General features: G+C 72.4%; 98 protein-coding genes and 3 tRNA genes (2 of these 101 only partly in view). 50 read left to right on the forward strand and 51 right to left on the reverse strand.

Annotation, left to right across the window (positions count from 1 at the left end; all coding sequences use genetic code 11):
- On the forward strand, positions 1 to 189 hold the end of the coding sequence (locus FHG10_RS01450) for an FAD-binding oxidoreductase (protein WP_152351555.1). The gene continues 1,536 nt to the left of window position 1, outside the view; the window shows 189 of its 1,725 coding nt (coding positions 1,537-1,725); its start codon lies beyond the left edge, outside the window; it ends in the stop codon at positions 187 to 189.
- Between the two features lie 130 nt (positions 190 to 319).
- The gene (locus tag FHG10_RS01455) at positions 320 to 784 is read left to right on the forward strand and encodes a hypothetical protein (protein WP_152351556.1); all 465 of its coding nucleotides are present in this window, start codon (positions 320 to 322) and stop codon (positions 782 to 784) included.
- Positions 785 to 971: 187 nt separating this feature from the next.
- Here FHG10_RS01455 and FHG10_RS01460 read toward each other — a convergent pair whose 3' ends face one another.
- Complete coding sequence (locus tag FHG10_RS01460; RefSeq protein ID WP_152351557.1) at positions 972 to 2,126, reverse strand: alpha/beta hydrolase; 1,155 nt, start codon at positions 2,124 to 2,126, stop codon at positions 972 to 974.
- A gap of 315 nt (positions 2,127 to 2,441) precedes the next feature.
- Here FHG10_RS01460 and FHG10_RS01465 point away from each other — a divergent pair, with 315 nt between their 5' ends.
- Both FHG10_RS01465 and FHG10_RS01470 read left to right on the forward strand, forming a co-directional pair.
- Positions 2,442 to 3,230 (forward strand): ThuA domain-containing protein, encoded by a 789-nt coding sequence (locus tag FHG10_RS01465; RefSeq protein ID WP_152351558.1) that lies wholly within the window; start codon positions 2,442 to 2,444, stop codon positions 3,228 to 3,230.
- The gene (locus FHG10_RS01470; RefSeq protein WP_227487967.1) at positions 3,220 to 4,452 is read left to right on the forward strand and encodes a Gfo/Idh/MocA family protein; all 1,233 of its coding nucleotides are present in this window, start codon (positions 3,220 to 3,222) and stop codon (positions 4,450 to 4,452) included. The genes FHG10_RS01465 and FHG10_RS01470 overlap by 11 nt, the downstream gene beginning before the upstream one ends.
- 66 nt (positions 4,453 to 4,518) lie before the next feature.
- On the opposite strand, the gene FHG10_RS01475 is transcribed toward FHG10_RS01470, so the two are convergent.
- The 12 genes from FHG10_RS01475 to FHG10_RS01530 form a co-directional block, all read right to left on the reverse strand.
- Positions 4,519 to 4,594: transfer RNA gene (locus FHG10_RS01475), tRNA-Arg, on the reverse strand.
- Positions 4,595 to 4,712: 118 nt separating this feature from the next.
- Positions 4,713 to 5,789, reverse strand: a complete 1,077-nt coding sequence (locus FHG10_RS01480) for an LppM family (lipo)protein (protein ID WP_152351559.1) — start codon at positions 5,787 to 5,789, stop codon at positions 4,713 to 4,715.
- 220 nt (positions 5,790 to 6,009) lie between these two features.
- The gene (locus tag FHG10_RS01485) at positions 6,010 to 6,915 is read right to left on the reverse strand and encodes an SGNH/GDSL hydrolase family protein (RefSeq protein ID WP_152351560.1); all 906 of its coding nucleotides are present in this window, start codon (positions 6,913 to 6,915) and stop codon (positions 6,010 to 6,012) included.
- Positions 6,912 to 7,292 carry a cell division protein CrgA gene (locus tag FHG10_RS01490; protein WP_152351561.1) on the reverse strand — a complete coding sequence of 127 codons (381 nt, stop codon included), beginning with the start codon at positions 7,290 to 7,292 and terminating at the stop codon, positions 6,912 to 6,914. The genes FHG10_RS01485 and FHG10_RS01490 overlap by 4 nt, the downstream gene beginning before the upstream one ends.
- A 126-nt stretch (positions 7,293 to 7,418) precedes the next feature.
- Positions 7,419 to 8,072 carry an anthranilate synthase component II gene (locus FHG10_RS01495; RefSeq protein WP_152351562.1) on the reverse strand — a complete coding sequence of 218 codons (654 nt, stop codon included), beginning with the start codon at positions 8,070 to 8,072 and terminating at the stop codon, positions 7,419 to 7,421.
- The gene (gene pknB / locus FHG10_RS01500; RefSeq protein WP_152351563.1) at positions 8,065 to 10,260 is read right to left on the reverse strand and encodes a Stk1 family PASTA domain-containing Ser/Thr kinase; all 2,196 of its coding nucleotides are present in this window, start codon (positions 10,258 to 10,260) and stop codon (positions 8,065 to 8,067) included. Before pknB ends, FHG10_RS01495 begins: the two co-directional genes overlap by 8 nt.
- On the reverse strand, positions 10,257 to 11,819 hold the full coding sequence (locus FHG10_RS01505; RefSeq protein ID WP_152351564.1) for a serine/threonine-protein kinase: 1,563 nt from the start codon (positions 11,817 to 11,819) through the stop codon (positions 10,257 to 10,259). The genes pknB and FHG10_RS01505 overlap by 4 nt, the downstream gene beginning before the upstream one ends.
- Positions 11,816 to 13,261, reverse strand: a complete 1,446-nt coding sequence (locus tag FHG10_RS01510) for a peptidoglycan D,D-transpeptidase FtsI family protein (RefSeq protein WP_152351565.1) — start codon at positions 13,259 to 13,261, stop codon at positions 11,816 to 11,818. Before FHG10_RS01510 ends, FHG10_RS01505 begins: the two co-directional genes overlap by 4 nt.
- A complete protein-coding gene (locus tag FHG10_RS01515; RefSeq protein ID WP_152351566.1) occupies positions 13,258 to 14,679 on the reverse strand; it encodes an FtsW/RodA/SpoVE family cell cycle protein in 1,422 nt (473 codons plus the stop codon). Before FHG10_RS01515 ends, FHG10_RS01510 begins: the two co-directional genes overlap by 4 nt.
- On the reverse strand, positions 14,679 to 15,986 hold the full coding sequence (locus FHG10_RS01520; protein WP_152351567.1) for a Stp1/IreP family PP2C-type Ser/Thr phosphatase: 1,308 nt from the start codon (positions 15,984 to 15,986) through the stop codon (positions 14,679 to 14,681). The genes FHG10_RS01515 and FHG10_RS01520 overlap by 1 nt, the downstream gene beginning before the upstream one ends.
- A complete protein-coding gene (locus FHG10_RS01525) occupies positions 15,983 to 16,486 on the reverse strand; it encodes an FHA domain-containing protein FhaB/FipA (RefSeq protein ID WP_152351568.1) in 504 nt (167 codons plus the stop codon). Before FHG10_RS01525 ends, FHG10_RS01520 begins: the two co-directional genes overlap by 4 nt.
- Positions 16,487 to 16,493: 7 nt before the next feature.
- Positions 16,494 to 17,210 carry an FhaA domain-containing protein gene (locus FHG10_RS01530; RefSeq protein ID WP_152351569.1) on the reverse strand — a complete coding sequence of 239 codons (717 nt, stop codon included), beginning with the start codon at positions 17,208 to 17,210 and terminating at the stop codon, positions 16,494 to 16,496.
- A 357-nt stretch (positions 17,211 to 17,567) separates the two neighbouring features.
- Here FHG10_RS01530 and FHG10_RS01535 point away from each other — a divergent pair, with 357 nt between their 5' ends.
- The 6 genes from FHG10_RS01535 to FHG10_RS01560 all read left to right on the forward strand — a co-directional run bounded on the left by FHG10_RS01535 (position 17,568) and on the right by FHG10_RS01560 (position 25,326).
- Complete coding sequence (locus FHG10_RS01535; protein WP_227487968.1) at positions 17,568 to 18,434, forward strand: serine hydrolase domain-containing protein; 867 nt, start codon at positions 17,568 to 17,570, stop codon at positions 18,432 to 18,434.
- A complete protein-coding gene (locus FHG10_RS01540; protein ID WP_152351571.1) occupies positions 18,431 to 19,312 on the forward strand; it encodes a serine hydrolase domain-containing protein in 882 nt (293 codons plus the stop codon). Before FHG10_RS01535 ends, FHG10_RS01540 begins: the two co-directional genes overlap by 4 nt.
- A gap of 81 nt (positions 19,313 to 19,393) precedes the next feature.
- Positions 19,394 to 22,600: an alpha-mannosidase gene (locus FHG10_RS01545; protein ID WP_152351572.1), complete on the forward strand. Its 3,207-nt coding sequence runs from the start codon at positions 19,394 to 19,396 to the stop codon at positions 22,598 to 22,600.
- Positions 22,597 to 23,022: a DUF3817 domain-containing protein gene (locus tag FHG10_RS01550; protein WP_152351573.1), complete on the forward strand. Its 426-nt coding sequence runs from the start codon at positions 22,597 to 22,599 to the stop codon at positions 23,020 to 23,022. Before FHG10_RS01545 ends, FHG10_RS01550 begins: the two co-directional genes overlap by 4 nt.
- A gap of 17 nt (positions 23,023 to 23,039) precedes the next feature.
- Complete coding sequence (locus FHG10_RS01555) at positions 23,040 to 24,188, forward strand: NAD-dependent epimerase/dehydratase family protein (protein WP_152351574.1); 1,149 nt, start codon at positions 23,040 to 23,042, stop codon at positions 24,186 to 24,188.
- A gap of 10 nt (positions 24,189 to 24,198) precedes the next feature.
- A complete protein-coding gene (locus tag FHG10_RS01560) occupies positions 24,199 to 25,326 on the forward strand; it encodes a glycosyltransferase family 4 protein (protein ID WP_152351575.1) in 1,128 nt (375 codons plus the stop codon).
- An 86-nt stretch (positions 25,327 to 25,412) separates the two neighbouring features.
- Here the strand turns inward: FHG10_RS01560 and FHG10_RS01565 are convergent, their stop codons facing one another.
- Positions 25,413 to 26,030 (reverse strand): C40 family peptidase, encoded by a 618-nt coding sequence (locus tag FHG10_RS01565; protein WP_152351576.1) that lies wholly within the window; start codon positions 26,028 to 26,030, stop codon positions 25,413 to 25,415.
- Between the two features lie 412 nt (positions 26,031 to 26,442).
- Here FHG10_RS01565 and FHG10_RS01570 point away from each other — a divergent pair, with 412 nt between their 5' ends.
- The 11 genes from FHG10_RS01570 (at position 26,443) to FHG10_RS01620 (ending at position 39,776) form a co-directional block, all read left to right on the forward strand.
- Complete coding sequence (locus FHG10_RS01570; protein ID WP_152351577.1) at positions 26,443 to 27,360, forward strand: ABC transporter ATP-binding protein; 918 nt, start codon at positions 26,443 to 26,445, stop codon at positions 27,358 to 27,360.
- Positions 27,357 to 28,400, forward strand: coding sequence for an aliphatic sulfonate ABC transporter substrate-binding protein (locus tag FHG10_RS01575; RefSeq protein ID WP_152351578.1), 1,044 nt, complete (start codon positions 27,357 to 27,359; stop codon positions 28,398 to 28,400). Before FHG10_RS01570 ends, FHG10_RS01575 begins: the two co-directional genes overlap by 4 nt.
- A complete protein-coding gene (locus tag FHG10_RS01580) occupies positions 28,397 to 29,218 on the forward strand; it encodes an ABC transporter permease (protein ID WP_152351579.1) in 822 nt (273 codons plus the stop codon). The genes FHG10_RS01575 and FHG10_RS01580 overlap by 4 nt, the downstream gene beginning before the upstream one ends.
- Positions 29,215 to 31,275, forward strand: coding sequence for an acetate--CoA ligase (acs, locus tag FHG10_RS01585; protein ID WP_152351580.1), 2,061 nt, complete (start codon positions 29,215 to 29,217; stop codon positions 31,273 to 31,275). Before FHG10_RS01580 ends, acs begins: the two co-directional genes overlap by 4 nt.
- A 62-nt stretch (positions 31,276 to 31,337) precedes the next feature.
- The gene (gene sfnG, locus FHG10_RS01590) at positions 31,338 to 32,594 is read left to right on the forward strand and encodes a dimethylsulfone monooxygenase SfnG (RefSeq protein ID WP_152351581.1); all 1,257 of its coding nucleotides are present in this window, start codon (positions 31,338 to 31,340) and stop codon (positions 32,592 to 32,594) included.
- Positions 32,591 to 33,928, forward strand: coding sequence for an O-acetylhomoserine aminocarboxypropyltransferase/cysteine synthase family protein (locus tag FHG10_RS01595; RefSeq protein WP_152351582.1), 1,338 nt, complete (start codon positions 32,591 to 32,593; stop codon positions 33,926 to 33,928). The genes sfnG and FHG10_RS01595 overlap by 4 nt, the downstream gene beginning before the upstream one ends.
- Positions 33,925 to 34,449, forward strand: a complete 525-nt coding sequence (locus FHG10_RS01600) for a CoA-binding protein (protein ID WP_152351583.1) — start codon at positions 33,925 to 33,927, stop codon at positions 34,447 to 34,449. Before FHG10_RS01595 ends, FHG10_RS01600 begins: the two co-directional genes overlap by 4 nt.
- Before the next feature lie 667 nt (positions 34,450 to 35,116).
- Positions 35,117 to 36,550 (forward strand): HNH endonuclease signature motif containing protein, encoded by a 1,434-nt coding sequence (locus tag FHG10_RS01605; RefSeq protein WP_152351584.1) that lies wholly within the window; start codon positions 35,117 to 35,119, stop codon positions 36,548 to 36,550.
- A gap of 44 nt (positions 36,551 to 36,594) precedes the next feature.
- Positions 36,595 to 38,685 (forward strand): serine/threonine-protein kinase, encoded by a 2,091-nt coding sequence (locus FHG10_RS01610; RefSeq protein ID WP_227487969.1) that lies wholly within the window; start codon positions 36,595 to 36,597, stop codon positions 38,683 to 38,685.
- Positions 38,686 to 38,846: 161 nt separating this feature from the next.
- The gene (locus FHG10_RS01615) at positions 38,847 to 39,620 is read left to right on the forward strand and encodes a DsbA family protein (protein ID WP_152351586.1); all 774 of its coding nucleotides are present in this window, start codon (positions 38,847 to 38,849) and stop codon (positions 39,618 to 39,620) included.
- 84 nt (positions 39,621 to 39,704) lie between these two features.
- A tRNA-Thr gene (locus tag FHG10_RS01620) sits at positions 39,705 to 39,776 on the forward strand.
- A gap of 21 nt (positions 39,777 to 39,797) precedes the next feature.
- Here FHG10_RS01620 and FHG10_RS01625 read toward each other — a convergent pair.
- On the reverse strand, positions 39,798 to 41,243 hold the full coding sequence (locus tag FHG10_RS01625; protein WP_152351587.1) for an XRE family transcriptional regulator: 1,446 nt from the start codon (positions 41,241 to 41,243) through the stop codon (positions 39,798 to 39,800).
- Positions 41,244 to 41,393: 150 nt separating this feature from the next.
- On the opposite strand from FHG10_RS01625, the gene ppsA reads away from it, so the two are divergent.
- Entirely contained in the window at positions 41,394 to 43,856 is a 2,463-nt protein-coding gene (ppsA, locus tag FHG10_RS01630; RefSeq protein ID WP_152351588.1) for a phosphoenolpyruvate synthase, read from the forward strand.
- Here the strand turns inward: ppsA and FHG10_RS01635 are convergent.
- Complete coding sequence (locus tag FHG10_RS01635) at positions 43,841 to 45,310, reverse strand: variant leucine-rich repeat-containing protein (RefSeq protein WP_152351589.1); 1,470 nt, start codon at positions 45,308 to 45,310, stop codon at positions 43,841 to 43,843. The two genes, ppsA and FHG10_RS01635, sit on opposite strands and share 16 nt — an antisense overlap.
- A 164-nt stretch (positions 45,311 to 45,474) precedes the next feature.
- On the opposite strand from FHG10_RS01635, the gene FHG10_RS01640 reads away from it, so the two are divergent.
- The gene (locus tag FHG10_RS01640; RefSeq protein WP_152351590.1) at positions 45,475 to 46,461 is read left to right on the forward strand and encodes a siderophore-interacting protein; all 987 of its coding nucleotides are present in this window, start codon (positions 45,475 to 45,477) and stop codon (positions 46,459 to 46,461) included.
- Positions 46,462 to 46,492: 31 nt separating this feature from the next.
- Here FHG10_RS01640 and FHG10_RS01645 read toward each other — a convergent pair whose 3' ends face one another.
- Positions 46,493 to 48,454, reverse strand: a complete 1,962-nt coding sequence (locus tag FHG10_RS01645; protein ID WP_227487970.1) for an MFS transporter — start codon at positions 48,452 to 48,454, stop codon at positions 46,493 to 46,495.
- Between the two features lie 188 nt (positions 48,455 to 48,642).
- Positions 48,643 to 50,421, reverse strand: a complete 1,779-nt coding sequence (gene treS, locus FHG10_RS01650) for a maltose alpha-D-glucosyltransferase (protein ID WP_152351591.1) — start codon at positions 50,419 to 50,421, stop codon at positions 48,643 to 48,645.
- Positions 50,422 to 50,496: 75 nt separating this feature from the next.
- Here treS and FHG10_RS01655 point away from each other — a divergent pair, with 75 nt between their 5' ends.
- A complete protein-coding gene (locus tag FHG10_RS01655) occupies positions 50,497 to 51,633 on the forward strand; it encodes a hypothetical protein (protein ID WP_193636157.1) in 1,137 nt (378 codons plus the stop codon).
- Between the two features lie 3 nt (positions 51,634 to 51,636).
- Here FHG10_RS01655 and FHG10_RS01660 read toward each other — a convergent pair whose 3' ends face one another.
- Positions 51,637 to 52,317 carry a uracil-DNA glycosylase gene (locus FHG10_RS01660; RefSeq protein ID WP_152351593.1) on the reverse strand — a complete coding sequence of 227 codons (681 nt, stop codon included), beginning with the start codon at positions 52,315 to 52,317 and terminating at the stop codon, positions 51,637 to 51,639.
- Positions 52,318 to 52,416: 99 nt separating this feature from the next.
- On the opposite strand from FHG10_RS01660, the gene FHG10_RS01665 reads away from it, so the two are divergent.
- The 3 genes from FHG10_RS01665 to groL all read left to right on the forward strand — a co-directional run bounded on the left by FHG10_RS01665 (position 52,417) and on the right by groL (position 55,351).
- A complete protein-coding gene (locus FHG10_RS01665; protein ID WP_152351594.1) occupies positions 52,417 to 52,713 on the forward strand; it encodes a DUF3263 domain-containing protein in 297 nt (98 codons plus the stop codon).
- A gap of 69 nt (positions 52,714 to 52,782) precedes the next feature.
- The gene (locus FHG10_RS01670; protein WP_152351595.1) at positions 52,783 to 53,349 is read left to right on the forward strand and encodes a LytR C-terminal domain-containing protein; all 567 of its coding nucleotides are present in this window, start codon (positions 52,783 to 52,785) and stop codon (positions 53,347 to 53,349) included.
- A gap of 364 nt (positions 53,350 to 53,713) precedes the next feature.
- On the forward strand, positions 53,714 to 55,351 hold the full coding sequence (gene groL, locus FHG10_RS01675; protein ID WP_152351596.1) for a chaperonin GroEL: 1,638 nt from the start codon (positions 53,714 to 53,716) through the stop codon (positions 55,349 to 55,351).
- Positions 55,352 to 55,616: 265 nt separating this feature from the next.
- Here groL and FHG10_RS01680 read toward each other — a convergent pair whose 3' ends face one another.
- From FHG10_RS01680 to FHG10_RS01700, 6 genes are all read right to left on the reverse strand, one after another.
- Positions 55,617 to 56,135, reverse strand: a complete 519-nt coding sequence (locus tag FHG10_RS01680) for a GNAT family N-acetyltransferase (protein ID WP_193636158.1) — start codon at positions 56,133 to 56,135, stop codon at positions 55,617 to 55,619.
- A gap of 281 nt (positions 56,136 to 56,416) precedes the next feature.
- Positions 56,417 to 57,250: an energy-coupling factor transporter transmembrane component T family protein gene (locus tag FHG10_RS01685; protein WP_152351598.1), complete on the reverse strand. Its 834-nt coding sequence runs from the start codon at positions 57,248 to 57,250 to the stop codon at positions 56,417 to 56,419.
- Entirely contained in the window at positions 57,247 to 58,998 is a 1,752-nt protein-coding gene (locus tag FHG10_RS01690) for an ABC transporter ATP-binding protein (protein ID WP_406565145.1), read from the reverse strand. The genes FHG10_RS01685 and FHG10_RS01690 overlap by 4 nt, the downstream gene beginning before the upstream one ends.
- Before the next feature lie 188 nt (positions 58,999 to 59,186).
- Positions 59,187 to 59,741 (reverse strand): ECF-type riboflavin transporter substrate-binding protein, encoded by a 555-nt coding sequence (locus FHG10_RS01695; RefSeq protein WP_152351599.1) that lies wholly within the window; start codon positions 59,739 to 59,741, stop codon positions 59,187 to 59,189.
- Positions 59,738 to 59,926 carry a hypothetical protein gene (locus tag FHG10_RS18365; RefSeq protein WP_264674016.1) on the reverse strand — a complete coding sequence of 63 codons (189 nt, stop codon included), beginning with the start codon at positions 59,924 to 59,926 and terminating at the stop codon, positions 59,738 to 59,740. The genes FHG10_RS01695 and FHG10_RS18365 overlap by 4 nt, the downstream gene beginning before the upstream one ends.
- Entirely contained in the window at positions 59,923 to 60,654 is a 732-nt protein-coding gene (locus FHG10_RS01700) for an SAM hydrolase/SAM-dependent halogenase family protein (RefSeq protein WP_264674017.1), read from the reverse strand. The genes FHG10_RS18365 and FHG10_RS01700 overlap by 4 nt, the downstream gene beginning before the upstream one ends.
- A gap of 213 nt (positions 60,655 to 60,867) precedes the next feature.
- Here FHG10_RS01700 and FHG10_RS01705 point away from each other — a divergent pair, with 213 nt between their 5' ends.
- Positions 60,868 to 61,824 (forward strand): MsnO8 family LLM class oxidoreductase, encoded by a 957-nt coding sequence (locus tag FHG10_RS01705; protein WP_319803196.1) that lies wholly within the window; start codon positions 60,868 to 60,870, stop codon positions 61,822 to 61,824.
- A gap of 89 nt (positions 61,825 to 61,913) precedes the next feature.
- Here the strand turns inward: FHG10_RS01705 and FHG10_RS01710 are convergent, their stop codons facing one another.
- Genes FHG10_RS01710 through FHG10_RS01740 form a run of 7 tightly spaced genes read right to left on the reverse strand, consistent with a single transcriptional unit; the run spans position 61,914 to position 70,610 of the window.
- Positions 61,914 to 62,492: a GNAT family N-acetyltransferase gene (locus tag FHG10_RS01710; protein ID WP_152351600.1), complete on the reverse strand. Its 579-nt coding sequence runs from the start codon at positions 62,490 to 62,492 to the stop codon at positions 61,914 to 61,916.
- Positions 62,489 to 64,330, reverse strand: a complete 1,842-nt coding sequence (locus FHG10_RS01715; protein ID WP_152351601.1) for a dipeptide ABC transporter ATP-binding protein — start codon at positions 64,328 to 64,330, stop codon at positions 62,489 to 62,491. Before FHG10_RS01715 ends, FHG10_RS01710 begins: the two co-directional genes overlap by 4 nt.
- Positions 64,327 to 65,223: an ABC transporter permease gene (locus FHG10_RS01720; RefSeq protein WP_152351602.1), complete on the reverse strand. Its 897-nt coding sequence runs from the start codon at positions 65,221 to 65,223 to the stop codon at positions 64,327 to 64,329. The genes FHG10_RS01715 and FHG10_RS01720 overlap by 4 nt, the downstream gene beginning before the upstream one ends.
- A complete protein-coding gene (locus tag FHG10_RS01725) occupies positions 65,220 to 66,155 on the reverse strand; it encodes an ABC transporter permease (protein WP_152351603.1) in 936 nt (311 codons plus the stop codon). Before FHG10_RS01725 ends, FHG10_RS01720 begins: the two co-directional genes overlap by 4 nt.
- Positions 66,152 to 67,849: an ABC transporter substrate-binding protein gene (locus FHG10_RS01730; RefSeq protein ID WP_152351604.1), complete on the reverse strand. Its 1,698-nt coding sequence runs from the start codon at positions 67,847 to 67,849 to the stop codon at positions 66,152 to 66,154. The genes FHG10_RS01725 and FHG10_RS01730 overlap by 4 nt, the downstream gene beginning before the upstream one ends.
- A complete protein-coding gene (locus tag FHG10_RS01735; RefSeq protein WP_152351605.1) occupies positions 67,846 to 69,168 on the reverse strand; it encodes an aminotransferase-like domain-containing protein in 1,323 nt (440 codons plus the stop codon). The genes FHG10_RS01730 and FHG10_RS01735 overlap by 4 nt, the downstream gene beginning before the upstream one ends.
- A gap of 5 nt (positions 69,169 to 69,173) precedes the next feature.
- On the reverse strand, positions 69,174 to 70,610 hold the full coding sequence (locus tag FHG10_RS01740) for an FAD-binding oxidoreductase (protein WP_227487971.1): 1,437 nt from the start codon (positions 70,608 to 70,610) through the stop codon (positions 69,174 to 69,176).
- A 202-nt stretch (positions 70,611 to 70,812) separates the two neighbouring features.
- On the opposite strand from FHG10_RS01740, the gene FHG10_RS01745 reads away from it, so the two are divergent.
- Genes FHG10_RS01745 through FHG10_RS01755 form a run of 3 tightly spaced genes read left to right on the forward strand, consistent with a single transcriptional unit; the run spans position 70,813 to position 73,764 of the window.
- Positions 70,813 to 71,898 carry a TRAP transporter substrate-binding protein gene (locus tag FHG10_RS01745; RefSeq protein WP_152351607.1) on the forward strand — a complete coding sequence of 362 codons (1,086 nt, stop codon included), beginning with the start codon at positions 70,813 to 70,815 and terminating at the stop codon, positions 71,896 to 71,898.
- On the forward strand, positions 71,895 to 72,443 hold the full coding sequence (locus FHG10_RS01750) for a TRAP transporter small permease (protein WP_152351608.1): 549 nt from the start codon (positions 71,895 to 71,897) through the stop codon (positions 72,441 to 72,443). The genes FHG10_RS01745 and FHG10_RS01750 overlap by 4 nt, the downstream gene beginning before the upstream one ends.
- Before the next feature lies 1 nt (position 72,444).
- Entirely contained in the window at positions 72,445 to 73,764 is a 1,320-nt protein-coding gene (locus FHG10_RS01755) for a TRAP transporter large permease (protein ID WP_152351609.1), read from the forward strand.
- 61 nt (positions 73,765 to 73,825) lie between these two features.
- On the opposite strand, the gene FHG10_RS01760 is transcribed toward FHG10_RS01755, so the two are convergent.
- The 4 genes from FHG10_RS01760 to FHG10_RS01775 form a co-directional block, all read right to left on the reverse strand.
- The gene (locus tag FHG10_RS01760) at positions 73,826 to 74,890 is read right to left on the reverse strand and encodes an LLM class flavin-dependent oxidoreductase (protein ID WP_227487972.1); all 1,065 of its coding nucleotides are present in this window, start codon (positions 74,888 to 74,890) and stop codon (positions 73,826 to 73,828) included.
- Positions 74,891 to 74,979: 89 nt separating this feature from the next.
- Positions 74,980 to 75,582, reverse strand: a complete 603-nt coding sequence (locus tag FHG10_RS18150; protein WP_227487973.1) for a cell division FtsX domain-containing protein — start codon at positions 75,580 to 75,582, stop codon at positions 74,980 to 74,982.
- 102 nt (positions 75,583 to 75,684) lie between these two features.
- A complete protein-coding gene (locus tag FHG10_RS01770; RefSeq protein WP_152351610.1) occupies positions 75,685 to 76,086 on the reverse strand; it encodes a rhodanese-like domain-containing protein in 402 nt (133 codons plus the stop codon).
- Between the two features lie 49 nt (positions 76,087 to 76,135).
- A complete protein-coding gene (locus FHG10_RS01775) occupies positions 76,136 to 77,719 on the reverse strand; it encodes a DEAD/DEAH box helicase (RefSeq protein WP_152351611.1) in 1,584 nt (527 codons plus the stop codon).
- A 356-nt stretch (positions 77,720 to 78,075) separates the two neighbouring features.
- On the opposite strand from FHG10_RS01775, the gene FHG10_RS01780 reads away from it, so the two are divergent.
- The 6 genes from FHG10_RS01780 (at position 78,076) to FHG10_RS01805 (ending at position 84,689) form a co-directional block, all read left to right on the forward strand.
- Complete coding sequence (locus FHG10_RS01780; RefSeq protein ID WP_193636160.1) at positions 78,076 to 79,116, forward strand: LacI family DNA-binding transcriptional regulator; 1,041 nt, start codon at positions 78,076 to 78,078, stop codon at positions 79,114 to 79,116.
- Positions 79,117 to 79,215: 99 nt separating this feature from the next.
- Positions 79,216 to 81,204 carry a glycoside hydrolase family 2 protein gene (locus FHG10_RS01785; protein ID WP_406565146.1) on the forward strand — a complete coding sequence of 663 codons (1,989 nt, stop codon included), beginning with the start codon at positions 79,216 to 79,218 and terminating at the stop codon, positions 81,202 to 81,204.
- An 88-nt stretch (positions 81,205 to 81,292) separates the two neighbouring features.
- The gene (locus FHG10_RS01790) at positions 81,293 to 82,342 is read left to right on the forward strand and encodes an alcohol dehydrogenase catalytic domain-containing protein (protein WP_152351613.1); all 1,050 of its coding nucleotides are present in this window, start codon (positions 81,293 to 81,295) and stop codon (positions 82,340 to 82,342) included.
- Between the two features lie 96 nt (positions 82,343 to 82,438).
- Positions 82,439 to 82,816: a GntR family transcriptional regulator gene (locus FHG10_RS01795; protein WP_152351614.1), complete on the forward strand. Its 378-nt coding sequence runs from the start codon at positions 82,439 to 82,441 to the stop codon at positions 82,814 to 82,816.
- Between the two features lie 155 nt (positions 82,817 to 82,971).
- Positions 82,972 to 83,862 (forward strand): AAA family ATPase, encoded by an 891-nt coding sequence (locus FHG10_RS01800; protein WP_193636161.1) that lies wholly within the window; start codon positions 82,972 to 82,974, stop codon positions 83,860 to 83,862.
- Positions 83,859 to 84,689, forward strand: a complete 831-nt coding sequence (locus FHG10_RS01805) for a hypothetical protein (protein ID WP_152351616.1) — start codon at positions 83,859 to 83,861, stop codon at positions 84,687 to 84,689. The genes FHG10_RS01800 and FHG10_RS01805 overlap by 4 nt, the downstream gene beginning before the upstream one ends.
- A 44-nt stretch (positions 84,690 to 84,733) precedes the next feature.
- Here FHG10_RS01805 and FHG10_RS01810 read toward each other — a convergent pair whose 3' ends face one another.
- Positions 84,734 to 86,719 carry an OPT family oligopeptide transporter gene (locus FHG10_RS01810; RefSeq protein ID WP_152351617.1) on the reverse strand — a complete coding sequence of 662 codons (1,986 nt, stop codon included), beginning with the start codon at positions 86,717 to 86,719 and terminating at the stop codon, positions 84,734 to 84,736.
- A gap of 155 nt (positions 86,720 to 86,874) precedes the next feature.
- Here FHG10_RS01810 and FHG10_RS01815 point away from each other — a divergent pair, with 155 nt between their 5' ends.
- Entirely contained in the window at positions 86,875 to 88,029 is a 1,155-nt protein-coding gene (locus tag FHG10_RS01815; RefSeq protein ID WP_152351618.1) for a ribonuclease HI family protein, read from the forward strand.
- Positions 88,030 to 88,047: 18 nt separating this feature from the next.
- Here FHG10_RS01815 and FHG10_RS01820 read toward each other — a convergent pair whose 3' ends face one another.
- Positions 88,048 to 88,395: a winged helix-turn-helix transcriptional regulator gene (locus tag FHG10_RS01820; protein ID WP_152351619.1), complete on the reverse strand. Its 348-nt coding sequence runs from the start codon at positions 88,393 to 88,395 to the stop codon at positions 88,048 to 88,050.
- Positions 88,396 to 88,465: 70 nt separating this feature from the next.
- Between FHG10_RS01820 and FHG10_RS01825 the strand changes: the two genes are divergently transcribed.
- A complete protein-coding gene (locus FHG10_RS01825; protein WP_193636162.1) occupies positions 88,466 to 88,921 on the forward strand; it encodes a DUF1772 domain-containing protein in 456 nt (151 codons plus the stop codon).
- A 46-nt stretch (positions 88,922 to 88,967) separates the two neighbouring features.
- Positions 88,968 to 89,543 (forward strand): DUF4031 domain-containing protein, encoded by a 576-nt coding sequence (locus FHG10_RS01830; protein WP_152351621.1) that lies wholly within the window; start codon positions 88,968 to 88,970, stop codon positions 89,541 to 89,543.
- A gap of 247 nt (positions 89,544 to 89,790) precedes the next feature.
- On the opposite strand, the gene FHG10_RS01835 is transcribed toward FHG10_RS01830, so the two are convergent.
- The 6 genes from FHG10_RS01835 to FHG10_RS01860 all read right to left on the reverse strand — a co-directional run bounded on the left by FHG10_RS01835 (position 89,791) and on the right by FHG10_RS01860 (position 96,390).
- Positions 89,791 to 91,392 (reverse strand): sensor histidine kinase, encoded by a 1,602-nt coding sequence (locus FHG10_RS01835; RefSeq protein ID WP_152351622.1) that lies wholly within the window; start codon positions 91,390 to 91,392, stop codon positions 89,791 to 89,793.
- Positions 91,393 to 91,402: 10 nt separating this feature from the next.
- The gene (locus FHG10_RS01840; protein ID WP_152351623.1) at positions 91,403 to 92,122 is read right to left on the reverse strand and encodes a response regulator transcription factor; all 720 of its coding nucleotides are present in this window, start codon (positions 92,120 to 92,122) and stop codon (positions 91,403 to 91,405) included.
- Between the two features lie 160 nt (positions 92,123 to 92,282).
- Positions 92,283 to 92,795 carry a LapA family protein gene (locus FHG10_RS01845; protein ID WP_152351624.1) on the reverse strand — a complete coding sequence of 171 codons (513 nt, stop codon included), beginning with the start codon at positions 92,793 to 92,795 and terminating at the stop codon, positions 92,283 to 92,285.
- Positions 92,796 to 92,915: 120 nt separating this feature from the next.
- A complete protein-coding gene (locus tag FHG10_RS01850) occupies positions 92,916 to 94,559 on the reverse strand; it encodes a DNA repair helicase XPB (RefSeq protein WP_152351625.1) in 1,644 nt (547 codons plus the stop codon).
- A 116-nt stretch (positions 94,560 to 94,675) separates the two neighbouring features.
- Positions 94,676 to 95,431: a hypothetical protein gene (locus tag FHG10_RS01855; RefSeq protein WP_152351626.1), complete on the reverse strand. Its 756-nt coding sequence runs from the start codon at positions 95,429 to 95,431 to the stop codon at positions 94,676 to 94,678.
- A complete protein-coding gene (locus tag FHG10_RS01860; protein ID WP_152351627.1) occupies positions 95,428 to 96,390 on the reverse strand; it encodes a hypothetical protein in 963 nt (320 codons plus the stop codon). The genes FHG10_RS01855 and FHG10_RS01860 overlap by 4 nt, the downstream gene beginning before the upstream one ends.
- A 350-nt stretch (positions 96,391 to 96,740) precedes the next feature.
- Between FHG10_RS01860 and gndA the strand changes: the two genes are divergently transcribed.
- Entirely contained in the window at positions 96,741 to 98,204 is a 1,464-nt protein-coding gene (gene gndA, locus FHG10_RS01865) for an NADP-dependent phosphogluconate dehydrogenase (protein ID WP_152351628.1), read from the forward strand.
- A gap of 127 nt (positions 98,205 to 98,331) precedes the next feature.
- On the opposite strand, the gene FHG10_RS01870 is transcribed toward gndA, so the two are convergent.
- On the reverse strand, positions 98,332 to 98,661 hold the full coding sequence (locus FHG10_RS01870; RefSeq protein WP_152351629.1) for a hypothetical protein: 330 nt from the start codon (positions 98,659 to 98,661) through the stop codon (positions 98,332 to 98,334).
- 217 nt (positions 98,662 to 98,878) lie between these two features.
- On the reverse strand, positions 98,879 to 101,077 hold the full coding sequence (locus FHG10_RS01875) for a helicase-associated domain-containing protein (RefSeq protein ID WP_152351630.1): 2,199 nt from the start codon (positions 101,075 to 101,077) through the stop codon (positions 98,879 to 98,881).
- A 31-nt stretch (positions 101,078 to 101,108) separates the two neighbouring features.
- Here FHG10_RS01875 and FHG10_RS01880 point away from each other — a divergent pair.
- A tRNA-Leu gene (locus FHG10_RS01880) sits at positions 101,109 to 101,182 on the forward strand.
- Positions 101,183 to 101,206: 24 nt separating this feature from the next.
- On the opposite strand, the gene FHG10_RS01885 is transcribed toward FHG10_RS01880, so the two are convergent.
- A complete protein-coding gene (locus tag FHG10_RS01885; RefSeq protein ID WP_152351631.1) occupies positions 101,207 to 102,751 on the reverse strand; it encodes an MFS transporter in 1,545 nt (514 codons plus the stop codon).
- Between the two features lie 36 nt (positions 102,752 to 102,787).
- Between FHG10_RS01885 and FHG10_RS01890 the strand changes: the two genes are divergently transcribed.
- The 3 genes from FHG10_RS01890 (at position 102,788) to FHG10_RS01900 (ending at position 104,586) form a co-directional block, all read left to right on the forward strand.
- Complete coding sequence (locus FHG10_RS01890) at positions 102,788 to 103,078, forward strand: helix-turn-helix domain-containing protein (protein WP_152351632.1); 291 nt, start codon at positions 102,788 to 102,790, stop codon at positions 103,076 to 103,078.
- Positions 103,079 to 103,246: 168 nt separating this feature from the next.
- Positions 103,247 to 103,837, forward strand: coding sequence for an MmyB family transcriptional regulator (locus tag FHG10_RS01895; RefSeq protein WP_152351633.1), 591 nt, complete (start codon positions 103,247 to 103,249; stop codon positions 103,835 to 103,837).
- On the forward strand, positions 103,834 to 104,586 hold the full coding sequence (locus FHG10_RS01900; RefSeq protein WP_152351634.1) for a YggS family pyridoxal phosphate-dependent enzyme: 753 nt from the start codon (positions 103,834 to 103,836) through the stop codon (positions 104,584 to 104,586). The genes FHG10_RS01895 and FHG10_RS01900 overlap by 4 nt, the downstream gene beginning before the upstream one ends.
- Before the next feature lie 95 nt (positions 104,587 to 104,681).
- On the opposite strand, the gene FHG10_RS01905 is transcribed toward FHG10_RS01900, so the two are convergent.
- The gene (locus FHG10_RS01905) at positions 104,682 to 105,773 is read right to left on the reverse strand and encodes an ROK family transcriptional regulator (RefSeq protein WP_227487974.1); all 1,092 of its coding nucleotides are present in this window, start codon (positions 105,771 to 105,773) and stop codon (positions 104,682 to 104,684) included.
- 175 nt (positions 105,774 to 105,948) lie between these two features.
- On the opposite strand from FHG10_RS01905, the gene FHG10_RS01910 reads away from it, so the two are divergent.
- From FHG10_RS01910 to FHG10_RS01930, 5 genes are all read left to right on the forward strand, one after another.
- On the forward strand, positions 105,949 to 107,319 hold the full coding sequence (locus tag FHG10_RS01910) for an MFS transporter (RefSeq protein WP_152351636.1): 1,371 nt from the start codon (positions 105,949 to 105,951) through the stop codon (positions 107,317 to 107,319).
- A 348-nt stretch (positions 107,320 to 107,667) separates the two neighbouring features.
- Positions 107,668 to 108,801: a trans-sulfuration enzyme family protein gene (locus tag FHG10_RS01915; RefSeq protein ID WP_152352001.1), complete on the forward strand. Its 1,134-nt coding sequence runs from the start codon at positions 107,668 to 107,670 to the stop codon at positions 108,799 to 108,801.
- A 70-nt stretch (positions 108,802 to 108,871) separates the two neighbouring features.
- Entirely contained in the window at positions 108,872 to 109,756 is an 885-nt protein-coding gene (locus FHG10_RS01920; RefSeq protein WP_152351637.1) for a transporter substrate-binding domain-containing protein, read from the forward strand.
- A gap of 9 nt (positions 109,757 to 109,765) precedes the next feature.
- Positions 109,766 to 110,431: an amino acid ABC transporter permease gene (locus FHG10_RS01925; RefSeq protein ID WP_152351638.1), complete on the forward strand. Its 666-nt coding sequence runs from the start codon at positions 109,766 to 109,768 to the stop codon at positions 110,429 to 110,431.
- Positions 110,415 to 111,212: an amino acid ABC transporter ATP-binding protein gene (locus FHG10_RS01930; protein ID WP_152351639.1), complete on the forward strand. Its 798-nt coding sequence runs from the start codon at positions 110,415 to 110,417 to the stop codon at positions 111,210 to 111,212. Before FHG10_RS01925 ends, FHG10_RS01930 begins: the two co-directional genes overlap by 17 nt.
- Before the next feature lie 139 nt (positions 111,213 to 111,351).
- Here the strand turns inward: FHG10_RS01930 and FHG10_RS01935 are convergent, their stop codons facing one another.
- The 3 genes from FHG10_RS01935 to FHG10_RS01945 all read right to left on the reverse strand — a co-directional run.
- Positions 111,352 to 111,825, reverse strand: coding sequence for a GNAT family N-acetyltransferase (locus FHG10_RS01935; protein WP_152351640.1), 474 nt, complete (start codon positions 111,823 to 111,825; stop codon positions 111,352 to 111,354).
- Positions 111,826 to 112,128: 303 nt separating this feature from the next.
- Entirely contained in the window at positions 112,129 to 113,058 is a 930-nt protein-coding gene (locus FHG10_RS01940; RefSeq protein ID WP_152351641.1) for a hypothetical protein, read from the reverse strand.
- Positions 113,059 to 113,393: 335 nt separating this feature from the next.
- On the reverse strand, positions 113,394 to 113,502 hold the 3' end of the coding sequence (locus FHG10_RS01945) for a hypothetical protein (RefSeq protein WP_152351642.1). Its footprint extends 386 nt past the window's final position; 109 of the gene's 495 nt are visible here — the last part of the coding sequence; its start codon lies beyond the right edge, outside the window; it ends in the stop codon at positions 113,394 to 113,396.

Below are 113,502 nucleotides of genomic sequence, written 5' to 3' on the forward strand. Positions count from 1 at the left end.
AAGCGCGCCGTGCAGCAGGCATTCGTGGACCTGGGATCGACCGTCTCCCACCACCACGCAGTGGGCACCGAGCACCAGCCCTGGCTCACCGAGGACATCGGCGAGCTCGGCGAGCACATCATCGAGGGCCTCTTCGCGCAGAACGACCCCGGCCGGAACCTCAACCCCGGCAAGATCGTCACCCCCTGAGGCGACGAGGCGGGGGCGCGGGCGGGTCAGATCGCGCGGGCGGATGACGAACGGCCGACGGAGCGGGATGCGCCGTCGGCCGCTCGCGTGTCCGGGCGTTCGGCTCCGCATCGATGACGAGGAGGTCCGGATGGGATCGATCGCATGGCAGGTCCGCTGCGCCCCTGAGCGCGCGCTCGCGCTGATCGCCGAGCACCTTCACGCATCAGGGTGGCGCGGGATCGAGCAGCGGGCCGACGACCGCGGTGACGGCCTGCGGACCGACGGCCGCGGCGAAGGACGTCGCAGGTCCGCCGACCTCTCCCGCTGGTTCGAGCGCGGCCGTCTGGGGCGCAGCGTCCTGCTCGGAGGACTCGCCGGCGGCGGTCAGCACCTGCAGATGAGGGTCGAGGCCCGCTCGTCGGCCTCGGCGCCGAGTCATTCGGGAACCTCCGGGGCGATCGGCGAGGTGGTCTGCTCGTGGTCCGACGCGAGCCCGCGCGCGCTCGGCGGGATCGTGGGGGAGCGCCGCGCCCGGCGCACCATGGACGCGACGACCCGCGGCCTGCGCACCGCACTGGATGCCGCGGGCGTGCTGAGTGCCCGCACGGACTGATCCGGCATGAGTGCGGGTCTGCGGACCATTCCGTGCGCTGAAAGGTCCGCAGACCCGCACAGACACGCGGTGCGGCGCAGCGCGGCGCGGTGCGGCCGGCGCGGCGCGGCCGGCGCGGCCGGCGCCACCCGGGGGCTCGGTCGTGCGTCGCGAGGGCTGACGGGGTGGCCGCCCCGTCAGCCCTCGCTCACTCCTCGAGCGCCTTCATGATCCCGGGGAGGTCCTCGGCGAAGTTCTCGTTCCAGAGGTTCCAGTCGTGGGTGTGCCCCTTGTCCATGCGGTAGTCGTTCTCGATGCCGGCATCGCTCAGCGCGCCGGCGAAGCGCGCCAGGTTGGGATGCACGGGGCCCTCGAGCACATCCCCGCCGATCGTGTCCGCCTTGCGACGGAGCTGGTCGAGCAGGTCGCCATGGCCCTGCAGGGCAGCGATGAAGTCGATCCAGTTGCCGTCCCCGCTGCGCAGGAACACGCGCTTGCCCCGGTAGCGCTCGATGTTCTCGATCGGGTCGTAGGTCGAGGCGATCGGCGGCGCGAGGGACGGCCCCCATGTTGCCCCGAAGCCGTTCGCGGTGGTGGGGTGCTTGAAGGCGTCGAAGATGGGGCACGCGAATATCGTGAGGGCGACGAGCTTGCCGTCGTCGTTGTCCAGGCGGCAGTCGCCGGGGCCCGAGTAGGAGCTGATCGAGGTGAAGAGGCTCCTGTACTTCTGCCCGAGCGCGAGCGCGCCCCAGCCGCCCATCGAGAGCCCGGCGATCGCCATGCGCTGCGGGTCGGTGCGGAAGTTCTCGTGCACGAAGCCCAGGACCTGCTCGATGATGAACGTCTCCCACGCAGCCTCGCGTCCCGGCAGCGGCGCATTGGCGTTGGAGTAGAACGACCCGGCCCCGCCGTCGGGCATGACGACGATGACGTCCGTGTCCTCGGTGCGGGATATCGCCTGGCCGCCTCCGCCGCCGTCACCGCCGGACTCGCCGGTGTCGTCGGCCGACCACTGCGTGAAGTCTCCGCCGCGTCCGTGCAGCAGGAGGAGCACAGGGTAGCGGCGGTCCGGATCGTCGGCGTATCCGGCGGGGAGCGTCACGCGGAACGACGGCGGGAACGTGCGGATCTTCGGGGCGTGCACCCGGAAGTCGACCGAACGCCACTCGGGGATGGCCACGGGGAAGCCGTCGACGAACGTGAATCCATGGGAGGGCTCGTAGGTCGAGACGTCGTAGGGGTCGCTCGCAGCAGCACGAGCGACCGAGGGGACGGCGAGGGGAGCCGTCATCAGTCCTGTTGCGGCGGCGGTGCCGGCCAGCAGGGCACGGCGCGAGGGGCGAGAAGCGGACGAGCGGTTCATCGGATCTCCTGTGATCGGTGCACGAGAAGCCGTGGCCGAACCGAAGATCGTCGCGCAGTCGCACCGTCGTCGTGCGCCCGTCCGCTGCGACCCGAAGAGCTCGCCGGGGGCGGCAACAGCCTGCACGGGGTCTGAGCAGTGTTGCAAGGATCACTGGTCGCAGCGGCGTGTCCACCGACCTTCCCGGGTGTCCCAGATCGACCGTCCCGGGCGTTCCAGCATGCGCGCCGGGTCTCGGATCCTCGGCCGTCGACCCTACGATGGTGCGCACGTGGGAATTCCCGTCCCGCCACCCCCAGACGAAGGAGTCGCGCCATGACCCTGCGCATCACCGTGTTCGGCGAGAACCGGCACGAGAAGGTCGACGAGAGAGTCCAGGAGCTCTACCCCGAGGGCATGCACACCACGATCGCGGGTGCGCTCACCAGCACGCTCGGAGCGCTCGGCGAGGACGTCGACGTGCGCGTCGCCCTGCTGGACGACATCGAGCAGTCCCTGAGCGAGGAGGTCCTCGCGAGCACCGACGTCCTCACCTGGTGGGGCCACATGGCCCACGACGACGTGCCCGACGAGGTCGCCGAGCGCGTGGTCCGCCACGTGCGCGAGGGCATGGGCTTCCTGCCTCTCCACTCCGCGCACTACTCCAAGCCGTTCCGCCTGCTCATGGGCACCACCTGCAATCTGCTGTGGCGCAACGACAACGACGAGGAGCGGGTGTGGACCGTGAGCGGCTCCCACCCGATCGCCCGCGGTGTGCCCCACCCGATCGTGATCCCCGGGCAGGAGATGTACGGGGAGATGTTCGACATCCCCGCGCCCGACGAGCAGGTCTTCATCTCCTCCTTCAGCGGGGGAGAGGTGTTCCGCTCGGGCTGCTGCTTCCACCGCGGCAAGGGGCGCATCTTCTACTTCAGCCCCGGCGACCAGGAGTACCCCGTCTACCACCAGGCGGAGATCCAGCGCGTGCTCGCCAATGCGGCGCTCTGGGCCCGCCCCCAGGTGGATCGCGAGCGCGCTGCGATCAAGATCGCCAACGCCCCGCGGGACTGGTTCCGCGAGGGCGCCCGCACCGCCGAGGGCGAGGAGATCACCCGTGTCATCTGACCTGCGCGAGAGCACAGCGGCCGACGGGACGCGCGCGGAGGCGAGCACCTCGGGAGCCGTCGCCGATCCCAACGCCGCGATCGCGGACTCCGCGGGGCAGCGGCCCCTGCGGGCCGTCGTCGTCGGCGCGGGCGGGATGGGGAAGTGGTGGGCGCGCGTGATCGCCTCGAGCCCGGTGACGGAGCTCGTGGGCGTCGCCGACCTCGTCGAGGGCATGCCCGCGCAGTCCATCGCCCAGTCGGGCGTCGAGGACCCGTCGGCCGTCGCCGTCGGCACCGATGGCGTGGACCTCGCCCTCGAGGTGGGGGCCGACATCCTCATCGACCCGACGGTCCCCGTCGCCCATCATCCGGTGACCCGCAAGGCGCTGCACGCGGGCATCCCGGTGCTCGGCGAGAAGCCGGTGACCGAGACGCTGCCGGAGGCGCTGAGCCTCATGGCCCACTCGGAGCTCACGGGGGTGCCGTTCATGGTCTCCCAGTCGCGGCGGTTCTTCCCGCAGGTGCGGGAGCTGCGGCGCTTCGTCGCCGAGCACGGGCCGACGATCCTCACCAGCGCCTTCTTCAGCCTGTTCACCGAGCACGAGGGCTTCCGCGCCACCCAGCAGCACCCGCTGCTGCGGGACATGGGCATCCACGCCTTCGACACGGCCCGCTACATCACCGGCACGGACCCGCTCGCGGTGACAGCGCATGGCACCAACCCGCAGTGGAGCGTGTACGCGGGCGATGCCACCGTCAGCTGCACCTTCGAGATGAGCGGCGGCTCCCTGTTCGTCTACAACGGCACCTGGAATGCGCGAGGCCTGCCGACCTACTGGAACAGCGAGTGGCGCATCGGGGCCGAGCAGGGCACTGCCACCTGGGACGGGAAGGGCGTGCCGCAGCTGGGCACCGAGGACGGGGAGCGGACCCGCTCCCTGCAGTCGGCGCTCGAGCAGGCGCTTGCCGAGCCCGAGCCCGACCAGATCGACGCCTCGATCATCGAGTTCGTGACCGCGCTGCGCGAGGGCCGCACACCCATGTGCGAGGTGCACGAGAACATCCTCAGCTTCGCGATGGTCGAGGCCGCCGTCGCCTCCGTCGACCGCGGCACGCGCGTGGTGATCGACGAGCTCCTCGAGGAGGCGCGCAGCGAGGCGATCGCCGCGGAGGACGATCCCGAGGCCCGCGACATCCTCCAGTCCTGGCCCAGCGTGCGCGAGGCGATCGCGCGGGGCTGAGGCCGGAGGGCACCGTGCCCGGACATGCGAAAGGCCCCGTCACCGCAGGTGACGGGGCCTTTCCGCTGGTGCGCCTGGAGGGATTCGAACCCCCAACCTTCTGATCCGTAGTCAGATGCTCTATCCGTTAAGCTACAGGCGCTCGTCGGCGTGACCGACCTCAGTAATACTAGTCGGCCCCGGTTCACCGCGCCAATCGAGAGGCCGTGAGCCGCCTCACGGCCTCTCGAGATGCGCTGTGGGTGGCCGCGCGAGGGGCCTCAGCCCCGCGGCGGACGGCTCCACGGCTGTTCGCCGTCGGACCCCTCTCCCGGCTGCTGGCCCCAGGGCTGCTGACCCTGCGGATTCTGCGGATCCTGCGGGGCCGGAGGCTGATTCCACGGCTGCTGGCCCTGCGGAGACTGGGGCGCCTGCTGACCGGGGGCCTGGCCCCACTGCTGGCCCTGCTGACCGGGGGCCTGGCCCCACTGCTGGCCCTGCTGACCGGGAGCCTGGCTCCACTGCTGGCCCTGGCCCCCCTGCTGCGGGTCCTGGCCCTGGCTCGGCCCCTGGCTGCTGCCCGGGTAGCCGGAGCCGCCGGGGTAGCCGGCGTTCCCGCCGAAGTCACCGCCGTTGCCGAAGCCGCCGTTTCCGCCCGCCGGACCGCCGAAGCCGCCGGGGCCCGCGCTGTTCTGGGCGCTGTTCCTGCGGCGCGAGCGCACCACGAAGAACACGATCAGCGCGATGATGATCAGGACGATCAGCAGCACGACGATCACCGCGACGATGAGGATGATCAGGCCCGCGCCGATGCCGCCCGCCTTCGCGGTGATGTCCACGCCCTTGCTCATGTCACCGGCGTCGGTGATCGTGACGGTCTTGCCGTCGACGGTGCCCACGTTGGACTCGATCACCTTGCCGGGGAAGGAGAAGGTGACCGTGAGGTCGAGGTCGCTCGCGCTGAAGCCGCTGCTCGAGGGATCGAAGGAGGAGTCGGGCGAGGTCCTCAGGTGCAGCTCGCCGTCGCTCTCGTCGATCGTGAAGCCCGACCCGAAGTCCTTCTTCTCGACGGTGCCGGAGATCTTGCAGCCCCACATGTCGTCCTCGGTGTAGGGCTCCCACGTCGCCTGGCCGAACTCGCCGGAGTCCTCGTCCTCGAGGCCCTTGCACAGCTCGTCGGCGGAGCCGAACTCGCTCTGGACGTAGGACTTCTCGACGGCGATGTCGAAGTCGAGGTCGTAGCTGTCGGCGCTGGTGATGTCGAAATCGGCGGTCACCCGAGCGCAGCCGGCCGCGAGCAGGAGGAGGGGAAGGAGGAGGAGCGCGGCGAGCCGTCGCCGCAGGGAGAGGGAGTGCATGGTGGCCCCGTTGTCGAAGGAGATGGGCGGCGCGGAGACCCCGCGCCTGCAGGCCTCCGACCAGTGCGCCCGGTGCGGCCCGTTGCCCATACCCTAGATGCCCTCGTGGCGGAGCGCAGTGGGGAGAAGTACCCATCCATCGGCCGACGGAGCGGCGCGGCCGTGCCGCGATCTGGTGCCGCACGCATGTGCCGTCCGCCGGTCGACCCGCCTCTCGGACCTACCGGTCGGAGGCGGAGGTGCCGGGAGGCATGGGCCGACCGAAGACCGGTGCGGCCGACGGCCTCTTCGGCCGGACCGCGTCGCCCGAGGACTGCCGGCGCAGACGCCGCACCACCCACGGCCCGAAGTGCACGCGCGCCCAGTGCAGATCCTGCTGGCGGGCCTCGCGCCACGGCAGCGCGGTCGGGTCGCCCAGGTCATGGGGCTGCAGTGCGTGCTCGACGCCCAGGGTGTCCAGCACGTGCGCGGCGATCGTCAGATGCCCCTCGGGGGAGAAGTGCAGGCGGTCCTCGGCCCACATCCCCTCGTGCGTGAGCGAGCGCAGCGACCACAGGTCCACGACCGCGGCGCCGTGGCGCTGGGCGATCGCGCGCATGTTCTCGTTGTAGACCGCGGTGCGCCCGCGGATCAGGTGGAACACGGGCGTGGAGCCGACGTCGGGCCCGGTCCACAGGACGATGGTCGCGCCGGTCTCGGCGAGGCGGCCGACGGCCGTGTCCATCGCGGCGGCGATCTCGTCGGGGTCGCGTCCGCGGATCACGTCGTTGCCGCCGGCGAAGATGCTCACCAGGTCCGGCGCGAGCGCGACCGCGGGCTCGATCTGCTCGTCGATGATCTCCTGGTAGAGGCGCCCGCGGATCGCGAGGTTCGCGTACTCGAAGCCCGGGACCGAACGGCCCAGCTCCTCGGCGACGCGGTCGGCCCAGCCGCGGTGGCCGCCGGGTGCATCGGGATCGGGGTCGCCGATGCCCTCCGTGAAGGAGTCGCCGAGGGCGACGAAGCGGTGCCAGGGCTGAGCGGGTCCGGTGCCGGCGGATCGTGCGGAGCCTGTCGATGCGGCACCGGTCGATGCGGCTTCTGTCGGTGCGGCGCCGTGGTCCGGGAGCGGCGGTGGAGTGCTCACTTCCAGAACATGAGCGTCACGCCGCCCATGGCGAGCACGCCGAAGCCCACGAGCAGGTTCCAGTCACCGATCGGGAGCGGCAGCGTCGCGCTCGAGAGGTAGTAGGTGACCAGGTAGATCAGGCCCACGATGAGCAGGACCACCGCGACCGGGGCGATCCAGTTCGGGGTCACCGCGGGCGCGGCGACGCGGCGGCCGTGGCCCGTGCTCTCGGCAGCGGGCCGACGGCGCTCGGAGATCGCGTCCTTCGCCTTCTCATGGGTCTCGTCGGTCGAGGGCTTCTCCGCCGTGCCTCGCTTCGCGGGCTCGGCGCCCTTGGCGCGCTTCGCGGGGTCCGCGTTCTTCCGGTCGCGCCTGCTGCGCTGGGTTGCGGCCATGCGATGCTGCTCCGTTTCCGACGGGGGGCGAGGTCAGGGGAGGTGACGAGGGGAGGGATGTCGGCCCCAGCGTATAAGGCCCGCCTGGACGGCGCGACCGGGTCGGCGCGACCGCGCCCGTCCGGCTCAGGACGGCGCGAGCAGCGGGGCGAGCCCGCGGGAGCGCTCGCGGGCGTCGACGCCGTCGCACAGCTCGAGGAACCGCGCGAGGATCAGGTGGCCGTGCTCGGTGAGCACCGACTCGGGGTGGAACTGCACGCCGTGCAGCGGAAGGTCACGATGGGCGAGGCCCTGCACGACCCCGTCGGCCGTGCGGGCAGTGACCTCGAGAACCTCCGGAACCGTCTCCGGGACCACTGTGAGCGAGTGGTAGCGGGTGGCCGTGAAGGGACTGGGCACGCCCGCGAAGACGCTGCGCCCCTCGTGCTCGACCACGCTCGTGCGCCCGTGCATGAGCTGCGGGGCGTGGGTCACCGTGCCGCCGAAGTACTGGCCGAGCGCCTGATGGCCCAGGCACACGCCGAGCATCGGCACCGTGCCGTCCGCGCAGGCGCCGATCACGTCGAGGATGCGCCCCGCGGTCGACGGCGTCCCCGGGCCGGGGGAGACCAGCACGCCGTCGAATCCGCCCAGGTCGATCGCGCCGTCGGCGCCCTGCGGCACCTCGTCGTTGCGCACCACGGTCGTCGCCGCCCCCATCTGCTGGAGGTAGCCGACGATCGTGAACACGAAGCTGTCGTAGTTGTCGACCACCAGGATCCGCGCGCTGGGCTCAGCCATTGTCGTCGCCCTGATCATCGCCCTGGTCGCCGTCATCGCCGTCCGACGGGGTCGGGCTGTCGCTGTCCGTGGGGGTCTCGGAGTCGCTCGGGGTGTCGGAGTCGCTCGGGGAGTCCGTGGGGGTGTCCGAAGGCGTCTCGGAAGTGGGGGTCTCCGAGGGCTCCTCGGTCTTCTCCGGCCCGGTGGAGACGTACACGGTCACGGTCGTCCCCGGCTCCACGGACGCGTTCGGCTCGGGATCGGTCTTGATGACCGTGTCCTTCGCGACGGAGTCGTCGGACTGGTAGGTGACCTTCACGCCGAGGTTCTTGGCGCCGAGGGTCTTGCGTGCCTCGGACTCCGTCTGGCCCACGACGTTGGGCATCGAGATGTTCCCGGGGGCCTTCGCGACCACGATCTGCACCGTGGAGCCGACCTCCGCTGTCTTCCCGTCGCCGCCCGTGGGCGTCTGGCCGGTGACCGTGCCCGGGTCCTCGTCGTCGGACTCCTTGGTCGTCGCGTCCACCTCGAAGCCCTGGTCCTCGAGGGTCTTGGTCGCGGTGTCCTCGTCGAGGCCGGTGACGTCCGGCAGCTCCGCATCGCCCGAGGCGAGGTTCACGGTGACCGTGTCCCCGGCCTCCGCGTTCGAGCCGGAGGCCGGGTCCTGGCCGACGACCGTGCCGGCCTTCTTGCCCGCGACGTCCTTGGGATCGCCGATCTCGATGCCGAGCCCCAGGTCGTCGAGCTTCTTCGTCGCCTCGTCGCGGTCCATGCCGGCGAGGTCGGGGACCTCGACCTGCTCGGGTCCGCTGGAGACGGCGACCTTCACGGCCGTGTGCTCGTCGACCTGCGTGTCGCCCTCGGGATCGGTCGAGATGACGTCGCCCTCGTCGACGTCGGAGCTCGCCTTCTTCTCGAAGGTGCCCGTGAGGCCCGCGCTCTCCAGCTCGGACTTCGCCTGGGCCTCGGTCATGCCGACGACCTGCGGGACCGCGACCTGCTTGGGGCCCGTGTTCCACGGCTGCCAGAGAGCCAGGGCCGCCGCGATCACGGCGAGCACAGCCACGATGATCAGCACGATCAGCCAGACGGGGCGCTTGGGCTTCTGCTCGACCTCCTCGCCCTGCTCGTCGGCCGAGCCGGCGCCGGAGCCCTGCATGCCCTCGCCCGCGGCACCTGCCGCACCGGCCCCGAGGGCTCCGGCCCCGGCGGCGGCCGCGACCGGCGCGCGATGGGTCTGCGTCGCTCCCGCGGCCGCGGGCAGCGCCTCGGTGCGGTCGTCGACGGGGCTGAGCACCGTCGTCGCCTCCGCGTCGGAGGTGGGCTGCGGGTCCCCGGCCACGAGCTGCGGACGCCGGCCGGCGATCACCGAGGCGATGTCGCGCGCGAAGGCGGTGGCCGAGGGGTAGCGGGTCTCGCGGTCCTTGGCCAGGCCGGTGAGGATCACCCGGTCCACGTCGGGCGTGATCGCGGGGTTGTACCGCGAGGGCGGGACCGGGGTCTCGCGCACGTGCTGGTAGGCGATGGAGACGGGGCTGTCGCCCGTGAACGGCGGGCGCCCCGTGACGAGCTCGTAGAAGACGCACGCGGCGGAGTAGATGTCGCTGCGCGCGTCCACGAGCTGCCCGCGGGCCTGCTCGGGGGAGAGGTACTGGGCGGTGCCCATGACCGCCTGGGTCTGGGTCATCCCGGTCGCGTCGGCCACCGCGCGGGCGATGCCGAAGTCCATGACCTTCACGTCGCCGTCGTCGGTGATCATGATGTTGCCGGGCTTGATGTCGCGGTGGACGATGCCCTGCTGGTGGGAGTACTCGAGCGCGGAGAGCAGCGCCTGCATGATCGTGGCCGCCTGGCCCACGTCCATCGGGTGCTCGGGGTCGACGTACTCGCGCAGGGTCTTTCCGCGCACGTACTCCATCACGATGTAGGGGATCGTGATCTCGTGCCCGGTGAAGTCCTTGGCGTGCTCCTCGCCGGTGTCGTACACGGCGACGATCGAGGGATGGTTCAGGCCGGCGGCGCTCTGCGCCTCGCGGCGGAAGCGCTCCTGGAAGTTCGTGTCGCGCGCGAGGTCGGTGCGCAGGATCTTCACCGCGACGGTGCGGTGCAGACGGCGGTCCTCCGCCAGGTGCACGTCGGCCATGCCGCCGTGCCCGAGAGCCTTGCCCAGGGCGTAGCGCCCGGACAGAATCAGGTTCTCTTCGCTCACTGTCCTACCGTCCTCGTCAAGTCGCCGATCTGGGGCGACGCGAACATCGTACGTGCATGTGCCGCGTGCGCGGCCTCGCCGCTCAGGAAGCCGCTGGGGATGATGCCCACACCCATCCCGATCGCGACGGCCGCCACCACGACCACGATCAGCAGCAGCACGAAGCCGGGCACCGTGAACGGGCCGATCCGGGAGCCGGTGCTCGTGGACCGCGCGGTGCGGCCCGAGGGCGCCGTCGAGAGCCCACCGCCCGCGCCGTCGGCCGACGTCGATCCCGCGGCCGCCGCATGCCCGGACTCGGCGCCGGTGCCGGGGGCGGGCGAGGATCCCGGCGCGCCGGCGGGGGAGCCGACGGACGCCGGGCCGGCGGGGGAGCCGGGGCCCGAGAGCCGGGAGGCGCTCGACGTGCGCGAGGAGCCCGCGGCGGGCATCGCCGCGCGGGCGCCCGCCCCGCGAGCGCCCGATCCGCCGGACTCCGAGGCCGACGGCGCCGAGGCGCCCGAGAGGGCCGACGGGCCCGAGGTCCCCGAGCGATGGCGGATCCCGCGCCGGCGGTGCGTGCGCGGCAGCGGCATCGCCGCGGTGCGCGTGCCCACGGGAGAGGCCGACGGCTTCCCGGAGCCCGCGCGGTTCTCCCCGGTCGACCCGGAGGACGCGGAGCCGCCCGAGGCCGCCGAGGCGCCGGTGGCCGCGGCGCCCGCAGGGATCGCGCCGGTCGTGAAGCGCGGCTCCTCGCCGCGCTGGATGGACTCGAGGATGCGGGCGACCGCCGCCGCGGAGCGGGGACGGTTCGCCGGGGCCTTCGCGAGCAGCATCATCACCAGGCGCCGCAGGTCGGGATTCACCGACTCGGGAAGGGCCGGCGGCTGCTTCTTGACCTGCGCCATCGCGATCTCGACCTGGCTGGCGCCGGTGAAGGGGCGATGCCCCACGAGCATCTCGTAGGCGACGATCCCGAGCGCGTAGAGGTCCGAGAGCGAGGTGGCCTGCTTGCCCATCGCCTGCTCGGGGGAGAGGTACTGGGCGGTGCCCATCACGAGCCCGGTCTTGGTCAGCCGCGCCTGGTCCTGGCTGCGGGCGATCCCGAAGTCAGTGATCTTCATGTGCCAGTCGTCGGCGTCGTCCACCAGGATGTTCTCGGGCTTCACGTCGCGGTGGACCACGCCCTTGGCGTGGGCGGCGTCGAGCGCGCGGGCGAGGTCGATGAGCACCGAGACCACGCGGTCCTCGGGGAGGCCGTCGGGATGCTCCTCGATGATCTCCGAGAGCGGCCGCCCCTTGCACAGCTCCATGACGATGTAGGCGCGGCCGTCGATCTCGCCGTAGTCGTACAGCGCGGCGATCGTGTCGTGGCTGAGCGACGCGGTGTGGCGCGCCTCGGCGCGGAAGCGCTTGAGGAACCCCTCGTCGAAGGCGTACTCCTCGCGCAGCACCTTGACCGCCGTCTCGCGGTCCAGGTCCTGGTCCCAGCCCTTCCACACCTCTCCCATGCCGCCCGTGGCGATCAGGGAGTCGAGGCGGTAGCGCCCCTCCAGCACCAGTCCCTTGCCGGTCCTCACTGCGAGACCACCGCCTTCATCACATCGCGCGCGATCGGTGCCGCGACATCGGATCCGTAGCCGCCCTCCTCGACGACCACGGCCACGGCGACCTTCTTGTCGCCGCTGTCGGCGTAGCCGACGAACCACGAGTGCGGGGTGCGGCCGTCGCCCCACTCGGCCGTGCCGGTCTTGCCGCCGACCTCGACGCCGTCGATCTTCGCGGCGGTGCCGGTGCCGTCCTCGACGGTGGAGACCATCATCTCGCGCATCTGCGCGGCGTTCGAGGCGCTCAGCGGCTGCGAGTACTGCTCGGCGGAGAACGACGAGATCACCGACTGGTCGCGGGTGCGGACCTCGTCGACGAGCTGCGGGGTCATCACCTTGCCGTCGTTGTCCATCGCCGAGGCCACCATGGCCATCTGCAGCGGCGTCACGCGGTCCTCGTACTGCCCGATCGAGCTCGTGGCCAGCTGCGCGTCGTTGAGGTCGTCGCCCATCGACGAAGGCGTGACCGACAGCGGGATCTCCAAGCGGTCGCCGAAGCCGAACTCCTGGGCCTTCTTGCGCACCGCGTCCTGGCCCAGTTCGATGCCGAGCTTCGCGAACGACGTGTTGCAGGACTGCTGCACGGCCTCGGACAGGGTCGAGGAGTCGTCCGCCCCGCAGGCCGTGTTCCCCTGGTTGGGGTGGTTGTACAGGGTGCTCTGGGTGTCCGGCAGCGTGAACGAGCCGGGGCCGGGGATCTTCGTGTCCTTGGTGTAGTCGCCGCTGTCCAGAGCGGCGGACGCGACGATGAGCTTGAAGGTGGAGCCGGGCGGGTAGAGGTCGCCGGCGATCGCGCGGTTGGACAGGGGCCGGTCCGGATCGTCGTTCAGATCGCTCCAGGCGGCCTCGGCCTTCTTCGCGGAATGGGCCGCCAGGGCGTTGGGGTCGTAGCTCGGGGCCGAGACCATCGCGAGCACCTTGCCGGTCTCGGGGTCGAGCGCGACGGCGGCGCCGCGGCGTCCCTGGAGCGCGTTCGCGGCCGCCTCCTGGGCATCCGGGTCGATCGTCAGCGCGACGGTCGCGCCCTGCGGATCGCGCCCGGAGATCGTGTCCGTCAGGCGCTGGTAGAAGAGCGCGTCGGACTCCCCGGAGAGCGTGTCGTTGAGCGACTTCTCGAGACCGCTGAAGCCGTACTGGACGGAGTAGTAGCCCGTGAGCGGGGCGTACAGCGAGCCGGGATCGTAGGTGCGCTGATAGCCGTAGGCGTCGTCGGTCGCATGGGACTCGGCGATCGGCTCGCCGCCCACCACGATCGGTCCGCGGTGGCGGTCGTACTGGGCGTAGACCGTGCGGTAGTTGTGGCTGTTGGCGTTGAGCGACTTCGCATCGATCACCTGGAAATAGGTGGTCGAGCCGAAGAGCAGCACGAACAGCACGCCGACCACCAGCCAGACATGGCGCAGGGGCTTGTTCACGACATCGCCTCCTGTGCTCGCTGCGGCTCGCCGCTGTCCTTCGGACCCTTCTGCCGGCGCGCCGGCGCGCCCTCGCCGTCCAGGCGACGTGCCGCGGGCCGACGGGCGGCGTCGGACATCCGCACCAGCAGCGCCACGATGATCCAGTTGCACACGAGCGAGCTGCCGCCCGAGGCGAGGAAGGGGAGGGTGAGACCGGTCAGGGGGATCACGCGGGTGATGCCGCCGACGACCACGAACACCTGGAGGGCGAGCACGAAGCCGAGCCCCGCCGCGAGCAGCGTCCCGAAGCCGTCGGAGATGCCGACGGCCGCGCGCATCGCCCGCTGGACCAGCAGGATGTAGAGCAGGAGCACCGCGAAGGCGCCCACCATGCCGAGCTCCTCGGCGAGCGTGGAGTAGATGAAGTCGCTGTGCCCGAAGGGCACCATGTCGGGCCGGCCCCCGCCGGGGCCCTTGCCCACGAGCCCGCCCGAGGCCATGCCGAACAGGCCGCGCGCGATCTGCTCGCAGGCGCCGTAGTTCTCACTGCTCAGCGGGTCCAGCCAGCACGTGAAGCGGGTGCGCACGTGCCCCAGCAGGGTCGCCGCGAAGATCGCGGGGGGCACGAACATCACGGCCCCGATCACGAGCCAGCTCAGGCGGTCTGTCGCGACATAGAGCATGGCCACGAACAGGCCGAAGAACATCAGCGCCGTGCCCAGATCGGTCTCGAACACGAGGATCGCGATGCAGAAGGCCCAGGCCGCGAGGATCGGCCCGAAGTCCGACCAGCGGGGCAGGTGGATGCCCAGCACCTTGGGGCCGGCGAGGGCGAGGGTGTCGCGGCGGGAGACCAGGTAGCCGGCGAAGAAGATCGCGATGCAGATCTTCGCGAGCTCCGCCGGCTGGAAGGAGTAGCCGGCGACCCTGATCCAGATCTTCGAGCCGTACTGCTCGTCGGTGAGGAACGGGACCAGGGGCAGCAGCAGGAGCACCGCCCCGCTGACCGCGAAGATCCACATGTAGCGGCGCAGGATCCGGTGGTCGCGGATCACCACGAGCACGACCACGGCCAGGATCGCGCCGATCACCGTCCACAGCTGCTGGCGGGAGGCGTAGGACGCGGTGGTGCCGATGTACTTCGTGACCGCGGTGTCGTAGCTGAAGATCATGGCGACGCCGATGCCGTTCAGGAGCACCGCGATCGGCAGGATCACCGGATCCGCGTACGGCGCGCGCCACATCACCGCGATCTGGAGGACCAGGACGATCACGCCGGCGCCGATCGCGACGACGGGCAGGGCATCGGGGATCTCCCCGTGCCGGCCCAGGCCCACGAGCGCGTAGGTGAGGACGCCGAGTCCCGCGGCGATCAGCAGCAGCAGCGCCTGCAGGAAGCGGCGCGGACGGGCGGTGTAGGAGACGACGGTGACCATCAGTCCCCCTCGTCGGCCGTGGAGGACGGGGACGTGCTGCTCGCGTCGTCCGCCGGCGGGGTCGGGCCCTCGGTCGGCGTCGTGGGCAGGGTGGTCGCGGTCTGCGACTCCAGGCGGTCCACGATCTCCTGGGCGTCGGCGAGGTCGTCGGCCGGGATCGTCGAGGTGACCTGCTGCTGGGTGATCGAGGGCAGGGAGTCCACGGGCACGTCGGTGACCTCGACCGGGTCCGAGAGCGAGACCGGTCCCAGGTTCTGCGAGATGCCGCGGTAGATGACGACGCTGTCGCCGTCGCTCCCCACGTAGTACTGCTTCTGCGACCACGTGTACCCGGCCCACAGGGCGCCCGCGAGCACGGCGACCACGAGCACGAGCGTCACCAGCGCCGGCCAGGGGCCGCGCCGCGGCGGCTCCTCCTCGAAGTCCTCGTCGGAGTAGGGCGGCTCGGGGCTCTCGACGCGGGTCAGCGCGGCGGCGCGGGCGGCCGGTCCCGAGGCGCTCGTGGGCTGGTTGCGGGTGCGCGCGGCCGACCCCACGATGAGCGGGCTGGTGGAGGGCGCCTCGGCGCTGCGGGGGAGGTCGTCGAGATCCACGACGTCGGCGATGATGCAGGTGATGTTGTCCGGCCCGCCGCCCTTGAGGGCGAGCTGGATGAGGGCCTCGGCGCATTCGTCGGGATCCTCGACGCCGTCCATCGTCGCGTGGATCGTCTCGAGGGACACCAGGCCCGAGAGGCCGTCGGAGCACAGCATCCAGCGATCGCCCACACGCGCCGAGCGCATCGAGAGGTCGAGCTCCGGGTCGGCGTCCACGTCGCCGAGCACGCGCATGAGCACCGAGCGCTGCGGGTGGCGCTCGGCTTCCTCGCTGGTCAGCCTGCCCTCGTCCATGAGGCGCTGGACGAACGTATGGTCCTTGGTGACCTGCACGGTCTCGTCGTCGCGCAGCAGGTAGGCGCGCGAGTCGCCGATGTGGGCGAGCGCGAAGCGCCCCTCCGCGCGCAGCAGCGCGGTGACCGTCGTGCCCATGCCCGCGAGCTGCGGCTCCTCGCGCGCGCGGCGCAGGATGAGCTGGTTGGCCTCGAGGATCGTCTCCTCGAGGCTCGCCACGAGGTCCGAGGCGGGGGTGTCGGTGTCGAGCTGGGCGAGACGGCCCACGGCGATCGACGAGGCGACGTCGCCGCCCGCATGGCCGCCCATGCCGTCGGCCACCATCAGCAGGTGGCTGCCGGCGTACCCGGAGTCCTGGTTGTTCGAGCGCACCAGGCCGACGTCGGAGCGGGCCGCGTAGCGCAGGGCGATGGTCATCGGGGGCCTCGCCTCAACTCGATCTCGGTGCGGCCGATGCGCACCTGCGCGCCGGGGCGGAAGGGCACGGCGCCCTCGATCTTCTTCCCCGACAGCAGGGTGCCGTTGGTCGAGCCGAGATCCTCGACCATCCACTCGTCGTCCTGCGGGAAGACGCGCACATGGCGGTTGGAGGCGTAGTCGTCGTCGAGCACGAGCGTGCACTCGGGGGCGCGCCCGATGAGCACGGGCGTGCGGCCGAGAGTGAGGGTGGTCCCGCGCAGCGGCCCGGCCGTGACCACGAGAGCGGTCGAGATCACCGAGGGGTCGGTGCGCAGCGAGGCGGCCTGGGCGGGATCGGCCGACGGGCGCTGCTCGCGCCGCGGGTCCGGCTTCGTGCCGCGGTTCACGACCGTGGTGCCGAAGAGGTCGTTGCGCAGGATCAGCAGCACCGCGACGACGAAGAGCCAGAGCCCCAGCACCAGCGCGACGCGCAGGACGAGGATCGTCAGTTCGCTCATGCGGCGCTCACCAGGTCGCCGACGTCGGCGCGGGCGCGGGCAGGATCACGGTGAGGCGGGTGCGGCCGATCCGGATCGACGAGCGGTCCTGCAGGGTCACGGGCGTGCGGATGCGCTCGCCGTCGACGAAGGTGCCGTTGGTCGAGCCCAGGTCGGTGGCCATGAGGGAGGCACCGTCGGCCCGCAGCTCGAGGTGGTGGCGGGAGACGCCGGTGTCGTCGAGGATGATGTCCGCGTCGCCGCCGCGGCCGATCACGGTGACGGGGCCGGTCAGCAGGTACTGCTGGTCGTCGATCTCGACGATGGGGTGCCCGGGGCCGGCGGCCTGCTCGGCGCCGGTGGCGGGCGCGACCGTGCCGCGCTCGGTGCGCGACTCGGTCTCGAAGCGGCCGGGGCGCACCTCATCGTCCTCCTCGAGGGTGACGCTCACGCCGCCCACGAACACGTAGCGGTTCTTCTCCGCATGCTCGAGGATCACGCGCTCCATCTCCTCGAGCAGCGTCTCCTCCCACGAGGAGAAGCGCTCATGATCCGCCGGGTTCAGGTAGATCGTGAAGACGTTCGGGGCGATGGTGCGCGTGCGGTCGAGGACCTGGATCTGGTCGTCGCACTCGCGCTTGAGCCCCTGGGCGAGGTCGAGCGGCTTGAGCTGCCCGCGGCCGGACGTGAAGACGCTCGTGACGCCGCGGTCCAGTCCGCGCTCGATCCGATCCAAGATCCCCACGGTCGATCCTCCGCTGTCGAGACGGTGTGGTGCTGGTCGATCGTATCGTGCCATCACCGTGCGACTGCGATCAGAGGGAGGGGAGGTCGGGGACGAGGTGTGCAGGTCGTGTGGAGGCGCACCTCGTCCCCCGCTGGACGAGGGGCCGTGGGGAGGACGTCTCAGCGCACGAGCACCCGGCGCCCAGGAGCCGCGTGCGGCGAGATCCTTCTGCATGGACTTCACGGCGCTCCCGCGATCGCCCGGATGCAGCACCGGGTCCTTCTGACCGATGTGGGCGGGGACCTGCGCAGACGGCGTGGAGGACGGGGGAAGCAGTGCGTGGGGGAGCGTGAGCGCATGTGGGACCCTGGGGACGTGGACGACCTCCTCGCACCCTTCTCCTTCCCCTGCGCCCTCGGCGTCGCGGACGCCGAGCACACCCTGCTGACCGCGGGCGACGCCGCGCGCGTGCACCCCCTGGCGAGCGTCTCCAAGCCGATCACCGCGCTCGGAGCACTGATCGCCGTCGACCGCGCGCTGCTCGACCTCGAGGCGCCCGTCGGCCCCGGGGAGACGCGAGGAGCGCTGGCCGGCGGAGCGGACGCCGAGGTGCCCGAGGGCGCCGCGATCCGCCACCTGCTCGCCCACACCGCCGGCTTCGCCTTCGACACCGGGGGCCTGCTCGCCGCGCCCGGCTCCCGCCGCATCTACTCCAACACCGGCTTCGAGGTGCTCGGCCGCGCGCTCGAGGAGGCGACCGGCACGGACCTCGAGACCTGGCTCGAGGACGAGGTGTGCGGGCCGCTCGGCCTGCGCGACCTCGAGGCGTCCGGCTCGCCGGCCGCGGGCTTCCGCGGAAGCGTCCAGGACCTCCTGCTCATCGGCCGCGAGATGCTCGCACCCACCCTCGTCGGCCCCGAGCTCTGGCGGGAGGCCACGAACGTGCAGTTCCCCGGCCTGCCCGGCGTGCTGCCAGGGTACGGACGCCAGAAGCACAACGACTGGGGGCTCGGCCTCGAGATCCGCGACCGCAAGAGCCCGCACTGGACGGGGGAGCGCAGCGGGCCCGCGAGCTTCGGCCACTTCGGCCAGTCCGGCTCCTTCCTGCTGCTGGACCCCGACCGCGGGCTCGCCCTCGCCTTCCTCGGCGACGAGCCCTTCGGCCCCGCCCACGTCGCGCACTGGCCCGTCCTGATCGACGCCGTGCTCGCGCGGCACGACGCGGGGGAGCTGGGCGCGTGAGCGGAGGGACCGCGGCCGGGCGGCCCCCGGCGGCCGACGATCTCGACGGTCTCGGCGTGCTCGACGCGTTCGGCTTCGAGGCCGCCGCGATCGTGCTCGGGCCCGAGGGCGTGCGCGCGAGTGCGGGCGACCTCGAGAAGGTGCGCCCGCTGCGCTCGGTGAGCAAGACGCTGACCGGGTTCGCGTGCGCGATCGCCCTCGAGCGCGGCGCGGTCGCGCTGACGGACCCCGTCGGCCCCGAGGGCTCGACCCTGCGGCACCTGCTCTGCCACGCCTCGGGCCTCTTCTACGAGTCCGATCGCGTGCTGCAGGAGCCGGGCACGCGGCGCCACTACTCCAACCGCGGGATCGACGTGGCCGCGCTGCACGTCGCGCGCGCCGTCGGCCGGGACTTCGAGGACTGGGTCTCGGGCGAGATCGCCGAGCCGCTCGGCATGGAACGCCTGAGCTGGGACGGTCCGCCGTCCGTGGGCGCCTTCGCCCCGCTCGCGGACCTGGCCCTCCTCGCCCTCGAGCTGCTGCGGCCGACGCTGCTGGGCCCCGAGGCGTTCGCGCAGATGACCACCCCGCAGCTGCCCGAGCTGGTCGGCATCATGCCCGGCTTCGGCAAGCAGGACCCCAATCCCTTCGGGCTGGGGTTCGAGGTGCGCGGCACCAAGAGCCCCCACTGGACCGGGACCACCGGCAGCCCCGAGACCTTCGGGCACTTCGGCATGCTCGGCACCGCCCTGTGGGTCGACCCGGTCGCCGACCTCGCTGCCGTCATCGGCACCGACCACGAGTTCTGCGACACCCACCGCGAGCTGCTCCCGCGCCTCGGCGACGACATCCTCGCCCGCTGGGCCCCGCCCTCGCGCCGGTCACCGGCCGCCCGCTGACCCCGCCGTCCGGATAGTCTCGGAGGGACCCTGGTCCTCCGACCGCCGCGACGCCTGCGCGCCGCGAAGGAGCGCTCGCACATGCACGACGACACCCGTCTCACCGAGGAGCGGATCCGCCGCTTCGTCCGCGACCATCTCGACGACGGAGGGCGGCGCGAGCAGGTCCCGGTCAGCATCCGCGCCCACGCGCTGCCGGGGGAGCCGGTCCCGCCGGCCGAGGCGATCGCGGCGCTGCCCGAGTACGTCCCGATCGAGGTGGGCCAGAGCTGGGGGCGCGCCTGGTCGACCCTCTGGCTGCACGTCGCCGGCTCCGTGCCCGCGCAGTGGGACCGGCCCGAGGACGTGTGCGAGCTCGTCGTCGACCTCGACTTCACCGGCGGCCCCGGCTTCCAGTCCGAGGCGCTCGTCTTCACCCCGCAGGCCGAGCCCGTCAAGGCCATCAATCCGCTGAACGCGTTCATGACCCTCGCGCCCGGCCAGCGCCTCGACCACTTCCTCGAGTGCGCGGCGAATCCCGACGTCGCGGGCGGCTGGACCTTCGCGCCCACCGACCTCGGCGACCCCGAGACCCTGCCCGAGCGCGAGCTCTACTCGATCCGGGCCCTCCATGTGCAGCGCAGCGACCGTCGCATCCGTGCGCTCGCCGAGGACGTGCGCGTGCTCCACGGCCTCATGCACGAGCTGCCGGGGGCCAGCCCCCGTCGGGCCGAGATCCTGCGCGCCCTCGAGTCGGCGCTCGACGCCGCAGACCCCGACGACCTGCCGGGCACGGCCGAGGCCGCGCGCGAGGCCCTGCGCCCCGCCCTCGAGCGCCCCGCGCACTCCTCGGCGCTCACGGTGATGGCCACCGGCCACGCCCACATCGACTCGGCCTGGCTGTGGCCCGTGCGCGAGACCATCCGCAAATGCGCCCGCACCTTCTCCAACGCGATCGCGCTCATGGACGCGGAGCCCGACTTCACCTTCTCCGTCTCCTCCGCACAGCAGTACCTGTGGATGAAGGAGCACTACCCGAGCCTGTTCGAGCGGATCCGCGAGAAGGTCGCCGAGGGCCGCTTCGTGCCCGTGGGCGGCATGTGGGTCGAGTCCGACACGAACATGCCCGGGAGCGAGGCGATGGCCCGTCAGTTCGTGGCCGGCAAGCGGTTCTTCGAGAGCGAGTTCGGCGTCGAGACCACGCAGACCTGGCTGCCGGACTCCTTCGGGTACTCGGCGGCGCTCCCGCAGATCGCCGCGCTCGCCGGGCAGCGGGACTTCCTCACCCAGAAGGTCTCCTGGAACCAGGTGAACACCTTCCCGCACCACACCTTCACCTGGGAGGGCCTGGACGGGACGAGCGTCTTCACCCACTTCCCGCCGGCCGACACCTACAACGGCACGCTCGAGCCCTCCGAGCTCGCGTTCCTCGAGCGCAACTTCAAGGAGAAGGGCCGCTCCGACGTCGCGATCGACCTCTTCGGCTTCGGCGACGGGGGCGGCGGGCCCTCCCGCGAGATGATCGAGGCCGGGCGCCGCGCGGCCGACCTCGAGGGCTCCCCGAAGGTCGAGTTCGCGAGCCCCGAGGAGTTCTTCTCCCGCGCCCGCGAGAGCTACCCGAGCCCGCCCGTCTGGGCCGGCGAGCTCTATCTCGAGCTGCACCGCGGGACGTACAGCGCGGAGCTCGCGACCAAGCAGGGCAACCGGCGCACCGAGGCGGCCCTGCACCAGGCCGAGCACCTCGCGACCCTCGCCGCCGTGCGCGCCGGCGCGGCGTATCCCCACGACGAGCTCGAGGGCATGTGGCACGACGCCCTGCTGCTGCAGTTCCACGACATACTCCCCGGGTCCGCGATCGCCTGGGTGCACCGCGACGCCGAGCGCAACCACGCCTCGATCCAGGCGCGCGCGGAGCAGGTGTCCCTCGACGCGCTCGCGGCGCTCGCAGGGGCCGGCGGGGCGGTCGGCACGGAGGGGACCGGCGGCGCCGACGGGTCGGGCGAGGAGCGCGCCGGGGACGAGATCCTGCTGAACACGGCGCCCGTCACCTCCCGCCGCGGCATCGCGCCCTACTCCGCGGGCCGCCCCGTGCAGGAGACCGAGGGCGTGGCCCTCGTGCGCCGCGGCGAGCGGATCGCCCTGGACAACGGCCTGGTCCGGGCGATCCTCGACGAGCACGGGGAGATCGTCTCCCTGATCGACAGCGCGAGCGGCCGCGAGGCCATCGCCCCGGGCGACGCCGGTGCCCGCCTGCAGCTGCATCGCGACACCCCCAATGCGTGGGACGCCTGGGACATCGACGCCTTCTACCGCCGCGTCGTGCGCGACCTCGACCGGCCGCTGGCCGTCGAGGTCGACGAGATCGCCGGGGGCGCCCGCGTCACCTACCGGTACACGACCACCGCGCCCGAGGGAGCGTCGGGCGGCGTCATCGGCGAGGGCAGCGAGATCGTGAAGATCTTCGAGCTGCGCCCCGGCGACCGCGCCCTGCACCTCACGATCGACCTGGACTGGCGCGAGCACCGCAAGGCGCTCAAGCTCGGCTTCGGCCTGGACCTGCGCGCCCCGGTGATGAGCAGCGAGATCCAGTTCGGGCACGTGGACCGCCCCATCCCCGTGAACACCTCGTGGGACGCCGCGCGCTTCGAGACCTGCGCCCACCGCTTCGTGCACGTCTCCGAGGGCGGGCGCGGCGTCGCGCTGGCCAACGACTCGACCTACGGGCACGACGTGCTGCGCACCGTCCGCGAGGCCGACGGCGGCACCACCACGACGGTGCGGGCCACCCTGGTGCGCTCCCCGCAGTTCCCCGATCCGGGCGCCGACCACGGCGCCTACTCCCTGCGCTTCGCACTGCGCCCCGGCGCCGACATGGTCGACGCGATCACGGAGGGATATCGCGCGAACCTCCCCGAGCGCTGGGTCCCCGCGGCGGTCGCCCGGGCCGCCGCGCCGCTCGCCCGGATCGAGGGCGCGCCCGGCGTGCTCCTCGAGACGGTGAAGCTCGCCGAGGACCGCTCCGGCGACCTCGTGCTGCGCGTCTACGAGTCCCTCGGCGAGCGGGCACGGGCCTCGCTCGTGCTCGACGTCCCCGGGGCGGACGGGGGAGCAGTGGCGAGCCCAGGAGGAACGGGGAGACCCGACGTCACCGCCGTGGATCTCCTCGAGCGGCCCTTCGGTCCCGAGGCGCCCGCGCACCTCGCCCCGCTCGTCCGGGGCGCGGCGGACGAGGAGCCCGAGGCCGGCGCGGGCATCCCCCTCGACCTGCGCCCCTTCGAGATCCGCACCCTCCGGGTGGCCCGCGCATGACCGGCGCGTCCGCTTCTGCCCGGCCCGCCCGGCCCGCCGTCGCGCCCGTCGGTCGGATCTTCGCGATCGTCGCGCTCGCCGAGGCCGTCACCTGGGCGGGACTGCTGCTGGGCATGGCCCTGAAGTACGGGCCCGTGGGCACCGAGGCCGGGGTCTGGCTCTTCGGCCGGCTGCACGGCGGCGTCTTCGTCGCCTACGTGGTGATGGTGGTGCTCGCCGCCGTGGTGCTGCGCTGGAGGTGGTGGGTGGCCCTGCTGGCCCTGGCGTGCTCGATCCCGCCGCTGGTGACCGTGCCGCTGGAGATCTGGCTCCGCCGCACCGGCCGACTCGCCCGTCGGGGCATGTTCACCCCCGCGTCATCGGGCGTGCCCCTCTCCCAGGATGACACCGATACGCTGGTGGATGTCGATCCCGCACCCTGACCAGGAGGTTCCCTGCCATGAAGATCGTCGTCGCCGGCGGAGACGGATTCTGCGGCTGGCCCACGGCCCTGTACCTCTCGCAGAAGGGGCACGAGGTCACGATCGTGGACTCCCTGGTGCGCCGCGAGATCGACACCGAGCTGGGGTCGAACTCGATGACGCCGATCCTCCCGCTCGACGAGCGCGTGGCCGCCTGGAAGGAGGTCTCCGGGAAGGTCATCGACGTGGTCATCGGCGACCTCACCGACTACGACGACGTCACCCGGGTGGTCACCGAGAAGCAGCCCGAGGCCTTCGTGCACTTCGCCGAGCACCGCAGCGCGCCGTACTCGATGATCGATCGTGAGCACGCGATCGAGAACCACCGCAACAACGTCACCGGCACCCTCAACGTGCTGTGGGCGATCAAGGACCTCGCGCCCGACTGCCATCTCGTCAAGCTCGGCACCATGGGCGAGTACGGCCAGCCCAACATCGACATCGAGGAGGGCTGGATCGAGATCGAGCACAAGGGCCGCAAGGACCGCCTGCCGTTCCCCAAGGCCCCGGGCTCCTTCTACCACCTCACCAAGGTGCACGACAGCGACAACATCATGTTCGCCTGCCGCATCTGGGGCGTGCGCGCGACCGACCTCAACCAGGGCGTCGTCTACGGCCTCGACACCGACGAGACCCGCCTGGACCCGCGCCTGGCCAACCGCTTCGACTACGACGCGGTGTTCGGCACGGCCCTGAACCGCTTCCTCATCCAGGCCGCGATCGGTCACGACCTCACGGTCTACGGCGGCGGCTCGCAGACCCGCGGCTACCTCAACATCGCCGACACCGTGCGCTGCATCGAGATCGCCTGCGAGAACCCCGCCGAGCGCGGCGAGTTCCGCGTGTTCAACCAGTTCACCGAGTCCTTCAGCGTCCAGGACCTCGCCGAGAAGGTGCAGCGCGTCGCCCGCGAGCAGGGCATCGAGGTGGGCATCGACCACCTGGAGAACCCGCGCGTGGAGAAGTACGACCACTACTACAACGCGGTCAACACGAACCTGCTCTCGCTGGGCCTGGAGCCGCACCTGCTCACCGACGAGGTCCTCGCCGAGATCCTCGCCGTCGCCCGGGCGAACACCGACCGGGTCAAGGACGAGCTGGTCCTGCCCACCGTCACCTGGAAGTGACCACGACGGCGTGAGGATCGCGATCGTCACCGAGACGTTCCTGCCCTCGGTCGACGGCGTGGTGACCCGACTGCGCCACGCCGTCGAGCGCTTCGTCGACCTCGGCCACGAGGTGCTCGTCATCGCCCCAGACCTGGGCGTGACCGAGCACCACGGGGCCCGCGTCGTCGGCATGAGGCCGGTGACGCTGCCGTTCTACAAGCACCGCCGCTTCACCCTGCCCAATCCCACGGTCGACGGGGTGATCCGCGGGTTCCATCCGGACGTCGTCCACGCGGCCCAGCCGCTGCTGCTGGCCTCCTCGGGCGCCTACGCCGCGCATCGCCAGCGGATCCCGCTGGTCGCGAGCTATCACACGCACATCCCCCGCTACCTGGACCTCTACAGGGCCTGGAAGTGGTCGAAGCCGCTGATCTGGTGGCAGATCCGGCGCAACCACGCGCTCGCCGACGTCAACATCGCGACCTCGCAGACCATGCGCGATGAGCTCGCCGGGCAGGGTCTGGCGAACCTCCACGTGCTGCGCCGCGGCGTGGACACCGCGCAGTTCCATCCGCGCTTCGCCGCCCGGGAGGTGCGCGAGCGGCTCACGGACGGGCACCCGGAGAAGAAGCTGCTGGTGTTCGTCGGGCGCCTCGCCGCGGAGAAGGAGATCCAGCGCCTGCGCGCGATGATGGACCGCCGGGACGACGTGGCCCTCGCGATCGTCGGCGACGGCCCGTTCCGCGGCGAGCTCGAGCGGATCTTCGCGGGCACCTCGACGCTGTTCCCCGGCTTCCTCGAGGGGGAGGACCTGGCCGCCGCCTTCGCGAGCGCCGACGCCTTCGTCTTCCCCTCGGTCACCGAGACCCTGGGGCTCGTGATCCTCGAGGGCATGGCCTCGGGCCTGCCCGTGGTCGCCGCCCGCTCGGGGCCGACGATGGAGCAGGTCACCGACGGCGTCGACGGACTGCTCTTCGATGCGGGGGACGAGGCGAGCCTCGATCGCGCCCTCGACCGCCTCGCCGACCCGGAGCAGGCGGCCTCGATCCGACGCGCCGCGCGCGCCGAGGCCGAGGAGTTCTCCTGGGAGAACGCCTCGGACGACCTGCTGCGCCTCTACGAGCTCGCCATCGCGGAGCACGGCTCGCGCCTCTGAGCATGCGAACGGCCCGGCCCCGCAGGTGCGGGACCGGGCCGATCGGGTGACCGGGCGCCGTCGGCCCAGGGCCGACGTGCGCGGGATCAGCGGAAGGTGACGAACCCGGTCGGGTTGCCCCAGATCGCGCGCTCGACGACCTTCTGCTGGGAGCCGGAGGCGTCGATGATCTGGCCGTTGCCGGCGTAGATCGCGACGTGGCCCGGGTAGGTGACGATGTCGCCGGGCTGGGCCTCCGACTGCGAGATCGACTTCCCCTGGGCAGCGATCTCGCTGCTCGTGCGCGGGATGTCGATGCCGGCCTGCTCGTAGGCGTAGTTCACGAGGCCCGAGCAGTCCATGCCGCTGAGCGAGGAGCCGCCCCAGGAGTACGGGGTGCCGAGCGCGGAGCGGGCGGCGCTGACGATCCCGTCGTCGCCGCTGGAGCTCGTGCTCGCCGGGACCGAGGTGGAGCCCGCGGAGGAGCCGTAGGACGGCAGCTCGCTGGACTGGCTCGAGGTGGTCTGCGACTGGCTGGTGGTGCCGACCTCGTCGCTGCCGGCCAGGTCCAGGTCGTTGGCGTTGGCGGCGCCGCCGGTGAAGGCGGTGCCGGCCAGGACGGTGCCCAGCAGGGCGGCCCCGCCGAAGGTGCGGGCGGCGCGGCTGGTGCTGGTCAGGGGGGTGACGGCGCGGCCGGTGGCGCGGTGCGTGTTCTTCAGTGCCATGGTCTCGGTGCGTTCCTTCCGACCTCGGGTGCGAGGATCGTGATGCTGTGCGGGGGTCGAACGAGGAGGACCGGGAGCGGGGGCTCCGATCGCTGCCTGCGATGTGCCACCACCGTAGGAACGGCGCGAGGGCGATCTGAAGGCGTTTGGACGAGCCACCGACGAGGGTTGACGGGACTTTGACGCGCGCCCGGGGCGAGGTGACCGGGAGGTGACGCGCATTGACGCTCTCGCGGGGTCTGCGCCACATCGCCGGGAACCGCCTGCACGATTGCGGAGGATGCCCCGGGAAACGGGCACGGGCCGCGCCCCCGCGCGCCCCGCGCGCTTCACGAGCACTGAGGGCCTCGAATGTGTCCGCTTATGACATCGAGGTGGCATGCGCGGGTCGCGGATGGCCATGATGCCGGGCATGACCACCACTGTGTCCGCCGACGCCCGTGCGCGCCGCGCCGCGAGCCCGAGCGGCGGGAGTCCGCGCGGCGAGAGCCCGTCGGACGGGGATCCGAGCGCCGAGCGGGGCGCCCTGCGCCTGGCGGGCGTCGGCCGCGCCTTCGGCCCCGCCGAGGTCCTGCGCGCCCTCGACCTCGAGGTCCGCGCCGGGGAGATCCTCGCCGTCATCGGCCCCTCCGGCTGCGGCAAGTCGACCCTGCTGCGCCTGGTCGCGGGCCTGGACGCGCCGAGCGCCGGGGGGATACGCCTGGGCGGGAGCGTGATCCGCGGCGTCGACGAGTCCACGGCCGTCGCCTTCCAGGAGCCGCGCCTGCTGCCCTGGCGCACCCTCGAGGCGAACGTCGCCCTGGGCCTCCCGCGCGGCACCGCCCGGGCCGAGGGGCGCGAGCGCGTGCGCCACCTGCTGCAGCTCGTCGGCCTCGAGCACGCCGCGTCCCAGCGTCCGCGCGAGGTCTCCGGCGGCATGGCGCAGCGCGCCTCCCTCGCCCGGGCCCTCGCGCGCGGACCCGAGGTGCTCCTGCTCGACGAGCCCTTCGGGGCGCTCGACGCCCTCACCCGGCTGCGCATGCAGGATCTCCTGCTCGAGATCCACGCCGCCGAGCCCACCACCGTCCTCGTCGTCACCCACGACGTCGAGGAGGCGCTGTTCCTCGCCGACCGCGTGGTCCAGCTGCGCACCCTGCGCCGCGCCGCGCCCGAGGAGGGCTCGATCGCCCGCGTGATCGACGTGCCCAGCCCGCGCCCGCGGGACCGCGCCGACGCCGCCCTCGCCGCCCTGCGCAGCGAGCTGCTCGACGGGCTCGGCGTCCCCAGCCACCACGGCACGACCACGCGCCCCACGACCTCCCGCCCCACGACCCCCGAGGACCACGCATGACCCGCACCGCACGCACCCTCAGCCGCCGCGGCGCCCTCGCGCTCGGCGCGGCCGCCGCCCCGCTCGCCCTCGCCGGCTGCGTGGCGGGGGAGAACGCCCAGAAGGACAGCGCGGGAGGCGGCGGCTCGGGCGACTGGTCGCTGACCGAGCTCACGATCGACTACGCGACCTATAACCCGCTCAGCCTGGTCATCAAGGACCAGGGCATCCTCGAGGACGTCCTCGGCGACGGCGTGAAGGTCACCTGGGTGCAGTCGGCCGGCTCCAACAAGGCCAACGAGTTCCTGCGCTCGGGCTCCGCCCACGTGGCCTCGACGGCCGGCTCCGCCGCGCTGCTCGCCCGCGCGAACGGCTCGCCCATCAAGGTCATCGACATCTATTCCCAGCCCGAGTGGTCGGCCCTCGTCGGCCCGAAGGGCACCGACCTGAAGGACCCCGCGGACCTCGAGGGACGATCGGTCGCCGCCACCAAGGGCACCGACCCCTACTTCTTCCTCGTCCAGGCCCTCGAGACCGCGGGCCTCACGGTGAAGGACGTCGAGATCCAGGCCCTCCAGCACGCCGACGGCCGCTCCGCCCTCGACGGCGGCTCCGTGGACGCCTGGTCCGGGCTCGACCCGATCATGGCGGCCGCCGAGGCCGAGAGCGGCGACGTGCTCTTCTACCGCAACGTCGACTTCAACACCTACGGGTTCCTCAACGCCACCGAGGACTTCATCGAGGACCACGCCGACGTCGCCCAGGCGGTCGTCGACGCCTACGAGAAGGCCCGCAGCTGGGCGCTCGAGAACCTCGAGGGCACCGCGAAGCTGCTGGCCGAGGTCGCCGGCATCGACGAGAAGATCGCGAGCACCGTCATCACCGAGCGCTCGAACCTCGACGTCAGCGGCGTGCCGGGCAAGGACCAGACCTCCGTCCTCGAGAAGATCGCCCCCGTGCTCGGCGCATCCGGCGACGTCCAGGGCGGAGAGGACGCCGTGATGAAGGCGCTTGAGAGCATCGTCCACGACGCCTTCGCGACGAAGGCGACGAGCACATGAGCAGCGCGACCGCCGTCAGCGACCACGGCACCTCGCACGTCGAGAGCAGTGCGCGACCCCGCCGCCGCGGGCGGCCGCGGCGCCTCGCCCTCGGCGCCCTGGTCCCACTGCTGATCCTCGTCGCCTGGGAGGTCGTCACCGCGACCGGCCTCGTGCCCGCCTACCGACTGCCCGGGCCTCTTGCCGTGCTGCGCGCCGCCGGGGAGCTGCAGGCCGCCGGCGAGCTCTGGCTGCATATCGCGATCTCGGTGCAGCGCGTCCTCATCGGCTTCGCGATCGGCTCGGCCGTCGGCCTCGCCGTCGCCGCGCTCGTGGGCCTCAGCCGCACGGCCGACGCGCTGCTGGGCCCGCTGCTGGCAGCGCTGCGCGCCGTCCCCTCGCTCGCGTGGGTGCCGCTGCTGATCCTCTGGATGCAGATCGGCGAGACCTCGAAGATCACCCTCATCGCGATCGGCGCCTTCTTCCCGGTCCTCACCACGGTCTCCTCGGCCCTGCGCCACACGGACCCGCAGCTCGTGGAGGCGGGGCGCGCCTTCGGACTGCGCGGCCTCTCGCTGCTGCGCATCGTGCAGCTGCCCGCAGCCGTCCCCGCCGTGATCTCCGGGCTGCGCCTCGCCCTCGCCCAGTCCTGGCTGTTCCTCGTCGCCGCCGAGCTCATCGCCTCCTCGATGGGGCTGGGCTTCCTGCTGAACGACTCCCAGCAGAACGGCCGCGTGGACAGGATCCTGCTGACCATCGTGCTGCTCGCCCTGCTGGGCACCGCCACCAACGCCCTGCTCGGGCTCGTCGAGAAGAAGCTCCTGAGGAGGTGGGCATGACGACCGCCCCGACCGGGCCCGAGGCCCGACTGGTCGAGAACCGCAGCTTCCCGCCGCCCGCCGCCTTCGCGGCCCAGGCGAACGTCGGCCCCGAGGAGTACGCGCGCGCAGAGGCCGACCCCGTCGGCTTCTGGGAGGAGGCCGCGCGCCGCCTGACGTGGCGCACACCCTGGCACACCGCGCTCAGCTGGGCGCCGCCGACGCCCGACCCCGCGACCGGTGAGCTGAGCGTGCCCTCGGCCCGCTGGTTCGAGGGCGGCACCCTCAACGTCGCCGAGAACTGCGTGGACCGCCACGTGCGCGCCGGGCGCGGCGACAAGGTCGCCCTGCACGTCGAGGGCGAGCGCGGCGACCGCCTGGCCGTCACCTACGCGGACCTCCAGGAGCGCGTCTCCCGCGCCGCCAACGCCCTCGAATCGCTCGGCGTCGGCCCCGGCGACCGCGTCGTCGTCTACCTTCCGGTGATCCTCGAGACCGTCGTCATCACCCTCGCCTGCGCCCGCATCGGCGCCGTGCACTCCCTGGTCTTCGGCGGCTTCAGCGCCGAGGCCGTGCGCTTCCGCCTCCAGGACACCGGCGCGAAGCTGCTGGTCACCTCCGACGGCCAGTTCCGCCGCGGGAGGGCCGTGGAGGTCAAGTCCGCGGCCGACGAGGCCGCCGCCGACCTCCCCGATCTCGAGCACGTGCTGGTGGTGCGCCGCACCGGCCAGGAGATCGCGTGGACGAGCGGCCGTGACCTCTGGTGGGACGAGACCGTGGACCCCGCGAGCCCCGTCCACGAGCCCCGCGCCTTCGATGCCGAGCACCCGCTGTTCATCATCTTTACCTCCGGCACGACCGGGAAGCCCAAGGGCCTCGTCCACACCGGCGGCGGCTACCTCGCGCACGCGGCCTGGGCCCACTGGGCCCACTTCGACGCCAAGGAGGACGACGTCCACTGGTGCACCGCGGACCTCGCCTGGGTCACCGCCCACACCTACGAGATCTACGGTCCGCTCGCCAACGGACTCACCCAGGTCATCTACGAGGGCACCCCGGACACCCCGCACCGCGAGCGCCACCTCGAGATCATCGAGCGCTACGGCGTCACCGTCTACTACACGGCCCCGACCCTCATCCGCACCTTCATGTCCTGGTTCGGCGAGCAGCTGCCCGCCGGCCACGACCTGAGCTCGCTGCGCCTGCTGGGCACCGTGGGGGAGTCCATCAACCCCGAGGCCTGGGTGTGGTTCCGCCGCACCTTCGGCCGCGACGAGCTGCCGATCGTGGACACCTGGTGGCAGTCCGAGACGGGCGCCGCCATGGTCGCCCCGCTGCCCGGCGCGACCACGCTGAAGCCCGGCTCGGCGACCCGCGCGCTGCCCGGCATCGACGTCGCCGTCGTCGACGAGGAGGGTCGCGAGGTCGAGCCCGGCCGCGCCGGCGCGCTCGTCGTCCGTCGGCCCTGGCCCGGCATGGCCCGCACGGTCTGGGGCGACCCCGAGCGCTACCGCGACTCCTACTGGAGCGCGCATGCCGGCCGCGGCGAGCACGGCGGCTTCTACCTCGCCGGGGACAGCGCGAGCATCGACGCCGACGGGTGCCTGTGGGTGCTGGGCCGGCTCGACGACGTCGTCAACGTCTCCGGGCACCGCCTGTCCACGATCGAGATCGAGTCCGCGCTGGTCTCCGACCCGGCCGTCGCCGAGGCCGGCGTCGCGGGCGTCGCCGACCCCGTCACCGGCCAGGCCGTCGCCGCCTTCGTCACCGCGAGCGAGGGCGGATCGACGGCCGACGGGATCGACCCCGCCCGGCTGCGCGCCCTCGCCGCCCGCGAGATCGGCCCCATCGCCAAGCCCCGCCACGTGCTCGAGGTCGCCGACCTGCCCAAGACCCGCTCCGGCAAGATCATGCGGCGCCTGCTCGCCGACCTCGTGCACGCCGAGCGGGACCGACGGGCGGGCCGCACGGCGGCGCCCCTGGGCGACGTCACCTCGCTGCAGAACCCCGATGCGGTCGACGCCGTCGGCCGCACACTGGAAGGCCTGCCCGCGGATCACCCGCTCCTGGCAGGCTGATCCGGGCTCTCGACCCGGCCATCCGAACCGACCGCCCGCACCGATCACCACAGGAGGTCACCATGACCACGACCGTCCCCGCGTCCAGCTTCGAGACGCCGCTGAAGTTCGCCTACTGGGTGCCCAACGTCTCCGGCGGCCTCGTCGTCTCCACGATCGAGCAGCGCACCGACTGGCAGCTGCCCTACAACTCCGCCCTCGCGAAGACCGCCGAGGACTCGGGCTTCGAGTACGCCCTCACCCAGACCCGCTACGCCGCGAGCTACGGCGCCGCGCAGCAGCACGAGGCCTCCGCCTTCAGCCTCGCCCTGCTCGGCGCGACCGAGCGCCTGCGGGTCATCGCCGCCTTCCACCCGGGCATGTGGCACCCGGGCGTGCTCGCCAAGTGGCTCATCACCGCCGACCACCTCTCGAACGGCCGCGCCGCCGTCAACATCGTCTCGGGCTGGCTGAAGGACGAGTTCACCGGCTTCGGCCTGCCCTGGCTCGAGCACGACGAGCGCTACGTGCGCACCGAGGAGTTCATCAGCGCCCTGCGCGGCCTGCTCACCGAGGAGGGCTACTCGCAGGACGGGAAGTACTACTCGATCGACGACTTCACGCTCTCCCCGAAGCCCGTCGACGTCCCCGGCCGCCCCCACCCCGAGATCTTCTTCGGCGGCAACTCCACGGCCGCGCAGAAGGCCGCCGGCCACGTCGCCGACTGGTACTTCTCCAACGGCCGCGACCTCGAGGGCTACCAGGGCAACGTCGAGGGCGTGCTGGCCTCCGCGGCGGAGGTCGGCCGCAGCCCCCGCTTCGGCCTCAACGGCTTCGTGATCGCCCGCGAGAGCCGGAAGGAGGCCGAGGAGACCCTGCGCGAGATCGTCGCCAAGGCGCACCGCCCGGCCGTCGAGGGCTTCGCCCAGTCCGTCAAGGAGGCCGGACAGTCCACGGCCGACGGCAAGGGCATGTGGGCCGACTCCTCCTTCGAGGACCTCGTGCAGTACAACGACGGCTTCAAGACCCGCCTCATCGGCACCCCCGAGGAGATCGCCGAGCGCATCGTCTCCTACAAGGAGATCGGGGTGAACCTGCTGCTGACCTGCTACCTCCACTTCACCGAGGAGGTCGCCGCCTTCGGCCGGGACGTGATGCCGATCGTCCGCGAGCTCGAGAAGGACCTCGCCCGCAAGCACGGCACCGAGCTCGACGCCTCCCAGATCCCCGACGTCCCCGGTGTGAGCGCCGAGGCCGCCACCGCCGCGGCCGACGCGACCCTCCCGTCGGCCCCGTCGACGGAGGCGGCCTCGTCGGCGGATGAGGAGGAGGCCGCGTGAGCGAGGAGCGCACCTTCGGGTTCCGCACCCGCGCCCTGCATGCCGGCGGCACGCCGGACGCCGTGCACGGCGCCCGCGCGGTACCGATCTACCAGAGCACCTCGTTCGTCTTCGACGACGCGACCGATGCCGCGACGCTGTTCGCCCTGCAGAAGTACGGCAACATCTACTCGCGCATCGGCAATCCCACGGTCGCGGCCTTCGAGGAGCGCGTCGCCTCGCTCGAGGGCGGGATCGGCGCGGTCGCCACGGCGTCCGGGATGAGCGCCGAGTTCATCACCTTCGCGGCGCTCGCCGGCGCGGGCGACCACATCGTCGCCTCCGCCCAGCTCTACGGCGGCACCGTCACCCAGCTCGACGTCACCCTGCGCCGCTTCGGCGTGGAGACCACCTTCGTCCCCTCCTCCGACGCCGCGGACTATGCGGCCGCGATCCGGCCGGAGACCAGGGCCGTCTACGTCGAGATCATCGGCAACCCCTCGGGGGAGATCGCCGACCTCGAGGCGCTCGCCGAGGTCGCCCACGCCGCGGACGTGCCGCTCGTGGTCGACGCGACGCTCGCGACCCCGTACCTGGTGCGGCCCCTCGAGCACGGCGCCGACATCGTTATCCACTCCGCCACGAAGTTCCTGGGCGGCCACGGCACGACGCTCGGCGGCGTGGTCGTCGAGTCCGGACGCTTCGACTGGGGCAACGGCAGGTTCCCCGCGATGACCGAGCCCGTCGAGAGCTACGGCGGTCTCAGCTGGTGGGGGAACTTCGGCGAGTACGGATTCCTCACCAAGCTGCGCTCCGAGCAGCTGCGCGACATCGGCCCCTCGCTGAGCGCGCAGTCCGCCTTCCAGCTGCTCCAGGGCGTCGAGACGCTCCCGCAGCGCATCGACGCCCACCTCGCGAACGCCCGTGCGGTCGCGACCTGGCTGGACCAGGATCCGCGCGTCGCGTACGTGACCTGGGCGGGGCTCCCGGACCACCCGCACCACCAGCGTGCGGAGAAGTATCTGCCGCTCGGTCCCGGCTCGGTCTTCGCCTTCGGCGTGGAGCCGACGGGCGACTTCGCGAGCGACGAGGAGCGCGCGGCCGCGGCCCGCGCCACCGGCGAGGCGGTGATCGGGAACCTGCAGCTCGCCTCGCACCTCGCGAACATCGGCGACGCCCGCACGCTCGTGATCCACCCGGCCTCCACCACCCACCAGCAGCTCAGCCCCGAGCAGCTGCTCGCGGGCGGCGTGGCGCCGGACCTGATCCGGATCTCGGTCGGGCTCGAGGATCCCGAGGATATCCTCTGGGACCTCGACCAGGCCATCACGACGGCGACGGGGGTGGCGCGATGAGCGCGGAGAACAACGGCGCGGAGCAGCAGACGGCCCGCACCTGGGTCGGACCCACCGCCCCGCAGCGGCTCGGGATCCTGCGGCGCACGCGGTCCGTCGCGATCGTCGGCGCCTCGACGAACCCCTCCCGGGCCAGCTACTTCGTGGCGACCTACCTGCTCTCGAGCTCGCCGTACGACGTGTACTTCGTGAACCCGCGGGCGACGGAGATCCTGGGCCGGCCGGCGTATGCCTCGCTCGCCGACCTGCCCGTGGTGCCCGATGTGGTCGACGTGTTCCGCCGTCACGAGGACCTCCCCGACGTGGCCCGCGAGGCGGTGGAGGTGGGCGCGAAGACCCTCTGGCTGCAGCTGGGCTCCTGGAACGAGGAGGCCGCGGCGATCGCCGAGGAGGGCGGGCTCGACGTGGTCATGGACCGCTGCCTGAAGATCGAGCACGCCCGCTTCCACGGCGGTCTGCACCTCGCCGGCTTCGACACCGGGGAGATCACCTCGAAGAAACAGCGGCTCGCGCGGAGCTGAGGCGCCGACGGCCCGAGCGACGGCCGGTTCCCCAGCTGGGGGACCGGCCGTCGCCGTGCGTCCGGGCGAGGCCGACCAGTTCCTCCGAGGAGCGGTTCCGAAGAGCGCGGCAGACGCGCTCGGCCAGCGCGTCCGGTCGGCGTGCTCGGCGGACCGGACCGGCGGGCGGACTCCAGCGCGTCGACGACCAGTATCTCCGGCGGTGCTATCACGGTGATCGGACATTCGACGTTCGTGCTGTGGAGGAATAGCGATTCTGGTGGGTCCCTCTGTGGAGAAGCGGGCATTGTGGAGGAATGGATAAAGTTCTCCACAGATTTCCGATGGACTCTTGCGGTGTCCGTTTCGACAGATATTCTTGAGGGGTGGAGAACATCTGGCTCGACGGAGAGGGGGATCCGTGTTCACCGGTGGTGATGTGCTCGATCGCGGCGATGATTCCGTCGAGCCCGATTCCTCGAAACCGTCGTCGCCCTCCGGCTCGCACCCGTCTCCGGGTGGGGGTCGCGGCCTCCCGAGGGCTGCTCGGGGGCCTCGGCCCCACCATCCCCTGTCCCGCGAGAATCTGGGGGAGCGGACCTTCGCGGCGGAGGGGCCGGACCTGTCTGAGGACCTGCGGGGGATCTGGGATCTCGCGGTCCAGGAGTCGCAGCTCGCGGCGGCGCTGATGCGGCGTCTCGCGCCGTTGTGGGCGGATCGTGACGTCGACGGCGCGCCCCCGCATGAGGGGGACGTGGAGGATGCGCAGGCGGCGGTCGCCCTGCGGACGACGACATCGGTGTCATACGGCCAGATCCGTGACGCGTATGAGGCCCTGACCGTGTTTCCGCTGCTGTTCGCGCGGGTGGAGGCGGGGGAGCTGCCGATCGAGTGGCTGCGCCGGGTGATCCGTCGCTCCCGGGATCTTCCCGCGGAGGACCGACGTGATCTGGATCGGGTGATGGGGGAGTGGGAGTTCGGGGTGACACCGGAGACGTTCCGTCGGCTGCTCTCGGAGCTGATCACGTGGTTCACCTCCCTCCTTGATCTCTCCCCGGTGGAGCGGGCGCGGCGTCGTCGTCACATCGGTGCTCCGGTCGCGGGTGAGGATGGGACGGCGACGCTCACGCTGACGGGTCCGATCCCGGAGATCCTCGCATTCGCGCAGTCCCTGGACGCCGCGGCGCAGACCGTGCAGGCCGCCCAGCGCCATGCGCTCGACGAGGGCGGGACGGAGGCCATCCCCTTCGATGAGGACGGCGCCGTGCGCGCGAGCGGGAAGACGATGACCCGTGGTCGTCTGCGCTACGAGGCCCTGCTGCGGGGAGAGGTGGACACGGACGGGCATGAGGTGCCCGCGCCGCGGTTCACGATCCTCGTGACGGTGCCGTTCCTGACGCTGCTGGGAGAGAGCGAAGCGCCGGCCCTGCTCGAGGGGAAGCATCCGATCCCCGCGGAGATGGCACGGGAGCTCGCGGGGGAGTGTCCGGAGTGGATGCGGATCCTGACGGATCCAGCAACAGGCGCATTCCTGCCGCTGCCGCCGGAACGCTACCGGCCGAGCCCGGCGATGCTCACGCATCTGCGTCTGCGGGGACCGGAATGCTCACTTCCAGGATGCACTCGGCAGAGCTGCAGTGAAGCGGAAGCAGATCATATCGAGGAATTCGATCATGAGCATCCCGGTGAGGGCGGGATGACGGAGATCGAGAATCTCCATCTTCTGTGCTGGTCCCATCACCAGGTGAAAACGGCGCGCGATATCGACCCGGTCAGACTCCGCGATGACGGCGGCAGTTCGCCCCGCCCTGCCGACCCGGGCACCGGTGGGCCCGAAGCATCGGGAGAGTCCGACGGATCCGACGCAGCCGGGAACCCCGGCCCCTCGGGCATGCCCGTGCCGCACACACCGGGCCGCACGCAGTGGTCGCTGCGCGGGGAGGCCGAGCTGACCGTGGAGGACGCGGGTGACCTGATGACCCCGCTCCTCGTCCACGTGCTCGAGAACGCGTGGTGCCAGCACCTCGCCGCCGCCGCACGGACCCCCGACCTCCCGGTCGATGCCGAACCGCCCAGGCCGTCGGCGCCGACGGCACGAGCCGCCTGCGACCCGCCCTTCTGACGAGGTCGGCGGACTGGCAGGTGCGGATGACTAGCATGGCGACCATGTCGGACGAGCAGCACACCGCCCCCTACGCGCGGCGCGACCCTCGCCTGGTGACGTTGGAGGAGGACTCCGGGTACCAGGTGCACGAACGCATCGGCGCAGGCGGCATGGGCATCGTCTACCGGGCGCACGACGCCGACGGCAACGAGGTCGCCATCAAGCTGCTGCGCCACGACATCGCCGACGACCCCCGCGCCCGTGAGCGCCTCGCCCGCGAGGTCAGCGCCCAGCGCCTCGTGCACAACGACAACATCGTGCGCATCCTCGACGCCGAGCTCGAATCGCCCGACGCCTTCGTCGTCACCGAATTCGTCCCCGGCCCGACCCTCGAGGACGCCGTGCGCGGCAGCGGAGGACTCCATCCGGAGCTCGTCCGCGAGCTCGGCATCGTCCTGTCGGAATCCCTCGACGACATCCACGCCTCCGGGGTCGTCCACCGCGACCTCAAGCCCTCCAACGTCCTGCTGCGCGGCGCGCGCGACGAGGACCTCGTGGGCTACGACCCCGACGGCTACGGCCTCGACCCCGTCATCATCGACTTCGGCATCGCCGTCGCCGCCGAGGAATCCCGTCTCACCTCCACCGGCCTGGTCATGGGCACCGCCGCGTACCTCGACCCCGAGGTCATGCGCAGCAACCGCACCGGCGAGGCCGGCGACTGGTGGGCACTCGCCGCCATGCTCGCCTTCGCCGCCACCGGACGCGAGCCCTACGGCGGCGGACGGGCCGACCTCGTGCTCCTGCGCGCGGAGCGCGGCGACATCGACGTCGACGGCGTCCCCGTCGAGCTCGCCCAGTGGTTCCGCGATGCCCTCCGCTCCGACCCCGCCGAGCGCCCCAGCCCCCGTGAGCTGCGCGAACGCCTCGACACCCTCGACCTCGACCGCTTCGAGGACCCCGGTGCCACCGAGGCGATCGCCGCCGGGGGAGCGACCGGGGCGGCCGGGGAGAGCGAGGCGGGCGAAGGAGCGGGCGAACCGGCCACCGAAGCCCTGCCTGCGACCTCCTCGTCGGACGCCGAAGCGACCGAGGCCTTCGCCGCCGGGCGCGCCGACTCCCCGTCGGCCGGCGACCCGGACCGCACCGAGGCGCTCTCCGCGGCATCGTCCCCGGCGGGCGCCGACCCCGCGACCGAGGTCATCCCCGTCGTCCAGAATCCCACCCGCGCACTGCCCGTCGTCCCGGACGATGCACCGGCGGCCCGCGACTCCGCCCAGCCCACCGAGGCCATCGCCGCCGGGGGCGAGACGGGAAACGAGGACGTCCGCGGGCCCGTGCGCCGAGAGCCGCCGACAGAGCGCATGGCCCCCGTGGACGACGTCCCGCGGACCGCTCCCGCCCCCGTCCCCCAGCAGCAGCCCGCACAGCAGCAGCCGGCGATGCAGCCCTGGGAACCCGCCGCCCAGCAGCCGCAGCAGGCCCAGCAGTTCCCGCCGCAGCAGATGCAGCAGCCCGGCGACGCCCTCGCCGACCCCTATGGTGCGTGGCAGCAGCCGCCGCCCCCGCGGCGCCGCATCATCGTGTGGATCGGGAACCTGATCCTCGTGGCCCTGGCAGCGATCGCGCCGTACGTCTCCCTCGCCCTGCTGCTGCTCTTCGGCGCGCTCGCCCGCACCTGGGAGCAGTCGCATCGCACCGTCCTCTCCCGCCGCTCCCGGGGATCGGCGAACGGGGCGGCGCGGACCGCCGCCGGATTCGCCGCGCCCTTCCGCTTCGTCCTCGGCCTCGTCGTCACCGCGCTGCAGGCGCTGTTCCCGCTGATCCTGGGGCTCCTCGTCGGCATGGCCGTCGACGCGGGCTTCGTGCTGCTCCGCGGGGTCCAGCCGCCCGACGCGGTCGCCTTCGCCGTCGCCATGGCGATCACGGTGCTGCTGGTCTGGGTGGGCATCGGTGCGCGCACCACCCGCGACGGTGCGCACCGGGTCGTCGAGGCCGCGACGCCCGACACCGTGTGGAGCCTGGTCGTGGGCGTGCTGCTCGTGCTCCTGCTCGGCGCGATCGTCTCCGTGGCCGTCGCCCGCGGAGGCTCCATCGACTACCTGCCCTTCTACAACCTGCCGACGCTGGATCGGATCGCCTTCTGGCGCTGAGCGCAGCGGCCTGCCGACGGGCTCGCGGTGATCACCGCCACGACCCTCCAGGCACGGTCAGGACCCGTCGGTAGACTGCGCGGCGCGCACGGGTCGAGACCGGGCGCGCACGACCGAGACCCCGCCGCCCGCGCGGCGGCGAGAAGGATCCGAGGAGGATCATGGCCGCATCGAACGCCCAGGATCGCCGCGAGGCCCAGCGCGAGGCGATCCGCCAGCAGCGCCAGGCCGAGCTCAAGCGCCAGCGCAACGTCCGCACCGCCGTGATCGCAGCGGTCGTCGTGGTCGTGCTCCTCATCGCCGGCGGCATCGGATACCTGATCTGGAACGCGACCCGCCCCGAGGGGCCCGTCGCGACGCCCGCGGGCGTCTCCGAGGGGCAGCCGTACTACTCCCTCGGCGCCCCCGAGGACTCGGGCAAGCCCGTGGTCGAGCTGCACGTGGACTTCATGTGCCCGGTATGCGGCCAGTTCGAGGAGATCAACGGCAAGGATCTGCGCACCATCGTCGACAAGAAGGAGGCGACGGTGCACCTCTACACGCGGCGCATGCTCGACGCGAATTCCACGACGGGCGACTACTCGACACGCGCCGCGAGTGCCGCCGCCTGCGTCTATGACGACGATCCCGACAACTTCATGGACTTCCAGACCTCGCTGTTTGACAACCAGCCGGCCGAGGGCAGCGCCGGTCTGAGCAACGATCAGCTCGCGGAGTACGCGAAGAAGGCCGGCGCGAGCGACTCCGTGACCAGCTGCATCGACGACAGCACCTACAAGGGGTGGGTGCGCAACGTGGTCGAGCCCGCCGCCAAGAAGGACGCCGACGGCGCCGGCACGCCCTACGTGAAGGTCGACGACACGGTCCTCGACTCCACCAAGTGGAGCCAGGAGGGCGTGTTCCTCAAGGCCGTCGAGGACGCGGCCAAGGGCTGAGCGCCCTCGGTCCTCGCCGATCGCGCCCGGGGCCTGCGGTCCGGTACCCTTTCGGGGTGCCGGACCGCAGTCGTCCGGGCACCCGCTGGAGTGGCGCAACGGTAGCGCACCTGTCTTGTAAACAGGCGGTTGCGAGTTCGAATCTCGTCTCCAGCTCTTCGACCCCTCAGCTCTGGGTCAGTCCATCGCAGCGTGGCGCTCGAGGAACTCGAAGACCTCCGTGTCGTCGACGCCGGGGAAGCGGCCCGAGGGCAGGGCGGCGAGCACCTGGGTGTGCATGCGCGCGCTCGGCCAGGCGGCGTCGGCCCAGCGATCGGCGAGGCCGGCCGGGGGCCGGGTGCAGCACGACTCGTCGGGGCAGGTGGACACCTGCCGCTGGCGCGTCGCGCGGCCGCGGAACCACTTGGCGTCGTCGAAGCCCACGCCGAAGGTGATCGAGAAGGCGCCGTGCGGGCCGGAGCCGGTCTGGGTGGACGACCAGAAGGTGCCGCCCACGGTGTCGGTGTACTGGTGGTTCTCGGTGGTGCGGTTGCCGCGGTGCCCTGCGCGGCGCGCGACCCATTTGCGGCACACGATCTGGCCCTCGACCGCGCCGGTGACGTCGGTGGGGATCGGCAGGTCGTCGTTCTCGTACGCCTTGTGGATCTCGCCGTCGGCCCCGACCCGCAGGAAGTGCACCCGCACCCCGTGATGGGCAGTCAGCAGGTTCGTCATCCGCAGGGCGGCCTGCTCGTGGGTGACGCCGAAGGCATCGCGGAAGTCCTCGACCGCGAGGTCCCGGCGCTGCTTCGCGTCGCTGAGGAAGTCCGTCGCCTGCCGCTCGGGCATCAGGCAGCAGGCCGCGAAGTAGGCGATCTCGAGCCGCTGCCGCAGGAACTCCTCGTAGGAGGAGGGCGGGGTGTGGCCGAGCACGCGGTGCGCCATGGCCTGCAGCGCCATCGACCGCAGGCCGTTGCCGCCGGGGATCGAGGACGGCGGCAGGTATATCCGCCCCTGCTCGAGGTCGGTGATGGTGCGGGTGGAGCGCGGCAGGTCGTCCACGTGCAGCAGTCGGAAGCCCAGGTGCTCGGCCATCAGCGCGACCTCGCGGTGCGTGAGCGCGCCGACCTCGTGGCCGGCGACGGCGACGATCTCCTCGGCCGCCGCCTCGATCGCCGGCAGGTGGTTGTCCTGCTCGCGCATCCAGCGCCGCAGCTCCGTGTTCGCCCGGCGCGCCTCCTCGGGCGTGGCCGTCGCCTCGAGGGCCTTGCGGTCCAGCTCCTGCAGGGTCCGCACCAGCGCCGCGAGGGCGTCGTGGGGGAGCGTGCGCGAGATCCTCACCGGCGGCACGCCGAGCGCGGCGAACTGGGGTCCGGCCTGCAGACGGGCGAGCTCGAGCTCGAGAGCGGAGCGGGCATCCGGCGGCTCCTCGGAGAGCAGGTCCACGACCTCGACGTCCAGGGCCGCGGCGATCCCGGGCATCTCCGGCGCGCGCACGGCGCGCTTGCCGTTCTCGACGAGGGACAGGGTGCTCGCGGTGGTGCCGAGCTGCTCGGCGAGATCCGCGAGCGTGAGGCCCGCGCGGGAGCGGAAGTGCCGGATGCGGGCGCCCATCACCCGAGTGCGGTCGTCGTCGACTCTCATATTTTGAGCATACGTGAAGAAGCATCGATCTTCGATCGAATCTCTCGTGTTCTGCGGCCGACGGGGACCTCAGAGTGGTTCCACGGCCGACGGATGCCCCGTCGGCCCGGCCGGGAGCTCCTCCCGGCCCGCCCCACGAAAGGCACGATGATGACGCAGCTGACGACGCGCCCCGCTCCCGCCACCGCTCCCGCGAGCGACGCCCCGGGAGATCTGGTGCTCCCGCTCGAATCGGTGGGCCTGGACGATCTCGCCCGCGTGGGAGGCAAGAACGCCTCGCTCGGCGAGATGCTCGGCGCCCTCGCGGACCTGGGAGTGCGGGTGCCCGGCGGCATCGCGACGACGGCCGGGGCCTTCCGCCGGCACATGGCCGCCACCGGTCTCACCGAGGAGATCAGCGCGCAGCTGGCGCAGCTCGACGTCGAGGACACCACCGCCCTCGCCCGCGTCGGGGCCCGCATCCGCGAGCGTGTCGAGAACGCGCCGCTCGCGCCCGAGCTCGAGGATGCTGTGCGCACGGCCTTCGCGCGCCTCGAGCAGGAGTCGCCGGAGGGGACGCGGGGCGCCTCCTTCGCGGTGCGCTCGAGTGCGACCGCCGAGGACCTGCCCGACGCCTCCTTCGCCGGGCAGCAGGACACTTACCTCAACGTGCGCGGGATCGACGCCGTGCTCGACGCGGTGCGGAAGGTGTTCGCCTCCCTGTTCACCGATCGCGCGATCGCCTACCGCGTGCATCACGGCTTCCTGCACGACGAGGTCGCGATCTCCGTGGGCATCCAGCGCATGGTGCGCTCCGACCTGGCCGCCGCCGGCGTCATGTTCACCCTGGACACCGAGTCCGGCTTCGAGGACGCCGTGTTCATCACCAGCGCCCACGGCCTCGGCGAGGGCGTGGTGCAGGGAGCCGTGGACCCCGACGAGTTCACCGTGCACAAGCCCGGCCTGCGTGCGGGCCGCCCCGCGATCCTGCGCCGCCACCTGGGCGGCAAGGACCGGAAGATGGTGTTCACGGACGATGCGCGCGTCGGGCGCACCACGGCCTTCGAACCCACCGAGCCCGCCGATCGCGGCCGCTTCTCGCTGAGCGACGAGGACGTCGCCGAGCTCGCCCGCATCGCCCTGACCATCGAGGAGCACTACGGGCGGCCGATGGACATCGAATGGGGCAAGGACGGCATCGACGGCACTCTCCACATCCTCCAGGCGCGTCCCGAGACCGTGGTCTCGCGCCGCGCCGCCGGCACCATCGAGCGCCACCGCCGGGTGGGCGAGGCGCCCGTGCTCACCGAGGGCCGCGCGATCGGCCAGAGGATCGGCAAGGGCGCCGTGCGCCGCCTCGGGAGCCCCGACGAGATGCACGACTTCCGGCCCGGCGACGTGCTCGTGGCCTCGATGACCGATCCCGACTGGGAGCCGATCATGAAGCGCGCGGCGGCGATCGTCACCGACCGCGGCGGACGCACCTGCCACGCCGCGATCATCGCGCGCGAGCTCGGCATCCCCGCCGTCGTCGGCACGGGCGATGCGACCCGCCGGCTCCAGGACGGTCAGGAGGTCACGGTCTCCTGCGCCGACGGCGAGACCGGACTCGTGCTCGAGGGGCTGCTGGAGACCGACGTCGAGACCATCGAGGTGGGGGAGCTGCCCGAGATCGACGTCGACCTCATGCTGAACCTCGCCAACCCCGACCTCGCGCTCTCCGCCGCGGCCCTGCCGAGCACCGGCGTGGGCCTCGCGCGGATGGAGTTCGTCATCAACCGCCAGATCGGCATCCACCCGCTCGCCCTCCTGGACCCCGAGCGGCAGAGCGCCGGGGTGCAGGAGCAGATCGTGCGCGCGACCAGCGCCGACGCCTCACCCCGCGAGTTCTTCGTACGGCGCCTCGCGGAGGGCGTCGCGACCATCGCCGCCGCCTTCGCGCCGCGTCCGGTGATCGTGCGCCTGAGCGACTTCAAGTCCAACGAGTACGCCGGGCTCGTGGGCGGCGAGGTCTTCGAGCCCGAGGAGGAGAACCCGATGATCGGGTTCCGCGGCGCCTCACGCTACCTCTCCGAGCAGTTCGCCGAGGCCTTCGCCCTCGAGTGCGAGGCGCTGCGGCGCGTGCGCGAGGACATGGGACTGGAGAACCTGCGGATCATGATCCCGTTCGTGCGCACGCCGGAGGAGGCCCGGGGCGTCGTCGAGCGCCTGGCCTCCCACGGCCTCGCGCGCGGCAGGGACGGGCTGCAGGTCGTGATGATGTGCGAGATCCCCGCCAACGCGCTGAACGCCCCGGCCTTCCTCGAGCACGTGGACGGCTTCTCGATCGGCTCCAACGACCTCACCCAGCTGACCCTGGGGATCGACCGCGACTCAGCACTCGTGGCCGACGCCTTCGACGAGCGCGACCCCGCGGTGCTGCAGCTCATCGACCTCGCGATCCGGGCCTGCCGGGAGCGCGGGAAGTACGTCGGGATCTGCGGTCAGGCCCCGAGCGACCATCCCGAGCTCGCCGAGCACCTGCGGCGCGCGGGCATCGGCTCGATCTCGCTGAACCCGGACACCGTCGTGGACACCTGGATGCGGATCGCGGGCCGGGGCGAGGGGCAGAGTGAGGGTCAGAAGGTCTCGTAACCCGACTTCGCGACGGTGAAGCCGTGCCCAGTCTTCACGTTCCAGCAGGTCATCCCGTCCGACTCGCTCCTGCAGGCGCTGTCGCCCTGCGTCGCGCTCTGGTCGTACGCGAGGGTGGTCGGGGAGTCCCCGCCGAAGGTCGTGCCGCACTCCAGGTCTGCCTTCTTGTCGGCGACGCTGATCGAGAACGGACCCGAGGAGCAGTCCTCGCTGTCTCCCCCGAAGGAGCGGTCCTCCAGCGAGCAGCCCACCGAGTCGTCGTCGAGGCTGCAGGTGATGTTGCCGGTGGGGGAGACCACCCGGCTGAGTTCCTTGGCGTCGTCGGGGGCCGGGGACTTGTCCTTCGCCTCGGTCGACTCCTCGTCCTTCTCGTCATCCGACGCGCTCGGCTTCTCGGAGGGCTCCTTCGAGGCCGACGAGCTCGCGCTGGTCTGCTGCGCGGACTCGTCGTCACCGCCGGAGAAGAAGGAGCGCAGGCCGAAGATCGCCACCAGGGCGACGATGAGCGCGAGCAGCAGGCACCCGCCGCACGCCCACCAGGTGGCGCGGCTGCGGCCCGAGTCCTCGTCCCCGCCGTCGTCGTGCCCGTCCTGCTCGTCGTACTCGTCATGCCCGGCGTAGGCGGCTCCGGCCTGCACGGGCTCCTCGAAGTTCGCGGTCGGGGCCGGAGCCGGGTAGCCGTACCCCTGGTCCGATGCGGGAGCCGACTGCGAGGGCGAGGGCATCGACGGGGCCGAGGCGGCGGGCCCGAGCGGGACGACCCCGCGGTCTGGCTTCACGTGGCGCACCGTGCCGCTCGAGGCGGCGGGCTCGGTCACCGGGTGCTCCTGCGGCGGCTTGATCGGCGGCAGGGCGGGGGCCGACGCCGGAGCGTCCGCGACCGGCGGCAGTGCCCATGCCGACTGCGCGTCGGGATCTCCACCGGGCGCGGTCGGCGGTTCCTGGCCCGAGGCAGCCGCCGCGGCGGACCGGGGCGGCTCGCTGCGCAGGGGAGCGGGGGCGTCGGAGGGGGCCATGGCCTGGGTGGGCGGGCCGTCGTCGCCCTCGGGGGCCGCGGGGGCGGGGTCCGTGGAGTCGGTGCGCTGGATCTGCCGGGTGGCGAGCACGTCGCCGGTGTCCTCGAGATCGCCGTCCGGATCGGGAGCTGCCTGCTGCGCCTGATCGGGCTCCGCCGCGTCGGGCTGCTGCGCCTCCCTCTTCGCGCGCACGCGCGCGTTCGTCGCGAAAATCCACTGCCGCGCCACGTCGGGGCAGGAGGGGTTGTCGACCAGGAGCCCGTGCAGCTGCGGGTGCCGCTCGGTGAGCTCCATCAGCCTCTCGGGCGAGGTGCTCGGGTCCTGGGCCTCCTCGGCGGGCGACCGGGGGGTCTCGTTCACGTGGTTCTCCTGTCGGTGGGCGCCGTGCGCGCTGCCCGTCTCCGGGCGCGCGGCGAGGGCGGCGCTGTGCGCAGTCACCCGAGGATGCCACATGCCCCGGTCGGCGGGTCGAGCGGGATGTGATCTGGCGGACCCTCGAGCACTCTTCAGTGAGGGCAGCCTTGCCTGGCACAATGGTCGTGCGCCCTGCTGTTCCGCCCCGCAGCCCCGCGCTGCCCGCCCGCACATCCGAAGGAGCTGCTGTGACGCGTCCGTCCACCACCGCCCACCTGGCCGAGGTCCTCCGCGTCGAGGACCTGGCCCCCGCCTTCCGCCGCGTCGTGCTGGGCGGCGAGGGCATGGCGGAGTTCGGCATCGACCACCACCCTCTCGACCAGCGCTTCAAGCTCATCATCCCGCCGGGCGGCGGTGATCCGGCCTTCGACCTCGTGGACTTCCTCGAGACCCACCAGAGCGAGGACCTCTCCTGGTACCAGGCCTGGCTGCAGGTCGACGAGGACGTGCGCGGAGCCATGCGCACCTACACGATCCGCGACTGGGACGAGGCCGCCCGCGAGCTCGTCGTCGACATGGTCCTGCACACCGACGAGCACGGCGTCGGCGGGCCCGCCGGCAGCTGGGCCCAGGCCGTGCACCCCGGTGGGCGCCTGCACCTCATCGGTCCCAGCCGCGGCGGGGAGCACTCGCGCAGCGGCATCGAGTTCGAGCCGCGCGGCGCGAAGGACCTGCTGCTCGTGGGCGACGAGACCGCGGTGCCCGCGATCGCCTCGATCCTCGACTCCCTGCGCGGGTCCGACGTGCGCGGCAGGGCCCTCCTCGAGGTGCCGACGGCCGCCGACCGCCTGGATCTCGAAGGGCCGACGGGCGTCGAGGTCGTGTGGCTGGCCCGCGACGGCGCCGAGCACGGCACCCTGCTCGAGCCCGCGGTGCGCGAGGCCGTCGCATCCGATGCGGATCTGCCCGCCGATCCGTCGGCCGGCGATCGCATCGCGCTCGAGGACGTCGACATCGACTCCACGATCCTCTGGGAGGTCCCCCAGCAGCTCACCCACGCCGCCCACGGCAGCACCTCCGAGGTCCACCCCGACGAGCGCCCCTTCTACGCCTGGATCGCGGGCGAGGCGGGCGTGGTCAAGCGCCTGCGCCGCTACCTCGTGCGCGAGATCGGGGTGGACCGCAAGCAGGTCGCCTTCATGGGGTACTGGCGGATCGGCCGCGCCGAGGGCTGAGCCCCGGCGCGGCCCGTCGGTTCGTTGTGCCTCAGACGGTGATGGTGCTGAGGTCCTCGGGACGGCCCTGCGCGGTGTCGCGGCCGTGCAGGTAGGTCGAGATCGCCAGACGGTCGATGGCGGAGCGGCTGACGATGCCCATGACGGGACCGCCCTCGCCCCGCACCACCGGGACCTTCTTCAGGCGCACGTCCGCAAGGGCCGCGACCGCATCGGAGATCGAGGCGTCCTCGTCGACCGTGATCACCTGGCGCGTCGCGAGACGCATCGCCGGCAGTCGTCCGAGGTCGCGCATCGCCTCGTCGAGGTCCTCCTCCGCGCCCGCGACGAAGGAATAGATCGACGCCGATGACGGGTGGTGCGCCGAGAGGTAGCGCATGACGTCCCCGTCGGAGAGGAACCCGAGGAGGGTTCGGTCGTCCCCGAGCACAGGGGCGCCCGAGATGCCGTGCTCGGCGAACATCCGCAGGGCCTCGAGCACGGTCTGCCCGCTCGAGATCGCGAAGACGTCGGACTTCATGATGTGCGAGACGCGGTGCTCCGCGTCCTCCGGTGCCGCCTCGGCCGCGGCCGTCTCCCGGACGCGCCGCGTCCGCGTGCTGCGGGAGGCGGCGATCGCCAGGCCGACGCCGATCAGCGAGGTGAGCACCACCAGTCCGACGGCGCCGCGGAAGCCCAGGAGGGCGCCGCCCTCGGCTGCGCCGCTCGCCGCGCCCGCGGCGGTCAGGGCGCCGTAGACGCCGACGCCCAGGGAGGTTCCGACGCAGCCCGCGATCTGGAAGCTGGTGCTGACGACGGTCACGCCGTGAGGGCTCGTCTCGCGGTCCAGGTGCGAGAGCGCGAAGGTCTGCGCGGGGCCGATGACGAACGAGGTGCCGAGCACCGCCGGGACGTAGAGGATGCCGAACAGGACGACCGACGGACTGCCCGCGGCGGCTCCGACCAGGACCACGAAGATCGCCATCACCAGGTAGCCGGCTGGGATCATGCGCCGGCCCCCGCGGCGGTCGAACAGGCGACCCGCCACCGGCCCCATGGCCACGGTGAGGAGGATGCCGGGGGCCAGGGTGAGCGAGGCGCCGAGCGGCGACAGGCCGCGGGAGGACTGCAGGAAGACCGGGATCACAACGTTCATGGCGAACACGAACACGAGCCCGAGCATCGTCATCAGCACACCGAGGACGAACGGGGTGCTGCCGAACGGACGCAGGTCGATCAGCGGGTTCTCGATCCGGTGCTGGCGCGCCACGAAGCCGGCGAGGGAGATCAGACCGATGACGGCCGCGGCCGCCGCGATCAGGGCAGAGCCGTCGAAGGCCGTCGAGATGCCGTAGAGGATGCCCACCAGGGCCACCGCGACCAGCACCAGGGACGGGGCGTCGAGCACGGGGCGATCGCGCTCCCCGACCTCACGCAGCAGAGCGGCGCCCGAGGGGAGCACGAGCAGCGAGAGGCCGCCGAAGACCCACATCAGCACCGTCCACGGGGCGGCGGTGAGCAGGACTCCGGAGATCACGATGGCCATCGACGGGCCGAGAGTCGTCATCGCGGCCATGATGCCCATGGCCAGGCCCAGCTTCTCGCGCGGGGCGACGGCGAGGGTGATGGTCATGCCCAGCGGGGTGAGCAGGCCGGTGCCGATCGCCTGCAGCAGACGGCCCAGCAGCAGCACCCCGAAGGACGGGGCGATCGCGCCGACGATCCAGCCCAGCACGAGCAGGGCGACGACGGCGACGAACAGCGGACGGGTCGGGAAGCGGCGGTACAGGATGTTCGAGACGGGTACGAACACGGCGGCGACCAGCAGGTAGGCGGTGGTCAGCCACTGCACCGTCCCGACGGTGACGTCGAAGTCGGCCATGATCGGCGTGAGCGCGACGTTGAGGAAGGTCTCGTTGAAGGTGGCGAGGAAGGCCGCCGCGGCGGCGACGGCGATCATGCCTGCGGCGGTGCGCGCGGACGCAGGACCGGGAGAGGCGGGAGTGGTGGGCAAGGAGGTGCTCCTGACGGACGATCGGGGTGGATCGCGCGGTCGACCGTGCCGTGTCAGGGCTGCTGCGGGAGCACCTCTCGTGTCGTGTCATCGATGCGCCGTTGCGGCTCGAGAGCCACAGGAACTCTAGCGATCCGGGCGCCGGCGTCCGTAAGGAGCTGTGAGCGAGGTCGCTCGTCGGCGCCGCCTCAGGGGCCCTCGATCACCGGGATCGCCGTGGTCCGGGTGATCGGCTCGCCCTGCTCGCCGAGAGGGCGCACCTTCAGCCAGTAGAAGCCGTGGCCGGGGAGCATGACGTCCAGGGTGCCGTCCTCGCCGAGCGAGGGGAACTCGGCGCCGCCGAAGAGGTCGCGCACGGTCCGTCGGCCCGGCCCTTCGAGCGCGACGCGCGCGGTCACCGGCTGCGGGGAGAGGTTGAAGACGCACAGCAGGGTCTCGGCGTGCTGGGCGGCCTCCTCCCCGTGGTCCGCGCCGTCGTAGGTGCGGGTGAAGGCGAGCACGCGCTCGTTGTCGGCCTCGACGTGCCGGTAGGCGCCCATGCCGAAGGCGTCGTGCTCGCGGCGCACCGCGAGCATCCAGCGCACGAAGTGCAGCAGCGAACCCGAGTGGGCCATCTGCGCCTCGACGTTCGTGGTCGCGTAGTGGTAGACGAGCGACTGGATGACCGGCAGGTACAGCTTGCCGGGGTCGGTGATGTCGCTGAAGCCCGCGTTGCGATCGGGCGTCCACTGCATCGGGGTGCGCACGGCGTCGCGGTCGGTCAGCCAGATGTTGTCGCCCATGCCGATCTCGTCGCCGTAGTAGAGGAACGGCGAGCCCGGCAGCGAGAGCAGCAGGGCGTGGATGAGCTCGATCTCCGAGCGCGAGTTGTCCAGCAGCGGGGCGAGGCGCCGCCGGATGCCGACGTTCGCCCGCATGCGCGCGTCCGGCGCGTACCAGCCGAGCATCGCCGATCGGTCCTGGCCGGTGACCATCTCCAGGGTGAGCTCGTCGTGGTTGCGCAGGAACGTGCCCCACTGGGCGCCCTGCGGGATCTCCGGGGTCTGCGCCATGATGTCGACGATCTGGCGCGCGCTGCCCTCGCGCAGCGCGTAGAACAGTCGCGGCATCACCGGGAAGTGGAAGCACATGTGGCACTCCGGGTCCTCGGGCGTGCCGAAGTACTCGACGACGTCCTCGGGCCACTGGTTGGCCTCGGCGATGATCACGCGCCCGGGCCAGCTCTCGTCGACGAAGCGGCGCAGGTCGGCGAGGAAGGCGTGGGTCGCCGGCAGGTTCTCGCCGTCGGTCCCCTCCTCCTCGAAGAGATAGGGGATGGCGTCGGCCCGGAAGCCGTCCACGCCCTTGTCGAGCCAGAAGCGGACGACGTCGAACATCGCCTCGCGCACCGCGGGGTTCTCGAAGTTCAGGTCCGGCTGGTGGGAGAAGAAGCGGTGCCAGAAGAACTGGCGGCGGACCGGGTCGAAGGTCCAGTTCGACTCCTCGGTGTCCACGAAGATGATGCGCGCCTCCCGGTACTTCTCGTCCGTGTCCGCCCAGACGTAGAAGTCGCCGTACGGGCCCTCCGGATCGGCGCGGGACTCGAGGAACCACGGGTGCTTGTCCGAGGTGTGGTTCATCGGCAGGTCGATGATCACGCGGATCCCGCGCCGGTGGGACTCGGAGACCAGGCGCTCGAAGTCCGTGATCGAGCCGAAGTCCGGCAGCACCGCGCCGTAGTCCGAGATGTCGTAGCCGCCGTCGCGCAGCGGGGAGGCGAAGAAGGGCGGCAGCCACAGGCAGTCGATGCCCAGCCACTGCAGGTAGTCCAGGCGCTCGATGAGCCCCGTGAAGTCGCCCGTGCCGTCGCCGTTGCCGTCGGCGAAGCCGCGCACGAGCACCTCGTAGAACACCGCCTTGCGGTACCAGTGGGGGTCGTAGTCGACCCCGGGGCCCTGCGGGGTGAACTGGGCGGGGTTCAATGCCATCGCGCGATCCTCCGGAAAGTCGCCGAACGGGTCGTCCCACAGTAGGCGGGTCAGGTCCGTGGCACCATGCCCGTCATGGAAGATCGTGATGACGCGATGCCGACCGCCGACCTCCTGCGCCGCGGGCTCGTGACCGGAGCCGCGCTGGCGGGCGCCGGCGCCCTCGCGGCGTCGACCGCCCGACCCGCGCACGCAGAGGGCGGAGGCCGGGGCGACGGGCAGCACGCCCAGCCCCACGTGCTGCGACCGGGGGACGACTGGTCGGAGGTGCTCGCGCGCACGGCGCAGGTGCAGCTCGTGAGCGGCGAGACCTACACGCTGCGATCGCCCGTGGAGCTTCCCGACGGCGCCCGCATCCAGGGCAACGGCGCGATCGTCACCACGGCCGACACCTCCCGCGGCGCGCTCCTCGTCGACGGCGTCTCCGATGTGGTGATCAGCGATGTGCGCTTCCAGGGAGAGGACGCTGGCGGTGCGCATCCGGGGAGGATCGACGTCCCGATCTCCGCCGAGCACGTGGCGTTGAGGATCCGCCGCGCCGCCAACGTGCGCATCCTGGACTGCGACCTCGTGGGGTGGCGGGGCGCGGGAATCGTGCTCACCGGCAGCCCGGCCGACGACTATTTCTCCTACGGCCACCGCATCTCCGGGTGCCGCTTCGCCCGCTGCCGCATCGGGGTCTCCGCGGCCGATCGCGCGGAGTTCTCCACGATCGAGGGCTCGTTCTTCACCGCCTGCCGCCTGGCCGTGTGGCAGTCCGCGGGGAACTGGACCCTGAGCGGATGCATCATCGTCGGCTGCTACGGCGCCTACTACTCGATCGCCGCGACCAGCCCCTACGGGAAGGCGGACACCGACAACTGGAACCACGGCACGCTCGTCGGCTGCACCCTGAACCACTCGAACACCGGGGCGAAAGAGGTGTGGACCCAGCATCTGGAGATGCAGATCGGCGGCGAGAGCCGGGACCCCGGGCGCGGGGTCGTCGTCCAGGGGCTGCTGCCGCCCACGACCACGGGCTGCACCCTCTGGTACACCGATGTCCGCGGCGCGGACCTCCAGGGATCGGGCTGGACACTCACCGGCTGCACGCTCTCGGACCTCACGATCACCGGGGAGGGAGAGGTGCCGATCCGCCTGGTGGGGCATCAGGCCAACAGCGGCGACCACGCGCCGCGGCTGATCGGCGCGGTCGAGGACGCGCTGGCCTGAGTGTCAGTCCCGCACGACCCGCCAGTCGATCGGGTCCGCGCCCTGCTGCTCGAGGAGGGTGTTCGCGCGGGAGAAGGGACGGGAGCCGAAGAACCCGCGCGAGGCCGAGAGCGGGCTCGGGTGCGGCGAGGTGATGCAGGGCGTCGGCGAGAGCATCGGCTGCAGGTTCTGCGCGTCGCGGCCCCACAGGATCGCCACCAGGGGTCCGCCGCGCGCGGCCAGGGCGCGGATCGCTGCCTCGGTGACCGCCTCCCAGCCCTTCCCGCGATGCGAGGCGGGGGAGCCCGGCGCCACCGTGAGAACCCTGTTCAGCAGCAGCACCCCCTGGTCCTGCCAGGCGCTGAGGTCGCCGTGCGGCGCCGGCGCGATCCCCAGGTCCTCCTGCATCTCCTTGTAGATGTTCTGCAGGCTGCGCGGGATCGGGCGCACGTGCTCCTCGACCGCGAACGACAGTCCGATCGGATGTCCGGGAGTCGGGTACGGATCCTGGCCCACGATGAGCACGCGCACGTCCGCGAGCGGCCGGGTGAAGGCGCGCAGCACGTTCTGGCCGGAGGGCAGGTATCCGCGCCCGGCCTCCGTCTCGGTGCGCAGGAAGTCGCCCATCTGATGGACCACGGGTTCGACGGGGGAGAGGGCCTCCGCCCAGTCGGGGGCGATGGTCTCGGCGAGGGGGCGCGGCATGGGGCAAGTCTGGCATGCGGAGCGGGGCAGCCAGGGCGGGCCGACGGGTCCCCGGCGCGCCGGGACGGACGGTCCGTCGGCCGGCCGTAAGGTGGGTCCATGCCCGCTTCCGCCGACGTCCCTGCCGAGAACTCCGCCGAGCTCACCGAGCTCGACGAGAGCGCGGAGCTCACGGCGCAGGAGCGCGCGATCCTCGCGATGGAGGAGCGGACCTTCCGGTACGTCGGCGCGAAGGAGCGTCGGATCCGTGAGGAGCTCGCTCTCACCCCGACCGCCTATTTCGTGCGGCTGAACGCGCTTCTCGACCGGCCCGAGGCGCTGCGCGCCGCGCCCGCCCTGGTGCACCGGCTGCGCGCCCGGCGCGTGAGCGCGAGCGACGCCGGCCACGCCGCCTGAGCCGCGCCGCCGCCCGCGCACCGCGCGTGGCTCCCCGCTCCGTCGGCCCGGAGCTGGTTCAATGGGTCCGTGGCAGATTCCGAGTACCCCTACCCTCCGGACCAGTTCGACGAGGAGGCGACCGAGGTCGCCTACCACGGCGCGCATCGCGCCGAGGAGTCGTTCTGGCGCCAGAACCTCGTCTACCTGATCATCATCGCCGTCGCGGTGGTGGTCCTGCTGGTGCTGCTGTTCACCATCGGCGGGCTCGGGAAGTCGGGGGACGACCGCGCCGAGGCGCCCACCACCGCCGCGAGCTCGCAAGACGACTCCTCGAAGAGCGATGACGCCTCCGACGGCGGCGGCGAGGACCAGGCCGAGCCCGACAAGTCCACCCCCGTGCTCGTGATGAACGCGGGCGGGATCTCCGGCATGGCCGGCGCCTGGGAGAAGAACCTGACGGACGCCGGCTGGACGAAGGTCGGCATCGGCACCGCGGACAACGTCCAGCAGGAGAGCGTCGTCTTCTACCGCGACGACGAGGACAAGGCTTCCGCGCAGGCCCTGGCCGACGAGGTCGGAGCGGGCGACGCCCGCCAGAGCGACGAGTACGACAACCGCATCACCTTCGTCGCCGTCGAGCAGCCCGAGGACTGAGAGCGCAGCGCAGCCGCGCGCGCCGTGACGACATCGCGCAGGGGCCGGTCACCGAGGACGGTGGCCGGCCCCTCGTGCCTGCGGGGGTCACGAGGGATGCGGGGAGGATCCGTCGGCCGACGGGATGCGCCGACGGCGGAATCCCCGGGAGGGGTTAGCACTCCGAGGGGGAGAGTGCTTATGATGATCTGGCACTCGACGCCGACGAGTGACAGCGCCCGCAGGGCGCGATCGTCGGCGGAGAGCCAGGAGCATTCCGGCCCCGTGAGGGACCCGGCGCCGCGTGACGTGAACACGGCGCCTGGTGCCGTCCGTCGCGGGCACAGGGTCGGGTGGACACCACGGATACGGGAGAGATTCCACAATGGCCAAGCTCATCGCATACGACGAGGAGGCCCGGCGCGGTCTCGAGCGCGGGATGAACCAGCTCGCCGACGCCGTCAAGGTCACCCTCGGCCCCAAGGGTCGCAACGTCGTCCTCGAGAAGTCGTGGGGCGCACCGACCATCACCAACGACGGCGTCTCCATCGCCAAGGAGATCGAGCTCGACGACCCGTACGAGAAGATCGGCGCGGAGCTCGTCAAGGAGGTCGCCAAGAAGACCGACGACATCGCGGGCGACGGCACCACCACCGCCACCGTCCTCGCCCAGGCCCTCGTCAAGGAGGGCCTGCGCAACGTCGCCGCCGGCGCCAACCCCATCGCTCTCAAGCGCGGCATCGACAAGGCCGTCGCCGAGGTCTCCGAGACCCTGCTCTCGCAGGCCAAGGAGATCGAGACCAAGGAGCAGATCGCCCACACCGCCGGCATCTCGGCGGCCGACCCGGCCATCGGCGAGCTCATCGCCGAGGCCCTCGACAAGGTCGGCAAGGAGGGCGTGATCACGGTCGAGGAGTCCAACACCATGGGCCTCGAGCTGGAGCTCACCGAGGGCATGCGCTTCGACAAGGGCTACCTCTCGCCCTACTTCGTCACCGACGCCGAGCGCCAGGAGGCGGTCCTCGAGGACCCGTACATCCTCCTGATGAACTCGAAGATCTCGAACGTCAAGGACCTGCTGCCGCTGCTGGAGAAGGTCATCCAGGCCGGCAAGCCGCTCGCGATCCTCTCCGAGGACGTCGAGGGCGAGGCCCTCGCGGTCCTCGTCGTCAACAAGCTCAAGGGATCCTTCAAGTCGGTCGCGGTCAAGGCCCCCGGCTTCGGCGACCGCCGCAAGGCGATGCTCGAGGACATGGCGATCCTCACCGGCGGCCAGGTCATCTCCGAGGAGGTCGGCCTCAAGCTCGAGACCGCGGGCCTCGAGCTGCTCGGCCAGGCGCGCAAGGTCGTCGTCACCAAGGACGAGACCACGATCGTCGAGGGCGCCGGCGAGGCCGACCGCATCGCCGGTCGCGTCAAGCAGATCCGCACCGAGATCGAGAACTCCGACTCGGACTACGACCGCGAGAAGCTCCAGGAGCGTCTGGCGAAGCTGGCCGGCGGCGTGGCCGTCATCAAGGCCGGTGCCGCGACCGAGGTCGAGCTCAAGGAGCGCAAGCACCGCATCGAGGACGCCGTGCGCAACGCGAAGGCGGCCGTCGAGGAGGGTGTCGTCGCCGGTGGCGGCGTCGCGCTGCTGCAGGCGGGCAAGGACACCTTCGCCAAGCTCTCGCTCGAGGGCGACGAGGCGACCGGTGCGGGCATCGTGTCCGTCGGCATCGAGGCCCCGCTCAAGCAGATCGCCGTGAACGCCGGCCTCGAGGGCGGCGTCGTCGCGGAGAAGGTCAAGAACCTGCCGATCGGCCAGGGCCTGAACGCCGCCTCCGGCGAGTACGAGGACCTGCTGGCCGCGGGCATCATCGACCCGGTCAAGGTCACCCGCTCGGCGCTGCAGAACGCGGCCTCGATCGCCGGCCTGTTCCTCACCACCGAGGCCGTCGTGGCCGACAAGCCGGAGCCCGAGGCCCCGGCAGCCGGCGGCGGCGACATGGGCGGCATGGGAGGCATGGGCGGCATGATGTGATCCGCCTCCGGGCAGCAGCCCGGTGGTGATCGCCTCAGCGATCGCGACAGCTTCATCGCACGGTGCGGCCGCGTGACCAGCATGGTCACGCGGCCGCGCTGCTGTGTGCGGGGGCAGTGCGGGCCCGCGCCGTGGGCAGTGGCGCGCGCGGGCGAAGATGTGAGGCTGGCGAGCCACCAGAGCGCTCCGGTGGCTCGCCAGCCTCACATCTTCGTGCCCTCGCCGCTTCGTCCGCTGTGGGGAAGGAGACTGCCGCGCGCGTGCGTCATCCGCAGTTGCGGGACCGATCGGCACGCACCATCACGCTCCCGTTCGGCGTGGTGCGGACGGCCTCGAAGCCTCGGGATCTGTAGAGCGCGGTCGCGACCGAGTTCTCGGCGTCGGCATGGAGGCTGAGCGCGGGGAAGCCCAGCTCGCGCGCGAGCACGAGCAACTGGTCGATGAGGCCGCCACCGATCCCGACTCCCCGGACACGCTCGTCGACGGCCAGCACCAGCTCTGGGATCGTGTCCGCGACGAAGCCCGCCCTTGCGCTCTGTCGTGTGAAGAGCCGGAACCAGGCCGCCCCGCAGATCTCCAGGTCGCTTGAGTCGGCGATGGCCACTAGCCCCGCGTCCCCTGCGCGGGTCCCGAAGCCATCCACGTAGGAATCGGGATCTCCCGCGTCTTCGTGGGCCCGATAGGCAGCCTCGTCCCACGATCCGCGCCAGCGCCACGCCGCAAAGACCGCGCGCCGTAGCGCCTGTTCGTCGCCGGGCACTGCACGCCGCATCGCAATTCCCATGGCGTGGACCGTAGCAGCGAGTGGTCGCGGCGTCGCTCCGCGGCGACGTCCGAGCATCCCGTTGAGGACGTCATGAGCGGGGATCGCATCCGCCCCGCCGCCGCGCGTCGATGTCCAGCGTGGTCCCGGCATCATCACGCCCGGGAAGCGGTGTTGACCAGGATTTCTGACAAGAAGCGCAGGCGGATTCAAGGGGTCATCGTGGCCCGTGGCCCGTGGCCCGTGGCCCGTGGCCCGTGGCCAGCCGGCCTTCCGCAGCTGGTTGTCGACTCCGACTGAGGTCAGCCGACGAACGGGTTCCAGTAGCGCCCGCCGTTCGCGACGACCAGGAGGATCGCGAGGGCCACGAGCGCCGCGCCGAGGAGCATCGTGCCCACGTCGCGCGGGCGCATCGGTTTCACGTCGTACCAGGTGCGGCGGCGTCCGCGGCCGAAGCCGCGCAGCTCCATCGCGCTGGAGACCGTCTCGATCCGGTCCAGCGAGCCCAGCAGCAGCGGCATGAGCGTGGAGACCGCGTTGCGCACGCGCGTCGTGAGCCCCACCCTCCGCGAGATGTCGAGGCCGCGCGCCTGCTGCGCCTGGGAGATCGTGCGCATCTCGCGCTGGATGTCGGGGATGAAGCGCAGGGCGAGGGAGACGGCGAAGGCCACCTTGTACGGGACGCCGATGCGGGCGAGGGACGAGGCGAACTCGGGCGGGCGCGTGGTCGCGACGAACAGCAGCACCGCCGGCAGCATCGCGAAGTACTTGAGGGTGACGGCGAGCTGGTAGAACAGCTGCTCCTGCGTGAGGTCCCAGCGTCCGGGACCGTCGAGGAGGACGTGCCGGGCGCCCAGCAGCTCGCTGCCGTAGCCGGGGGCGAACACGAAGATCAGCAGGTTGTTGAGCACCATGAAGGTGAGGATGATCCAGAGCACCGTCGCGAGGTCCCGCAGGCGCACGCGGGAGAGCGCCCACCCGATCAGCGACAGCACGCCGAGGGCAGCCAGGAAGCGCACGTCGAAGCTGATCATCGCCGCGAGCACCATCGCGATCGTGAGCACGAGCTTCGCGGTGCCCGTGAGGGTGTGCAGGAGCCCGGGGCGCTCGACGTAGCCCAGCAGGGGAGCGGTCATCGGTCCAGCTCCTCGGTCCGCTCGGCCCGCTCAGCACGCTCGGCCTGCTCGGCTCGGTCGGCCCGCTCGCCTCGCGCAGCCCGCTCGGCGCGATCGGCGGCGACGAAGCGGTGGACGAGCGCGATCGGATCCGCGATGCCGCAGCGCCGGGCGAGGGTGAACAGACCCGTGACCACGAGGTCGGCGCGGGCGGCGAGCTCCTCATCGGTGAGCACGGCGGCGGGGTCCGCATCGGCGAGCAGCTGGCCGCCCGAGATCACGAGCACCCGGTCGGTGTACTCGAGGGCGAGGTGCATGTCGTGGGTGATCAGCAGGATCGTGGTGCCCCGGGCGTGGATCCGGGCGAGGAAGTCCATGAACTCGCTGTAGTGCGCGAAGTCCTGCCCGGCCGTCGGCTCGTCGAGGATCAGGAGCTCCGGCTCGAGCGCGAGCACGCACGCGATGCTCAGACGCTTCTTCTGGCCGTGGCTGAGCGCGGAGATCGGCCACGAGTGCATCGGCCGCAGGTCCGTCACCTCGAGCACCCGCGCTGTGCGCCGCTCGATCTCCTCGGCGTCGAGGCCGCGTGCTCGCAGGCCGAGGCGGAGTTCCTCCTCGAGCAGCGGCTGGGAGAGCATCTGGCCGGGCTCCTGGAGGACGAAGCCCACGTGGGCGCCGTGCTCGGCCAGGGGCCAGGAGGCCGCGTCGGACCCGCCGATCCGCACGACGCCCTCGGCGGCCTTCTCGAAGCCGCTGATCACACGCGCGAGCGTCGATTTGCCGGCACCGTTGGAGCCGACGAGGCCGAGCATCTCGCCGCGGCCGATCCGGGCCGTGACGTCCCGCAGCGCGCGAACATCGTCGGCATCGCCCGGGCGGCGCAGGATCGCGCCGACGCGCTCGAGGTCCAGGGCCGACGAAGTGGCAGCGTCCGCGCTTTCGCTGTCGCTGTCGCTGTCACGGTCGGGATGGGCAGAGGACGGCGACGACTCGTCGACCCACGTGCGGACGGCCTCGGCCTGGGCAGGGGTGAGGTCCATGCGCTCGAGGTCCGCCGGATGCTGGTCGGCCGTGACCGGGACGCCGGCGAGGCGCAGCGCCTCGACGTGCAGGGGAGGGCGGATGCCGTGCTCGCGCAGGAGCGGGGAGGCGAGCAGCGCGTCGGGCGGCAGATCCGCGACGATGCGTCCCTCGTCCATGAGCACGATCCGATCGAGCGGGCGATGCAGGAGGTCCTCGAGCCGATGCTCGACGATGATGACGGTGCGGCCCTGCTCGCGGTGCAGCTCATCGATGAGCTCGACGGCGGCGCGGCCGGCCGCGGGGTCGAGCATGGCGAGCGGCTCGTCGAACAGCAGCATCTCGACGTCGTCCACGAGCACCCCGGCGATCGCGACCCGCTGCTTCTGCCCGCCGGAGAGCTGCTGCGGGGAGGCGTCGAGGTGGTCGGCGATGCCGGCTGCGCGCGCCGCCTCGGCCACGCGGGCGGGCATCTGCGCGTGCGGGACCTGCTGGTTCTCGAGGCTGAAGGCCACGTCCTCGGCGACGGTCAGTCCCACGAACTGGCCGGAGGAATCCTGCAGCACGGTGCCCACGCGCCGGGAGGTCCCGATGATCGGGGCGGCGGCGGGGTCGGCGCCGAACACCTCGATGCTCCCGCTCGCCTCGCCCGCGTGGACATGGGGGACGAGGCCGTTCAGCGCCGCGAGCAGCGTCGACTTCCCGCAGCCCGAGGGGCCGACGACGGCGACCTTCTCGCCGCGGCGCACGGTGAGGTCGATGCCGCGCAGCGTGGGCTCGGACTAGGCGCGGTAGCGGAAGGAGAAGTCGCGGAGGCGGACGGGGACGTTCGCGCCTGCTGAGCTGGGCCGATCGGCTCCGTCGATGCCGTTGGGCTCTGCCCTCCCTGGGACGTCGCCGATTGCGCGTCTTCGGTCGCCCCGTGAGCTCTGGACGCTCACTTCTCGAGCGTCAGTGAGCCGGTGCGAGTGCGCGAGCGAGCGTAGATCCTGAGGATGATCCCGCCCAGGATTGCGGCGGTCACCGTGTTCACGACGAACGTGAACCCGGCTTGGGTGAAGACCTTCGACGCCGGTTCGCCCATGAAGAGCACATCCCCGACCGGCGCCCATATCAGCCAAGAGAGGGCGTTCGCGAGGAGCACAGCGAGTACGAAGCGCACGGTCGTCCTGGGTGAGAACTCGCCCTCGCGCACGTGGTTGTGCAGCATCACCAGGCCGACGACCAGTCCGAACACTGCCGAGGCTGTCTCCCAGGAGGGCCATACCCCGTATCCCGTGATGTCCACGAGAACGTGTCCGATGAGGCCCGCGAGCATGCCCACGACCGGCCCGTAGAGCACGGCGAAGACGGCGAGCAGGGCGAAGCGGAAGTCGATCGCCGAGTTCGGGATCGGGCTCGGGATCGCCAGGAATCTGCCCAGCACGAACGTGAGGGCCGCACCGATGCCGACGGCGACGACGCGGGTGACAGGGGAGATGCGAGTGCTCATGGACGACTCCGATGCTCGGACGGGGCGGGGACGGGGGCGTCCGCCGGATCGGCGGACGGCCCGACGGAGGGTGCGGGGCGGACGGGCTCGAGGGAGACCTTCCAGGACGACCCCGTGCCCAGGTCGAAGGCGCGGGCGTAGGAGCCCCGATTGATCGCGACCGCCATCCGGTCCAGCGAGTTCACGTAGATGAGGGACTCGCCGAGCTCGACCGCGGCGAAGCTCGGGGCATAGTCATCTGCGCGGAGTGGACCACGCGCCCCTGATGCCGGACGCGCAGCTGGACCCGCTCGCCGTGGCGGACCCCGAGCTGCGCGAACAGCGTGCGCGGGATCGAGGTCCACAGGGACCCGTACCGCACGTCGAGGACGTCGATGGATCCGTGGACGGTGCCCTCGCGCAGCGCGGGCTCGAGCAGGGGCAGGGCGACCATGCGCTCGAGCGGGACCTCGGGGCCGACGTCCTCGAAGGCGATCGCACCGGAGGCCAGGCGCGCGCCCGTGAGGGCGTAGATGTCACGGCCGTGGAAGGTGTACGACTCCTCGGAGCCGGCACGGCGGTTCACGGTCTCGTCGATCTGGCGCAGGGCGGTGACGCCGAAGATCGCGTGCAGGTGCGTGAGCGTGCCGTTGTCCGGTGTGACGACGAGGTGGCCCGTGGCGGTGCGCGCGACCACCGAGAGCCGGTCCGAGCCGACGCCGGGGTCGACGACGGAGACGAACACCGTGCCCTGCGGCCAGTACGAGACCACCTGGGCGAGACGGTACGAGCCCTCCCAGATGTCGTAGGGAGGGATGTTGTGGGTCAGGTCGTGGATGCGCAGATCGGGATCGACGCCGACGGCGACGCCCTGCATCGCGCTGACGGCGCCGTCGTCGAGTCCGAAATCGGATTGCAGGACGAGCGAGTTCACACGGGAAGTATCGCAGGCGCCCGGCCGTCGGACACGGCCTGCCCGGCGTCCGGTTCATCCGGGTTCATCGCCGGGCGGGGACGGGCCGACGAGCGGCGCCGGAGCGGCGCCGGAGAGTCGCGGGGCGGCTCGCGAGAGGCGTGGGGAGCGCCGATCTGCACCCGCCGGGAAGGTCTCGGGCACCTCGCGCGTTGGCAGGGGCTGAGGTTCTCCCTGCTCGACCGCTCCCGCACGCGCGAGGGGCGACCCGAGGCCGCCGCCCTGCGCGACAGCGTGGAGCGGGCCGTCGCGGCGGAGTCCCTGGGCTACCACCGCTTCTGGGTGGCCGAGCACCACGGTGTGCCGGGCATCGCGAGCGGCTCCCCGCCGGTGCTGCTCGCGGCGATCGGCCAGCGCACCCAGCGGATCCGGCTCGGCTCCGGCGGGGTGATGCTCCCCAACCACCGGCCGCTCGTCGTCGCCGAGCAGTTCCTCATGCTCGAGGCGCTCGCACCCTCTCGCGTGGACCTCGGGCTCGGCCGCTCGCTCGGCTTCACGGCGCCCGTGCGCGAGGCCCTCGGCCGCACCCGGATCACCGCCGACGAGTTCGCCGAGGAGGTCGCCCGCGTGCGCGAGCACCTCGAGGGCGAGGCGCCGGTCACTGCCCGCCCGGCCGGAGGGACCCCGCCGCCGATCCACCTGCTCGCCACCGGCTCCGGACTGCGCACCGCGGCCCGTCTGGGCCTCGCTGTCGTGGTCGGAGGCCCCGTGCTGCTCGCCGAGGACCTCGGGGAGCGGATCGCCGCCTATCGCCGGGAGTTCCGCTCGCATGCGGGCAGCGTCCCCCACGTGATGCTGTCGATGGACCTGCTGGTCGCCGACACCGACGCCGAGGCATGCGAGCTCGTCCTGCCCGAGATCTGGGCGATGGTCCGCTCGCGCGAGACCGGTGCCTTCCCGCCGCTCGAGAGCCCCGCGAGCATCCGGGAGCGCGCGCTCGCGGCGCGCGAGCGCGATCGGCTCGAACAGGGGCTCGAGGGCGCGTGGGCGGGCAGCGCGTCGTCGCTGCGTCCTCGTCTCGAGCGCCTCGTGGAGACCACGGGGGCCGACGAGATCCTGGCCTCCGGGGCGACCTTCGACCGCGCGGCGCTCGCGGACTCCGATGCCGCCGTCGCCGCGCTGCTGGGCTGAGCAGCCGGCCGCGCGGCTGAGCCGTCGGCCGGCGGGGCGGCCGGGTGTCGACCGGCCGGCGGATGCACCGGCCGGACGGGCCCTGGCGCTCAGCCCGCGGCCGGCGCGGCCAGCTCCTTGCGGAAGCACACGCTGATGCCGTCGGCCGGATCGTAGGGGGCGAAGACCTCCACGTGCTCCCAGCCCTCCCGCTCGTACAGCGCGATCGCGTCGGGCTGGCGGTTGCCGGTCTGCAGGAACAGCTCGCGCGCGCCGCGGGCGCGAGCGGCGTTCTCGAGGCGGGCGAGGATCGCGCGGGCGAGGCCCAGGCGGCGGAAGGCGGGGCCGACGAACAGGCGCTTGACCTCGAGGCGGTCGGGGAGGCGGCGCAGGGTGCCGGTCGCCGCGGCCTCGCCGTCCACGAGCGCGAGCACCACGGTCTCCACGTCATCGCCCGTGGGCCGTCCCGGAGGGGCCACGGCGCCGCGGATCGGCACGTAGCGCGGGCCGACCTCGGCGTCCATCGCGTCGCGCAGGCCCGCTGCCCGCGGATCCTCCCAGGAGACCTCCTCCCAGGAGATCGTCGGGGCCGCCTCCCATGCGGAGTCGGCCGCCCCAGCGGATCCGGATGCCGGAGCGGAACCGGATTGCCCGGCGGAGCCGGTCGGGGTGGTGCGGGTGTCGGTCATGCGGTGGCCTCCAGGATCTCGCCAGCGGCCCGCGTCGCCCCCGTCGCCCGCGCGTCGTGCGCGGGGATCGAGGCGAGCAGACGCTCGGTGTACTCGTGCTGCGGGGCGGCGAAGACGCGCGCGGTCTCGCCCTCCTCGACGACCTCGCCGCGGCGCAGCACGGTGAGGGTGTCGGCGACCTGCCGCACCACGCCCAGGTCGTGGGAGATGAACAGGTAGGTCAGTCCCAGGTCCCTCTGCAGGCGCACGAGCACCTCGAGGATCCCGGCCTGCACGGTGACGTCCAGGGCGCTCGTCGGCTCGTCGAGCACGAGCACCTCGGGCCGCAGCACCAGGGCGCGCGCGATCGCGACGCGCTGGCGCTGGCCGCCGGAGAGCGCCGTCGGACGACGTCCCAGCAGCTCGGCATCGAGCCGCACCGCCGCGAGCGCCCAGCGCACGCGCTCCTCGCGCTCGGCGGCATCGCCCACGCGGTAGAGGTGGAGCGGCTCGCGCACGATGCGCTCGACGGTGAAGCGGGGGTCCAGTGACGTGAAGGGGTTCTGGTGGACCAGCTGCAGGTCGCGGCGCAGGGCGCGCAGGGCGCGGGGGTCCGAGGGGTCCACGGCCCGGCCGTCGACCTCGAAGACACCCGCGTCCAGGCGCTCGAGCCCGAGCAGGGCCCGGGCGGCGGTGGTCTTCCCCGAGCCGGACTCGCCCACGAGCGCGTGCGTGGTGCCGCGAGGGATCGTGAAGGAGACGTCCGCGAGCGCCCGGACGCCGTGGTCCGCGGTGCCCCGGGAGGCTCCGCGCGCGCGGCCCAGCAGCCGGAAGGCGCCTCCGGAGCCCCGTCCGGCGGAGCTGCGGAAGGTCCGGGAGATCCCGCGGGCGGAGACCCGGGGTGCGGTGCCCGCAGCCGTCTCCGAGCCCCCGCCCCCGTCGGTCCCTGCGAGGTCACGCTCGGCGCGCAGCGGGGCGAAGCGATCGGGATGCAGACCCGGCACGTCGGCCTGCAGCCGCCGGGTGTACTCCGAGCGCGGGCGGGCGAAGACCTCCGCGGTGGGACCCGCCTCCTGGATGCTGCCGTGCGAGAGGACGACGACCTGCTGGGAGCGCTCGGCCGCGAGGGCGAGGTCGTGGGTGATCAGCAGCAGGCCGATGCCGAGCTCGTCCTGCAGGGACGTCAGCAGGTCCAGGATCTGCTTCTGGACCGTGACGTCGAGGGCGCTCGTGGGCTCGTCGGCCACGAGCAGGGCGGGGCCCGGGATGATCGCCAGCGCGATGAGCACGCGCTGCAGCTGTCCGCCGGAGAGCTGGTGCGGGTAGGAGGCGGCGATCCGCTCGGGATCCGTGAGGCCCGCTCGCTCGAGCCCCTCGCGCACGAGAGCCTCGCGTGCGGCCCGGCTGCGGGCGTCCGGCACGAGCGCCGCGGCCTCGAGGGCCTGGGAGCCGATGGTGCGCACGGGGTTCAGGGCGCTGCCCGGATCCTGTGGGACGAAGCCCAGCACGCGTCCGCGCAGGGGACGAAGCGCGCGCTCCGGAAGACGGGAGATCTCCCGTCCGCGCAGGCGGACGCTGCCCTCGACGCGGGCGCCGCGGCGCTCGAGCAGGCGCAGCACGGCGCGGGCGATCGTCGACTTGCCCGAGCCGGACTCGCCGATGAGGGCGAGGGTCGAGCCCGCGGGGACGGAGAAGGACACGTCGCGGACGACCTCGCGGGCCGCGGCGCGCTCGCCGTAGGCCACGGGCAGGTGCTCGACGGTCAGCAGGGGAGCGGCGCCGCCCTCGGTGTCTCGCTCGCCGGCGGCCCCTGCGTCGGGGCAGGTGTCGGTGCCGGTGTCCGTGTCGGTGGTGGTCATCGGTTCCTCTCGGTGTCGATGAAGCGGCTGAGACGGCTCACGGAGAGCACGACGATCGCGATCACGAGACCGGGCGCGATCACCAGCCAGGGCGCGTGCAGGAGGTGCTCGCGGCCGTCGGCCACCAGCAGGCCCCAGTCGGAGGCCGGCGGCGGATCGCCGTAGCCCAGGAACGCGAGGCCCGCGATGGTGAGGATCGCAAGGCCGAACTGGAGGACGGCGAGGGAGAGCACCGGGCGCACCGCGTTCGGCAGCACGTGGCGGATCAGGATGTACGCGCCGGAGCCGCCGTTCAGGCGGGCGGCCTCGATGAACACGCTCGTGCGCACGCGCAGCACCTCGGCGCGCATGAGTCGGGCGAACACCGCCACCGCGGAGACGCCGGTCGCGATCGCGGCGTTGCGGGTGTCGTACCCGAGGGCCGTGACCACGACGACGGCGAGCAGGAAGCTCGGGATCGCCAGCAGCACGTCGACCAGGCGGCCCAGGACCGCGTCGGCCCAGCCGCCCGCGTACCCGGAGACGAGGCCGATCGCCCCGCCCACGAGCACGCCGATCGCGACCGCGATCAGGGCGCTGGTCATCGAGGAGGCCGAGCCGTGGATGATGCGCGAGAGGAGGTCCCGGCCCAGATGGTCGGTGCCCAGCAGGTGCTGCCCGCCGGGAGGGGTGAACTTCCGGTCGGGCACGCCGACGGCCGGGTCCGCGCTCGTGAACAGGCCCGGCACGAGGGAGAACGCGAGCACGAGGAGGAGCACCGCGAGGGACAGCCACACGGTCGGGGGCAGGCGACGGAGGCTGCGGATCCGGGATCCTGCCTGCGCAGGGGCGCCGGCGGGCGCGTGCTCGGGCGAGCCCGAGGGATCGCCGGTGGTGAGGGCCGCTGCGGTCATGACGCCTCCCGAGGTGCGCGCAGCCGCGGATCCAGCAGCGGCAGCACGAGGTCGATGACGAGGTTCACGCCCACGAACACGGCCGCGGAGAGCACCACGGCGGCCTGCAGCACGGGCACGTCCTGGCTGGTCACGGCCTTCTGGACGACGGTGCCGATGCCGGCGCGCCCGAAGATCGTCTCGGTGATCAGCGAGCCGCCCAGCAGCTCGCCGACCACGAGCCCGCACACGGTGACCGTGGGCAGCAGGGAGGGCCGCAGCAGATGGCGGGCGAAGACCCGCACCGGGGCGAGCCCGCGGGAGACCGCGACCTCCGTGTGGTCGAGCGCGGAGGTCGTGTCCAGGGCGGTGATGAAGACCTGCGCGATCTGCGCGGACACGGGGATCGCGAGGGTCAGGGCCGCGAAGGCCGTGGAGCCGGCGGTCTCGGGATCGATGATGGAGAAGGCCCCGAGCTGCACAGCGAACACCTGGATCAGCACCAGGCCGATGAGGAAGTTCGGGGTGGACAGGAACACCGTGGGCAGCGAGCGCACGAGGCCGCCCAGGCGGCTCTCGCCCAGGCTCTGCGAGGCGAAGCCCAGGACCAGGGCGATCAGCAGCGCGAACACCATGGCGGTCGCGGCGAGGGTGAGTGTCGAGGGGATCGCCTCCGCGATCGTCGTCGACACCGGCGCCGAGGTCGCGAGCGAGATCCCGAGGTCGCCGCGCAGGGCGTTGCCGATCGAGAGGAGCAGCTGCACGAGCACGGGCTTGTCGAGGCCGTAGAACGAGCGGATCTGCGCCTTCTCGGCCTCGGAGTAGCCGGCCTGCGGGTTCTCGAGCTGCGCGCTCACCGGGTCCCCGGGGATCGCGGCGAGCACCAGGAACACGAGCACATAGGCCAGGGCGATGACGAGGACGGCCTGGGCGATGCGCTTGAGGGCGGTCATGAGCCCGCTCCCGTCTTCGTCGCCGCGTGGTACGAGGGGATGGCGACGGCGTTGACCGTGATGCCGGAGAGCTCGGGGGTCTGGACGTAGATGCGCTGGACGTTCTGCTCGAGCGGGATGAAGTAGGCCTGCTCGAGGACGTGCTGCGAGAGCTCGTCGATCACCCCGGCGCGCTCCGTGCGGTCGGCGGTGCCGGCCACCTGGCCGGCGAGATCCACGAGGCGCTCGTCGGAGTCCTCGAGGGCGAACCAGTCCTCGCCGTCGGCCGTGATCACGCCCGCCACGGTGCCCGCGTCCACGAAGCTGCGGGTGACCTCGGCGAGGCCCTGGTCGGGATTGTCCTCGACCTTCCCGGAGTAGCCAGCGACGTCGATCTTCTGGGTCGCGACGCGGATGCCCAGACGCCCCAGCTGCTGGGAGATCAGCTCGGCCTCGGGCACGGAGCCGGTGAGGTACGGGGTCGGGTAGAGGGTGAACCCGAGCTCGGTGCCGTCCTTCGTGCGGTAGGCGTCGTCGGAGCGCCCGGTCCATCCGGCGTCGTCGAGCAGCTGCGCGGCCGAGTCCGGGTCGTAGGGGAAGAGGTCGGAGTGGTCCTCCGCCTCGGGGACGCTCGACTGCAGCCAGCTCGTCGCGCTCTCCCAGTCCTTCGTGAACACGGTGCGCAGGATCTCGTCGCGATCGATGCCGCGGGAGATCGCGCGGCGCACGCGCACGTCGTCGAAGGGCGCCACGTTCGTGCGCACCCGGAAGCCGTGGGTGAAGCCGAGATAGCGCGGCACCTCGATCGTGAAGCCGGCCTCCGTGAAGGAGTCCAGCACCTGCGGGTTCACGTTGTAGGACACGTCGCTCTGGTGGGCGCGGGCGGCGGAGGCGCGCAGGGTGTCGTCCGGGAGCACCTTGAAGGTGAGCTTCCTCAGGGCGGCGGCGCCGCTGCGGCCGAGCACGGGCGGCGCCCAGTCGTAGTCCTCGCGGCGCACCAGGGTGACGTGGTCGCTCGCGGCCCAGGAGTCCAGCACGAAGGGGCCGCTGCCGATCTGGTGGGCGAGGTCCGACTGCTCGCCGAGGGAGCGGGCGACGGACTCGGGGCTCAGCAGCAGGCACCCGTGGTAGCCGAGGGTCGGCAGGAAGGAGAGGGACGGGGCGGTGAAGCGCACGTGCACGGTGCGCTCGTCGAGCGCCTCGGCCCCGTCGTAGGTCGAGCCGGGGAACAGGCCCACCTTCGCGATGCCCGCGTCGGGCCGGCCCTTCGCCCAGACGTCGAGGTTCGCGACCACCGCGTCGGCATTCAGGGTCGTGCCGTCGGAGAAGGTGACGCCGTCCTTCAGGTGCAGCGTGAACTCGGTGGAGTCGCTCGCGACGTCCCAGCTCTCGGCGATCCAGGGGGTGATGGTCCCCTTCTCGTCCGTGTGGACGAGCTTGTCGGTGAGCTGCTGCCAGACGTTCGCCTCGTAGCTCGAGATCGCGCTCTTGGAGGGTACCCGTCCGCCGTCGAGGTTCGAGATGAGGAAGGTCAGCTCGTCCTCGGGCGTCTCGGAGCCGTCCGCCGCATGGGCTGCCTCGAGCGCGCAGCCCGCGAGGGGCAGGGCGGCGAGGCCCAGCGCGCCCGCGCCGATCCCGCGCAGCAGTCGCCGGCGGGTGACATCGGGGCCGACGGGGCTGGCGCCCGCGGGGGCGGGGTCGACGGGCCGGGTCACCCTCGGGCCTCCGGGGCAGACAGTGCCGCGGCGAGGCGCTCGGCTCCCCCGCGCAGGCGCTCCGGGGACAGGTGGCTGATCCCGACGCGCAGCGCGCCGCGATCGTCGGCCGGGCCCTCGCCCTCCCAGAAGAAGTACCGGCCCAGCACGGCGTCCGTCCCGGTCCGCTCGCGGGCCACGCGCTGGGCGGCGGCGAGATCGATGCGCTCGTCGTGCACCCGCACCCAGGCGAAGATGCCGCCCGTGCGGTGGACGACCTCGACGCCGCCGGGCACCTGCTCGTCCAGGATCGAGGTCACGAGGTCGAAGCGCTCGGCGTAGGCGGTGCGGGCGCGGGCGGCGATCGCGTCGAAGCCGCGTGGGGCGAGCGGACCGTCGCCGGGAGCGGGGTGCGCGGACGAGCCGGCCCCGAGGACCCTCTCGACGATCGCCTGCACGAGCACCGAGGAGTGCTGGTCCTGGTTCGCGCGCAGCCGCGTCACGGGGCCGACGAGCCACGACGGCAGTGCGAGCCAGCCCAGCCGCAGGCCGGGCCCGAGCACCTTGGAGAAGGTGCGCACGTGGACCACGCGGTCCGAGCCCAGCGGGTAGTCGGGCAGCGAGGGGCCGTCGAAGCCGAGCGAGTGGTACGCGTTGTCGGAGACGATCACGAAGCCGAAGCGCTCGGCGAGCTCGACGAGGCGCGCGCGCTCGGCCGGGGCGGTGACGTACCCGGTGGGGTTGTGGTGATCGGGCACCGTGTAGAGCAGCTTCGGGCGCTCGCCCGCGACCAGCCGCGCCTCGAGCGCGTCGATGTCGAAGCCGTTCTCCGAGAGCCGCAGCGGGATGAGCCGGGGCCGCTTGTGCTGCAGGTCGCGGAAGATCAGGGGGTAGGTGGGGTCCTCGACGATCACCGCGTCGCCCTCGTCGAGCAGGGCGTCGAACAGCAGCGAGAGGCCGTGGAAGGCGCCGTTCGTGATGATGATCCGCCCGGGCTCCGCGCCCTCGCGCCGACCGATCCAGTCGCGCAGGCCCGCCAGACCCGGGCTCTGGGAGTACTGGAGGGCCGCGGCGAGGGCCGACGAGTCGGCGGTGAGGTCCTCGGCCGCGTGGCGGATCTGCGCGAGGGGCAGCAGGTCCTCGCTCGGGGCGCCGCCGAGCAGCGGGATCGAGCCGGCCGGCAGCGAGGAGGCCTTCCCGAAGCCCCGCGCGCGGTCCTCGCGCGAGCCCAGGTCGGAGAGCAGTGCGGAGGGGGAGAGCGCCACAGTGGGATCGGCGCCGGTCGCCGTGCTCGCCGTGTTCGCCGTATTCGCAGTGTTCGCGGTGGTCGCAGTGTCCATCGGGGTCAGAGGGCCTTCCCGGGATTGAGCAGGTGCTGGGGGTCGAAGGCGTCCTTGAGGCGGCGCTGGAGCGCGCGGGACGCGTCGGCGAGCTCGAGGTCGAGCCAGGAGTGCTTGGCGGTGCCGATGCCGTGCTCGCCGCTGATGGTGCCGCCGAGGGCCAGGGCCTCGCGGACCAGGTCGTCGGCCGCGTCGTGGAGCACGGGCGGCAGCGGCGCCGCGGGGTCCGGGTTGTCCTCGGGGCGGGGGAGTGAGAGCGACGGGTGGAGATTCCCGTCGCCTGCGTGGGCGACCGCCGAGGTGCGGATCCCGTGCTCGCGGCCGATCCGCTCGATCACGGCGAAGGCGTCCGCGAGGCGCGACTTCGGGATCGCGACGTCCTCGCCGAGGCGGAAGTGCCCGGCGCCGGAGCCGCGGCCCGAACGGCGCAGCTCCCACCAGTGCTCGGCCTCGGCCTCGTCCTCGAGGACGCGGATCTCGACGCCCGACGCGTCGGGGTGCTCACCGCCGAGCGCGGCGATCAGGTCGCTGGTCTGCTCCGCGATGCCGTAGCCGTCGAGCTCGACGAGCAGCACCGCGCTCTCGCCCGCGGCGACGCCGGCGCCCGTGTGCTCGTCGATGTCCTCGAGGGAGCGCGCATCCAGCAGCTCGCAGGCCGCCGGCCGCACGGGGCCGCGCGAGATCGCGTTCACCCCGGCCGCGGCGCCGGCGACGGTGGGGAAGCGGGCGAGCACGGTGCGCCGCGCGACGGGCAGCGGGCGGATCCGCACGGTCGCCGCGACGACGATCGCGAGCGTGCCCTCGGAGCCGATGAGCAGCTGCGTGAGGTCGAGCCCGGTGACGCCCTTGATCGAGCGGTGGCCGGTGCGCAGCAGCGTGCCGTCGGCGAGGACCACCTCGAGGCCGAGGACGGATTCCCGGGTCACGCCGTACTTCGCGCAGTGCAGGCCGCCCGCGTTGGTCGCGATGTTCCCGCCGATGCTGGAGAGCCGTGCGCTCGCCGGGTCCGGTGCGTAGAAGAAGCCGTGCGGCGCGAGCGCCTCGGAGAGGTCCGCGGTGATCACGCCCGCCTCCACGACGGCGACCTCGTCGAGCACGTCGATCTCGCGGATGCGCGCGAGGTGCTCGAGTCCCAGCACGATCGAGCCGTCGACCGGGGTGGCGCCCCCGGACAGCCCCGAGCCGGCGCCGCGCGGGACGACGGGCGTGCCGGTCTCGTGGGCGAGGCGGAGGACCGTCTGCACTCCGTCGACGTCGCGGGGCAGCGCCAGCAGGAAGCTCGTGCCGGTGGGCGCGACGACCGCCCGGTCCCCGCTGTAGACGGGATCGGGAGAGGCGATCACGGCGTCCTCGCCGAGCAGTGCGGTCAGGCGCGCGGCGAGGGCAGGAAGACCGGCGGGGTCGCTGCGCGACGCGGGGATGGACGAGACGGGCGCGGACACTCGGGCTCCAGGGGGTCGACGTCGGGACCTCCCCATCCTGGAGGTCGGCCGGCATTAGCGCAACTGATGCTCGACATAAGAAGACACATGGCGGACGGGCAACGGCAAGCATCGGCAAGAAGTCGGTGCGGCCGCCCGCCTGCGAGAGCCTGTGAGGACAGCGGTGCTGAGCACCGCGTGGACGACGAGGAGGTCGACTTCGGTGGACACACCACGGGCAGGATCCGCGACGCGCCGGAGACCAGGGAGCAGCTCGCGGCTCTCGAGAAGACATCTGCTCCTGGGTGCTCCCGCCGCCGGGCTCGGAGCGCTCGCGCTCGGGGCGTGCGCGCAGTCGGGGGCTGCGACCCGGGCCGAGAAGGTGCTCTCCATCTCGCTGAACCAGGCGGAGGACCACCCGAGCTTCGGTGCCCTGACGGACTTCGGCGACGAGCTCGTCGAGGCGACGGACGGGCGATGGGGAGCGAGGGTCTACCCCAACGAGTCCCTCGGTGCCCAGCAGGAGGTCGTCCAGCTGGTCTCCGACGGATCGGTCGATCTGGCGGTGGTCTCGAGCACGCAGATCGAGAACCTCTCGATGCGCTTCCGCCCGCTGAACCTGCCCGGCGTCTTCGACGACATCGAGCACCAGACGGCCGTCCTCGACGACCAATCGGTCGTCGGCGACCTCTTCTCCTCGCTCGAGGGCGAGCGCCGGCTGCGCGTGCTCGGCGGCTTCACCCAGGGCTCGCGACACCTCTACACCCGCAGCGGCCCGATCGAGTCCCCGGATGACCTCTCGGGCATGAAGATCCGCGTCCAGGAGTCCGACGTGTTCCTCGCGATGATCCGCGCGATGGGAGGATCCCCCACGCCGATGTCCTACGGCGAGGTCTACACGGCCCTGCAGTCCGGGGTGATCGACGGCGCGGAGAACAACGAGATCTCCTACGTCACCCAGCGCCACAACGAGATCGCGCCCTACTTCGCCCGCACCAACCACCTGGTCGGGCTCGACTACGTGGTCGGCAACGTCGACCGCATCCACGGCATGCAGGAGCAGGATCAGGAGGCGTTCGCCGACTGCTTCCGCCGCACCCGCGACTCCTTCATCGAGACCTGGATCCGGCAGACCGAGGACGCCACCACCACCATGGAGGACGACGGCGTGAAGATCACGGACCCCGATCCCGATGCCTTCGGGCCCGCCCTCGAGGACGTCGCGGTCTCCTTCCTCGCCACCGCCGATGACCAGGACCTCTACGAGCGGGTGCGCGACCTCGCGGGAACGAAGGAGGCGAGCTCATGAGCACGCTGCGCCGACAGGTCCTGAGGGCATTGACCGTCCTCTCCGTCGCGCTGTTCAGCATCCTGGTGCTGGTCGTGATGTGGCAGGTGGTCTCCCGCCAGGTCCTCCAGCACCCCAGCACCTGGTCGACCACCGTCGCCCAGTACCTCTTCGTGTGGCTCTCGCTGTTCGCGATCGCCCTGGTGTTCGGCGAGCGCGGCCACGTCGCGGTCGACGTCGTGGCCACCCGGCTGCCGGCCCCCGCACGGCGCACCGTCCTGGTGCTGGTGCAGCTCGCCATCCTCGTCTTCGCACTGCTCGCCCTGGTCTGGGGAGGCATGCGCGGCGTCCTCATCTCCTGGGACCAGGTGATCCCGGGGATCCCGCTGAGCGTGGGCCAGATGTATCTGGCCCTGCCGGTCTCCGGCCTGCTGATCGCGCTCTTCGCGCTCGACGACGCCGTGGCCGCCGCCCGTGGACGGGACGTCCTCCCGGCCGCGGACGCCGAGGAGCAGCAGGCCCAGGAGCTCGCCGACGACCTCGCACGACCGGCCGAGGAGGGCTGACATGGATCCCGCACTGCTCGCCGGCACCATCCTGGTGATCGGCATCATCATCCTCATCCTGCTGGGGGCACCGATCGCCGTCGCGATCGGACTGCCCTCGGTCGCCGCGCTGGTCGCCGTCGTCGGGCCCGAGCCCGCCGTGTTCGTCTCGGCTCAGCGCATCTTCACCGGCGCGAACTCCTTCACCCTGCTCGCGATCCCGTTCTTCGTGCTTGCGGGCAATCTGATGAACACCGGGGGCATCGCCGAACGGCTCATCGACGCCGCGAAGGTCATCGTGGGCCGCCTGCCGGGCTCTCTCGCCCAGACCAACGTGGTGGCCAACGCGCTCTTCGGCTCGGTCTCGGGAGCCGCCGTGGCCTCCGCCGCGGCGATCGGCACGACCATGGGCCCGCGGCAGCGGCGCGAGGGCTACGACCCGGCGTTCTCGACCGCGGTCAACGTGGCCTCGGCGCCTTCGGGGATGCTGATCCCGCCCTCGAACACGCTCATCGTGTACTCCCTGGTCTCCTCGACCTCCGTCGCGGCGCTCTTCGTCGCGGGCTACGGCCCGGGCCTCGTCTGGGTCGTCGCCTGCCTCGCGGTCGTGCTGATCGCGGCGCGCCGTCGGCCCGAGCTGCGCGGTGCGCGAGAGCGGATCGGCTTCGCGCTGGGCGCGAAGACCCTCCTGCGCGCCCTCCCGGCCGTGCTCATGATCGTGATCGTGATCGGCGGACTGCTCGCCGGGTTCTTCACCGCCACCGAGTCGGCGGTGATCGCGGTCGCCTACTGCCTCGTGCTCGGCTTCGCCTACCGTCAGCTGACGATCGCGAAGCTCCCGACGGTGATCGCGGCCTCGGCGCGCACGACGGCCGTGGTGATGCTCCTGGTCGCGGTCTCCTCCGCGCTCAGCTGGGTGCTGAGCTACGCGACGATCCCGCAGACGATCTCCTCGGCCCTGCTGGGGCTCGCGGCCTCCAAGACCGTCGTCCTGCTGCTGATGATGGTGATCCTGCTGATCGTGGGCACGTTCATGGACCCCACCCCGGCGATCCTGATCTTCACGCCGATCTTCCTGCCGATCGCGCAGGAGCTCGGAGTGGACCCGCTGCACTTCGGCATGATGATCACCTTCAACCTGTGCGTCGGCACCATCACCCCGCCCGTGGGCAACGTGCTGTTCGTCGGGGCCAAGGTGGGAGGAGTCCCCATCGAGAAGGTGATCCGCGCGCTGCTGCCGTTCTTCCTCGCGCTCGTCGTGGGCCTTCTCGTCGTGGTGTTCGTCCCGCAGGTCTCCCTCGCCCTCCCGGGCTGGTTCGGCCTGCTCGACGCCGCCGGCTGACGAGCATCGCCCGCCGACCGACGATCAGCGGCAGGCGGGCGTGTTCAGCGGCCGACGGGCGTCATCCGCCCATGCCCCAGGCCTCGGCGAGGAGCTCGTGCGAGCGCTCGCGATGGGCGGGATCGAAGACCTGCCCGGTGACGATGAGCTCGTCGGCCCCGGTGGCGCGGACGAGGGACTCGAGCTGCGCGACGACCGTGCGCGGGGAGCCGACGGCGCGCACGGAGAGCGTCTGGTCGACCTTCGCGAGCAGCGCCGGGTCGGCGAGGCCCTCGAGATCCCGGGGCGGCTTCACCTTCGTGCGCTCGCCGCGCAGGATGCCCAGGAAACCCTGCTGCGCCGAGGTGAACAGGTGCTGGGCCTCCTCGTCCGTGGGTGCGACCAGGACGTTCACGCCGACCATCGTGTGCGGGGCGTCGATCTGGGCGGACTCGGCGTCCGCGTCGAAGGTCCGGCGGTAGGCGTCCAGCGCCTGCTCGACCCCGAAGGGCGAGAAGTGCGAGGCGACGGAGAAGGGCATGCCGAGGCGACCGGCGAGCTGCGCGCCGTTCGACGTCGAGCCGAGGATCCACATGGCGACCTCGGTGCCCTCGGCGACCGGGGCGGCGATCCGCAGGCCCGTCGGCTGCTCGGTGCGCGACCAGTCGCGCATCTGCTCGACCGCGGCGATGAACGCCTCCGGCTCGGCCGACGTGCGCGCGAGCAGCTGCGCGGTGAGCGGGTCGGTGCCGGGCGCGCGGCCCAGCCCCAGATCGATGCGATCACCGTGCATCTGGACCAGGGTGCCGAACTGCTCGATGACCGAGAGCGGGGAGTGGTTGGGCAGCATGACGCCGCCCGAGCCCACGCGGATCCGCTCGGTCAGCTGCGCGGCCTGGCCGATGAGCAGGCTGGTCGCGTTCGAGGCCAGGGAGATCGTGTTGTGGTGCTCGGCGAACCAGTAGCGGGCGAAGCCCAGACGGTCGGCGAGCTGGGCGGAGCTCATCGCGTGGCCGATGGCCTCGCGGGCGTCCATCCCCTCGGAGATCGGGACCAGGTCGAGGATCGACAGCGGCACGTGCGGGGTGTGCGCGGGCGCCGCGGAGGGCGAGGACGGGCCGGCGGTCTCGGGCATGGGGGTGCTCATGGCCCGAGGCTACGCCGCGCCCGGAGGCGGGTGCTGGGTGCTGTGAGCACTCGAGCGCCGACGCAGGGAATACCGAGGTCAGCGCCGCGTCAGGCGCCCATCGGCCGCGGGGGCTGCGCGTACTGCGCAGACTGCTGGTGGTGCTGCCGAGCGGCCATCTGCGCGTACTGCGCGCGCACCCGCTGATTGTGGTTCGAGGCAGCGGTGCAGCCCCAGATCATGCTCGTGATCCAGGCGCCGACGCCGATCAGCGGGACCAGGCCGAACAGGACGGCCCCGACCCCCATCGTGAGGATCGAGAGGACGCCGATCACGGCGGCCGAGACCAGGATCAGTCCGAAGGTGATCCCCATCAGGATCAGCGCCCCGCCGACCGTCGCGTAGAGCATCCCGAACACGCCGAAGAAGAACGTGAGCACGAAGGCCACGCCGACGCTCTTCTCGGGCAGGATGACCATGGGCGGCGGACCGTATCCGGGTGGGGCTTGCGGGGCCAGCGGGGCCTGCGGGATTGCGAAGGGCTGCATGGCACTGCCGGCCGTCGCCGGGGCGTCGGCCCGCGGCCCGGCGACGGCATAGGGATCGACGTCGCGCCGCGGCTCGTCGGGGGCGTGATGATGGACGACCTGGCCCGGGATCACCGGGTGGGGTCGTCTCCTGGGCTCCGGTCCGTCCAGCGGCGACTGGCTCATGGCTCCCTCTCGTGCAGGCGTCCGCGCACGCGATCGCGCTCCTGCGCTCGCGTTCCCTCGAGCGCTCCGGTTCCGCACACTACGCGACGGCGCAGCTCGCCGTCAGGTCACGTACCGCGTGGGCTCCGGCTCGACGGGCAGGCCCTGCTCGGCCCACGCGCGGAAGCCGCCCTCGAGGTCCGTCGCCCGGGAGAAGCCGAGCTCGCGCAGGTCGCGCGCGGCGAGCGAGGAGGAGAAGCCCTCGTTGCACACGACGATGACGTCGTCGTCGTAGCTCGGCCCGTCGGCCATGCGGCTCGGGCTGACGGGGTCCAGCCGCCAGAGCATGACGGTGTGCTCGACCACGATCGCTCCGGGGATGTGGCCTTCGGCGTCGCGCGTCCAGGGCGTGCGCACGTCGATCACCCGGGCGCCGTCGTGCAGTCGCCCGGGCAGATCTCTCGGCGCCACGCGCGCCGTGCCGCGCCGGGCCTCGACGAGGATCTCCGCGATGCTGCGAGCCATGATGCGCCCCGGGGCGCCCGGACCCGAGACGGGCCGGGCGCGTCCGGCGTCAGCCGCGACGGCCCGAGGAGAAGGCCGCGAGCCCGCCGGAGCGGCGCGACGAGCCCTCGCCGGAGCTCGAGGTCGAGTAGGAGGTCACCGAGCCGGAGCCCGAGCGGCCGCCGCGGCCGCGACCGCGCGAGCCCTGGCCCGAGCGCGATCCCTGCCCCGAACGCGACCCCTGACCCGAGCGACCGTCCTGGCCGGAGCGCGAGCCGTCGCCGGAGCGGCCGTCCTGGGAGCCCTGTCCGCGGCCGCCCTGGCCGCCGCGACCGCGGCCCCCGGAGGAGCGACCGCCGCCGCTGCCGCGACCGCCCTGACCGCGACCGCCGCCCTGACCACGACCGCCCTGCCCACGACCACCCTGGCCGCGTCCGCCGCCCTGCTGGGGCTGCTGCGCCGGGGCCGGCGCGGGCTCGGTGAAGACGCGCTCGCCGGGGGCGAGCTCGCTCAGCACGGGGCTCGTGACGACCACGCCCTCGTGCTGGGCCGGCGTGATGCGGGCCTTGCGCATGAGGTCGTGCACGTCCTTCTTCTGGTCGGGCGTGCGCACGGTGATCACGGTGCCGGAGCCGCCGGCGCGCGCGGTGCGGCCCGAGCGGTGCAGGTACGCCTTGTGCTCGACCGGCGGGTCCGCGTGCACGACCAGGGCGACGTCGTCCACGTGGATGCCGCGGGCGGCGATGTCGGTGGAGACCAGCGTGCTCGCGGTCCCCGAGCCGAAGGCCTCGAGGTTGCGGGTGCGGGCGCCCTGGGAGAGGTTGCCGTGCAGCTCCACGGCGGCCACGCCCGAGCGGCTCAGCTTCTGGGCGAGCTTCTTCGCACCGTGCTTGGTGCGGGTGAAGAGGATGGTGCGTCCGGGCGCCGCCGCGAGATCGCGCAGCACGTCGAACTTCGCATCCGCGCCGACCTCGAGCACGTGGTGCTCCATCGTCGAGACCGGGCTGGTCTCCGGATCGGCCGAGTGGGTGACGGGGGAGTGCAGGAACTCCTTGACGAGCTTCTGGACGCCCTGGTCCAGGGTCGCGGAGAACAGCATGCGCTGGCCCTTCGCGGGGGTCTTGGCGAGGATCCGGCGGACCATCGGCAGGAAGCCCATGTCGGCCATGTGGTCGGCCTCGTCGAGCACGGTGATCTCGACGGCACCGAGGTCCACGTGGCCCTGGCCCATGAGGTCCAGAAGGCGGCCCGGGCAGGCGACGAGCACGTCGACGCCGCGGCCGATCGCGTCGACCTGGGGCTTCTGGCCGACGCCGCCGAAGACGACGGTGCTGCGCAGGTTCGCGGCGCGCAGCAGCGGGGTCAGCGACTGGTCGATCTGCGCGGCGAGCTCGCGGGTCGGGGCCAGCACGAGCGCGCGCGGGAAGCGGGCGCGGCGCTTGCGCGCGTCCTGCTCGAGGCGGGCGACGAGCGGCAGGCCGAAGGCATAGGTCTTGCCGGAGCCGGTGCGGCCGCGGCCCAGCACGTCGCGGCCGGCGAGGGAGTCGCCGAGGGTCGCGGACTGGATGGGGGTGGGGGTGGTGATGCCCTGCGGGGCGAGGGCGTCGATGAGGTGCGAGGGCACGCCGAGGCGCGCGAAGTCAGTGGAGGTCACGGATTTCCGTTCTAGAGGACGCGGTCCCGCCCTGCGCGCTGCGGTCCGCTGGTCCGACGGGGGAGACCCGGTCGGCGTCCGACGGGCAGGGCCCGGGGACGTGCCCGACGGGGAGGCTCCCCGGGGCTGCGCGCGGACGGCGCGCCGCCGTCGTCGCGCAGTGCACGGCGAGGCGCGGTGCCATGGCAGGTGGGACGGCACACGAAGCCACCAGCCTACGGCCGTCCGCGCCGTTCACCCCCATCTGCGGGTCCCGATGTGAGCAACGCACCTGGAGGGAGCGCGCGGCCGGTATCCTCGGCGGATCACCGGGGCCGGGGCGGACGGCCTCCGGAACAGCAGGAAGGCGGTGCGCGATGGCCAGGCGCGTGAGCATCAAGGACGTGGCGAAGGCCGCCGGGGTCTCGTGGAAGACGGTCTCCAACGTCGTCAACGACCGGCCCGTCGTGCGGCCCGAGACCCGTGAGCGGGTCGAACGGGCCATCAGCGAGCTCGGCTACGTGCCGAACACGATCGGCCGGGAGCTGCGCGGCGGCCCGACGCACACCATCGCCCTCGTGCTGCCCGAGCTCTCCAACCCCTACTTCGCCCAGCTCGCACAGATGCTGCACGTCGCGGCCAAGGAGCGCGGGTACACCGTGAGCGTCGAGCTGTCGCTGGGCCGGGGCGAGGTCGAGCGCGCCCACGTGCGCGGACGCATCAGCCGTCCGGTCGACGCGGTCGTGATCTCCCCGGAGGCGCTGGACCCCGTCGAGATCCGGGACCGCGGGGACGGCCCGCCGCTCGTGCTGCTCGGCGAGCACCTGCTGAGCGCCGAGGGCGTCACCCACGTCGCCGTCGACAACGTCGAGGCCTCGGCCGACGTGGTCCGCCACCTGGTCGAGCGCGGCTATCGCCGACCCGTCTTCCTGGGCGGGGAGTCCGAGCAGCGCTCCGCCGGCACCGACCGCCTCGCGGGCTTCCGCGCCGCCTGCCGGGCGAGCGGCATCGCGAGCGACCCGGAGCGGATCGCGCACGTGGGCGCCTGGGACATGGCCGAGGGGCGGCGCGCAGTGCTCGACCTCGTCCAGCGCGGCGTCGCGTTCGACGCGATCTCCGCGGCCAACGACCAGCTCGCGATCGGTGCCCTCGCGGGCCTGCGAGAGTCCGGCCTCGACGTCCCCGGGGACGTCGGGGTGGTGGGCTGGGACGACACCCCCGGAGCGCGGCACGCCCACCCCGCGCTGAGCTCGATCGCCCCGGACCTCGACGACCTCATCGCCGCGACCCTCGACGCCGCGATCGGCCCGGGAGGATCGGACCCCGGTGGGCCAGGAGAAGGGGAGCCCGACGGGGGAGAGCACGTCGTCCCCTATCGCCTGGTGGCGCGCGAGAGCTCCGCAGGGCCGCGTCGCTGACCATCCGTGTTTCCCACGTTGCAATCCGGAGCGCGGCGGTGTTGACTTGAGGTGCCGGCGCCGTCCGGCCCGCCGATCAGCGCCGATGGAAGGACCACCGTGACCGCACCCGAGCAGAGCCCCGCGAGCGACCAGCACGCCGTGCCCGAGCTGCCCTCGCACCTGACCGACCTCTTCGCCCGCGCCGACGAGCTCGCCGCCGCGCTGGACGCCCCGTCGTCGGACGGATCCGGCGACGTCCCGACCGGCGACGTACCGCGCCCTGAGCACCCGCGCCCGCAGCTGCAGCGCGAGGCCTGGCTGAACCTCAACGGCACCTGGCAGTTCGAGATCGACCGCGGCGACACAGGCCGCGAGCGCGGACTGCTCGAGCGCGAGCTCGCCACCGAGATCCTCGTGCCCTTCCCGCCGGAGTCGCCGGCCTCCGGCATCGGCGACCGCGACTTCATGGAGGCCGTCTGGTACCGCCGCACGGTCAGCGTGCCCGCGAGCTGGGAGGGGCTGCGGCCGGTGCTGCACTTCGGCGCCGTCGACCACGACGCGACGGTCTGGGCCGACGGGGTCGAGGTCGCCCGCCACCGCGGCGGCTTCACGCCCTTCGACGCGGACCTCTCGGGCGTCGTGTCCGCCGGGGGCAGCGTCGAGATCGTCGTGCGCGCTCGCGACTCCCGCCACGACCTGCAGGCGCGCGGCAAGCAGTCGGTCTTCTACGAGGCGAGCCACGCGACCTACCACCGGGTCACCGGCATCTGGCAGACGGTCTGGCTCGAGGGCGTCCCCGAGGACGCGATCCGCTCGCTGCGCGTGGTCCCCTCGCTCGCCTCCCACTCCTTCGCGATCGACGTCCCGCTCTCGCGCAGCACCCCCGGCACCCGTCTGGAGGCCGTGCTCGGCGAGGTCGGCGGCGGCGCCGTCGCGAGCGCCGAGGTCCGCGCGGACCTCGACCTCGCCCCGCACCTCGAGATCACGGTCCCCGAGGACCAGGTGCGCGTCTGGGGCCCGGGCGACCCGCAGCTCTACTCCCTCGAGCTGCGCCTCGTGGCCGACGGCGGCGCCGTCCTGGACACGGTCCGCTCCTACACCGGCCTGCGCTCGACCTCGCTGCGCGACCACGAGTTCCGCATCAACGGCGAGAAGGTCTTCCAGCGCCTGGTCCTGGACCAGGGCTGGTGGGAGGACACCTTCATGACCGCCCCGTCGGACGAGGCGATCAAGGGCGATGTGCGCCTCTCCCTCGAGGCCGGCTTCAACGGCGCGCGCCTGCACCAGAAGGTCTTCGAGGAGCGCATGCTCTTCTGGGCCGACGTCCACGGCTACCTGGTCTGGGGCGAGTTCGGCGACTGGGGCGTCTCCGGGCGCGGGCCGACGGGCGACAACCAGCAGCCCACTGCGGCGTTCATCGGCCAGTGGGTCGAGGCGGTGCGCCGGGACATCAACCACCCCGCGATCGTGGGCTGGTGCCCCCTGAACGAGACCCACCAGGTGCGCCACGATCGCATCACCCAGCTCGACGACGTCACCCAGGCGATGTACGACGCGACGAAGCTCGCCGACCCCACCCGCCCGGTGCTCGACACCTCCGGCTACTCGCACCGCGTGCGCGGGGCCGACGTCTTCGACTCCCACTCCTACGAGCAGGATCCCGAGCGCTTCCGCACGGAGCAGTCCGGCCTCGCCGAGGGGCGTCCCTTCGCCAACCGCCGCGATCTCGGCGACGGCGAGCTGCCCTTCGCGGACGGCTCCTTCTCCCTGGACTACGAGGGGCAGCCCTACTTCGTCTCCGAGTACGGCGGCATCTGGTGGAACGCCGAGGAGGCGGCGCGCGCCGCCCGCGAGGCCGGCAACAACGCCTCCCAGTCGTGGGGCTACGGGCAGCGGATCTCGAGCGAGGAGGAGCTCTACGAGCGCTTCGAGGGCCTCACGGACGTGCTGCTGGGCGACCCGCTCATGTTCGCCTACTGCTACACGCAGCTCACCGACGTGTTCCAGGAGAAGAACGGCGTCGTGGACTTCCAGCGCGGCCGCAAGCTCGACCTCGCCCGCCTGCGCGCGGTGCAGGAGAAGAGGGCCGCGTACGAGGAGGAGTGACGGGCGCGCGTCTCGTCGGGCGTCGGCCCCGCCCGGCCCCGGCGAGACGGCGGAATGCGCCGCGGCCCCTGTGCGGCACGATGGCTCCATGAGAGCCGTGCGCTACGACGCCTTCCGCACCCCGCCCCGCGTCGAGCAGGTGGAGGACCCCGCGTGCCCGCCGCGCGGGGCGGTGATCGAGGTCCGCGCGACGGGCGTGTGCCGCAGCGACTGGCACGCCTGGCAGGGGCACGACGACTCCGTCTCGCTTCCGCACACCCCCGGGCACGAGTTCGCCGGCGTGGTCCGCGAGGTCGCCCCCGAGGTCACCCGGTTCCACGTGGGCGACCGTGTGACCGCGCCGTTCATCCTGTCCTGCGGCCGCTGTGCGCAGTGCCGCGCGGGAGCCACCCAGGTGTGCCCCGACCAGCACCAGCCCGGCTTCGACCTGCCCGGCTCGTACGCCGAGCAGGTCGTCGTGATCGAGGCGGACCACAACCTCGTCGCCCTGCCCGACGGCATCGACATGCTCGCCGCCGCGGGGCTCGGCTGCCGCTTCGGCACCGCGTTCCACGCCGTGCGCACCCAGGCCCGCGTGCGCGACGGGGAGAGCGTGGTGGTGCTCGGGTGCGGCGGCGTCGGGCTCTCCGTCATCCAGATCGCGGTGGCGGCGGGCGCGCGCGTGCTCGCCGTGGACGTCTCGCCCGGAGCCCTCGAGGCGGCCCGGGCGCTCGGCGCCGAGCCCGTGCCGACCGCTCCCGACGAGGAGGTCGATGACCTCGTCGAGCGGCTGCTCGCGGCGAGCGGCGGCGGCGCCGATGTCACGATCGACGCGCTCGGATCCGCGCGCACCGCGGCCGCGGGCATCCGCTCCCTGCGCCCCCGCGGACGTCACGTGCAGGTGGGGCTGCTGCTGGGCGAGGACGCGGACCCCGCGCTGCCGATGGGTCGCGTGATCGGCCTCGAGCTGCAGGTGCTGGGCAGCCACGGCCTGGCGGCGGGGGAGTACCGGGCGCTGCTCGAGGAGATCGCCGACGGACGCCTGGATCCCGCCGCGCACCTGGGGTCGATCATCGGTCTGGAGGACCTGCCGGAGGCCCTCGTCGGGCTCGGCAGAGCGCCGACGTCGACCGGGATGACCGTCGCCCGGATCCCCTGACCCCTTGACGCGACCGAAGACCGTGCTTACTGTCTATAGCGCATATAGACAGTAAGCACACGCGGCACCGCCGGAGCAGGGGAGGGGGCGAGCAGGATGCAGCTGCACATCGATCCGGGATCCTCCGATCCGATCTACGAGCAGATCCGCGCCGCGCTCGCCGCCGCGATCCTCAGCGGCGAGCTCGCGAGCGGCGAGGCCCTGCCCTCGATCCGCACGCTCGCTCGCGACCTGCGGGTCAGCGTCATCACCACCACCCGCGCCTACAACGAGCTCGTGGCCGACGGCCTCGCCGACTCGGTCCGCGGCAAGGGCGTGTTCGTACGCGCCCAGGACCCCGACGAGCTGCGCGCACGCGCACTGGACCGCATCGAGCGGTCGCTCGGCGAGGCGGTCGACGCGGCGCGCTCGGGCGGGATCGACGACGCGACGCTGCTCACGATGCTCGGCCGACGTATCGAGGAGGAACGATGAGCCCGAGGCGCCCAGGACCGAGCCGCACAGGATCGGGCCTCACAAAACCGGGCCGCACGCCGTCCGTGCCCGCTGATTCGGACCGCACGGAGACGCAGGTCGGCGCGGAAGACGAGGGGGCATCGGCCCCCGCCGTCGCCGTCCGCGGTCTCGGCGTGAGCATCCCCAGCCTGGAGAAGCCGTACGGCGATCCCATCCGCGCGCTGCGCGGGCTGACGTTCACGGCTCCCGCCGGCCAGGTCACGGGCCTGGTCGGGGCGAACGGAGCGGGCAAGACCACGGCCCTCCGAGCGATCGAGGGCGCCATCCGTGCGACCTCCGGTCGGACCGAGGTGCTCGGGATCGAGCAGGGCGCGGCGCGGACGGCCCCGCCCGAAGGGCTCGCGTCGGTGCCCGATCCGCACGGCTACCCGGAGCACTGGACCGCCCACCACGTGGCGCGCCTGCGCCGGGCGGCGATCCCCGATTTCTCGGTGCGGGACTTCGGCCGCCGGCTGCGGTCGTTCGGCGTCCCGATGGACCGCCGGCTGCAGGACCTGTCCGACGGGCAGGCGGCGCTCTTCGGCGTGAGCGCGGCCCTCGCGCAGGATCCTCGGCTGCTGATCCTCGACGAGCCGCTCGCGCGTCTGGATCCTCTCGCGAGGGAGCGCCTCGTGGACATCCTGCGCGACCTCCTGGCGCGGGAGCGGCGCTCCCTGCTGCTGAGCACGCACGACCTGGACGGCATGGACCGCTTCATCGACCACCTCGTGGTCATGGCCGACGGCGTCGCAGTGCTCGAAGGATCCGTCGAGGACCTGAAGGACGACTTCCTGGTGCTGGGAGCTCCCGCGCCCGCGACCCAGGGGAACGACCTGCCCGGGCTCATCGGCCCGGAGGAGATCAGCGGGACCACTTGGGCGCTGATCGCCGCCGAGGACGCCGTCGGGCTCGACACCGAGACCCAGCTGCATCGGCCCGAGCTGAGCGACCTGGTCACGTATCCGCTGCGGGCGGCGGCGTCGAGAGCACGCACGCACCGCACGACGAAGGAGGGGACAGCATGACCGCACACGAGGCAGCACCCGCACACGGTGCGCGACCTTCTCGACCCGTGCAGGGCGACGGTCCGGCCCGCACCTCCGCATGGCGCCGCGCCCTGGCGGCGGACATGCGACTGAACTCCGAGACCTTCGCCGGCACGGTGATCCTGTCCGTGATCGCGCTCGTCCTGGCGGTGACCGTCACCGATGCAATGGCGAGCATCGCGCCCGTGTGGGGAGTGCTGGCCTGGTACCGCTACGGCCGCCAGGACACGGCTTCCCGCACCGAGCTGTGGGCGAGCCTGGGGATGTCCCGCGCCGACCGCGTCCACGGCCGCGTCGCGCTCGTCGCCCTCGAATCCGCCCTGATGGTGTTCGTCTCCGCCGCGGGGACCGCGCTCACGGTCCTGAGCGGGCACACGCCGATCATGGATGACGCCGTCCCGACGGGCTGGAGCCTCGTGGGCTCACTGGTCGCGAGCATCGCTGGATCCTGCGCGATACTCGTGCTCGCGGCGATCGTTCTGGGACGGGAGTGCACGACGCGCAGGCCGGGCATCTCGATGTTCGTGCTCAGCATCCTCACCTACATCGGAGCGGCCATGATCATCTCGCTCATCTCGATGGTCGTCGTGCTCCCGCTGAGCCTCGCCGTCGCATCGGCGCCCGTCGCCGCAGCCGCGGCGACCTGGATCGGAGTGATCGTCTCCTGCGTGATCGCACTGATCGGGGCGTTCGTGCTCCGCCGCGGCGTGCGCCAGTGGATCCGTGAACTGGATTCGCAGGACGGGGGCTCAGCGCCCTCGCGCCCGCGGAAGCGCCGCGTCGACGCTGGAGAACGCACCGCCTGATCCCGTCGGCCCAACCCATGCGGCCGGCCCGACCGGGCCCGCCCTCACTTCTCGACGATCTCCCGTCCGGCGCTGCGGCCCACGGTGCGGTAGAGCGCCGCGGTGGCGATCACGAACACGATGACGCCGAGGATCATCGCCGGGGTCGCGAAGCCGTCGCCGACGATCGCGAGCGGGGCATCCTTCCCCGTCGCGGCGACGATGCCCGCGAAGACCACGCCGAACAGGCTCTCGCCCACGATCATGCCGGTCGCGAGCAGGGTGCCCAGACGCCCGGCGAGCTCGGGACGCTTCGAGCGCTTGGCCCAGCGCCCGTAGAACAGGCCGATCACGGCGCCGACCACGATGAGCAGGGTCGTGCTCATCGGCAGGTACATCCCCATGCCGACGCCCAGCGGCGGCAGCGCGAGGCGCGAGCTGCGGGCCTTGAGGACCTCGTCGACGATGATCGCGACCAGGCCGATGAGGGCGCCCAGGCCGATCAGGCCCCAGTCGAGATCCCCGCCGAAGATTCCCTTGACCAGCGACGCGATGAGCGTGGCCTGCGGGGCGGCCAGCGCGTCGGGCCCGGCGCCGGGGGCGCCCTGGAACCCGAAGGCCGTGGACATGAGCCCGAGCACCGGCGGGATGATCAGCGAGCCGAAGCCCACGCCGATCACGAGCGCGACCTGCTGCTTCCACGGGGTCGAGCCGACCAGCTGACCGGTCTTGAGGTCCTGCAGGTTGTCGTTGGAGATCGTGGCGATGCCGAACACGATCGCGGTCGTGAACAGGGTGAAGGCGACCAGCGCCGCGGTCTGCGAGGGGTCGGAGCCGTGCACGAGCTTGATGACGAGCGCCGCGGTGATCGCGACCAGGATGCCCACGCCCGAGATCGGCGAGTTCGAGGAGCCGATGAGCCCGGCCATGTACCCGCACACGGAGGCGACGAGCAGGCCCGCGATCAGCACGTAGAGGATGCACACGGCGATCAGGCCGCCGGCGCTGTGCACGAGCGCGGTGTCCTTCACGAACAGCCACAGCATGATCCCGATCGGGATCATGGAGACGACCGTGATCACGGCGACCAGCGTGAAGGGCAGGTCGCGCTCGGTCTTCTCGACGGTGCCGCCGCCGCGGCGCGCGACCGTCGAGGCGAGGGATCCGCGGATCCCGCCGACGATGGGTCGCGCGATCCGCACCAGGGTCCAGATCGCGGCGATCGCGATCGCGCCCGCGCCCACGAAGCGCACGTCGCCCGAGAAGACGGTGTCCACGGCGTCGGCGATCGCGCCGGTGGCGGGCAGCTGGCCGCTGGACATGACGGGCAGCAGCACGCCGTAGGAGACGACGAGGCCCACGAGCATGGCGATGCCCACGGTGATGCCGACGAGGTGGCCGACGCCGATGAGGGCGAAGGAGAGGCTCGCGCCGATCATGGTGCCGCCCGAGCCGATGCGGAAGGCCGCGGTGACGGAGCTGCTGATCGCCTGCAGGGCTGCGACCAGCGCGTAGGCAGCCGAGGTGATGCCGCCCAGCACGATCGCGTGCAGACCGCGCCGGTTCTCCTCGGCGCCGCCCTCGGCGTCGCCCACCTTGAGCACCTCGGCGCCCGCGACGCCCTCGGGGTAGGGGAGGTCCGAACCGGTGACCAGGGCGCGGCGCAGCGGGATCGAGTACATGACGCCCAGCAGGCCGCCCACGGCGCACAGCGCGACCGTGGTCCAGTACGGGAAGCCGCTCCACCAGCCGATGACCACGAGGCCCGGGAGCACGAAGATGATCGCCGAGAGCGTGCCCGCAGAGGAGGCGATGGTCTGCACGATGTTGTTCTCGACGACGCTGTGGCGTCGGAAGAACCGCAGCACGGCCATCGAGATCACCGCGGCGGGGATCGAGGTCGCGAACGTCAGCCCGGACTTCAGCCCCAGGTAGACGTTGGCGGCGGTGAAGACGAGGGTGATGAGCCCGCCGAGGATCACGCCGCGCAGCGTGAGCTCGCGGACCGAGGGCGCGGCCGTCGCGCGCGTCGACTCAGAGGTCGAGGACATGGATGCTCCTTGTTCGCGGAGCCTGGACGCGCCCCGACGACCGGTCACCGTACTCTTCCCGGGCTTCCGCGGGGTAACCGGGACCACCTCCGCGTGACCAACTCTCCGCGTCGGCCGGGGATCGCTGCCGCCGCCGGCTGTGGAACGATTGGGCCATGACGATCACCGCTGCGGCCGACGGGTCTGCGCTCGGAAACCCCGGTCCGGCGGGCTGGGCCTGGTACATCGACGATCAGACCTGGCGGGCCGGCGGGTGGCCGCACGGCACGAACAACATGGGGGAGCTCAAGGCGGTCCTCGACCTGCTCGAGGCGACCGCGGTGGACGCCGACCAGCATCTGCACGTGCTGTGCGACAGCCAGTACGTCATCAACTCGGTGACCAAGTGGATGCCGGGCTGGAAGCGCAAGGGCTGGCGCAAGAAGGACGGCAAGCCCGTCATGAACGTGGATCTGCTCAAGGCGATCGACCGGGCGCTCGCCGGCCGCAGCGTCGAGTTCGAGTGGGTCAAGGGGCACGCCGGCCACCGCATGAACGAGGCCGCGGACCGCCGCGCGAACGGCGCCGCCGTCGCCTTCTCCAAGAAGCAGGACCCCGACGTCGGTCCCGGATACCGCGGCTCCGGGGGGTCTGGCGACGGAGGAAGAGCGACGGGGGCCTCAGGGGCCACGGGATCCGCGTCCGCCCCGCGTCTGTGCCTGACCCCGGACAGCTCGGCACCTGCGGATCCCGGCGCCGACTCCGCGTCGGCCACCCCTCCGGGCGCCGCTTCGGTCGACCACCTGTTCAGTCTCTTCGACGCCGACAGCGCTGGCCCCGAGCGCTCCGCTGCGGGGGCCGACGACGGACAGGGCAGTGGCGGCCCGTCGGCTCGGGACTCCGCAGAGTCCTCCGCGGGAGAGTCCTCCGCACGCGCTTCCTCGCCGTCGTCGACCCGGTCCTCCGCCGACCCGGACTCGGCTCCCTTCGAGGAGATCGTCGCCCGCGAGCAGGTGCTGCTCAGCGATCTCCTGCGCAAGAACCCCGAGCGCGCGGCCGAGCTGCTGCACCCCGATTTCACGGAGATCGGCACCTCGGGCCGCACCTACGATCGCGAGCAGGTGCTCGCCGTCCTCGCCCCGGTGCCGGGTCTGCGCGCGCGCGAGTTCATCGCCGAGGAGATCTCTGACGGCGTCGTGCTGCTGCGCTTCGTCACCTCCGACGCCCGCGGCACCCAGCGGCGCTCTTCGCTGTGGGTGCGGGTCGACGGGACCTGGCTGCTGCGCCACCACCAGAGCACGCCGGACCCCCAGGGAGCGCCGGGCGCCTGAGCTCGTGGAGCCGCGGTGTCACAGGCTCTCCGTGGCGCGGCGCTCCTGGTGCAGTCGACCCCAACGGCACAGGTCCCACACGATGGGAGCGAGCGTTCGGCCGTACTCCGAGAGCCGATAGGTGACGTGCGGCGGGATCGTCCCCGCGTCCTCACGTTCGAGGATCCCATCGGCGACGAGCTCGTGAAGATGCCGGATGAGCATCCGCTCAGTGATGCCGGCGATGCTGCGACGCAGGTCTGATGTGCGCATGGGGCCGTCTTCGAGGCGCCACAGGATTGTGCCCTTCCACCGGCCCCGGATCACCTCGAGGGCGGCGTCGACGGGGCAGTCCCCGGCGAGGGACGGACGGTGTCGTGTCTCCATGCGGTTGACGATAGCGCTGACATTCCCGTCAGTACTTCACGTCATGTCATCACGCTGGGACGGTGGACCGATGCACATCGCACTTCTTGCACTCGCCCTCGTCGTCACCGGTACGCTCGTCGGCGTCGAGCTCATGGTCGCAGCGATCGCCGCTCCGCTCTTCTCCCGGCTTCCGGGAGAGACCGGACTTCTCGCCCGTGCGGACTCCGCTCGCGTGATGGGGAGGCTCATGCCCTGGTGGTATGCCGGAGCGATCCTGCTCATCCTGCTCAGCGCTCTCACGGCCGAGGGGACGGATCGCACGGTGCTCGCCGGAGCGTCCGGTGTGCTCCTGGTCGTCGGGATCGTGCTCTCGATCGTCCTTCTCGTGCCGATCAACAACAGGGTCAGGACCTGGGACCGCGACGAGAGGGGCGCGCCGAGCGACTGGAGGGCGCTGCTGAGCAGATGGGACCGCTGGCACGTGGGGCGCGTCGGCGTCATCTTCACGGGCTTCGTGCTGCTCGCAGTCGCGGCCGTGATCTGACCCGGGCCTCCGGACGGCCCGGCCCCAGGTGAGAGACGATGGGCCTATGACCGTCCTCGCCGACACCCCGCGCTGGGAGCGCCACGGCACGCTCTGGGGTCACCTGGTCTCCGACGCCTCGCTCGCCGAGCTGCACGAGGCGGCATCCCGTGCAGGCCTGCACCCGCGGTCCTTCGACCTCGACCACTACGACTGGCCCGAGCAGGCCAGGTCCGGGCTCGAGGCCGCGGGGGTCGAGTTCGTGGGCAACAAGGAGCTCACGCGGCGTCTGCTCGCGAGCGGTCTGCGGGTGCCCGGTGCCGGCCGCTCGCAGGCACGGCGCGAGCGCACGGCCCGCGCCGCCGCGGAGCTGGGACTCGGGCCCGACGAGGTCCCGCACGATCTGGTGCTGGGCCTCGAAGGGCACGTGGACCCGCTGCCTCCTGTTGGTGAGGCGCCCGAGGGCGCCTTCCGGCTCGGCAGCGACGACGCCTGCGGTCAGGTGCGGGTCGAGGCGCACGACGAGCTCGGAGGCGTCGCGGCCCGTGAGTTCCTCGCCCGCGCGAACGTGCTCTCGCAGCAGCTGACCGGGCACACCTTCGTGGGGCAGGTGCTCGATGCCCCCGAATGGCCGGGCGCCTGATCCGGCGGGCCAGTCCGTGTTCGTTCGGGCAGTACGTGCCGGACGTACGCACCGTGTGTACGTGCCGTGTGCACGCACCGTGTGCACGCGCCGTGTGCACGCGCCGGGAGCACGTGCGGTCAGGATTCGTGCCGAAATCCGTCCGATCCGGCACGAATCCTGACCGCACGGCGCCTTCGGCCCCTCGGCCCGGCTCTCGGCCCGGCCCCTCGGCCCGGCCCCTCAGCCCCGCACCTCAGTCCGGCTCTCAGCCCCGCCCGTCGTCCTCCGCGGCCCCGTCGCCGGTGATCCTGCTGGTCTGATCGGGCACGACCACCTGGTCGGGCGTGAGGTCCGCGGCCTGCAGCTCGACCCGGAAGGTCGCGCCGCCGCCGGGCGTCTCGAGCACGCGGATCGAACCGTGGTGCTGCTGGACGATGGTCGCGGCGATCGAGAGCCCCAGGCCCGCGCCGCCGCCCTGGGCGGCCGAGCGCTGCCGGGAGACGTCGGTGCGGTAGAAGCGCTCGAAGACCTTCTCGCGCTGGTCCTCGGAGATGCCCTCGCCGTGGTCCCGCACCTCGATCGCGACCATCCCGCCGTCCTCGCGTCCCACGGCGATCTCCACGGGGGAGCCCTTGGGGGTGTGGCGGTTGGTGTTGCCCACGAGGTTCAGCAGCACCTGGCGCAGCGAGGGCTCATCGCCCTGCACGCCCACGGGGATGTGCGGGCTCACCGACAGCGGCGTGCCCGAGAGGGAGACCACCATGACCTGACGAGCGGGGTCCAGGGCCCGCAGGTCCTGGGCGACGTCGAAGATCGCGTCGGTGACGTCGAGGGGCTCGAGATCCATCTCGGGGTTCTCGTCGAGCCGGGCCAGGCGCAGCAGGTTCTCCACGAGCGAGCCCATGCGGCGGGCCTCGTCCTCGATGCGGCGCATCGCCGAGGCCACGTTCTCCTCGCCGCTGAGGGCGCCCATCCGGTACAGCTCGCCGAAGCCGCGGATCGCCGCCAGCGGCGTGCGCAGCTCATGGGAGGCGTCGCCCACGAACCGGCGCATGCGGGCCTCGGAGGCCGTCGCCTTCTCCTCGCTGTCGGCCTGCGCGACGAACGACTGCTCGAGGCGCACGAGCATCTCGTTCAGGGACACCGCGAGCGCGTTGACCTCCTGGCTGGTGTCCGTCACGGGCACGCGGCGGGAGAGGTCGCCGGCGACGATCTGGGAGGCGACCTCCTCGACGTCCCGCAGCGGCTCGAGCGCCCGATGGGCCATGTAGCCGCCGGCGCCCATGCCCACGAGCACCACGAACGTGCCGACCAGCACGATGACGAGGGCCATCTCCCGCATCGTGCGGTCCACGCTGTCCAGGGGCAGGGCCACGAAGACGCTGCCGCCCGCGGTCCCGGTGTTCACCATGGCCCGGACCCGCCAGCGGTTGCCGTCGGTGTCGATCATGGTGAACGGCTGCCCGCTCTGCTCCTTCACCTGGGCGACGGTCCAGGCGGGGAAGGTGAGGTCCACCGAGCTGTCGTCGTGGTAGTTGTCGTTGCGGTAGATCTGCTTGCCGTCGTCGTCGTGGACGGCGACGACGAAGTCCACCGGGGCGTACGAGGCGTGGTGGTCCTCGGTGTTCGAGTCGTCGCCTCCGTCGGAGGAGTCGGAGTCCCGGATGCCCGCTGCGGCGACGCTCACGATGCCCTGCATGCCCGTGCGCAGCTCGCTGTCCTTGGACTGCATGAGGGTGCGGTGCAGCAGCGTGAGGGACAGCGTGCCCGTCAGCAGCGTGCCCAGCACCAGCACGAGCGAGATCAGCGTGACCAGCCGCGTCCACAGGGACACGGGGCGCTGGGCGTTCAGGGTCGGGAAGGACACGGGGCGGTGATCAGCGGCCCTCGGCAGAGCGCAGCACGTAGCCGATGCCGCGCTTGGTGTGGATCATCGGGTCGCCGATCACGTCGATCTTGCGGCGCAGGTAGGAGATGTAGGACTCGACGATGCCGACCTCGCCGGACCAGTCGTAGTCCCACACGTGGTCCAGGATCTGGGTCTTGGAGACCACGCGGCCGGCGTTGAGCATGAGGTAGCGCAGCAGCTTGAACTCGGTGGGGGAGAGGTCGATGGCGATCTCGCCGCGGTAGACCTCGTGCGAATCCTCGTCGAGGCTCAGGTCGCCCACGACCAGCGCGCTCTCGACGGTGTCCTCGGCGCCGCCGTGCGTGCGCCGCAGCACGGCGCGGATGCGGGCCACGACCTCCTCGAGGCTGAAGGGCTTGGTGACGTAGTCGTCGCCGCCCACCGTGAGGCCCTGCACCTTGTCCTTGGTGTCGTCCTTCGCGGTGAGGAAGAGGATCGGGTACTGCTCCCCGCGGTCGCGCAGGCGCCGGGTGACGGTGAAGCCGTCCATGTCGGGGAGCATCACGTCCAGGACCACGAGGTCCGGCTGGTGCTCGGTGGCCTCGCGGATGGCCTCGTTCCCGGTCGAGGCGGTGAAGACCTCGAAGCCCGCGAAGCGCAGCGAGGTGGCGAGCAGGTCGCGGATGTTCGGCTCATCGTCCACCACGAGCAGACGGGCCTCGAAGTTCTGATCCTGGTCTGTGGTCATGGCTCCACCGTGAACCGGATGGGTGGGAGTTCCCTGGACGTGCGCTGTGCACAGCGCACGTCCAGGTCGGTTTCCCGGGAGATCCCGGACACGTTCCGGGGCAGGATCCCGGAGCGGAGCCCGGGCTCACCCGCGGGGATCGGGCCGACGGGGCGCCGGCTCAGCGGTCCAGCATGCTCTGGATCTTGCCCTGCTGCTTGCGCAGCTTCTTGATGGTGCGGCTCTGCTGGAACATGCGCACGGAGCCGACCAGCGCCATCACCAGGGCGCCGGCGATCGCCGCGAGCAGCATGGCGACGCCCAGCGGCAGCGAGAAGTCGGCGGTGAAGTAGTGGAAGTTCGCCGCGTGGTTGTTCTGCAGGATGAACACGAGCAGCAGGATCAGCACGATGGCGCCGAGCACGAGGGCGATCCACACGCCTGCCGTGCGCTTGCCGGAGGTCGGGACGTCCGAGACCTGCTCGCGGGGCGCCGTGCCGGTGCGGCCGGAGGTGGCGTCCCTGCCGCCCGGGGCCTTCTGACCGCCCTCGCGCGAGGTCTCCCGCGAGCGTGACGTCTCCGGCGAGGTGGGGGCGTCGAGGCCGCCGGTCGTGCCCGCTGCGGGGCTCTCGGGGGCGCCGCTCGGGCGCGGCTCGCGCGGGGTGGTGGGGGTGGAGTCGTCGGGGGAGGTCATCGCGGGCTCCTCGGGGAAGACGGGCGCGGCCCAGGGCCGCACGGGACAGCGTCCACTGTAGTCACCGCGGCCCTCTCGACCTCGGACCTGCGGGTGCGGCGGGCGCTGTCCCCCGCGGTGTCAGCCGACGGGCAGGTCCTCCGCGTCCAGGATCGAGTACGCGTAGCCCTGCTCGGCGAGGAAGCGCTGGCGGTGCGCGGCGAACTCCTGGTCCTGGGTGTCACGCGTGACCACGGTGTAGAAATGCGCCTCGCGGCCGTCGGCCTTGGGGCGCAGCAGCCGGCCGAGGCGCTGGGCCTCCTCCTGGCGGGAGCCGAAGGCTCCGGAGACCTGGACCGCGACGCTCGCCTCGGGCAGGTCGATCGAGAAGTTCGCGACCTTGGAGACCACGAGGCGGTCGATCGTGCCCGTGCGGAAGGCGTCGAACAGCTCCTGGCGCTTCTTCACGGGGGTCCTCCCGGTGATGAGGTCGCAGTCCAGGCGCTCGGCGATCTCCTCGAGCTGGTCGAGGTACTGGCCGATCACGAGCAGGCCCTCGCCGGCGTGGCGCGCGGCCAGGCGCTCGACCACGTCGAGCTTGCCGGGATGCGCCGCGGCGAGGCGGTGGCGGTCGTCGGCCTCAGCGCCCGCGTGGAGCATGCGCTCCTCGCGGGTCATGCTCACGCGCACCTCGGTGCACACGGCCGGGGCGATGTACCCCTGGGCCTCGATGTCCTTCCACGGGGCGTCGTAGCGCTTGGGGCCGATCAGCGAGAACACCTCGCCCTCGCGGCCGTCCTCCCGCACGAGCGTCGCCGTGAGGCCCAGGCGCCGACGGGCCTGCAGATCGGCGGTCATCCGGAACACGGGGGCCGGCAGCAGGTGGACCTCGTCGTAGACGATGAGGCCCCAGTCCCGGGCGCTCACGAGCTCGAGGTGCGGGTGGACGCCCTTCCGCTTCATCGTGAGCACCTGGTAGGTGGCGATGGTGACGGGACGGATCTCCTTGGACGCGCCCGAGTACTCGCCGATCTCCTCCTCGGTGAGCGAGGTGCGCCGCAGCAGCTCGGCCTTCCACTGGCGCGCGGAGACGGTGGAGGTGACGAGGATCAGGGTGGTGCGGCCCATGGCGGCCATGGCGCCTGCGCCGACGAGGGTCTTGCCGGCGCCGCAGGGCAGCACGGCGACCCCGCTGCCGCCCTCGACGAACGCGTGAACGGCCGCGCGCTGGTAGGGGCGCAGCGCCCAGCCGTCCTCGCGCAGGGTGATCGGGTGGGACTCGCCGTCGACGTACCCGGCGAGGTCCTCGGCGGGCCAGCCCAGGCGCAGCAGCGCCTGCTTGAGGGCGCCGCGCTCGGAGGGGTGGACGGCGATCGTGTCCTCGTCGATGCGCGTGCCCAGCATCCCGGCCACGCGCTTCGAGCGGGAGACCTCGGTGAGCACGGCGCGGTCCAGGGCGCGCAGCACGAGCCCGTGCGCCGGATCGGCCTGCAGCTGCAGCCTGCCGTAGCGGTCCATGGTGTCCGCGACGTCCACGAGGAGGGCGTGCGGGACGGGATAGCGGGAGTGGTCCACGAGCGCGGCGACCACGGTCTCCGCGTCGTACCCGGCGGCACGGGCGTTCCACAGTCCCAGGTCGGTGATCCGGTAGGTGTGGATGTGCTCGGGCGCGCGCTCGAGCTCCGCGAAGGGCGCGATCGCCGCGCGGGCGAGGGCCGCGGAGGGATGGTCGACCTCCAGCAGGAGGGACTTGTCGCTCTGGACGATGAGGGGGCCGTCGGTCACCCGAGCGAGGGTACGCCGGGTGGGCGGTCGCCGAGCGGGCGCCGTCGGACGTCTCACGTGCTCGAGCGGCGGGGTCCGAGCAGCCGGGACCTCGCCCCTCGCCCCCGGGTCCCGCCTCAGCGCGGGAGTGCGCGCCCCTCGATCCGCTCGAACAGGCCCAGCAGGAACAGCGAGGTGAACGGCGTGATCACGATGCTCAGCACGTTCAGCCAGGTGCCCAGCGAGGACGCGATGAGGACGAGGACGCACGCGATCACGGCGGTGCCGAGCCGCCGGCTCGCGGCGCGGGATCCGGCGCCGATCGGGACGTCGGACCCCCGGGCGGCGGCGGCCGGGACGAGCATCAGCAGGACCATCGCGACCAGCCCCGGGAGGAAGCACAGCGCGAAGCCGACGACCGTGATGACGCCGCAGATGATGAGCATGAGGATGACGCGGCCGTTGCCTGCGAAGTAGCGCGTGGGGTCCTGTCGGTCCCCGCGCAGCACGTCGACGCCGAAGCGCAGGGTCCCCGCGGTCCACAGGAGCTGGATCACGAGATATGCGACGGCCAGCAGCAGTTGTGCGGGAGCGAGCGCGATCGGGATCCCGTCGGGGACGACGTCCGCGACGCCCTGGAGTCCGAGCAGTCCCGTGGAGTCGTCGTCGCCCGCGAGGGCGGGGAGGATGTCCAGCGCCAGCGCGATCGCGCCGTAGATCGCGGCGGGGAGCACCAGCGAGCGCCAGTTCCGCACGACGCCGGTGCCCATGAACGTCAGCGCCGCCCCGAGGTCGGCGCCGAGGTCGCCGTGGGACGCCGGCCCGCCCGGCGACTGCGGGTGCTGCGGGAACTGCGGGCCCGGTCCCTGCGGGGGAGGGGGCTGTGCCGTCATGCTCGCGCCGGCTCCGCGAGCGCGCGGCCGCTGACCCGCTCGTAGAGACCGAACTGGAAGAGCACCAGCAGCGGCACCAGCAGGACCGAGCCGACGACGATCATGCCGGCGATGCTGGAGGCGGCCATGAAGATCACGTAGGCCAGGACCGTGATGCCCAGGTGTCCGCGCACCAGGGCGAAGCTCTCCTTGATCGCAGCGCCAGGGCTCGCACCACGAGCGGCCGCGGGGATCGCATAGAAGGAGAGCACCGCGAGGATCAGGCCGGGGATGTAGAGCAGGATCATGCCGATCGCGATCATGATGCCGACGAGGAGCGCGGTGAGGACCACGCGGCCGGCGCCGACGAACGACGAGCCGAGCGAGGGGCGCTCACCGGTGCGCACGGTCTCGGCGGCGCGCGCCGCGCCGGACTGCCACAGGATCGAGACGATGCCGGCGAAGGGAAGAGCGGCCAGGACGATCCCGTACATGGCGAGGATCGCCCCCGCAGGGACCTCGTCAGAGGCCGGGGAGTCCTGCATCATCCCGACCATCACGGCGATGCCGATGCCCGTCGCGACGCCGACGATGACGAGGACCGCCAGGGACCATACGATCGCCGGCACGAGGAACGCGGCGACGTTGCGCGCGAACGCCGACCACATCCAGCTGATCGAGGCGCCGAGATCGGCGCCCAGGTCGGTGCCCGGGGCGGGACCGGTCGTGCCGGCGGACTGCGACTGCGGGCCTGCGGGGAACTGCTGCCCGGGCTGGTCCTGCCGGTCCTGCCGCTCGTGCTGCCCCGGCTGACCGGTCTGGTCCTGCTGGCCGGGCCGACCGTAGGGCGCGGCCTGTCCGTACGACGCGGGGGAGCCCTGCGGCTGCTGCGGTGCGCTCCAGGCGCCCGAGTCCGCGCTGCTGCCGTCGTCGGGGCCGCCGGCGCTCTCGCTGCCGGGGTACGGGGGGATGCTGCTCATGGCGGTGCTTCTCCTCGGTGCTGCGGGGCCGACCAGCGGTCGATCGCCCTGCGCGACGTGGGGTCTGGGGTCGTCGGGTCTCGTGGTGCGGGCACGACGCTACCGGGCGACCGGGTGCTCGTCGTCCCTCGTTCGTCGGTCGGATGGGGCGACGGAGGTCGGCACGGGGCGTGCCGCCGGTCACGGCAAGCCCTGGCACGGCAGCGCAGCGGACGCGCGGCGTCCCTACAATGGGCGCGACGGCTGGCGCAGGTGCCCTCGGGTGATGCCCGGGGACCGTTTCGCGCCGCCCCCGGACGCGCGGTCCTGCCGCACGCCGGCAGCCCGCACTCGATGCAAGGAGCACATCCATGGCCAGCTTCGAACCTTCGCCCGCGAACGTCGCCGACATCGGCGTGACCGGCATGGCGGTGATGGGGTCCAACCTCGCCCGCAACCTCGCGCGCAACGGCTTCAAGGTCGCGATCCACAACCGCTCGGTCGCCAAGACCGAGACCGTGTACGACAACTACAAGGGCGAGGGCGAGTTCTTCCCCTCCGAGTCCACCGAGGACTTCGTCAACTCCCTGCAGAAGCCGCGCGTGGCGATCATCATGGTGAAGGCCGGCGGCCCCACCGACGCCGTCATCGACGAGCTCTCCCAGTACATGGACGAGGGCGACATCATCGTGGACTGCGGCAACGCGCTGTTCACCGACACCCGCCGTCGCGAGCACGCGCTGCGCGAGAAGGGCCTGCACTTCGTGGGCGCGGGCGTCTCCGGCGGCGAGGAGGGCGCCCTCAACGGCCCCTCGATCATGCCCGGCGGCACCGTCGAGTCCTACGACCGCCTCGGCCCGATGTTCGAGAAGATCTCCGCGCACGTCGACGGCGCCCCCTGCTGCACGCACGTGGGCGCGGACGGCGCCGGCCACTTCGTGAAGATGGTCCACAACGGCATCGAGTACGCCGACATGCAGGTCATCTCCGAGGCCTACGACCTCATGAAGCGCGCGCTGGGCATGGACGCCGACGCCATCGGCGACGTCTTCGCCGAGTGGAACAAGGGCGACCTCGAGTCCTTCCTCATCGAGATCACCGCGATCGTGCTCAAGCACAAGGACTCGCGCACCGGCCAGGCCTTCGTGGACGTCATCCTCGACCAGGCGGCCCAGAAGGGCACCGGCGCCTGGACCGTGCAGACCGCCCTGGACCTGGGCGTCCCGGTCACCGGCATCGCCGAGGCCACCTTCGCGCGCTCCATCTCCGGCGACGCCGCCGAGCGCGAGGCCGCCCGCGCGACCCTCAAGGGCGAGACCCTCGACGAGGAGATCACCGACAAGGCCCAGTTCATCGACGACCTGCAGAAGGCGCTCTACGCCTCCAAGCTCGTCGCCTACTCGCAGGGCTTCGAGGAGATCGCCAAGGGCGCCGAGAACTACGACTGGGACATCAACCTCGGCGACATGGCGAAGATCTGGCGCGGCGGCTGCATCATCCGCGCCAAGTTCCTCAACCGCATCACCGAGGCGTACGACCGCGAGCCCGGCCTGAAGCTGCTGCTGGCGGACCCGTACTTCACCGAGGAGATCACCAAGTGCGTGCCCGCGTGGCGCCGCGTGGTCGCCTACGCCGCGGCCAACGGCTTCCCGGCCCCGGTGTTCGCCTCCTCGCTCGCGTACTACGACGCGGTGCGCGCCGAGCGCCTGCCCGCCGCCCTGGTGCAGGCCCAGCGCGACTACTTCGGCGCCCACACCTACAAGCGCGTGGACGACGAGGGCACCTACCACGTCGAGTGGTCGGGCGACCTCACCGAGACCCGCCAGGACGGCTGATCGACTGCGCCCCGACTCCGAGGGCGCAGGCATGAGAAGAGCCCGGACCGTTCGGTCCGGGCTCTTCTCATGCCCAGGGTCTCGACGCAGCGCGCAGGGCGCTGGGGGCCTGTGCTCCCGAGAGGGATCAGTAGCTCTCCATCGAACCGCTGCTGATCATGGCGATCACCGCAGCGACATTGAGGCCGATGTAGATGAGCCAGAGGACGACGCACACCGCGTAGGCGATCCAACCCCACGTGTAGAGCTTGTTCGCCAGGGGCAGGTCGGTATCGGCCTTGACGAGCCCGATGATCGCCAGGACCAGGGTGATCGGGTTGCCCAGGCAGACCACGCCCACGACCAGCTGGACGATCCATTTGGTCTTGCTGACAGGAGCGCCCGGCGCAGTGCCTGCGCCGGGCGGGAGCGGGCCGTCGGGGTTCGGGGCGCTGAAGTTGGGGTTCGGGGTGGTCATGGTGGTCCCTTCGTCGGTCCGGCGAGGAGGCGCCGGTCTGTCATGGTGGCCGCGGCAGTGCCGCTCCGCAGTGCCGTACCGAAGCATAGGCAGTCGAATGCGGGTTCGACCATGGGGATAAGTCCCCATGAACCCGGGTGTCCGGGTCTGCGGCGCCGACGGGGCTCATGATCGGACCTCGACCCCTGGCCTGCTGGCGGGACGATGCTCCGTCGTGTCAGTCCAGCGTCACCCGGTGGACGAGCACCGTGAACTCCTCGCCGTCCGCCGCGGCGCGCGCACGCAGGCGGCCGTCCTCCACAGCGAGCGGGACCGCGTCCAGGCGCTCGATGCCTCCGCGTCCATCGACGATCCCGAGGCTCACGCTCCTGCCGGCGGCCGAGGCCTCGAGCAGCAGGTCCACCGTGCTGGGCGCCCCCTCGCCGGACTCCGCGCGGCGCAGTCGCGCGACCGCCTGCGCCGGATCGAGGAGGGCCGACGGGCCGGGGGAGACGGGGGCCCGCACCAGCTGCTCCGCGCCCTCGCCGGCGCCGCGCCGCACGGGCGCCGCGTCGGCCGGGCCGCGCGCACCCAGGCGCACCGCAGGACCGTCCGCCTCCCCGTCGGCCAGCGGTGAGAGGCCCGCCGCCGCGGCCAGGCGCAGGAGTGCGCGGGGCTCGCACGAGGCGATCGCGACCGTCGGCGCGAGGCGCTGCAGCCCCGCGCCCGCGGCCCCCGGCTGGGCGAGCAGCAGGGCGATCACGTCCTCCTCGCCGGTCACGTAGGCGCGCGCGGCGCCGACGTGCACCTGGCCGAGCCGCCGCTGCTCGTCGTGCACGAGGTACTCGAGGGCCTGCGGGAGCGGGCTGCGCGAGGCCTCGCGCAGCAGTCCCAGCAGCTCCTCGGCGTCACGACCCTCCTGGAGGGCGGAGCGCACGGTCTCCGGTGTCGCGCGCAGGGTCAGAGCGCCGCCGCGGGAGACCACCTCGGTCCAGGTCTCCAGGGCGGCGAGGCGCGCGCTCGGGCGCCCGGGCACCACGATCGTGAGGTCGGCGCCCAGCAGCACCTCGTCCACGGGGGCCGGCGCGAGGTCGACGAGCGCCTCGGTGAGGCGGGCGTCGGCCGTCGGCAGATCGGCCTCCAGCACCTCCACCAGCCTCTCGCCGAGCACGGTGAGGGCGCCGGCGTCCAGGAGACCGAGCGCGGAGCCCTCCTGCCGCACGGCCGCGACGTCCCGCGCGAGGGTGCGCGCGGGCACCAGGGGGTGCCACCAGGCGAGCGCCGCGCGCAGGCCCTCCTCGGGGACATCCCTGCCGGGGTGGGCGGCGAGGATCCGCAGCAGGCGGGCGCGGCGCGCGGCGGCCTGGTCGATGCGCGTGGCCTCGGAGAGCAGGGCTCGCGGGGTGCCGGTCGCATCCGCCTCACCGGCCGCGAGGGCGAGGTGGTCCCCGTGCGCCCAGGCCAGGGCGAGCTCCGCCCAGCGGTGCTCGGGGCCGTGCTGCCACAGCTCGGCCCAGTCGGCCGTCGGCGCCCAGGTCTCGCCGTCGTGCCCGAGCAGTCCGGCGAGCCAGCCGGACTGCAGGACGGTCGCCGCCGGGGTCTCCTCGATGCCGGCGTCGGCCGCGAGGCGGCGCAGGTCGCGCTGGGGGAGGCCGCCGCGGCGCAGCACTCCGGGCGCGGTCTCGTCGTCCCACGTGAGCACGCCGTCCAGCACGCGCACGGCGTCCAGGGCCCGCTCGACGGCGCCCGCGGTGCGCGTTCCGGCGATGCGCTCGCGGATCTCCTCGCCGCCGGGATCCGGGGGATCCTGCGGGAACGACGCGAGGAGGCGGCCTCCGCGCAGGGCCAGGTGCACGCTGCGGGGGATCCGCAGGGCGGCGCCGTCGGAGACGGCGATGCCCGCCGCGAGCAGCCGGTCTGCGAGGTCGCCGCTGCCGGCCTCGAGGCGCCCCGGTGCCCAGCGCAGGCGGTCCAGTGCGGGCGCGAGCTCGCCGGGGGCGCGATGGAGGATCGCACGCGCGTCGTCGGCCGACGGATCCTCGGCATGCACGGGCGCGAGACCCCCGGGAGAGCGCAGGCCCTCGCGCACGGCGCGCACCAGATGCAGCTCGTCCTCGCCCCACAGCAGGGCAAGAGTGCGCAGGTGCTCCAGATGCGGGGCGAGGTCGTCGGAGCGGATGCCGAGCAGGGACGCGACCTGCTCGGGCGGGGCTCCCTCGGGGAGCACCGCGAGCGCGTCGACGACGGCGAGGCGAGCGGCGTCCAGAGTGCCCAGCGCCCGACGGGCCGAGAGCGAGCCGGTCGCCCGCGCCGCGAGGGCGCCGAGTCCGTGGGGCAGCGGGCGCAGCAGATCGGGTCGGGCCCCGAGCAGGCGCTCGAGGCGGGCGTCGTCGAAGCGGCGCAGGGAGTCCGCGAGGGAACGGAGGGAGTCGGCCATGGCGACACCAGCATAGGCTTGTCACCAGCACGCCCCTATAGCCCAATCGGCAGAGGCAGCCGCCTTAAAAGCGGCTCAGTGCGGGTTCGAGTCCCGCTGGGGGCACGGACAGCTCGTCCTGGCCGGACCTCACGCCCGCGTGGCCCTCCCGAGCGCGGTGACGAGCACGGCGAACACTCCGGCGAAGGAGATCTGCACCCCGATGCAGGCGGCGACGGCGAGCGCCGGAGAGGTCGGCAGCGCGCCAAGCACCAGGCCGAACACCGGCACTCCGAGAGCGATGCCCACCTGCTGCAGCGTCGAGAACAGTCCGCTCGCGAGTCCCGCGAGGTCATGGCTGACGGCGCCCATGACGCTGCCGATCAGCGGCCCGTACATCGCCGCCTGGGCGATGCCGAGCACCACCAGCACGGGGCACAGCAGCACGAGCGGCGGGTGGCCGTCGCTGCCCACGACGATCGCCGCGGTCGCCGCCAGCATGACGGCCTGGCCGGCGACTCCCGCGAGCATCACGCGGCGGGGCGTCCAGCGGGCGACGAGCGCGGGCAGCAGGGCGCTGGTGGCCACGAAGCCGGCGGCGAACACGGTCAGCACGACCGCCGTGGTGAGGGCGCCCAGATGCAGGCGCGTCTGCAGGGTGGTGGAGAAGTAGTAGACGAACCCTCCGTAGCTCGCGAAGAACACGAGCGTGAGGGCGAGGCCGAGCTGCAGGGGACGCACCCGCAGCGCCGACAGCGGCACGAGGGCGTGGGCGTCCGTGCGGCGGCGCTGCCACAGCGCGAAGGCGGCGAGCAGCACGGCCGCGAGCACCAGGAGCGCCACGACGGCCGACGCCGCGAGCAGCGATCCCGCGCCCAGCGGCAGCACGATCGCGGCGATGGCGGCGCCCAGGAGGACCGCGCCGAGCGGGTCGAGGCGGCTGATCCTGCTCGAGGAGGTCTCGGGGATCGCGCGCGCAGCGATCAGGGCGATGGCGGCGACGAGGGCCACGAAGCCGAAGGCGAGGCGCCATCCGGCGCCCCACGGGTCCGCGGCGACCAGGGCGCCGGCGCCGATCTGGCCGATCGCGGTGCCGCCGCCGATCACGGAGGCGTAGGCGCCGGTCCAGCGGGCACAGGCGCGGCCGACGGTCGTGTGCTGGATCGTCGAGAGCACCTGGGGGAGGGCGAGGCCGCTCGCGACGCCCTGCAGCACCCGGCCCACGAGCAGCACGCCCGCGCCCGGTGCGAGCGCGACGAGCAGGGAGGCGGGCACGAGGGCGGCCAGGGCGATCCGGAGGATCCGGCGTCTGCCCCAGGCATCGCCGAGCCTGCCTCCGAGGACGAGCGAGGACGCGAAGCCGACGGAGAACAGGGCGACCACGAGCGTGCCGGTCGAGGCGCTGAGGCCCAGGCCGTCGACGAGCGCGGGCAGGGCGAGCGTCGAGGAGCCGAAGATCAGGTTGCCGGTGATCGCGGCGGCGAGGAGCACGACCCCTCCGGCGCCCAGGGGCGTGCTCGTCGGCTCGAGGGGTGGGCCGGTCGTCGGCTCTAGGGGTGGGCCGGTCGTCGGGTCGGCCGACGGGCCGGCCGACGGGTCGACCCGCACCGGCGGGTCCGAGCTCAGGACGATCGGATCGGAGGGGGAGCCCGGCGCGGTCGGGGTGCGCGGCGCGGAAGCGGTGCTGCATGACATGGGTCCATCTGACCCCCGATCTATCCAGGTATCCAGATGCCCTTTATCCTGGTACTCATGGTGCTCGCCTCCCGCCCCGCCTCCGCCCGGACGAGTGCAGAATCCTCCGCGCCGTCCGCGGCTTCATCCTCTGCCTCCTCTGCCTCCTCTGCCTCCTCTGCCTCCGCATCGGCGCGCGCTGAGCTCGCGGGATTCCTGCGCAGCCGACGCGAGCGCCTCACCCCGGACCGTGTGGGACTGCCGCCGGGCGGGCGCCGCCGCACGCCCGGCCTGCGCCGCGAAGAGGTCGCGATGCTCTCCGGCATCGGCGTGACCTGGTACACCTGACTCGAGCAGGGCCGCGACATCACCCCGTCCACCCAGGTCCTCGACGCCCTCGGCCGGGCGCTGCTGCTGGATCCCGACGAGCGCGCGCACCTGCACCTGCTCGCGACCGGCTCCCGGCCGGACGACGTCGGCGACCTCGCCGGCTGCAGCGTCGTCACCGCCGATCATGTGGAGCTGCTCGCGCGCTTCGAGGGCGTCCCCGCCTGCATCCAGACGGCGAAGTTCGACATCCTCGCTGCGAACGCGACCTACCGCTTCCTGATCTCCGACATCGACGAGGGGCCGCTCGAGGACCGCAGCTGCATGGTCCGCGCCTTCCTCGATCCCGTCTGGCGCGCCGCCTACGACGACTGGGAGTCGACCACGGCCCGCATGGTCGCACGTCTGCGCGCAGCCATGCCCTCCCACCTCGACGACCCGAGCTGGACCGGCCTCGTGGAGCGCATGCGCACGAGCTCCGAGCGCTTCGACGAGCTCTGGCAGCGCCACGACCTGACCCGGGAGGGCGCGCGCGACCAGGTCTTCCATCTCCCGCGCGCGGGCGACGCGACGGTCCGCTTCACGCGCCTGTACCTCGACGAGGCGGCGAGCGTGCACCTGAACGTCCTGCAGCCCGTCGGCGCGGAGGACGCCCGGCGCCTGGCCTGCCTCGCGCCGTCCGACGCTCCCCACGTCACCATGCGCCCCGCGCTCGCCGAGCGCCTGGCGGAGGAGCTGGGCGGACGCGACGGCGGGCGGCTGGGAGAATACGCCGCATGACCTCCGCCCACTCCCCGTCGGCAGCCGATCTCGACACGGGCCTCGACGCACACCTCGACGGCGTCCTGGCGCGCCTGGACGCCGCCGCCGAGCGCGCGGGCCGCGACCCCCGCGAGATCCTCGTCCTGCTGGCCACCAAGACCCGCACCGCCGCCGAGATCGCGGACGCCGTGCGCGCCGTGCACGCCCGCGGCCGCCGCGTCGCGGTGGGGGAGAACCGCGCCCAGGAGATCGCCGTCCACGAGGACCCCGCGCTCGCCGCCCTCGAGTCCGAGCTCTCGGTGCCGCGCCACTTCATCGGCCGGCTGCAGCGCAACAAGGCCCGCGACGTCGTCGCCTTCGCCTCGCTGGTCCACAGCGTCGACCGGCCCGAGATCATCGACGCGCTCGCGCGCCGCGCAGAGCTCGCGGGCCTCGAGCGCGAGGTGCTCGTCCAGGTCAACACCTCGGGCGAGGACTCCAAGGGCGGCTTCGCCCCGGAGGCCGACGCCCTCGCCGCGGCGGTCGCGCAGATCCGCGACACCGGCGTCCTGCGGCCCGCAGGCCTGATGACGATCGGCGCGCACACGAGCGAGGAGACCGCCGTGCGCGCATCCCTGCGCCGCCTGCGCACCCTGCGCGAAGAGCTCGCCGATCCCGCCCTCGTCGAGCTCTCGATGGGCATGAGCGCCGACCTCGAGATCGCTGTCGAGGAGGGCGCGACCATCGTGCGCCTCGGATCGGCCGTGTTCGGACCGCGCGCGGTCTGACGGGCGGGCCGCGCCAGGCCGACGGTCAGCGGGTCCCATCAGGACTCCATCAGAGGCCCGTCAGTCGGCAGCCTCCCGCCGTGGCCCCGCCCGGGTCACTCCGGGCCGACGAGGGCCGTGGGCAGTCCGTACTCGTGCTCGAGCACCTCGCAGGCCGCGCCCACGGCGATGAGGTCCGTGCCGCGCGTGGAGAGCATGACCTCCACATGCACCCAGGGCTCCTCGCGCAGGCCCTCCTCGAGAGCGCGGCGGATCGCCTCCATCATCGGCTCGTGGTGCGCGTACACGGTGCGGCCGCCGAGCACCACCCTGTCCACGTCCACCAGGCGCACCAGGTCAAGCACGATCGTGGCGAGCACGCGCGCGGCGTCCTCGATGTCGCCGCGCTCGAGGGAGGCCATGAACTCCGCCTGCGCGCAGCCGCGTCGTCCGCACTCGCAGGCCACCCCGTCCATCCGCACCACCGTGTGTCCGACCTCGCCTGAGTGCGAGTGGGCGCCGCGCACGATCGCGCCGTCGAGGCTCAGGCTCGCCCCCAGCCCGTCCTCGACGAGCACCAGGGCGGCATTGCGCAGCAGCCCGGGCTGGGACCAGGTCTCTCCCACGATCGCGGCGCGCGAGTCGTGGTCCAGCAGCACCGGCATGCCGAGCGCCTCGACGAGCATCCGGCGGATCTCCGCTCCGCGCCACGGGTCGGGGGCCGACGTCCCGCGGTAGATCCCGCCGGCGACGTCGACGGGCCCGGGCATGCCGACGCCGACGCCCAGCAGCAGGCCCTCGCCGAGGCCGGTCAGCTCACGGGCCTGCGCGGCGAGGGTCTCGATGAGCTCGGGGACGGGCTGGCGGTGCCCGATCTCGATCTCGCGATGGGCGACGACCTCCCCGGTGAGGTCCGCGACCGCGCCGCGCACGCGGGTGCGGGTGAGGTGCAGCCCGATCGCCCGGCGCGAGGAGGGCACGATCCGATAGAGGGTGGTCGGCTTGCCGGGGCCGGAGATGATCGAGCCCGCGCCCGCCATCAGCCCGCGCTCCATGAGGCGGCCCAGGATCTTGGAGATGGCCTGCGGCGTGACCCCGAGCGCCTCGGCGAGATCGGCGCGGGAGACCGGCTCGCCGCGGCGGGCGACCGCGAGCACCGCGGCGTCGTGCGCGCCTGCGACGCGGTCCAGAGGGGTGCTCGGTCTCACCGCTCCATCCTCCCACGCGGGTGTGATGCGGATCAGTGAACCCGATCGGCCCAGACCCCTTGACGTAACGCAACAGCGTTTGCTTATTCTTGTGCACCGGGTGATGGAGCCCGTCCGCAACCGCCCCCACCGACCAGCGACCACCGCTCCACCCGCACAGCTTCGAGGTTCTGCCATGACCACTGCCACCATCGCCCCCGCGGCGCCCGACCAGATCAGCCCGGCCCGTCGTCGGCTCGCCCTGTTCGCCCTCGCGCTGGGCGGCTTCGGCATCGGCGGCTCCGAGTTCGTCTCCATGGGCCTGCTGCCCGGGATCGCCCACGGACTGCTGCCCGACCTCATGGCCTCCGACCCCGAGACCGGCATCGCCCGGGCCGGGATCGCGATCTCCGCCTACGCGCTGGGCGTGGTCGTCGGCGCCCCGATCCTCGCGCTGCTCTCGGTGCGCTGGAGCCGCTCGTCGATGATCGTCGCGCTCGCCGGCGCGCTCGCCCTGGGCACCCTGCTCTCCGCGGCCATGCCCACCTTCGAGCTCACCGTCGCCGCGCGCTTCCTCGCCGGCATCCCTCACGGCGCATACTTCGGCGTCGCCTCCCTGCTCGCCGCCTCCCTGATGGGCCCCGGCAGCCAGGGCAAGGGCGTCGCGCTCGCGCTCTCCGGTCTCACGGTCGCGAACCTGCTGGGCGTCCCCGTGCTCACCGCGATCGGCCAGGCCGCCGGGTGGCGCGCCGTCTACATCGTGCTGACCGGCGTCTTCCTGGTGACAGTCCTCGCCCTGCGCGCGACCATCCCCGCCCACGAGAAGCCCATCGGCCGCCGCATGGTCGACGAGCTCGTGGCCCTGCGCCGCGTCCAGCTGTGGATCGTCATGGGCATCGCCGCGGTCGGCTTCGCCGGGTCCTTCGCCGTGTTCAGCTACGTCTCAGACATCACCACGCAGGTGACCGGCGCCCCCGAGAGCGCGGTGCCGTGGGTGCTCGTCGCCGCCGGCCTCGGCATGACGATCGGCAACGTGGTGGGCGGCGCGGGCGCCGACCGTTCCCTGCAGCGCACGCTCATGGTCGGATTCCCCGGCTTCATCCTCGCGCTCGTGCTGCTGTTCGCCGTCGCCCACACCAACCTGGTCGCCCTCATGGTCGCGTTCTTCCTGGTGAACCTCGCCAACGCCTCCCTGAACCCGGCCATGCAGACCTGGCTCATCGGCATCGCCCGGCGCTCCGAGGTGCTCGGCGCCTCGCTCAACCACGCCGCGTTCAACGTCGCCAACGCGCTCGGCGCGGGCCTGGGCGGCGCCGTCATCGCCGCGGGCTTCGGCTACCGCTCCACCATGGTCGTCGCACTCGTGCTCGCGATCACCGGCTTCGCGATGGTCTCCGCGACCCTCGTGGCCCTGCGGGTGCGCGCCCGTCGCCGCCTGGAGATGCTGCGCGCCACCGAGTTCACCACCACCGGCGCCATCGAGGCGATCGACGAGGACGCCGCCCCCGCGGCCGAGTCGGAGGATGTCGCCGAGGAGGCCGTCGCCCGCCCCGTCGCCGTCGGCTGACCCGACCTCGTCGGCTGACCCGGCGCCTGCTCCGCGGGCCCCGCGACCCGCGGCTCACTGTCGCCGACCGGCCTCCAGCGAACACCCGTGCCGTATACGGCACGGGTGTTCGCTATGCGCCGGCCGATGACGCGCGCCGGCCGATGACGCGCGCCGGCTGACGGGTCGCGCCGACCGACGGGTCGCGACGTGCCACGAGCGGCCGCCCCGTCGCCGGCCGTGCCCGAGCGGACGTAATCCCCCTAACTCCAGTTATGGCAGTCAAAACGTACGGCTCTAGGATGGGCAGATGCGTCGCCCCGACGTCCTGTCGGGGCACCTCTCGCCCCGTCCCAGGAGGTTTCCGTGGTGCACATCCAGACCGTCGCCGTCCAGTCGCTGCGCGAGCAGGAGCACGGGGCCGTCGTCCCGCCCATCCACCTCGCCTCGACCTTTGAGCTCGACCCGGCGACGTCCGACGGGGCCTTCTCCTACCAGCGCGGCGGGAACCCCACGCGCGCCCAGCTCGAGCACGTGCTCGCCGCGATCGAGGGCGGCGGCCGCGCCTTCGCCTTCGCCACAGGCATGGCGGCGACCTCGGCGGCCTTCTCCCTGCTCGGCGCGGGTGACGAGGTCATCCTCTCGGCGAGCGTCTACGGGGGCACGTACCGCCTGGTCACCGAGTACTTCCCGCATCAGGGCCTCGGCCACCGCTTCGTGGACGACCTCGGCGAGCTCGACGACGACTCCTTCACCGAGAGCACCCGCATGGTGTTCATCGAGACCCCCGCGAACCCGACCCTGCGCGTGACCGGCCTGCGCCGCATCGTCGAGCTCGCCCACGCCCACGGCGCTCTCGTGATCGTCGACAACACCTTCATGACCCCCGTGCTGCAGCGCCCCCTGGACCTGGGCGCCGATCTCGTCGTGCAGTCGGCGACGAAGTACCTCGCCGGTCACTCCGACCTGCTCGCCGGCGTGGTCAGCACCCGCGACGACGCCCTGGCCGATCGGATCGGCCTGGCGCAGAAGGCCTACGGCGCGGTGCTCTCGCCCTTCGACTCCTACCGCCTCATCCAGGACGTGAAGACCCTCCCGCTGCGCCTCGAGCGCCAGCAGGCGAGCGCCGTCGCGATCGCCGAGCACCTGCGCGGCCACGACGCGATCGCCGCCGTCCTCACCCCCGGATCGCACAGCGCGGAGGAGGCCGCCATCCAGGCCTCGCAGGCCGAGGGCCCCGGCGCGGTGCTCTCCTTCGAGCTCGATCCCTCCGTGGACCGGGTGCGATTCCTGGAGGCGCTGCAGATCCCCGCCTTCGCGGTGAGCCTCGGCGGCGTCGAGTCCCTCATCTGCCACCCCGCGTCCATGACCCACGAGGCCATGACGGCGGAGGCCCGCGAGGTCGCCGGCATCAGCGACGAGCTGCTGCGCCTGTCCGTGGGCATCGAGGACGTCCGCGACCTCATCGCCGATCTCGACCAGGCTCTCGCCGCCGCCCGCTGAGCGTCGGCCGCTCGCACGCCCGATCCATTCGCCCCATCGCATCTTCCCCGCGCTGACCAGGAGGTCCGCCATGAACCGTCCGCTCCCGCCCCGCACCCTCCCTCCGACCCTCACCACGCGGCGCACCCTGCTCACCGCCGGCGGCGGCCTGGGCCTGGCCGCGCTGCTCGCCGCCTGCGGCCCCTCGCAGACCCGCGGGGAGGACGGCTCGGTCTCCTCCGACGGCGGCGGGAAGGCGGCCGACGAGGACCTGCTCGAGCGCATCCAGTCCGGCAAGTCCATCCGCATCGGTCTCGAGGGCACCTACCGCCCCTACGCGTACCACGACGACAAGGGCGACCTGGTCGGCTTCGAGAAGGACATCGCCGACCAGATCGCGAAGGGCCTCGGCGCGACGGCGAAGTACGTCGAGACCGAGTGGGACTCGCTCATCGCGGGCCTGGACGTCGACAAGTTCGACATCGTCGTGAACAACGTGGGCATCACGCCCGAGCGCGAGAAGTCCTACCTGTTCTCCGAGCCCTACGCGCGCTCCATCGGCCGCGTCGCGGTGCCCGAGGACTCGAAGATCGAGTCCTTCGACGATCTCAAGGGCAAGCGCGCCGCCCAGTCCGCGACCAGCAACTGGGCCGCCCAGATGGAGAAGCTCGGCGCCGAGATCGTGCCCGTCCAGGGTTTCGCCGAGGCCATCGAGCTGCTCACCCAGGGCCGCGTCGACGCGACCGGCAACGACCTGGTCTCCTTCCAGACGTACCAGAAGGAGAACCCCGACAAGAAGTTCCGCCTCCTGGAGGACGAGCTCCCGGACGACACCGAGGTCGGGGTCATCATGCCCAAGGGCCAGGAGCCCCTGCAGAAGAAGATCGACGAGGTCCTCGACTCCATGAAGTCCGACGGGTCCTTGAAGAAGATCTTCGAGAAGTGGGTGGGCCAGGACCTCACCCCGAAGAGCTGATCGAGCACCATGGACACGCTCCAGATGTGGGCCGACAACCTCCCGCGGCTACTGCTCGCTGCCCTCGAGGTCACGGTCCCGCTCTCGCTCATCTCCTTCGCGATCGCCATGGTGCTCGCGGTGATCACCGCGCTGGGGAGGCTGTACCTCCCCGGTCCGCTCAAGGTGATCCCGTGGCTGTACGTGTGGATCTTCCGCGGCACCCCGATGGTGGTGCAGCTGTTCATCGTCTTCTTCGGGCTGCCGAACCTCGGCATCGTGCTGCCCGCGATGACCGCCGCCGTGGTGACCCTCGCGCTCAACACGGGCGCCTACGCCTCGGAGGCCGTGCGCGCCTCGATCCTCTCGATCCCGCGCGGCCAGTTCGAGGCGGCCCAGACGCTGAACCTCTCGCGGCGCACCACGTTCTCCAAGGTGGTGGCGCCGCAGGCATTCCGCATCGCCCTGCCTCCGCTCATGAACGACTTCATCGACCTGGTGAAGGGCACGAGCCTCGTCTTCGCGATCACGATCACCGACCTCTTCCAGGTGGGTCGCCAGATCGCGGCGGCGAACTTCCAGCCGATGGCGATGTACACGCTGGTCGCGCTGATCTACCTGGTGATCGTCTCGCTGCTGAGCCTGCTCCAGATCGTCCTCGAGAAGAAGGTGTCCGCCCATGTCCGCACCAGCTGAGAACGAGTCGGCCGGGAAGCGCGGCCCCTCGCTGCTGGAGTCGCTGCGCCTGCGCGGCGTCCGAAAGGCCTTCGGCTCCCTCACCGCGCTCGACGACGTGGACCTCGACATCCCGCGCCGCGGCACCACGGTGCTGCTTGGCCCCTCGGGGTCGGGAAAGTCGACCCTGCTGCGCTGCATCAACCTGCTCGAGCGGCCCGACGCGGGCTCGATCGACTTCGGCGACGGACCGCTCCGTCTGGGAGGGCGCCTGAGCGCGCGCACCGTGCGCTCGGTCCGCTCCCGCTCGACCATGGTGTTCCAGCAGTTCAACCTGTTCCCGCACCTCACGGCCCTGGGCAACGTGACCCTCGCGCCGATCCACACGGAGGGCGTGCCGAAGGCGAAGGCCGAGGCGCGGGGCCGGGAGCTGCTGGAGAAGGTGGGACTGGGCGCGAAGGCCGACGACTATCCGGACCGGCTCTCGGGCGGTCAGCAGCAGCGCGTCGCGATCGCGCGGGCCCTGGCCATGGAGCCCGACGTGCTCCTCTTCGACGAGCCCACCTCGGCGCTCGATCCGGAGCTCGCGGCGGAGGTCGTCGCCGTGCTCGCCGACCTCGCCCGCGAGGACCGCACGCTCGTCGTCGTCACCCACTCGCTCGCGTTCGCCCAGCGCGTGGCCGACAAGGTCGTGTTCCTCGAGGACGGGAAGGTCCTGCTCGACGGCCCGCCCAAGGACTTCTTCGAGAGCGAGGACGCGCGGCTGCGGCGCTTCCGGGAGATGGTCAGCTCGGCGGTGTGAGCCGCCGGCCCGCGATGGCGTCGACGCCTTCGTCGACGCCTTCGCCGACGTGTACTTCGACGTCTTCCTCGACGAGCGGCGCGCCAGTGCACTCACAGCGGCTGATGAGTGCACTGGCGCGCCATTCGTGGCGGTGCCCTCACAACTCGAGCTTGTACCCCTCGTGGCTCGCGCGGTAGCCGAGGCGGTCGTAGAAGCGGTGCGCCTCGGTGCGCCTCTTGTCCGTCGTCAGCTCCGCGAGCACCGCGCCGTGGCGTCTGCCGTATTCGTGGGCCCAGGCGAACAGAGCGGTGCCGAGACCGCGGCCGCGGGCCGAGGCGGCGATGCGCACCGCCTCGATCTGCAGTCGCGTGGCCCCGCGCCGGGACAGGCCCGGCACCAGCGTGAGCTGGAAGGTCCCGCTGAGGGCGCCCCCGGAGTCCTGGACGACCGCCAGGTACTGATGCGGATCGCCGTCGATCAGCGTGAACGCTGCGCGATAGGGGTCGAGGTCCGCCTGCTCGCGACCGGAGCCGATGACGTCGTCCGCGAGCAGCGCGGCGAGCGCGGGCACGTCCTCCGCCTCGGCGCGGCGCACGGTGAAGGTCTCTCCTGCGACATCGATCGTGTCCATGCGCTCAGCGTGCCAGAACGGCGTCGTGCCGGGAGCGCCGCGTCCGAATCAGGCGACGGGAACGAGCGACGGGAACGAAGCGCCGAGGCTCGGTCGACGGGGACGGAGCGCCGAGGATCGGCCGACGGGGGCCGAGCGCCCGTACGGTCGGAGCGGCCCGTCGGCTCCTCCGACGAGTGGCGCGCTTGTGCACTCACAGCGGCCGATGCGTGCACTGACGCACCGCTCGTGCACTGACGCACCGCTCGTGCACTGACGCGCCGCTCGGCGGCACCCTGCGCCGCCGCGGCGCCGACTCGACGTTCACCCCGGCCATCCGTGCCGACGCAGGGCGCGCGAGACGCGCCGCACCGCGCGGGCGCCTCCGCGGTGGAGGTCCTCCGCGACAGTCCGCACCTCCGTCCAGCCGCATTCCAGTCGGCGCTCGGTGCGCCGGATGTCGCGATCCTGCTGCTCACGGGTGAGATGCGGGCGGCCGTCGTGCTCGACGCACACGCGCCACTCGGGCCACTGCAGATCCGGCTCGCCGAGCTCGACACCTCCCTCTCTCGCGGGCGCGTTCAGCAGCGGCTCGGGGAGCCCGGCCCTGTGCAGAGCGAGTCGGACCGCCGTCTCTGCAGGGGAATCGCTGCCCACGCGCGCGAGGGCGAGTGCGGAGCGGAGCGCCGCGTTCCCCCTCGCCGTGCGGCGCCGCGCGACCATATCCGCGAGCTCGTCCCGCACCGCGTACGGGTCGCGCCGGCCCTCGATCCGAGGGCGCGGACGGCGGATCAGATGGTCGGCGAGAGCGACGAGGCGGTCCACCGTGAGCTGCGTCCCGAGGTCACCCCAGGTGCGCAGCCTCGACGTGAGCCGCATGTCGCCGATCCCGATCACGCCCGCGGGCTGCAGGAGCAGTCGATGCCACCGCATGAAACCCACGTCGCGTCGATGCGCGCGCGAGGACGCGTGGAACTCCTGGCACTCACGGGCTGTCGCCTCGAAGGGAAGCGGCATGCCGAGCAGCTCCGCTGCGCTCGGCCCGCAGATGACGACGGAGGAGTCGCTGCGGCACAGGGCCGCAGCCAGATCCCGGGGCAGCACGGTCCGCCCTGTGCGCCCCCAGATCCCAGGCAGCAGACGGATCGCATCACCGGCGCCCAGTCGATGTGCGCCCACCCCCATCGCACGCGCCTCGGCGCTGGTGAACACCATGCCCAGCTCGTCGGGGAGGCGACGTCGTGGACGGGACATGCGGTCGAGCATGCATCACGGCGGCCGACCTCCCCGCCGGTTATCCACAGCGGCTCCCTGACCAGCGGCCTCCTCGAACGCGCGCCGCGGAGCACGGTGCACGACCTGCTGCCCAGGGGAGCTGGCCGGCGAGTGGCGCACCAGTGCACTCATGACGCGCGATAGGCGCACTGGCGCGCCATTCGTCAGGCTCGGTCGCACAGCTGCGTCGGGATGGCGCGCGCACGGTCGCCGGGCTGGCGCCGGGAGGTCTTCGCGCGGCTCGATTCGCGCGGCTGGACTCGTGCGGCGCCGTGACCGGTGGCGCGGCGCGCGGCCGGCAGCGGACCGGCGGACTAGCGGTGGAGGCTCGTGCGCCGACGGTGCGCGCGCCGCCGACGCGCTCCGCGCACGGCCCGCACGAGCATGCGCCGTGCCCCGGTGAGGGAGTCCGCGACGAGCGCG

Source organism: Brachybacterium subflavum (genome assembly GCF_009299795.1).
GTDB lineage: Bacteria > Actinomycetota > Actinomycetes > Actinomycetales > Dermabacteraceae > Brachybacterium > Brachybacterium subflavum.

Excerpts from the sequence above, each read along its gene's own strand:
- FHG10_RS01570 (WP_152351577.1), top strand. The coding sequence starts at position 26,443 with ATGACCACCACTGTGTCCGCCGACGCCCGTGCGCGCCGCGCCGCGAGC.
- acs (WP_152351580.1), top strand. The coding sequence starts at position 29,215 with ATGACGACCGCCCCGACCGGGCCCGAGGCCCGACTGGTCGAGAACCGC.
- FHG10_RS01840 (WP_152351623.1), bottom strand. The coding sequence starts at position 92,122 with ATGACCACAGACCAGGATCAGAACTTCGAGGCCCGTCTGCTCGTGGTG.
- FHG10_RS01520 (WP_152351567.1), bottom strand. The coding sequence starts at position 15,986 with ATGACCATCGCCCTGCGCTACGCGGCCCGCTCCGACGTCGGCCTGGTG.
- FHG10_RS01920 (WP_152351637.1), top strand. The coding sequence starts at position 108,872 with ATGAACCGTCCGCTCCCGCCCCGCACCCTCCCTCCGACCCTCACCACG.
- FHG10_RS01755 (WP_152351609.1), top strand. The coding sequence starts at position 72,445 with ATGGATCCCGCACTGCTCGCCGGCACCATCCTGGTGATCGGCATCATC.
- FHG10_RS01685 (WP_152351598.1), bottom strand. The coding sequence starts at position 57,250 with ATGACCGCTCCCCTGCTGGGCTACGTCGAGCGCCCCGGGCTCCTGCAC.
- FHG10_RS01480 (WP_152351559.1), bottom strand. The coding sequence starts at position 5,789 with ATGCACTCCCTCTCCCTGCGGCGACGGCTCGCCGCGCTCCTCCTCCTT.
- FHG10_RS01665 (WP_152351594.1), top strand. The coding sequence starts at position 52,417 with ATGCCCGCTTCCGCCGACGTCCCTGCCGAGAACTCCGCCGAGCTCACC.
- FHG10_RS01830 (WP_152351621.1), top strand. The coding sequence starts at position 88,968 with ATGACCGTCCTCGCCGACACCCCGCGCTGGGAGCGCCACGGCACGCTC.
- FHG10_RS01655 (WP_193636157.1), top strand. The coding sequence starts at position 50,497 with ATGGAAGATCGTGATGACGCGATGCCGACCGCCGACCTCCTGCGCCGC.
- FHG10_RS01870 (WP_152351629.1), bottom strand. The coding sequence starts at position 98,661 with ATGACCACCCCGAACCCCAACTTCAGCGCCCCGAACCCCGACGGCCCG.
- FHG10_RS01565 (WP_152351576.1), bottom strand. The coding sequence starts at position 26,030 with ATGGCACTGAAGAACACGCACCGCGCCACCGGCCGCGCCGTCACCCCC.
- FHG10_RS01750 (WP_152351608.1), top strand. The coding sequence starts at position 71,895 with ATGAGCACGCTGCGCCGACAGGTCCTGAGGGCATTGACCGTCCTCTCC.
- FHG10_RS01780 (WP_193636160.1), top strand. The coding sequence starts at position 78,076 with ATGGCCAGGCGCGTGAGCATCAAGGACGTGGCGAAGGCCGCCGGGGTC.
- FHG10_RS01885 (WP_152351631.1), bottom strand. The coding sequence starts at position 102,751 with ATGTCATGCAGCACCGCTTCCGCGCCGCGCACCCCGACCGCGCCGGGC.
- FHG10_RS01545 (WP_152351572.1), top strand. The coding sequence starts at position 19,394 with ATGCACGACGACACCCGTCTCACCGAGGAGCGGATCCGCCGCTTCGTC.
- treS (WP_152351591.1), bottom strand. The coding sequence starts at position 50,421 with ATGGCATTGAACCCCGCCCAGTTCACCCCGCAGGGCCCCGGGGTCGAC.
- FHG10_RS01770 (WP_152351610.1), bottom strand. The coding sequence starts at position 76,086 with ATGGCTCGCAGCATCGCGGAGATCCTCGTCGAGGCCCGGCGCGGCACG.
- FHG10_RS01790 (WP_152351613.1), top strand. The coding sequence starts at position 81,293 with ATGAGAGCCGTGCGCTACGACGCCTTCCGCACCCCGCCCCGCGTCGAG.
- FHG10_RS01610 (WP_227487969.1), top strand. The coding sequence starts at position 36,595 with ATGTCGGACGAGCAGCACACCGCCCCCTACGCGCGGCGCGACCCTCGC.
- FHG10_RS01550 (WP_152351573.1), top strand. The coding sequence starts at position 22,597 with ATGACCGGCGCGTCCGCTTCTGCCCGGCCCGCCCGGCCCGCCGTCGCG.
- FHG10_RS01660 (WP_152351593.1), bottom strand. The coding sequence starts at position 52,317 with ATGCCGCGCCCCCTCGCCGAGACCATCGCCCCCGACTGGGCGGAGGCC.
- FHG10_RS01625 (WP_152351587.1), bottom strand. The coding sequence starts at position 41,243 with ATGAGAGTCGACGACGACCGCACTCGGGTGATGGGCGCCCGCATCCGG.
- FHG10_RS01855 (WP_152351626.1), bottom strand. The coding sequence starts at position 95,431 with ATGACGGCACAGCCCCCTCCCCCGCAGGGACCGGGCCCGCAGTTCCCG.
- FHG10_RS18150 (WP_227487973.1), bottom strand. The coding sequence starts at position 75,582 with ATGAGCCAGTCGCCGCTGGACGGACCGGAGCCCAGGAGACGACCCCAC.
- FHG10_RS01680 (WP_193636158.1), bottom strand. The coding sequence starts at position 56,135 with ATGGGAATTGCGATGCGGCGTGCAGTGCCCGGCGACGAACAGGCGCTA.
- FHG10_RS01810 (WP_152351617.1), bottom strand. The coding sequence starts at position 86,719 with ATGTCCTCGACCTCTGAGTCGACGCGCGCGACGGCCGCGCCCTCGGTC.
- FHG10_RS01710 (WP_152351600.1), bottom strand. The coding sequence starts at position 62,492 with ATGACCGACACCCGCACCACCCCGACCGGCTCCGCCGGGCAATCCGGT.
- ppsA (WP_152351588.1), top strand. The coding sequence starts at position 41,394 with ATGACGCAGCTGACGACGCGCCCCGCTCCCGCCACCGCTCCCGCGAGC.
- FHG10_RS01720 (WP_152351602.1), bottom strand. The coding sequence starts at position 65,223 with ATGACCGCAGCGGCCCTCACCACCGGCGATCCCTCGGGCTCGCCCGAG.
- FHG10_RS01735 (WP_152351605.1), bottom strand. The coding sequence starts at position 69,168 with ATGGACACTGCGACCACCGCGAACACTGCGAATACGGCGAACACGGCG.
- FHG10_RS01875 (WP_152351630.1), bottom strand. The coding sequence starts at position 101,077 with ATGGCCGACTCCCTCCGTTCCCTCGCGGACTCCCTGCGCCGCTTCGAC.
- gndA (WP_152351628.1), top strand. The coding sequence starts at position 96,741 with ATGGCCAGCTTCGAACCTTCGCCCGCGAACGTCGCCGACATCGGCGTG.
- FHG10_RS01930 (WP_152351639.1), top strand. The coding sequence starts at position 110,415 with ATGTCCGCACCAGCTGAGAACGAGTCGGCCGGGAAGCGCGGCCCCTCG.
- FHG10_RS01760 (WP_227487972.1), bottom strand. The coding sequence starts at position 74,890 with ATGAGCACCCCCATGCCCGAGACCGCCGGCCCGTCCTCGCCCTCCGCG.
- FHG10_RS01615 (WP_152351586.1), top strand. The coding sequence starts at position 38,847 with ATGGCCGCATCGAACGCCCAGGATCGCCGCGAGGCCCAGCGCGAGGCG.
- groL (WP_152351596.1), top strand. The coding sequence starts at position 53,714 with ATGGCCAAGCTCATCGCATACGACGAGGAGGCCCGGCGCGGTCTCGAG.
- FHG10_RS01455 (WP_152351556.1), top strand. The coding sequence starts at position 320 with ATGGGATCGATCGCATGGCAGGTCCGCTGCGCCCCTGAGCGCGCGCTC.
- FHG10_RS01515 (WP_152351566.1), bottom strand. The coding sequence starts at position 14,679 with ATGGTCACCGTCGTCTCCTACACCGCCCGTCCGCGCCGCTTCCTGCAG.
- FHG10_RS01525 (WP_152351568.1), bottom strand. The coding sequence starts at position 16,486 with ATGAGCGAACTGACGATCCTCGTCCTGCGCGTCGCGCTGGTGCTGGGG.
- FHG10_RS01820 (WP_152351619.1), bottom strand. The coding sequence starts at position 88,395 with ATGGAGACACGACACCGTCCGTCCCTCGCCGGGGACTGCCCCGTCGAC.
- FHG10_RS01460 (WP_152351557.1), bottom strand. The coding sequence starts at position 2,126 with ATGAACCGCTCGTCCGCTTCTCGCCCCTCGCGCCGTGCCCTGCTGGCC.
- FHG10_RS01900 (WP_152351634.1), top strand. The coding sequence starts at position 103,834 with ATGACCTCCGCCCACTCCCCGTCGGCAGCCGATCTCGACACGGGCCTC.
- FHG10_RS01600 (WP_152351583.1), top strand. The coding sequence starts at position 33,925 with ATGAGCGCGGAGAACAACGGCGCGGAGCAGCAGACGGCCCGCACCTGG.
- FHG10_RS01825 (WP_193636162.1), top strand. The coding sequence starts at position 88,466 with ATGCACATCGCACTTCTTGCACTCGCCCTCGTCGTCACCGGTACGCTC.
- FHG10_RS01715 (WP_152351601.1), bottom strand. The coding sequence starts at position 64,330 with ATGACCACCACCGACACGGACACCGGCACCGACACCTGCCCCGACGCA.
- FHG10_RS01805 (WP_152351616.1), top strand. The coding sequence starts at position 83,859 with ATGACCGCACACGAGGCAGCACCCGCACACGGTGCGCGACCTTCTCGA.
- FHG10_RS01495 (WP_152351562.1), bottom strand. The coding sequence starts at position 8,072 with ATGGCTGAGCCCAGCGCGCGGATCCTGGTGGTCGACAACTACGACAGC.
- FHG10_RS01935 (WP_152351640.1), bottom strand. The coding sequence starts at position 111,825 with ATGGACACGATCGATGTCGCAGGAGAGACCTTCACCGTGCGCCGCGCC.
- FHG10_RS01725 (WP_152351603.1), bottom strand. The coding sequence starts at position 66,155 with ATGACCGCCCTCAAGCGCATCGCCCAGGCCGTCCTCGTCATCGCCCTG.
- FHG10_RS01580 (WP_152351579.1), top strand. The coding sequence starts at position 28,397 with ATGAGCAGCGCGACCGCCGTCAGCGACCACGGCACCTCGCACGTCGAG.
- FHG10_RS01465 (WP_152351558.1), top strand. The coding sequence starts at position 2,442 with ATGACCCTGCGCATCACCGTGTTCGGCGAGAACCGGCACGAGAAGGTC.
- FHG10_RS01910 (WP_152351636.1), top strand. The coding sequence starts at position 105,949 with ATGACCACTGCCACCATCGCCCCCGCGGCGCCCGACCAGATCAGCCCG.
- FHG10_RS01795 (WP_152351614.1), top strand. The coding sequence starts at position 82,439 with ATGCAGCTGCACATCGATCCGGGATCCTCCGATCCGATCTACGAGCAG.
- sfnG (WP_152351581.1), top strand. The coding sequence starts at position 31,338 with ATGACCACGACCGTCCCCGCGTCCAGCTTCGAGACGCCGCTGAAGTTC.
- FHG10_RS01925 (WP_152351638.1), top strand. The coding sequence starts at position 109,766 with ATGGACACGCTCCAGATGTGGGCCGACAACCTCCCGCGGCTACTGCTC.
- FHG10_RS01575 (WP_152351578.1), top strand. The coding sequence starts at position 27,357 with ATGACCCGCACCGCACGCACCCTCAGCCGCCGCGGCGCCCTCGCGCTC.
- FHG10_RS01695 (WP_152351599.1), bottom strand. The coding sequence starts at position 59,741 with ATGAGCACTCGCATCTCCCCTGTCACCCGCGTCGTCGCCGTCGGCATC.
- FHG10_RS01490 (WP_152351561.1), bottom strand. The coding sequence starts at position 7,292 with ATGGCCGCAACCCAGCGCAGCAGGCGCGACCGGAAGAACGCGGACCCC.
- FHG10_RS01890 (WP_152351632.1), top strand. The coding sequence starts at position 102,788 with ATGCCCTTTATCCTGGTACTCATGGTGCTCGCCTCCCGCCCCGCCTCC.
- FHG10_RS01605 (WP_152351584.1), top strand. The coding sequence starts at position 35,117 with ATGCGGCGTCTCGCGCCGTTGTGGGCGGATCGTGACGTCGACGGCGCG.
- FHG10_RS01940 (WP_152351641.1), bottom strand. The coding sequence starts at position 113,058 with ATGTCCCGTCCACGACGTCGCCTCCCCGACGAGCTGGGCATGGTGTTC.
- FHG10_RS01845 (WP_152351624.1), bottom strand. The coding sequence starts at position 92,795 with ATGACCTCCCCCGACGACTCCACCCCCACCACCCCGCGCGAGCCGCGC.
- FHG10_RS01860 (WP_152351627.1), bottom strand. The coding sequence starts at position 96,390 with ATGAGCAGCATCCCCCCGTACCCCGGCAGCGAGAGCGCCGGCGGCCCC.
- FHG10_RS01555 (WP_152351574.1), top strand. The coding sequence starts at position 23,040 with ATGAAGATCGTCGTCGCCGGCGGAGACGGATTCTGCGGCTGGCCCACG.
- FHG10_RS01815 (WP_152351618.1), top strand. The coding sequence starts at position 86,875 with ATGACGATCACCGCTGCGGCCGACGGGTCTGCGCTCGGAAACCCCGGT.